The sequence below is a fragment of the Catenuloplanes japonicus genome (assembly GCF_000717135.1).
In the GTDB taxonomy this organism is placed as follows: Bacteria; Actinomycetota; Actinomycetes; order Mycobacteriales; family Micromonosporaceae; genus Catenuloplanes; species Catenuloplanes japonicus.
On sequence record NZ_JNXY01000013.1, the window covers coordinates 57,672 to 144,706 of the forward strand.

Annotated in this window: 69 protein-coding genes and 3 pseudogenes (1 of these 72 only partly in view); 35 read left to right on the top strand and 37 right to left on the bottom strand. The window is 72.2% G+C overall.

Features of this window, described 5'->3' with window-relative positions:
* From OP04_RS55735 to OP04_RS19740, 5 genes are all read left to right on the top strand, one after another.
* Positions 1–870, top strand: partial view of a hypothetical protein gene (locus tag OP04_RS55735; protein ID WP_051798343.1) — the 3' portion only. It extends 75 nt beyond the left edge of the window; 870 of the gene's 945 nt are visible here — the last part of the coding sequence; its start codon lies off the left edge, out of view; the stop codon is at positions 868–870.
* Between the two features lie 155 nt (positions 871–1,025).
* Positions 1,026–1,976, top strand: coding sequence for an ROK family glucokinase (locus OP04_RS19725; protein WP_033341227.1), 951 nt, complete (start codon positions 1,026–1,028; stop codon positions 1,974–1,976).
* Between the two features lie 32 nt (positions 1,977–2,008).
* Complete coding sequence (locus OP04_RS19730) at positions 2,009–2,704, top strand: endonuclease/exonuclease/phosphatase family protein (RefSeq protein WP_033341228.1); 696 nt, start codon at positions 2,009–2,011, stop codon at positions 2,702–2,704.
* A 141-nt stretch (positions 2,705–2,845) separates the two neighbouring features.
* Positions 2,846–4,219 carry a flavin-containing monooxygenase gene (locus OP04_RS19735; RefSeq protein ID WP_033341229.1) on the top strand — a complete coding sequence of 458 codons (1,374 nt, stop codon included), beginning with the start codon at positions 2,846–2,848 and terminating at the stop codon, positions 4,217–4,219.
* A complete protein-coding gene (locus OP04_RS19740) occupies positions 4,216–5,007 on the top strand; it encodes an alpha/beta hydrolase (protein WP_033341230.1) in 792 nt (263 codons plus the stop codon). Before OP04_RS19735 ends, OP04_RS19740 begins: the two co-directional genes overlap by 4 nt.
* Before the next feature lie 3 nt (positions 5,008–5,010).
* Here OP04_RS19740 and OP04_RS19745 read toward each other — a convergent pair whose 3' ends face one another.
* Positions 5,011–6,423: an alpha,alpha-trehalose-phosphate synthase (UDP-forming) gene (locus tag OP04_RS19745; RefSeq protein WP_033341231.1), complete on the bottom strand. Its 1,413-nt coding sequence runs from the start codon at positions 6,421–6,423 to the stop codon at positions 5,011–5,013.
* A 199-nt stretch (positions 6,424–6,622) separates the two neighbouring features.
* Complete coding sequence (locus tag OP04_RS19750) at positions 6,623–7,474, bottom strand: hypothetical protein (RefSeq protein ID WP_033341232.1); 852 nt, start codon at positions 7,472–7,474, stop codon at positions 6,623–6,625.
* 136 nt (positions 7,475–7,610) lie between these two features.
* Between OP04_RS19750 and OP04_RS19755 the strand changes: the two genes are divergently transcribed.
* Both OP04_RS19755 and OP04_RS19760 read left to right on the top strand, forming a co-directional pair.
* Positions 7,611–8,363, top strand: coding sequence for a lysophospholipid acyltransferase family protein (locus OP04_RS19755; RefSeq protein WP_051798346.1), 753 nt, complete (start codon positions 7,611–7,613; stop codon positions 8,361–8,363).
* Between the two features lie 818 nt (positions 8,364–9,181).
* The gene (locus OP04_RS19760; protein ID WP_051798349.1) at positions 9,182–9,601 is read left to right on the top strand and encodes a hypothetical protein; all 420 of its coding nucleotides are present in this window, start codon (positions 9,182–9,184) and stop codon (positions 9,599–9,601) included.
* Between the two features lie 13 nt (positions 9,602–9,614).
* On the opposite strand, the gene OP04_RS19765 is transcribed toward OP04_RS19760, so the two are convergent.
* Positions 9,615–13,166 (bottom strand): ATP-binding protein, encoded by a 3,552-nt coding sequence (locus OP04_RS19765; protein WP_408606767.1) that lies wholly within the window; start codon positions 13,164–13,166, stop codon positions 9,615–9,617.
* A 166-nt stretch (positions 13,167–13,332) separates the two neighbouring features.
* Between OP04_RS19765 and OP04_RS19770 the strand changes: the two genes are divergently transcribed.
* A complete protein-coding gene (locus tag OP04_RS19770; protein ID WP_157240062.1) occupies positions 13,333–13,626 on the top strand; it encodes a hypothetical protein in 294 nt (97 codons plus the stop codon).
* 75 nt (positions 13,627–13,701) lie between these two features.
* On the opposite strand, the pseudogene OP04_RS48540 reads toward OP04_RS19770, so the two are convergent.
* The 4 genes and pseudogenes from OP04_RS48540 to OP04_RS19790 all read right to left on the bottom strand — a co-directional run bounded on the left by OP04_RS48540 (position 13,702) and on the right by OP04_RS19790 (position 21,155).
* Positions 13,702–14,395, bottom strand: a pseudogene (locus OP04_RS48540) (Crp/Fnr family transcriptional regulator).
* Positions 14,396–14,689: 294 nt separating this feature from the next.
* Complete coding sequence (locus OP04_RS19780) at positions 14,690–16,573, bottom strand: S9 family peptidase (RefSeq protein WP_051798351.1); 1,884 nt, start codon at positions 16,571–16,573, stop codon at positions 14,690–14,692.
* The gene (locus OP04_RS19785; protein ID WP_033341234.1) at positions 16,574–18,346 is read right to left on the bottom strand and encodes an N-acetylglutaminylglutamine amidotransferase; all 1,773 of its coding nucleotides are present in this window, start codon (positions 18,344–18,346) and stop codon (positions 16,574–16,576) included. It abuts the gene before it with no gap.
* A gap of 217 nt (positions 18,347–18,563) precedes the next feature.
* A complete protein-coding gene (locus OP04_RS19790) occupies positions 18,564–21,155 on the bottom strand; it encodes a carboxylate--amine ligase/circularly permuted type 2 ATP-grasp protein (RefSeq protein ID WP_085066600.1) in 2,592 nt (863 codons plus the stop codon).
* 174 nt (positions 21,156–21,329) lie between these two features.
* On the opposite strand from OP04_RS19790, the gene OP04_RS19795 reads away from it, so the two are divergent.
* From OP04_RS19795 to OP04_RS19810, 4 genes are all read left to right on the top strand, one after another.
* The gene (locus OP04_RS19795) at positions 21,330–21,833 is read left to right on the top strand and encodes a polyadenylate-specific 3'-exoribonuclease AS (RefSeq protein ID WP_033341235.1); all 504 of its coding nucleotides are present in this window, start codon (positions 21,330–21,332) and stop codon (positions 21,831–21,833) included.
* 282 nt (positions 21,834–22,115) lie between these two features.
* Positions 22,116–23,144 carry a 6-phosphofructokinase gene (locus OP04_RS19800; protein WP_033341236.1) on the top strand — a complete coding sequence of 343 codons (1,029 nt, stop codon included), beginning with the start codon at positions 22,116–22,118 and terminating at the stop codon, positions 23,142–23,144.
* Positions 23,145–23,204: 60 nt separating this feature from the next.
* The gene (gene proC / locus OP04_RS19805; protein ID WP_033341237.1) at positions 23,205–24,023 is read left to right on the top strand and encodes a pyrroline-5-carboxylate reductase; all 819 of its coding nucleotides are present in this window, start codon (positions 23,205–23,207) and stop codon (positions 24,021–24,023) included.
* A gap of 211 nt (positions 24,024–24,234) precedes the next feature.
* Complete coding sequence (locus OP04_RS19810; protein WP_232323652.1) at positions 24,235–24,564, top strand: hypothetical protein; 330 nt, start codon at positions 24,235–24,237, stop codon at positions 24,562–24,564.
* Between the two features lie 21 nt (positions 24,565–24,585).
* Here OP04_RS19810 and OP04_RS19815 read toward each other — a convergent pair whose 3' ends face one another.
* The gene (locus tag OP04_RS19815; RefSeq protein WP_033341238.1) at positions 24,586–25,074 is read right to left on the bottom strand and encodes a hypothetical protein; all 489 of its coding nucleotides are present in this window, start codon (positions 25,072–25,074) and stop codon (positions 24,586–24,588) included.
* A 33-nt stretch (positions 25,075–25,107) separates the two neighbouring features.
* Here OP04_RS19815 and OP04_RS19820 point away from each other — a divergent pair, with 33 nt between their 5' ends.
* Complete coding sequence (locus OP04_RS19820) at positions 25,108–25,464, top strand: DUF2203 domain-containing protein (RefSeq protein ID WP_033341239.1); 357 nt, start codon at positions 25,108–25,110, stop codon at positions 25,462–25,464.
* A 169-nt stretch (positions 25,465–25,633) separates the two neighbouring features.
* Here OP04_RS19820 and OP04_RS19825 read toward each other — a convergent pair whose 3' ends face one another.
* Complete coding sequence (locus OP04_RS19825) at positions 25,634–26,119, bottom strand: glutathione peroxidase (RefSeq protein ID WP_033341240.1); 486 nt, start codon at positions 26,117–26,119, stop codon at positions 25,634–25,636.
* A gap of 140 nt (positions 26,120–26,259) precedes the next feature.
* Between OP04_RS19825 and OP04_RS19830 the strand changes: the two genes are divergently transcribed.
* Positions 26,260–27,888 carry a glycosyl hydrolase family 18 protein gene (locus tag OP04_RS19830; protein ID WP_033341241.1) on the top strand — a complete coding sequence of 543 codons (1,629 nt, stop codon included), beginning with the start codon at positions 26,260–26,262 and terminating at the stop codon, positions 27,886–27,888.
* Between the two features lie 65 nt (positions 27,889–27,953).
* On the opposite strand, the gene OP04_RS19835 is transcribed toward OP04_RS19830, so the two are convergent.
* The 3 genes from OP04_RS19835 to OP04_RS19845 are packed head-to-tail and all read right to left on the bottom strand — an operon-like array spanning position 27,954 to position 29,555.
* Entirely contained in the window at positions 27,954–28,481 is a 528-nt protein-coding gene (locus OP04_RS19835) for a hypothetical protein (RefSeq protein ID WP_033341242.1), read from the bottom strand.
* Positions 28,482–28,520: 39 nt separating this feature from the next.
* The gene (locus OP04_RS19840; RefSeq protein ID WP_157240064.1) at positions 28,521–28,865 is read right to left on the bottom strand and encodes a hypothetical protein; all 345 of its coding nucleotides are present in this window, start codon (positions 28,863–28,865) and stop codon (positions 28,521–28,523) included.
* Between the two features lie 18 nt (positions 28,866–28,883).
* On the bottom strand, positions 28,884–29,555 hold the full coding sequence (locus OP04_RS19845; protein ID WP_033341244.1) for a Crp/Fnr family transcriptional regulator: 672 nt from the start codon (positions 29,553–29,555) through the stop codon (positions 28,884–28,886).
* Positions 29,556–29,947: 392 nt separating this feature from the next.
* Here OP04_RS19845 and tuf point away from each other — a divergent pair, with 392 nt between their 5' ends.
* The 3 genes from tuf (at position 29,948) to OP04_RS19860 (ending at position 33,641) form a co-directional block, all read left to right on the top strand.
* Complete coding sequence (gene tuf / locus OP04_RS19850) at positions 29,948–31,135, top strand: elongation factor Tu (protein WP_033341245.1); 1,188 nt, start codon at positions 29,948–29,950, stop codon at positions 31,133–31,135.
* Positions 31,136–31,219: 84 nt separating this feature from the next.
* A complete protein-coding gene (locus OP04_RS19855) occupies positions 31,220–32,626 on the top strand; it encodes a class II 3-deoxy-7-phosphoheptulonate synthase (protein WP_033341246.1) in 1,407 nt (468 codons plus the stop codon).
* Complete coding sequence (locus tag OP04_RS19860) at positions 32,619–33,641, top strand: threonine aldolase family protein (protein WP_033341247.1); 1,023 nt, start codon at positions 32,619–32,621, stop codon at positions 33,639–33,641. Before OP04_RS19855 ends, OP04_RS19860 begins: the two co-directional genes overlap by 8 nt.
* Before the next feature lie 528 nt (positions 33,642–34,169).
* Here OP04_RS19860 and OP04_RS19865 read toward each other — a convergent pair.
* A complete protein-coding gene (locus OP04_RS19865) occupies positions 34,170–34,757 on the bottom strand; it encodes a hypothetical protein (RefSeq protein ID WP_033341248.1) in 588 nt (195 codons plus the stop codon).
* Positions 34,758–34,892: 135 nt separating this feature from the next.
* Here OP04_RS19865 and OP04_RS19870 point away from each other — a divergent pair, with 135 nt between their 5' ends.
* Positions 34,893–35,702: an FKBP-type peptidyl-prolyl cis-trans isomerase gene (locus tag OP04_RS19870; RefSeq protein ID WP_157240066.1), complete on the top strand. Its 810-nt coding sequence runs from the start codon at positions 34,893–34,895 to the stop codon at positions 35,700–35,702.
* Positions 35,703–35,744: 42 nt separating this feature from the next.
* Here OP04_RS19870 and bfr read toward each other — a convergent pair whose 3' ends face one another.
* From bfr to OP04_RS19895, 5 genes are all read right to left on the bottom strand, one after another.
* On the bottom strand, positions 35,745–36,227 hold the full coding sequence (bfr, locus tag OP04_RS19875) for a bacterioferritin (RefSeq protein ID WP_033341249.1): 483 nt from the start codon (positions 36,225–36,227) through the stop codon (positions 35,745–35,747).
* A gap of 94 nt (positions 36,228–36,321) precedes the next feature.
* Positions 36,322–36,510 carry a (2Fe-2S)-binding protein gene (locus tag OP04_RS19880; protein WP_033341250.1) on the bottom strand — a complete coding sequence of 63 codons (189 nt, stop codon included), beginning with the start codon at positions 36,508–36,510 and terminating at the stop codon, positions 36,322–36,324.
* A 104-nt stretch (positions 36,511–36,614) separates the two neighbouring features.
* Positions 36,615–37,475: a deoxyribonuclease IV gene (locus tag OP04_RS19885; protein WP_408606769.1), complete on the bottom strand. Its 861-nt coding sequence runs from the start codon at positions 37,473–37,475 to the stop codon at positions 36,615–36,617.
* On the bottom strand, positions 37,472–39,607 hold the full coding sequence (locus OP04_RS19890; RefSeq protein ID WP_033341252.1) for a Stk1 family PASTA domain-containing Ser/Thr kinase: 2,136 nt from the start codon (positions 39,605–39,607) through the stop codon (positions 37,472–37,474). Before OP04_RS19890 ends, OP04_RS19885 begins: the two co-directional genes overlap by 4 nt.
* A gap of 112 nt (positions 39,608–39,719) precedes the next feature.
* Entirely contained in the window at positions 39,720–40,568 is an 849-nt protein-coding gene (locus tag OP04_RS19895) for a hypothetical protein (RefSeq protein ID WP_033341253.1), read from the bottom strand.
* Positions 40,569–40,667: 99 nt separating this feature from the next.
* Here OP04_RS19895 and OP04_RS19900 point away from each other — a divergent pair, with 99 nt between their 5' ends.
* Positions 40,668–41,033, top strand: coding sequence for an Rv2175c family DNA-binding protein (locus OP04_RS19900; RefSeq protein WP_033341293.1), 366 nt, complete (start codon positions 40,668–40,670; stop codon positions 41,031–41,033).
* Positions 41,034–41,518: 485 nt separating this feature from the next.
* Here the strand turns inward: OP04_RS19900 and OP04_RS19905 are convergent, their stop codons facing one another.
* Both OP04_RS19905 and OP04_RS19910 read right to left on the bottom strand, forming a co-directional pair.
* The gene (locus OP04_RS19905; protein WP_408606770.1) at positions 41,519–42,502 is read right to left on the bottom strand and encodes a polyprenyl synthetase family protein; all 984 of its coding nucleotides are present in this window, start codon (positions 42,500–42,502) and stop codon (positions 41,519–41,521) included.
* Between the two features lie 187 nt (positions 42,503–42,689).
* A complete protein-coding gene (locus OP04_RS19910; protein WP_051798355.1) occupies positions 42,690–44,057 on the bottom strand; it encodes a helix-turn-helix domain-containing protein in 1,368 nt (455 codons plus the stop codon).
* 179 nt (positions 44,058–44,236) lie between these two features.
* Here OP04_RS19910 and OP04_RS19915 point away from each other — a divergent pair, with 179 nt between their 5' ends.
* The 4 genes from OP04_RS19915 to OP04_RS19930 are packed head-to-tail and all read left to right on the top strand — an operon-like array spanning position 44,237 to position 47,756.
* Complete coding sequence (locus OP04_RS19915; protein ID WP_051798358.1) at positions 44,237–45,211, top strand: DNA adenine methylase; 975 nt, start codon at positions 44,237–44,239, stop codon at positions 45,209–45,211.
* 9 nt (positions 45,212–45,220) lie between these two features.
* Entirely contained in the window at positions 45,221–46,093 is an 873-nt protein-coding gene (gene metF / locus OP04_RS19920; protein WP_033341254.1) for a methylenetetrahydrofolate reductase [NAD(P)H], read from the top strand.
* Positions 46,090–46,761 carry a CDP-alcohol phosphatidyltransferase family protein gene (locus OP04_RS19925; RefSeq protein ID WP_033341255.1) on the top strand — a complete coding sequence of 224 codons (672 nt, stop codon included), beginning with the start codon at positions 46,090–46,092 and terminating at the stop codon, positions 46,759–46,761. The genes metF and OP04_RS19925 overlap by 4 nt, the downstream gene beginning before the upstream one ends.
* Before the next feature lie 8 nt (positions 46,762–46,769).
* Positions 46,770–47,756, top strand: a complete 987-nt coding sequence (locus OP04_RS19930; protein WP_033341256.1) for a glycoside hydrolase family 6 protein — start codon at positions 46,770–46,772, stop codon at positions 47,754–47,756.
* Here the strand turns inward: OP04_RS19930 and glxA are convergent.
* The 11 genes and pseudogenes from glxA to ppgK all read right to left on the bottom strand — a co-directional run bounded on the left by glxA (position 47,753) and on the right by ppgK (position 61,295).
* The gene (gene glxA, locus OP04_RS19935) at positions 47,753–49,651 is read right to left on the bottom strand and encodes a radical copper oxidase GlxA (protein WP_232323653.1); all 1,899 of its coding nucleotides are present in this window, start codon (positions 49,649–49,651) and stop codon (positions 47,753–47,755) included. The two genes, OP04_RS19930 and glxA, sit on opposite strands and share 4 nt — an antisense overlap.
* A gap of 35 nt (positions 49,652–49,686) precedes the next feature.
* The gene (locus tag OP04_RS54710; protein ID WP_232323654.1) at positions 49,687–52,404 is read right to left on the bottom strand and encodes a glycosyltransferase family 2 protein; all 2,718 of its coding nucleotides are present in this window, start codon (positions 52,402–52,404) and stop codon (positions 49,687–49,689) included.
* A 156-nt stretch (positions 52,405–52,560) separates the two neighbouring features.
* Entirely contained in the window at positions 52,561–54,042 is a 1,482-nt protein-coding gene (locus OP04_RS19945) for a phytoene desaturase family protein (protein ID WP_157240068.1), read from the bottom strand.
* 52 nt (positions 54,043–54,094) lie between these two features.
* Positions 54,095–55,219 carry a glycosyltransferase gene (locus OP04_RS19950; RefSeq protein WP_033341259.1) on the bottom strand — a complete coding sequence of 375 codons (1,125 nt, stop codon included), beginning with the start codon at positions 55,217–55,219 and terminating at the stop codon, positions 54,095–54,097.
* Positions 55,220–55,383: 164 nt separating this feature from the next.
* Positions 55,384–56,172, bottom strand: a pseudogene (locus OP04_RS19955) (carotenoid biosynthesis protein); the annotation flags it as partial.
* Complete coding sequence (locus OP04_RS19960; RefSeq protein ID WP_033341260.1) at positions 56,169–56,723, bottom strand: GNAT family N-acetyltransferase; 555 nt, start codon at positions 56,721–56,723, stop codon at positions 56,169–56,171. The gene OP04_RS19960 and the pseudogene OP04_RS19955, both read right to left, overlap by 4 nt.
* 22 nt (positions 56,724–56,745) lie before the next feature.
* On the bottom strand, positions 56,746–57,369 hold the full coding sequence (locus tag OP04_RS19965; protein WP_232323657.1) for a monooxygenase: 624 nt from the start codon (positions 57,367–57,369) through the stop codon (positions 56,746–56,748).
* A 62-nt stretch (positions 57,370–57,431) separates the two neighbouring features.
* Complete coding sequence (locus OP04_RS19970; RefSeq protein WP_051798361.1) at positions 57,432–58,259, bottom strand: FAD:protein FMN transferase; 828 nt, start codon at positions 58,257–58,259, stop codon at positions 57,432–57,434.
* Positions 58,260–58,325: 66 nt separating this feature from the next.
* Positions 58,326–59,435: a S1C family serine protease gene (locus OP04_RS19975; protein WP_051798363.1), complete on the bottom strand. Its 1,110-nt coding sequence runs from the start codon at positions 59,433–59,435 to the stop codon at positions 58,326–58,328.
* Positions 59,436–59,506: 71 nt separating this feature from the next.
* Positions 59,507–60,553 carry a zinc-dependent alcohol dehydrogenase family protein gene (locus tag OP04_RS19980; protein WP_033341261.1) on the bottom strand — a complete coding sequence of 349 codons (1,047 nt, stop codon included), beginning with the start codon at positions 60,551–60,553 and terminating at the stop codon, positions 59,507–59,509.
* Positions 60,554–60,560: 7 nt separating this feature from the next.
* Positions 60,561–61,295, bottom strand: coding sequence for a polyphosphate--glucose phosphotransferase (gene ppgK, locus OP04_RS19985; RefSeq protein ID WP_232323655.1), 735 nt, complete (start codon positions 61,293–61,295; stop codon positions 60,561–60,563).
* A 132-nt stretch (positions 61,296–61,427) separates the two neighbouring features.
* Here ppgK and OP04_RS19990 point away from each other — a divergent pair, with 132 nt between their 5' ends.
* The 7 genes and pseudogenes from OP04_RS19990 to OP04_RS20020 all read left to right on the top strand — a co-directional run bounded on the left by OP04_RS19990 (position 61,428) and on the right by OP04_RS20020 (position 75,878).
* Positions 61,428–61,778: an ArsR/SmtB family transcription factor gene (locus OP04_RS19990; protein WP_033341263.1), complete on the top strand. Its 351-nt coding sequence runs from the start codon at positions 61,428–61,430 to the stop codon at positions 61,776–61,778.
* Positions 61,779–62,115: 337 nt separating this feature from the next.
* A complete protein-coding gene (locus OP04_RS19995; RefSeq protein WP_033341264.1) occupies positions 62,116–62,568 on the top strand; it encodes an SAV_6107 family HEPN domain-containing protein in 453 nt (150 codons plus the stop codon).
* Between the two features lie 84 nt (positions 62,569–62,652).
* A complete protein-coding gene (locus OP04_RS20000; protein WP_232323656.1) occupies positions 62,653–63,402 on the top strand; it encodes a hypothetical protein in 750 nt (249 codons plus the stop codon).
* Positions 63,399–64,656: pseudogene (locus tag OP04_RS56990) on the top strand (DNA polymerase Y family protein); the annotation flags it as partial. The gene OP04_RS20000 and the pseudogene OP04_RS56990, both read left to right, overlap by 4 nt.
* 1,392 nt (positions 64,657–66,048) lie before the next feature.
* Positions 66,049–69,378 (top strand): error-prone DNA polymerase, encoded by a 3,330-nt coding sequence (locus tag OP04_RS20010; RefSeq protein WP_033341266.1) that lies wholly within the window; start codon positions 66,049–66,051, stop codon positions 69,376–69,378.
* Positions 69,379–69,452: 74 nt separating this feature from the next.
* Positions 69,453–72,662, top strand: a complete 3,210-nt coding sequence (locus OP04_RS20015) for a S8 family serine peptidase (protein WP_063746641.1) — start codon at positions 69,453–69,455, stop codon at positions 72,660–72,662.
* Between the two features lie 102 nt (positions 72,663–72,764).
* On the top strand, positions 72,765–75,878 hold the full coding sequence (locus OP04_RS20020; protein WP_157240070.1) for a S8 family serine peptidase: 3,114 nt from the start codon (positions 72,765–72,767) through the stop codon (positions 75,876–75,878).
* Between the two features lie 20 nt (positions 75,879–75,898).
* Here the strand turns inward: OP04_RS20020 and OP04_RS48545 are convergent, their stop codons facing one another.
* Together OP04_RS48545 and OP04_RS20030 are read right to left on the bottom strand one after the other, a co-directional pair.
* Positions 75,899–76,111, bottom strand: a complete 213-nt coding sequence (locus OP04_RS48545; RefSeq protein ID WP_051798367.1) for an NADAR family protein — start codon at positions 76,109–76,111, stop codon at positions 75,899–75,901.
* A 40-nt stretch (positions 76,112–76,151) separates the two neighbouring features.
* On the bottom strand, positions 76,152–76,817 hold the full coding sequence (locus tag OP04_RS20030) for a Pr6Pr family membrane protein (protein ID WP_157240073.1): 666 nt from the start codon (positions 76,815–76,817) through the stop codon (positions 76,152–76,154).
* Positions 76,818–76,897: 80 nt separating this feature from the next.
* On the opposite strand from OP04_RS20030, the gene OP04_RS20035 reads away from it, so the two are divergent.
* Complete coding sequence (locus OP04_RS20035) at positions 76,898–77,533, top strand: hypothetical protein (RefSeq protein WP_033341269.1); 636 nt, start codon at positions 76,898–76,900, stop codon at positions 77,531–77,533.
* 157 nt (positions 77,534–77,690) lie between these two features.
* Here OP04_RS20035 and OP04_RS20040 read toward each other — a convergent pair whose 3' ends face one another.
* Together OP04_RS20040 and OP04_RS20045 are read right to left on the bottom strand one after the other, a co-directional pair.
* A complete protein-coding gene (locus tag OP04_RS20040; RefSeq protein ID WP_051798370.1) occupies positions 77,691–79,418 on the bottom strand; it encodes an FUSC family protein in 1,728 nt (575 codons plus the stop codon).
* A 47-nt stretch (positions 79,419–79,465) separates the two neighbouring features.
* Positions 79,466–79,870: a VOC family protein gene (locus OP04_RS20045; RefSeq protein ID WP_033341270.1), complete on the bottom strand. Its 405-nt coding sequence runs from the start codon at positions 79,868–79,870 to the stop codon at positions 79,466–79,468.
* Positions 79,871–79,934: 64 nt separating this feature from the next.
* Here OP04_RS20045 and OP04_RS20050 point away from each other — a divergent pair, with 64 nt between their 5' ends.
* Both OP04_RS20050 and OP04_RS20055 read left to right on the top strand, forming a co-directional pair.
* Positions 79,935–80,642 carry a methyltransferase domain-containing protein gene (locus OP04_RS20050; RefSeq protein ID WP_051798372.1) on the top strand — a complete coding sequence of 236 codons (708 nt, stop codon included), beginning with the start codon at positions 79,935–79,937 and terminating at the stop codon, positions 80,640–80,642.
* Positions 80,639–81,790 (top strand): alkaline phosphatase family protein, encoded by a 1,152-nt coding sequence (locus OP04_RS20055; protein ID WP_033341271.1) that lies wholly within the window; start codon positions 80,639–80,641, stop codon positions 81,788–81,790. The genes OP04_RS20050 and OP04_RS20055 overlap by 4 nt, the downstream gene beginning before the upstream one ends.
* Positions 81,791–81,928: 138 nt before the next feature.
* On the opposite strand, the gene OP04_RS20060 is transcribed toward OP04_RS20055, so the two are convergent.
* Both OP04_RS20060 and OP04_RS20065 read right to left on the bottom strand, forming a co-directional pair.
* Positions 81,929–83,524 carry an MDR family MFS transporter gene (locus OP04_RS20060; protein WP_033341272.1) on the bottom strand — a complete coding sequence of 532 codons (1,596 nt, stop codon included), beginning with the start codon at positions 83,522–83,524 and terminating at the stop codon, positions 81,929–81,931.
* Positions 83,521–84,177, bottom strand: coding sequence for a TetR/AcrR family transcriptional regulator (locus OP04_RS20065; RefSeq protein ID WP_051798375.1), 657 nt, complete (start codon positions 84,175–84,177; stop codon positions 83,521–83,523). The genes OP04_RS20060 and OP04_RS20065 overlap by 4 nt, the downstream gene beginning before the upstream one ends.
* A gap of 147 nt (positions 84,178–84,324) precedes the next feature.
* Between OP04_RS20065 and OP04_RS20070 the strand changes: the two genes are divergently transcribed.
* On the top strand, positions 84,325–85,578 hold the full coding sequence (locus OP04_RS20070; RefSeq protein WP_033341273.1) for a DNA polymerase IV: 1,254 nt from the start codon (positions 84,325–84,327) through the stop codon (positions 85,576–85,578).
* A 124-nt stretch (positions 85,579–85,702) separates the two neighbouring features.
* Positions 85,703–86,086 (top strand): DUF3040 domain-containing protein, encoded by a 384-nt coding sequence (locus OP04_RS20075; RefSeq protein ID WP_033341274.1) that lies wholly within the window; start codon positions 85,703–85,705, stop codon positions 86,084–86,086.
* The last annotated feature ends 949 nt before the right edge of the window (positions 86,087–87,035 follow it).

The following is an 87,035-nucleotide window of genomic DNA, read 5'->3' on the forward strand; positions in this document are numbered from 1 at the left end:
CTCGCCCGCGCGTCCGAGGGCGCCTCCCAGGCCGCGTGGATGGCGCAGGGCGCGAAGTTCGCGGCCCGCGCCTCCGGCCACCAGACGACCAGCACCGGCCTCGGCATGCTGGGTGACGCGCTGCGCGGCGTCGCCAAGACCGCCTCCGGTTTCAGCGAAGACCTTCACAGATCAGCCGAGGGTACGAGAGCCCGCCCGACATCCCGCTCCGAGACCGACACCGCCGCACGTCCGCGCAGCACCGCGCCCGCCGCGGGCGAGGCTGGACCGGCCGGACCTCCGCGCGGCGCAGCGGCCACCGCGGGCGAGGCTCCGCCGGCCGCGGCTCCACGTGGCGCCACGGACGCCGGGTCCCCGGACCCGGGCGCGCTGATCGACGACGCGCCCGGCCCGGTGAAGAGCGGCTTCGAGGGCGAGCGCCCGCACGTCGTCTTCGCGAACGGCAGCCCCGAGTGCTGCGTGTGCCCGGTCTGCCGCGCGATCACCATGATGCGCAACCCGACGCCGGAGTTCGCCGAGCAGCTCGCCACCAGCGCCGGCGACCTCGCCGCGGGCGTCGCGGGCCTGCTCCGCGCGTTCTCCACGGCCGCGGCCGACACGTCCAACCGGTCCGCGGACGGCTTCACCCAGGCACCGAAGGCCGCCGAGCCCGCAGCGGGGAAGCCGGCCGCGCACACGTCGCACGAGGACTCCGGGACCGGGTGGCCGGACGCCGACCCGTGGTCCGCGGCCACCCGCGCGTCCGCGTCCGCACAGCCCGCCGGCGATTCGTGGGCGGCCGCCACGCGGGCCGGGCACGCCGGTCACCCCGCCGACATCGACGAGCCGGGCACCGGCGATCATGAGCGGGAGTTCCGCGAAGCCGGATGACGCGGTCTCGACCCGACGTAGCACGCGTCGGCGGAAGATGGAGTCAGACAGGGATCAAGCGGGCGCCCTCGCGTGTCCGCCGATCGCCCTTGTCCGGGATGACGTTGGCGCGGCTGGGTAACACACCCGGAGGACGGTAGAGGGGAGCGGCGGCGGTGACGCTGACCATCGGAGTCGACATCGGCGGCACGAAGGTGGCCGGTGGTGTCGTCGACCCCACCGGCGAGGTGCTGGCCAGCACGCGACGCGACACGCCCGCGGATGACGTCGCCAAGACCCGGGACGTGATCATCGACGTGGTGAAGGAGCTGGCCGAGGGTCGCGAGATCACCGCGGCCGGCATCGGCGCGGCCGGTTTCGTGGACGCGGGCCGCTCGACCGTGCTGTTCGCGCCGAACCTGGCCTGGCGCGACGAGCCGCTGCAGAAGTACATCTCGGACGCGACCGGCCTGCCCGTCGTGGTGGAGAACGACGCGAACGTGGCGGCCTGGGCCGAGTTCCGGTTCGGCGCGGCCCGGCACGCGGACGCGTCCATGGTCATGTTCACGGTCGGCACCGGCATCGGCGGCGGCCTGGTCACCGGCGGCCGCCTGGTCCGCGGCACCCACGGCATCGCGGCCGAGCTGGGCCACATGACCGCGGTCCCGGACGGGCACCCCTGCGGCTGCGGCCGGCTCGGCTGCATCGAGCAGTACGCGAGCGGCACCGCGCTGGTCCGGTTCGCCCGCGCCGGCGCGCGGCAGGACCCGCACCGCGCGGCCGCGCTGCTGGAACTGGCCGGCAACAACGCCGACAGGATCACCGGCCCGATGGTGACCGAGGCCGCGCGCGGCGGCGACGCGGTCGCCTGCGAGGCGTTCGGCCAGATCGGATACTGGCTCGGCACCGCCATGACCGACCTGGTGCAGATGCTGGACCCGCAGGTCCTGGTGGTCGGCGGCGGCGTGGTCGACGCCGGTGACCTGCTGCTGGAGCCGGCGCGGAAGGCGTACGCGGAGTCGCTCGGCTCGCGCGGCCGGTTCCCGGTGGCGGAGCTGCGCGCGGCCGAGATGGGCAACACCGCCGGCGTGATCGGCGCCGCCGACCTGGCCCGCCTGGCCGACTGACGAAGACGAACCACAACCAGGAAGGGGTCGGCGTGGCAGAGGGCTTCCTGCGGGTGCTCACCTACAACGTGCACCAGCAACGGGACGACCGGGCGGCGCTGGCCGAGATCGTCCGGGGTGTGGCCGCGGACGTGGTGATCGTGCAGGAGGGGCCGCGCCGGTTCAACTGGCGGCACAGGAGCGCGAACCTGGCCCGGTCCTTCGGCGCGGTCCTGGCCGTGGGCGGGCTGCCGTCGCTGGGCAACCTGATCCTGACCGACATGCGCGTCCACGTGCACCGCACCTGGACCTCGCAGTTCCCGCTGACACCGGGCCGGCACATGCGCGGCGCCGCATTCGCGGAGTGCTCGATCGGCCGCCGCCGGTTCACGATCGCGGGCACGCACCTGTCGCTGGACGCGGCCGAGCGTGCCACCCAGGCGGAGTCGCTGAAGAAGCAGCTGTCCGCGGCGGAGGCGCCGGTCGTGCTGGGCGCGGACGTGAACGAGACGTCCGGCGGCGCGGCCTGGCGCACGATCGGGGACGGCCTGACCGACGCCGCGGTCTGGGCGGACGCCACGGACCGGTGCACGTTCCCGCTGCACGGGGACGGGCCGCAGGGCCGGATCGACGCGCTGTTCGTGGATCCGCGCGTCGAGGTGGTCCGCTACGACGTGGTGGACACGCCGCTGGCCCGTCGCGCCAGCGACCACTTCCCGGTCGTCGCGGATCTCGTCATCCCGGAGTAGTCCGCACCGCCCACCGGCGGCGGCGCGGCACCGGGCGCGAAGCCCCCGGTGCGGGGGAGACCGGAGTCGTACCCTCGGATGGTTTTGGGTTTTTTGCTTCTGGGGTGGACAAGGCGTGGCGGGTACCGAGAGGATTTCGCGGTGCCCAGCTCCACCGATTTCGACAGCGTCAACCGGCCCGTCTATGACAGAGGGGACAACACGGTCTGTGTGATCGGTGCGGGCGTGAGCGGCCTCGCCGCCGTGAAGAACCTGAAGGAGCACGGCTTCGGCGTCGACTGCTACGAGCGGGAGACCACGATCGGCGGTGCGTGGAACTGGCGCAACGACCGCAGCCCGATGTTCGCCAGCACGCATCTGAACACGTCGAGGCCGACCTCGGAGTTCCCGGACTTCCCGATGCCGGACGACTGGCCGGACTACCCGCACCACTCCCACTTCCTGAGCTACCTGGAGCGGTACGCGGACCACTTCGACCTGCGCCCGCACGTCTGGTTCGGCAGCGAGGTCGTGTCCGTCGAGGCCGCGGACGAGGACGGCCGGTGGGACGTCACCACGCAGAGCACCGGCCGGGCCGGCAGCACGCGCACCCACCGCTACCTCGCGGTCGTGGTGGCGAACGGGCACAACTGGGCGCCACGGATGCCGCGCATCGAGGGCATGGACGAGTTCCGCGGCAAGGTCATCCACGCCTCGGCCTACAAGGACCCGGCGGAGCTGCGCGGCCGTAAGGTGCTGGTGGTCGGCGGCGGCAACACCGGCTGTGACATCGCGGTCGAGGCCGGCCAGCAGGCCGTGAAGGCGTGGCACTCCACCCGGCGCGGGTACTGGTACGTGCCGAAGTACCTGCTCGGCCGCCCTTCCGACCAGGTCAACATGCGGGTGGCCGGGCTGCCGCTGCGGCTGCGCCAGTGGCTGCACCGCCGGGTGAGCGCGGTCGCGATCGGCGAGCCGATGAGCTTCGGCCTGCCGAAGCCGGACCACCTGCCGTGGGAGTCGCACCCGGTGGTCAACAGCGCGCTGCTGGACCGGATCGGCCACGGCGACATCACGCCGGTGCCGGACGTGGCCCGGTTCCACCGCACCGAGGTCGAGCTCTCCGACGGCTCCACGATCGAGCCGGACCTGGTCGTGCTCGCCACCGGCTACGAGCCGCGCTTCGAGTTCCTGCACCCCACGCTGACCGGCTCCGGGCCGGACAACCGCCCGCACCTGCTGCTGCACGCGTTCGCCCCGCAGCACCCCACGCTCGCGGTCGCCGGCCTGATCCAGCCGGACGCCGGCCTGGGCCTGATGGTCCACTGGCAGACCGTGATCTTCGCGCGCTGGCTGCGGCTGCGCGCGGCCGACCCGGCCCGCGCGGAGAAGGTCTGGCAGCGCCTGCACGCCGAGTCCGGCAAGCAGCTCAGCCAGGGCAAACTCACGGACGTGCCGCGGCACTGGTTCGAGGTCGGCTACAAGAAGTACCTGAAGGAGCTCCAGCGCCTGCTGGACGAGACGGAGGTGCCGGCGTGAGGATCGACCGCTCGGCGGACTGGGCAAACCCGGTGCCGCCGGTCCGGCGGGAGGTGCTCAGCGCCACGCCCGAGGCCGACGAGGGCCGTCCGCCGCTGCTCTTCGTGCCCGGCTACGGTCACGGCGCCTGGCTCTTCGCGGAGCACTGGCTGGAGCACGCGGCCGGTCGCGGCTTCCCGGCGCACGCGGTGAGCCTGCGCGGGCACGGCCGGTCCGGTACCGCGCCCGGCACCGGGCTGCGCGCCTACGTCCACGACGTGGTCCAGGTCGCGGCCGGGCTGCCGCGCCAGGCCGTGCTGGTCGGGCACGGCGCCGGTGCGCTGGTCGTCTCGCACGCGCTGGCCCGCTACGCCGCGAAGGCCGCGGTGCTGGTCTCACCCGTGCTCGGCGGCTGGGGCACGCTCGGCATGGCGCTGCGCCGCAACCCGGTCGGCACGATCCCGGCGCTGGCCGGTGCGCCGCTGCGGGTCGGCCGTCGCCAGCTGTTCGGCCGCGAGCTGCCGGACGAGCAGGCCAGGGCCTACGCGTCCCGGGTCCGGTTCACCAGCCGCCGCGCGCAGTTCCAGCTGATCACGCACCGCGCGCCGGAGCCGCCGGCCGGTGACCCGCCGGTGCTGGTGGTCGGCAGCCAGCAGGACGGCATCGTCTCCCAGGCCGCGCTGACCCGCGCGGCCCGGCGCTACGGCTCCGCGCCGCTGCTCTTTCCCGGCATGGGCCACGACCTGATGCTCGATACCCGCTGGCGCGAGCCCATCGACGCGATCGTGGACTGGCTGGAGAAGGATTAGGCCCTAGGTGGTCAGGCTCTCGGCCAGCGTGCCGGTGCCCTCCAGCGCGGTCAGGTAGTCACGGGCCCAGTCGCGGATGTCGTGCTCGCGCAGGTGGGCGCGCATCGCGCCCATCCGGTGGGCCTGCTCGCCCTTGGAACAGTCGATGCCGTCGATCAGCGACCGCTTCAGCCCCTCCAGGTCGTGCGGGTTGACCAGGAACGCCTGCTCCAGCTCGTCGGCCGCGCCGGCGAACTCGGAGAGCACCAGCACGCCGGCGGTGTCCACGCGGGCGGCCACGTACTCCTTCGCGACCAGGTTCATCCCGTCGCGCAGCGGCGTCACCACCATCACGTCCGCGGCCTGGTAGAGCGCGGCCAGCTCGGCGCGGTCGAACGGCTGGTTCAGATAGTGGATCGCGGGCTCGCCGACGCGGCCGAACTCGCCGTTGATCCGGCCGACCTCGCGCTCCACCCGGTCCCGCAGAATCTGGTAGTGCTCGACGCGCTCCCGGCTCGGCACCGCCACCTGCACCATCACGGTGTCACGCACCTTGACCAAGCCGTCCTCCAGCAACTCGGAGTACGCCTTCAGCCGGTGCTCGATGCCCTTGGTGTAGTCCAGCCGGTCCACGCTGAGCAGCACGTGTTTCGGATCGCCGAGATCGGTGCGGATCTGCCGGGCCCGGGTCTGCACGTCGGGCCGGCCGGCCAGCGCCTCCATCTCGGCCACGTCGATCGAGACCGGGAACGCGCCGGTCCGGACGAACCGGTCACCCACGGCGATGCGCCGGTCGGTGGCGGGCAGACCCAGCACCTTCACGCACAGCTGCGCGAAGTTGTGCGCGGCCTGCGCCCGCTGGAACCCGACCAGGTCCGCGCCGAGCAGCCCGCGCAGCAGCTCCGCCCGGCGCGGCAGCTGCATGAACAGCTCCGGCGGCGGGAACGGCACGTGCATGAAGAACCCGATCAGCAGGTCCGGCCGCATCTCGCGGAGCATGGCCGGCACCAGCTGCAGGTGGTAGTCCTGCACCCAGACCACGGCGTTCTCGGCCGCGACCTCGGCGGTGGCCTCGGCGAAGCGCTGGTTGACCCGCTGATACGCGTCCCACCAGCTGCGGTGGTACGTCGGCTGCTCCACCGCGTCGTGGTAGAGCGGCCAGAGCGTCGAGTTGGCGAAGCCCTCGTAGAAGTGCGCGAAGTCGTCCTCGCTGAGCGGGACCGCGCGCATGCTGATGCCGCCGATGTCCGGCAGGTCCGGCGCCGGACCGGCCACGCCGTGCCAGCCGACCCAGGTCGCGGTCGTGTGCTCCAGGATCGTGTGCAGCGCGCTGACCAGCCCGCCCGGACTTCGCCGCCACTCGCAGGCCCCGTCGGGAGCGATGTTGTCGTCGACCGGCAGCCGATTGGCCACGACCACGAGCGAGCTTTGACGCATTCCGGGAGCCTCGTTTCGCGTGCGCGTTTCGCGGGGAGGGGGCCTTGCGGATTGTGCGCATGGATCTAGGGGCGTCAGTATTTCTACTGACGCAAGGTTACATGTCTATTACCTGGCGCTCATTCTCATCGATGGATGATTCACCGAATGCGGGGCAAACGCTCCCTGATCGCCCCGTGAGGTGCGTCACTCAAGCGGTTCAGACCACGGCTCCGTCGCCGGGCTCGTCATCGTCGTCGTCGGTGCGCAGCCGCCAGACCAGTGTCACGAAGCCGGCCAGGATCGACGAGAAGCCGATCAGCATCGCGTAGTTCCGGTCGATGGGCAGCACGGTCGGGAAGACGAACAGCACGAAACCGGCGAACAGCCCCAGCACGGCCAGCAGCGCCGGCGTGGAGATCCGTGGCATCGGCGGCGGGGGCGGCGGCACGTACCGCTCGTCGTCCTCGCCCGGCAGATTCGTGCCGAACGTGTCCAGCCCGTCGAGCAGCGACGGTTCCTCCCGCGGCACGGTCACGCCGCTGATCTCGGTCGCGGACGTCAGCCCGCGCCGCTTCGGCGGCTCCTCCGGCGGGGCCATCGGGTCGTGCCCGTTCACCCGGTCGGTCTTGCGCCGGTTGTGCTCCTGCGGCTTGTCGGAGATGTTCTCCGCGTCCGGCCAGGACATCGTCTTCGGATCCACGTCCGTGTCGAAGCCGGCCACGATCCGGGCCCACTCCGCGTCGACGTCCGGTTCCTTCTTCGCCACGGGCTCCTCCGGTGTGATCGACTCCGCACCGGCCTCAACCGCGAGCTTCGCGAGATATTCCCGGGCCAGATCCAGGTGCGCGCGGTCCACGAACAGCCGGTCGGTCGGGCGCGCCGGCAGGTTCGTCGTGCGCGTCACCGGATCGAGATCGGAGGAGGGCTGCAGATAGGCGGCGATGCCACCGGCGGCGAGCACGTCCAGCAGGTGTTCACCGACCCGGGGATCGACGTCGCCCGCGACGGCATACTCCGCCACGTGCAGTCCGTTGTCCCGCCGCCCGCGACGAGCACCACCCGCTGACACTAGACTCACCCCCTGTTCCTTGCGCGTGCACTGAATGGTGACACGACCCGGGCCGGTTCGGGGAGTGCGTTGTGGCGCGCCGCTCGCGCTTCGTAGGCTCGGCATCGACGTGCCGCACCCCCTCGGAAGGACCCCGGTGCTCTACTGGCTGCTCAAATGGGTCTTGCTCGGCCCGCTGCTGCGAGTCGTCTTCCGCCCGCGCGTCGACGGTCTGGACCACGTTCCCGCCTCCGGTCCCGTCATCCTCGCGAGCAACCACCTGTCCTTCTCCGACTCGATCTTCATGCCGCTGGTCATCCGCCGGAAGGTCACGTTCGTCGCCAAGGCCGAATACTTCACCGGCAAGGGCATCAAGGGCTGGTTCATGAAGGGGTTCTTCGCCGGCACCGGCACCATCCCGGTCGACCGCTCCGGCGGCCGCGCCGCGCAGGCCGCGCTCAACACCCAGCTCCGCGTGCTCCGCGGCGGCAACATCGCCGGCATCTACCCCGAGGGCACGCGCTCGCCCGACGGCCGCCTCTACCGCGGCAAGACCGGCGTGGCACGCCTCGCGCTGGAGAGCGGCGCCCCGGTCATCCCGGTCGCCATGATCAATACCGACGAGATCCAGCCCACCGGCAAACTGATGTGGAAGGTCCGCCGCGTCCGCATCCGCTTCGGCGAGCCGCTGGAGTTCTCCCGCTACGAGGGCATGGCCGGCGACCGCTACGTCGAGCGCGCCATCACCGACCAGATCATGTACCGGATCATGGAGCTCAGCGGCCGCGAATACGTCGACGTCTACGCCTCCAAACTCAAGACCACCCCCGCGCCGCAGGCCTCGGTCCCGCCCGCCGCCGCTGTCCCGCCCGCGGCCGTTCCCCCGGCTCCGCCGGAGCCCAATTCCTGAAAAGCAGTTCATTTCCCACTTCGCGGTGGTTGCGGTCCGCATGCTCCCGCGGGCACCGGTCGTCGCTGGCGCTCCTCCCTTCCACTCCCGCGCCACCCCGGCTTCAACCAAAACCCGTCCGCGCCCACCGCTTCGGCAGCCCTTTCCCATGATCGGGCGTCTCTCATGCTGCTCCAGCAGCATGAGAGACGCCCGATCATGGGAGGCGGCTACGCGCGGCACGGGACGCGCCTCGCGCAACGCGCGCACGACGTAAGCCGCGCGCTCTTTCCGGTGCCGCGCGGAACCGGCTCCGACGCCGGGAGGCAAGCGGAGCGCCAGCGGAGTCTTGGCGGACGGCGAGGTTTGCCCGCGGGAGCAACGCTGCCGGACCACGCCGGAAGCGGGAACATGACCTGGATCTTGCTCTTGCTCTTGCTCTTGCTCTTGCGACGGCGACGGCGACGGCGACGGGGGCGGTGTGGGGGAGACGAGCGAGACCGGTGCGGGCAACCCACGACATCCCACGACATCGCCGGCCGGGCGCTGTGGGTCGAGCGCTGTGAAGTCGGGTGCTGCGGGGCCGGGCGCTGTGCGCCCGAAATTTCGTGATAAGGCAGCCAGTGGGGCGGAGTGCGGGTGTGGGAAGGCAGGTCGGCCGCGGCCGGAGTGCTCGAAAAGGTCATTGAGTGACACGTGGGGTAGATCAACTAGCGCTAGTTGATCTACCCCACGTGTCACTCAATGATCCTCTGGCGCGGCGCGGGCCTGAGGTTGACTCTCGATGTGGTCGAGGCTTGAGGATCGGCGCGTCGGCAGGTGGCGAGTGAACGGACGCGATGATGGATCTTGACAATCCGGTGCTCAGGCTGTGTCAGGACGGGATGCGGGCGGAGGCGGAGGGTCGGCCCGGGGAGGCGCGGGCGCTGTTCCTGGAGGCGTGGGAGAGGCGCGGCGACGACTACGAGGGCTGTGTCGCCGCGCACTACATGGCCAGGGTGCAGGAGGATCCGCGCGAGTTCCTCCGGTGGAACCGGGAGGCGCTGCGGCACGCGGACGCGGTGGGGGACGAGCGGGTCGCGGCCTTCTACCCCTCGTTGCACGTGGGTGTGGCGATGGCCTGCGAGCGGCTGGACGACCCGGACGGCGCGCGGGCCGCGTTCGCGCGCGCGGCCGTGCACGTGGGCGCGTTGCCGGCGGGGGAGTACGGCGATCAGCTGCGGACCGCCGTCGCGGACGGGCAGCGCCGGCTGGGCTGAGCGGGCGTATCGATCATGAGGAAGCCTCCGCCAGCGCGAGGAGACCGGGAGCGCTGTTGCGGTCGCCGAAGGCGATCAGGTCGGCGAGGGCCTCCTCGGCCTCGGGGGCGCGGCCGGAGGCGCGCAGCGTGCGGACCAGTGCGGCGCGGGCCAGGGCCTGGTCGCTGACCGCGCCGATGCTGTCGAAGATGTCGAGCGCGGCCCGGTGCCCGTCCGGCGTGCCGTCGACCGCGGCGGCGCAGGTGAGGATGGCCGCGTCGACCCAGGGGGTACGGCGAGGGGAGCGTTCCAGCAGCGTGCGCACCTGGGCGGCGCGTTCGGGGCCGAGCAGCCACGCGGTGTAGGCGGCCGCGACCACCCACTCCGCGAAGCCGAACGTGCGCGAGTCGCCGTAGTCCGCGGCCAGTTCGTCGAGCAGCGCGCCGGCCTCGGCGTCGCGGTGCTGGAGCGCGCGGCAGAGCGCCGCGTGCGCGAGCGTCGAGCGGATGACCTTGTGGAAGCCGCTGCGGCGCGCGGTCTGCACCGCCTCCTCGACCGGGTCCCCGGCGTCGCTCTCGGCTGCGGCATCCCCGGTTGTGGCGCCGGGCTCGGTGCGGAGCACCCGGATCCAGCCGGCCTGCGCGACCATGTGCAGGTCCCATTCGATCGTGGGGGCGCGCATCGAGTCCGCGGCAGCGCGGAGCGCCACGGCCCAGTCGCCGGCGAAGTAGGCGCGTGCGGCCGCGTCCGCGAAGTTCGTCGCGAGCGTGAGACCGCTGGCGGCCTCCAGCGGCGTGAACTCGTCGATCAGCTTCTGCGAGCCGGTGATGTCGCCCTCCTCCTGCATGGCGAACCCCAGGTTGTGGATGGCCCGCCGCACGCTGGTGAGCTGCTGCTCCCGGCAGTGCAGCGTGATCTCCTGGAGCAGCGGCAGGCCTTCCGGCTCGCCCTGCAGGTACTTCGCCACGGCGGAGGTGATCAACGCGTTCGCGCGGACCTCGGCGAGGCCGAGACGGTTCGCGGCCTCGGCGGCGGTCTCCGCGGCGGCGATCGCGGTCGCGGTCTCGTAGTCGATCATGTGGACGCGCGCGTACTCGAGCAGCGCGAGCGCGGCCTCCTCGCTCGGCGGCAGCTTCTCGTAGAGCGCGATCGCCCTGGCCAGGTACGCCAGGCAGTCGGGCCGGTCCGCGCGGGACAGCGCGGCGCTGCCGAGCAGCGTCCACGCGCGCCCGGCGCCGTCCAGCCGGCCCGTGTCCTGCAGCAGGTGGGCCAGGCCGGTGAGCCGCTCCTCGCCGCCGCTCTCCAGGAACGCGTCCGCGTCGCGGAAGAACGCCAGCTCGGACGCGAACAGGTCGATGGACGGGTCGGGCGAGGCCAGCAGCGTGCCGGCGCGGCGGACCAGCTCCTGCGCGGCGTCCAGGGCATGCAGCGAGTACGCCCGGCGCGCGGCCCGGAGCAGTGCCTCTCTGGCCGGTGACGCGTACGGCCCGGGGTCGAGCCCGAGCGTCCGGGCGATCTCGTGCGCGGCCCACCGGTGGTTGGCCAGCACCTCGGCCAGGTCGGTCTGCCGGCCGGCCGAGACGCGCTCCAGCCAGTCCGCCGTGCGCTCGTGCCGGGCGACCCGCTCGGCGCGGGGGAGCCGCTGGTAGCAGACGTCACGGACCAGCACGTGCCGGAACGCGTACTCCAGCTGTCCGGCCATGCTGGAGTTGCCGCGTTCCTCGACCAGGTCGCGTTGTTCCAGGCGCAGCAGCGTGCGCTCGACCTCCTCGACCGGGCGGCCGACCGCGGTGGCGACCGCGCCGGGCCAGAACTGCATGCCGACCACGGCCGCGGCCTGGAGCACGGCCCGGTCCGCGGGGTCGAGCAGGTCCAGCCGGTTCGCGATGACGGCGCGCACGTTGTCCGGCATCGGGGACGCCTCGTGCTCGTCGAGCCGCCAGCCGGGGCCGGTGGGCCGCAGGCTGCCGCGGTCGACGAGCATCCGCACGTACTCGTGGGCGTAGAGCGGGTTGCCGTCGGCCAGCTCGACCAGCGGTGCCAGCAGGTCCGGCGTGAACGCGGCCTTGCCGAACATCAGCGAGTACATGGTGCTGATGTCGCTCTCCCGCATCGGCGGCAGCGAGATCGACGTGGTGCCGGTCATCGCGCTGGTCCACTGCGGGTACCGTTCGCGCAGTTCGGGGCGGGCGGTGCAGACGATCAGCAGCGGGATGCGGCGGGTGGCCGCGGCCAGCGACTCGATGAACCGCAGCATCGTCTCGTCGGCCCAGTGCAGGTCCTCGAAGACGAGCACGGTGGCCTGCCCGGAGCTGAACCGGACGATGAAGCGCCGCCACGCGGCCTCGGCCTCGCCGGGCGTGATCCGGGCGCCGGACAGGCCGACCAGCGGGCCGAGTGCGTCGCCGAGCCGCTGCGCGTCCTCCGCGTTGGTCAGGCCGTGCAGCGCGTCGGTCAGCCGCTGCCGGGTGGTCTCCTCGTCGTCCGTGTCGAGGATGCCGGCCTGGGACTTGACGATGTCGGCGAGCGCGGCGTACGTGACGTTCTCCCCGAACGGACGGCACTGGCCGACGCGCCAGCACACGTTCTCGCCGGTGATCCGCCCGGCGTGCCGGGCCAGCTCGCGCAGCAGCCGGGACTTGCCGATGCCGGCCGTGCCGAAGATGGTGACCAGCTGCGGGACCCGGCTGGTCACGGTCCGCCGCAGCGCGTTGACCAGCAGCGCGAGCTCGTGCTCGCGGTCGACCATCGGGGTCTGCTCGCTCTCCGCGCCGGCCGGGCGGGGCGGGCGCGGGGCCACGGCCAGCCACACGGTGCTGGGCTGCGAGCGGCCCTTGAGCGTGGTGGTGGGCTGGGCGACGTACTCGATCTCGCCCTTGGTGGACAGGTACGTGTCCTCGTCGGTGAGCACGCCGTCCGTGGGCGCGGCGGACTGCAGCCGGGACGCGGTGTTGACCAGGTCACCGGCCACGATCGCCTGCCCGCCGTCGTGCGCCGCGGTCAGGTTGACCAGCGCCTCCCCGGTGGCTATGCCGACCCGGAAGCGCAGCCCGGCCTCGCGCGCGCGGCCCTGCTGCGGCAGCACGCGCTGCAGTTCCAGGCCGGCGCGGACGCTGCGCAACGCGTCCGCCTCGGTGGCGACGGGCGCGCCGAACAGGACCATGACCGCGTCGCCGATGTACTTCTCGACCACGCCGCCGTACTGCCGGACGATGCGCCGCACCGAGCTGAAGTAGTCGCTCTGCATGATGCGGACCTGCTCGGGGTCGATCCGCTCGGTGTACGGCGTGAAGCCCACCACGTCGATGAAGAGCACGCTGATCCGCCGCCGCTCCTCCTGCACGACCGGCACGGCGTCGGTCAGCGGCCGTCCGCAGCCGGTGCAGTACTGCACGCCGGCCTGGTGTGCGCGCCCGCAGTGGACGCAGGAGGTCTGCAGGCTCGCCCCGCAGCCGCCGCAGAAACGATCTTCAGGCGCGGCGGATCGTCCACAGGCGAGGCATACGGGTCCGATGGGATTCTCCCGGCAAACGGCGTGCGGCAATTGACGCAACCCATCGTCACGGACGGTCGTCCGAACGTGCAAGGCCGCGGCGGATGCCGTGGCTCACGTGACCCCCGGTCGGCCGTCAGGCGACGTCGTCACCTGGGGTTTGTCCAGCGTGTCCAGATGGCGACAAGTGTCCTGACAGGACTTGCCTGAGGATTAGAGTCGGCGCCAGTTCATACGGACGCGAGCAGGAGGACCGACGGTGGATGTGAAGCTGGCGGTCGCGTGGGTCGATCGAACGGGGAGACGGCACAGAGCCGGCGATGTCGTCGACGTCGACCCGATCACGCTCGCCGAGCTGGAGGAGCACCACATGGTGGACCCGGAGCAGACGACGGACGGCAAGGGCGTTACCCGCGAGGACGGCTACATCGGTCCGGGCAAGGTGGCCGACGGCTACATCGGTCCGGGCAAGGTGGAGAAGGAAGAGGACGTGGCGGTCGCGGACGGTTACATCGGTCCGGGCAAGGTCGAGACGGCCGACGTCACGGAGTGACTCCAGGCCCACGGCCGCGGAGTGGTGTTTGCACCATGGCCCCCTCATCCAGAGCTGGATGAGGGGGCCATGCCGTTACTTGTCGACCATGCCGGCGCGACGGCGCAGCGCCGCCACGTCGGTCACCACGATTCGGCGCCCCTCGGTGCGCAGCCACCCCCCGGCTGGCGAAGGACCCGATCGCCTGGTTGACGCTCTGCCGCGACCCGCCGGCCATCTCGGCCAGCTGGCTCTGGTTGAGCTCGATCGTGATCATCGGTGCCTGGCTCTCGCCGGCAAGCCGGACCAGCGTCTTCGCCACCCGCCCGGGCAGGTCGAGGAAGACATGATCCGCGTTCTGTTCGGTGAGCCGGCGAATCAACGCCCCCAGCGCCCGCATCACCGCGTCGAGAATTCGTGGATTCGAGTGCACGAGCTCCATGAAGGCGGCCCGGGACAGCGCCAGCGCGGTGCAGTCCTCGATCGCCTCCGCGGAGGCGGAGCGCCCGGAGCCGTCCAGCAGGGACAACTCCCCGAGCACGTCGGGCGGTCGTACCACGGTGAGTACGGCACGCTCGCCGGTCGGCGCGGTCCGGAAGACCGCGACTGCGCCCCGCTTGAGCACTATGAGTGACTCTCCGGGGTCGTTCTCGACGAATAGAATCTGACCCTTGCGGTACGTACGCGGGACCGCCGCGGCGATCACTCGCTGTCGTACCTCCTGCTCCAGGCCGGCGAACATCTCGACGCCCGTAAGCGCATCGCCGGGATCCGGCAGGCGAACCTCCACGGTCCAACCCCTCCCCGGTCGGGACCAGCGTTGCGCCCACCCCGCGCTCGGCTGGACCGACGTGACATCAACTGGTCAACGCTTCCGCTGCCACCCAGATCATGGCCTGTGTGTCGCGCTCTGTATACCCCTGTGCCTGTGTTCGTGACTGTGCTGTCACAGTCGACGCCGGATGGTATACGTACCCTCCGTTGCCGTGTGTAACGGGTCTGTACTTCAGCCAAAACCCGGACGTTCGGACAGCGATGCCGAAACCGGGCATCGCAGTCCTCCTCACTCTCATACTGTCACCAACTAGACAGCGACGCCGGAGAGATGCGTCGCGAGCCACTGCGCCGTGGCGGTGATCGCGGTCTGCCGGGACGTCCTGGCCAGGAAGTCGTGTCCCTCGCCCGGGAGCAGCAGGTACTCGTGCGGCACGTCGCTGCCGCGCAGCGCCTCCAGCACCTGCTCCGACTCGTGGACCGGCACGTTCGTGTCGTTCGCGCCGTGCACCAGCAGCAGCGGCGCGCTCAGCCGGTCCATCCGGTGCAGCGGTGACAGATTGCGCAGCAGCTCACGATCGTGGTCCGGATGTCCGTACTTGCTGACCGCGGCCGCGGCGATCCACGGCTCGGTGCGCGCGTAGAACGTCTCGAAGTTGGACATGCCGCACTCGCTCACGCCGGCCGCGAACAGCTCGGGGAACGTGGTCAGCGACGCCAGCGTCAGGTATCCCCCGTACGAGCGCCCGATGCACCCGATCCGCTCCGGGTCCGCCACACCGGTGCCGACCAGGTAGTTCACGCAGGCGGCCACGTCGGCGATCGCGCCGTACCGCCCGGCCCGGTTGTCCGCGTCCACGAACTGCCGCCCGAAACCGGACGAACCACGCACGTTCGGTGCGAAGACGGCCAGCCCGCGTGCCAGCAGCGCCTGGAACAGCGGGTTGTGGCCGGGCCGCTCCTGCGCCTCCGGCCCGCTGTGCAGGCTGATCACGGTCGGCCATGGGCCATCGTGATCGGAATCGGGCCGGTAGAGCCACCCGGAGAGCGCCAGGCCGTCGCCGGAGCGCAGGTCACAGAGCTGCGGCGCGATCACGACCGGCCAGCTCGGCTCGTCCGGCGCGGCGGTGGCGGGCCCGGTCGGGTCGTCACCGAGCGTGCGGCACTCGCCCAGCGCCGGGTCGATCAGCCAGATCGTGCGCGGCTGGATCGGGCTCTGCGCCACCAGCGCCAGCAGCCCGCCGTCCCCGGCGAACGCGCAGCCCTCGAAGACCTCGCCGGCCGGTGGTGGCAGCGTGCGCTGCTCGCGCGTGTCCAGGTCCAGCAGGGCCAGCTCGCTCACGCCGCCGTACCGGTTCCAGAGCAGCGCGACCGTGCGCCGGTCCTGGGAGATCGTGAAGTCCTCCAGCTCCGCGTCCGGGCGGCGGGCCAGCTCCACCACGTCCGCGCCGGTCACCGCCACCAGCGTCGCCAGATCAGACCCGGCGTCGGTACGGGCGAGCACGGTCTCCCCGCCGTCCGTGAAGAAGCCGCGGTCCGTGTTGCCGTCCGCCAGCGGCAGCGGCTGGCTCTTGCCGGTCGCGGTGTCCAGCACCTCCAGCCACCGGGCCCCGCGCGGGCCCCGGCGCAGCAGCGCCCGGGAGCCGGCCACGTCCAGCAGGCACAGCAGGTCACCCTCGGTGATCTCCTCGGACGTGCCGGCGGCCAGGTCGCGCACGGTCGCGCGGGCTGTGGCGCCGACCTCGGTGAGCGCGAGCCGGGACGTGCCCGGGATCCAGTCGCCGAGCACCACGGTCGTACCGCCGAAGCCCGCGATCTGGTGTTGATCTGTGCCGTCCGGCCGGATCGCCCAGGCCTCGGCGCGCGGCGCGCCACCGGGCGTCACCGTGTAGACGATCCACGCGCCGTCCGGCGACCAGGTCACGCGCGCGACCGGTTCCGCGCCGGTGGGCAGCGCTGCCGGGCGCGCACCGACGGTATGGGCGTCCTGCACCCACGCCCGCGGCGCGCCGCTGAGATCGGAGACGAACACCACCCGGTCGCCGTCTGGCGACAGGCTCGGTGACCAGCTGTCACAGGTCGTCGGGGACCAGCCGGGCGGCATCGGCGCGCGACCGCCGGGCGGCGGGACGGCCAGTGCGGGTGCGGCGAATCCGGGCAGCGTGGTCGCATTGCCCCCGATCTCAGCGGTCATTTACACCCCGATCCGCTGGAGCCACAGCTCCAGCAATCCCAGTTGCCACAGTGCGTTGGAGCCGAGCGTCGTCCGGGCCGCGTTGGGCGCGTCCAGGAGGTCGGTCACGTACTCCTTGCGGAACAGCCCGCGCTGACGGGCCGCCGACGATGACAGGGCGTCCCGCACGTCGTCGAGCAGGGGGCCCGAGAGGTGGCGGATCGCCGGCACCGGGAAGTAACCCTTCGGCCGGTCGATCACCTCGTCCGGGACCACGCCCCGGCTGGCCGCCTTCAGGATGCCCTTGCCTCCGGAAGCCAGCTTGAGCTCCGGTGGCATGGCCGCCGCGAGCTCGACCACCTCGTGATCCAGGAAGGGTACGCGTGCCTCCAGACCCCACGCCATAGTCATGTTGTCCACCCGTTTGACCGGATCGTCGACCAGCATGACCGTGCTGTCCTGCCGCAGCGCCGCATCCAGCGCGGTCTCCGCGCCGGGCGCGCCGAAGTGCGCGGCGACGAACTCGAACGAGGCGTCCCGGTCCAGCGCCCATTCGGGGGACAGCTGGTCGCGCAGCGCGTCGTGCCGGCGGTCGAAGAACACCCGGGCGTAGGCCTCCGCGGCCTGCTCGCGGGGGACGCCCGCGAGCGGCGGGTACCAGTCGTAGCCGGCCAGGATCTCGTCCGCGCCCTGCCCGGACTGGACCACCTTGATGTGCTGCGCGACCTCCTGGCTGAGCAGGAAGAACGCGACGCAGTCGTGGCTGACCATCGGCTCGCTCATCGCACCGATCGCGTCGTGCACCGCGGGCAGGAACCGCTCCGCGCCGATCCGGATCTTGTGGTGCCGGGTGCCGAACCGCGACGCCATCAGGTCGGAGTAGAAGAACTCGTCGCCGCTCTCGCCGCCGGCCGACTCGAAGCCGATGCTGAACGTGGTCAGCCCGGTCTGGCCCTGCTCGGCCAGCAGCGCCACGATCAGGCTGGAGTCGAGCCCGCCGGAGAGCAGCACGCCGACCGGCACGTCCGCGACCATGCGGCGCGCGACCGCGGTGCGCAGCTTCGCCATCAGCTCGCCCTGCCACTCGTCCGGCGTCATGATCGCGCCGCGGGTGTGCGTGGGCTGCCAGTAGACCGTGTCCGTGCACCGGCCGTCCGCGGTGATCGTCCGTACCGTGGCGGGCGGCAGTTTCCGCACACCGCGCAGGATGGTCATCGGAGCCGGGACCACGGAGTGGAACGTCATGTAGTGGTGCAGCGCGACCGGGTCCAGCTCGGTGTCCACGCCACCGGCCGCGAGCAGCGCGGGCAGCGTGGAGGCGAACCGGAGGCCGTGCGCGGTGTCCGCGTAGTACAGCGGCTTGATGCCGAGCCGGTCCCGGCCGAGCACCAGCGTGCCGGACTCCCGCTCCACGATCGCGAACGCGAACATGCCGTAGAAGCGCTCGACGCAGCGCACGCCCCAGCGGTGGTACGCCTTCATGATCACTTCGGTGTCCGACGTCGACCGGAACCGGTATCCGGCCTCGGTCAGCTCCTCGCGCAGCTGCCGGTAGTTGTAGATGCAGCCGTTGAAGACCATGGCCAGCCCGAGCTCGTCGTCGACCATGGGCTGCGCGCCCGCGTCCGAGAGGTCGATGATCGACAGGCGGCGGTGGCCGAGGGCGACGTGCCCCTCGGCCCAGAAGCCCTCACCGTCCGGGCCGCGGGACTCCAGGCACGGCAGCATGCGCCGCACCGCGCCCGGGTCGGGCGCGGTGCCGTCGAACCTGAATTCGCCACCTATTCCGCACATGACAGACCTCCCATACAGGCGATGGGCACCGCCACCATGCGGTCAACCTGTCCAGATTGCGTAGGCCGCATTACCGGAATGTGACGGTGCCGTAAATGGTCGAACACGCAGCGCATTCGCCGTCCGAGGCGCGCCGCAGCGTCGCGGCAGCTCAGAGTCGTGAGCAGTACCCGCGACCGGACTCGGGCAGTCTGTTATGTGAGCCGTTCCTCCCGAATCACGAGCCGAGCAGCCAGGTGTCCTTCGACCCGCCGCCGCGCGACGAGTTGACGATCATGCTGTCCGGCGGCGCCACCCTGGTCAGCGCCGCGGACCCCACCTCCGGCTCGTCGCCGAGGAAGACGAACGCGCGCAGGTCCACGTGGCGGGGCGTGAGCCGTTCGCCGTCGAAGACCGGGTGGGTGGAGAGCGAGACCACCTCCTGCGCGATCCACCGGTGCGGTGCGGCCTCGACCTGGTGGCGCAGCGCGGCCAGCTCGTCCTCGGTCGCGTGCGGGCCGATCACGACGCGGTCGCCGCCGTACCCGTCGACCGGCTTGACCACCAGCTCGCCGAGCCGCCGCAGGATCTCGTCCCGCTGCTCCGGCACGCCGCCCAGGTACGTCCGCACGTCCGCGAGCAGCGGTTTCTCGCTCAGGTAGTACTCGATCATCTGCGGCACGTAGGCGTAGACCGCCTTGTCGTCCCCGACGCCGTTGCCGAGCGCGTTCGCCACCGCGACGCGCCCGGTGTGCACGGCGGAGAGGATCGGCCAGCCCAGCGGCATGCCGTCCGCGCCCGGCGCGTGCAGCAACTCCTCCTCGTCCATCCGCAGGTAGATCACGTCCACCCGCTGCCGCCGGCCCTGCTGGACCAGGAAGACCGTGCCGTCCACGACCTGCAGATCCGTGCTGACCGCGGCCGGCACGCCCATCTCCAGCGCCAGCAGCCGGTGCTCGAACCAGGCCGAGTCGTCGTTGCCCTTGCTCAGCACCACGATCGAGGGATCGTCGCCGGTCGCCGGCGGTGCGGCCGCCAGCAGCGCGCGGCGCAGCATGGCCGGTGTCTCCTCGACCGGCAGCAGCTTCTCCGGCAGCGGCAGCTCCGGCAGCACGGACAGCGTCAGCCGGCGGTTCTGGATCGCGTACCCGATGCCGGACGGCACCCGCAGGTTGTCCTCCAGCACGTGCCAGCCGGTCTGCTTGTCCTTGACCAGGTCCATGCCGGCCACCTGCACCCGCGCGGCCTGCCGGCGCATCAGCGCGCCGGTCGGCTTGAGCCCGGGGGAGGCGTCCACCACCCAGCCCGGGATCACGCCGTCCTTGACCACCCAGCGCTCGTCGTAGACGTCACGCAGGAACGCGTCCAGCGCGCGCGCCCGCTGGGTCAGCCCGGCCCGCAGCACGGCCCACTCGTCCGCCTCGACCAGGCGAGGCACCAGATCAAAAGGGAAGAGCCGGGTGCTGGCCTCGCCTGCCACGCTGAACGTCACGCCGCGGGCCCGCTGCTCCTCGTCGCGCAGATGCTCGCGCCCGCGCAGCTCCACGGCGCTGAACTGCTCAAGAGCATCGACGATCCCACGGTACGACTCCGTCGGCCCGGTGTCCGGGAACATCTCGTCGCCGGTGCTGGCGTACCCGGCCAGCGGCGCACGGGCCGGCCCGGCGGTCTGCCGCGCCGGTTCGCCGCCGCGGGTCTCCGCAAGGATCAGGTCGACCACGTCGGCCAGCCGCCCCCGGCGGGTGAACGCACGCCGCTGCCGGGCCGCCGCGCTGTTGCGTCGCAGCGCGCGTTCCAGCAGCTCGGTGACGTGTTCCCAGTCGCCGGCCTCCTCCAGGAACGGGCGCAGCCCGGTGGTGAGCCGCCGCAGCGCCTCGCCCGCGGGCACCGGCTTCGGGCTGTGCGGCAGGTCGATCAGGTCGCCCTCCAGGCCGGAGCGCGCGGCCCGCCAGAGCGCGGCACGCAGCACCGGCGGACGGGCCGGCGTGTACGGCTCGCCCGCGCGCACCCGCTCCATCTCGCGCCGGACCACGGCACGGAACAGCCCGGCCAGCAGCACCACGGTCTCCACGTCCGAGCTGGCGTCCGTGATGCGCAGCTCGACCGTGGGCACGTGCGCGGACGGCCGGACGTCGAAGTAGATCATCGCGGGGTCGCTGATCGTCTCGGTCTCGATCAGCTCGCGGACCAGCGCGTCGTGGTCCGCGGCGCTGGTCACCAGCCCGGGGTCGCCGGCCGTGGGCCAGCGCTGCCAGACCAGGGAGCGGACGCTCGCGTACCCGCTGTCCTGCCCCATCCAGTAGGGGGAGCTGGCGGACAGCGCCAGCAGCGACGGCAGCACCGGCTGCACGCGCTGGGCCACGGCCACGGCCAGGTCCCGGTCGTCGATGCCGACGTGCACCTGGGCGCCGCAGATAAGCTGCTCGCGGGCCAGCATCTGGTACTCGTCCAGCATGTGCCGGAAGCGCGTGGTGGGCGTGATGTCCAGATCGTCGCCGTTCAGCAGCGGCATGGTGCCGGCCGCCGCGATGCCGAGCCCGGCCGCGTCCGCCACGCCGACGGCGAGCCGCCGGAGCCGGACCATGTCCTCCCGGAGATCGTCGAGCGTGCGGCTGACCGCGGTGTTCGTCTCCACCACGGACCGCTGGAGCTCGGCCGTGAACGAGTCCGAGGGGAGCCGTTCCAGCAGTTCGCCGGCGCGGGGCACCAGTTCCCGGGTGTCCAGGTCGATGACGTGGAACTCCTCCTCCACCCCCAGCGTGAGCGCCTCGGACCCGGGTTTCGGGTCCGGCGGGGCAAGCGTCGTCGCGTCCTTCGGAGTATCGACCATTCTCTTTCCCACCTCATGGCGCCGGCTGTCCGGAGAGCGTTCCCACGGCGCGTGCCAGCTACGTTTCGGGCCGGTTAAGGTGCGCGACCCGCTGGCCTCCTTTACCCGATCTTGGGCCGCTCCACGCACCCCTGACGCAGGGGTCACCATCAGGATGAGTGAGGATGGTGCCTGATGACATACCGCTACTTCTATGACTGTGAATTCATCGAGGATGGTCGAACGATCGACCTGGTCTCGATCGGCGTGGTGGACGAGAACGGGCGCGAGTTCTACGCGATCTCCACGGAATTCGACGGATCACGCGCCACGCCGTGGGTACGCCGCAACGTGCTCGACCGGCTCCCCTCTCCCGGTGACCCCGCCTGGAAATCCCGCGAACGCATCCGCGACGAGCTCTACGAGTTCCTGGTGGAGCCGATCCGCGGGCGTACCGGCGAGCAGTTGGATCTCTGGGCCTGGTTCGCCGCCTACGACCACGTGGTGCTCGCGCAGCTCTGGGGCGCCATGCCGGCGCTGCCCCGCGCCATTCCGCGCTTCACCAAGGATCTGCGCCAGCTCTGGGACGACAGGGGCCGTCCGCCCCTGCCCAGCGCGGAGGCCGACCGGCACGATGCCCTGGTCGACGCGCGCCACAATCTGGCGCGCTGGAATGCGATGTTGGAGCCTGGCACGTGATGCCCGCTCTTGGCATCGCGTCCTGGCGTCCGGGTTTTGCCTGCGGCTGAGTTCAGCACGTGATGCCCGGTTTTGGCATCGCGTCCTGGCGTCCGGGTTTTTGCCGACGGCTGAACTCAAGTTGTAGCGCGTCTGACATCGTGGTGTAGCCGGGGTCTGCGCGAAAGAGCGCGAGTGACGCCGACTACAGTGCGCAATGACGGCCCGCCCCGGATCGGCAACGTTGCCACTGGGGCGCCTGTGCCGAAGAGACTTGCAGGTGTTGTGGAGGGACGAGCCAACATGCGTATCGGTGTGCTCACCGGCGGCGGAGACTGCCCTGGTCTGAACGCGGTCATCCGCGGTGTGGTCCGTAAGGGCATCACGGTCTACGGCCACGAGTTCGTGGGCTTCCGGGACGGCTGGAAGGGCCCGCTCGAGGGCCTGACGAAGCCGCTCGGCATCCAGGAGGTCCGTGGCATCCTGCCGCGCGGCGGCACCATCCTCGGCTCCTCCCGGACCAACCTGTTCAAGATCGAGAACGGTGTCGAGCGGGTCAAGCAGAACCTGGCCGACCTGGGCGTCGACGCGCTGATCGCGATCGGCGGCGAGGACACGCTGGGCGTCGCCACCAAGCTCGCCGACCTGGGCGTGAACGTCGTCGGCGTGCCGAAGACGATCGACAACGACCTGAACGGCACGGACTACACGTTCGGCTTCGACACCGCGGTGAACATCGCGATGGAGGCGATCGACCGGCTGCACACCACCGCCGAGAGCCACCACCGCACGCTGATCGTCGAGGTCATGGGCCGCCACGCCGGCTGGATCGCGCTGCACGCCGGCCTCGCCGGTGGCGCCAACGTCATCCTGCTGCCGGAGCGCAACTTCGACGTCGACCAGGTCGCGACGTACGTCGAGAAGCGCTTCCAGCACGAGTACGCGCCGATCGTGGTCGTCGCCGAGGGTGCGCAGCCGCTCGAGGGCCAGATGGTCACGCAGAACCAGCAGCTGGACAGCTTCGGCCACGTCCGCCTCGGCGGCATCGGCCAGTGGCTCGCCGAGCAGCTGGAGGCGAAGACCGGCAAGGAGGCCCGCACGGTCGTGCTCGGCCACATCCAGCGCGGTGGCACGCCGACCGCGTTCGACCGGGTGCTCTCCACCCGCTTCGGCCTGCAGGCGATCGACGCGGTGCACGAGGGCGACTTCGGCAAGATGGTCGCGCTGCGCGGCACCGACATCGTGCGCATCCCGCTGATCGAGGGCACCGGCGAGCTCAAGACCGTGCCGATCGAGCGTTACACCGAGGCCGAGGTCTTCTTCGGCAGCTGATCATCGGCTTGTGAAGGGCGCGTTCCCGTTCCGGGGGCGCGCCCTTTCCAGATCACAATCATGAGGGGGTACGCCGTGATCGTCGCGATTCTGGGCGCCGGGAAGATGGGCGAGCTGGTGCTGGGCGGCCTGCTGCGCGGCGGCCACCCGGTCACGGACGCGATCGCCACCGCGCGCCGTCCGGAGCGTGCCGAGCAGTTGCGCGCCGCGCACGGCGTCCGCGTGTTCAACAACGCCACCGCGGCCGGTCAGGCCGATGTGCTGGTGATCGGCGTCAAGCCGCAGGACGCGGACGCGCTGCTCCGCGAGATCGCCCCGAACATGCGGCGCGGCGCGCTGGTCGTCTCGCTCTGCGCGGGCCTGCCCACGGAGTTCTTCGCCCGCCGGCTGCCCGAGGGTACGCCGGTGGTGCGCGTCATGACGAACACGCCCGCGCTGGTCGGCGGCGCGATCTCGGCGATCTCCCCGGGTGCGCACGCGACCGAGGCGCACGTGGCGCGAGCGGAGGAGCTGTTCCGCCCGCTCGGTGCCGTGATCCGGGTGCCGGAGAAGCAGCAGGACGCGGTCACCGCGGTCTCCGGCTCCGGGCCCGCGTACATCTATCTGTTCGTCGAGTCGATGATCGAGGCTGGCGTGCTGCTCGGCCTGCCTCGCGCGACCGCGCACGAGCTGGCCGTGCAGACCGCGCTCGGCTCCGCGACCATGCTGCGCGATTCCGGCGAGCACCCGGCCGTGCTGCGCGCCGCGGTCACCTCGCCGGCCGGCACCACCGCGGCCGCGCTGCACCAACTGGAGCGGCATGGAATGCGTGCCGCGGTGCTGGATGCTCTTGAGGCGGCGCGTGATCGCGCGGTCGCCTTGGCGGCGCAAAACACCTGATCAGGGCCTTGTGGAAGCTCCACAAGAGGAAGATGCGCGGCCATCCATCAGGCCGGGTATTCATTCATCCCTGTGGGGCTTCCCGCCTCAGCTCCTCCCCGTTACGGTCAGATGACAGCGAGTAATTGCTGCTGAACTGGGGAGGTGCACCATGCGAGCTACCGGACGATCTCTGGTCATCGGTGGGACGACCCTGACTGTAACGGCCGCGATGCTGTGGGTGTCGACCCCGGCCTCCGCGTTCGCGCACGACAAGGTCGCGAACCCCTACCTCCACGCGCTTCTGGACGTGCTGAGCCTGGCCGTCGTGATCTCGCCGATCGTGTCCGCCTACCTGTGGGGCGCCGAACGACGGGGGCTGCTGCTGGCCCTGGTCGGGCTGATCCAGGTCCCGGTCGCGATCATCGCCTTCGTGCCCGTCGTGCCGCCGGCCGTGCACCTGCTGCTGTTCGGCGTCGCGATGGCACTCACCATCGGTTCCATCGGCTTCGTGCGGCGATCCGCGACTTCCCCCGCGGTCGCGCCGGAGCTGCCCCGTTGATTCGTGGCCGGCTGCCACCGGTCACGAATCGACGACTTCCGGGGTGAGGGCCCCGGAGTGGACCCCGCTGTCGGCTGCGGAGACCTGCCAGTCCCTGGGCATCGGCTGGTTATCCTCTGTGGTCGGCGGCGGCACGTCCGGAACGGAACCGAACGGGTCGGCGGCGGGTGGGCCACTGAGGTCCATGGGGAGCACGTGATCCCCGACCGTGAGGGCAGTGGCCCGCCCGCCGTCCCAGTACGTCCCGACCGGCGGGCATCCCGGCGCCGGCGCGCCCCACGTGCCGTCCGGGCCGCGGAGCGCGGTCCAGCGGCAGTGCTCCTCCCCGACGTACCCCCAGGCCATGAAGATCTCTTCGCCCCGGAAGCTGTAGACGCCGACGGACTCGATCGTGTCGCCGGCCGGGCGACGGTGGAACGTGGCGCGCAGGCCGGGCACGATCACGCCGTCGAGATCCGTGTCGTCCACGACACGATGGGGGGAGAAGCCGGACAGGTCGGGCAGGTACATGCCCTGATCAACGAATGCCGCATACTGAGGGTCGTGTTCACACTTGCCGAGGCCCGACAGATGATCGCCACGCTGCGGCCCCGCATCGACGAAATGATCACGCTTCGCGCCGACCTCGCGGAGCTCAAGGCCGACCTCGCGGACGGGCTGGAGAGCTCGTTCGGCGGCGTCGCGGAGATCAAGGCGCTGGACGCGCGGATCTACGCCACGGTCGAGCTCCTGGAGCAGAACGGCATCCAGATCAAGGGCCTGGCGCCGGTCCTGCTGGACTTCCCGGGTGAGCAGGACGGCCGCCCGGTGCTGTGGTGCTGGCTGGAGGGCGACAGCAGCATCGACTGGTTCCACCGCCTGGAGTGCGGTTTCGCCGGCAGAAGGCCCACTGCCGGCTGACTCATGAGTTTTTGTCCGTAGTTCTTCCTGACCTGCCCCGGTCTCGGCCACGTCGTGAGGCGCAGGCGACCAGAGCACGGTGGCGTGAGGCCGAACCTGGTCCTGGTTCGGCCTCACCCCACCGTGGCCGGGAGTGGCGCCGAGCCCGGAGGAGCGGAGCGACGACCAGCTAGCTCAACGCTTTTTCGATGGCGTCGCGGACCGCGGGCTCGTCCGGCTTGACCGGCGTGCGGAAGCGGGCCGCGACCGTGCCGTCCCGGTTGATCAGGAACTTCTCGAAGTTCCAGCGGACGTCGCCGGCCTCGCCGTCCGCGTCCGTGGTGCCGACCAACTCGTCGAAGAGCGGGTGGCGGTCCGGGCCGTTCACGTCGATCTTCTCGGTCAGCGGGAACGTGACGCCGTAGGTGGTGGCGCAGAATTCGGCGATCTCCGCCGCGGTGCCCGGCTCCTGGCCGCCGAACTGGTTGCAGGGCGCGCCCAGGACCACGAGGCCCCGGTCCGCGAACTCCTCCGCCAGGTTCTCCAGCGCGGTGTACTGCGGCGTGGAACCGCACTTGGAGGCCACGTTCACGATGAGCAGGGCGTTGCCCCGGTACTGGTCGAGGTCAGCGGGCCCGCCGGTCAGCGAGTTGATCTTCACGTCGAACACGGTCATGGAAGTGGACATTACGCCCGGCAGGTGGCCGGAACGTCCGTTGCCCTAAGAAATTGATAAATCCATGTATGGGCATCTTGACGAACCGGTGACGTGGCCCTTCACTCTTAGGAAAGTTTCCTAATCGATGTGGAGACGCCATGAGAAGATCCGTCCGCCGCGGGCTGCTGGCGGGTGCGGTCGTAGCGGCCCTGGCCGCCACCGCAGTCCCGGTCGCCAACGCGATGGCCGCGGGCAGCATCGCCGCCACCTTCACCGCCAGCTCCGACTGGGGGACCGGCCACGAGGTCGCCGTCAAGGTGACCAACGGCTCCGACGCCGCCGTCGCGACCTGGAGCATCACCTTCACGTTGCCGTCGAGCGCCTCGATCAGCAGTTCCTGGGACGCCGACGTCACGAAGAGCGGCAACACCTACACCGCGGTCAAGAAGAGCTGGCAGGGCAGCCTCGCCCCCGGCGCGTCCGTGACCTGGGGATACATCGCCACGGGCGCCTACGCGGCGCCGAGCAGCTGCACGATCAACGGCGTGACCTGTGCCGGTGGCACCACGCCGCCGACCACCGCGCCGCCCACCACGACGCCCCCGACCACGACGCCGCCCACCACGCCTCCGCCCACGACCACGCCGCCCACCACGCCGCCGCCGAACACCGGTGGCAAGAAGGTCGTCGGCTACTTCGCGGAGTGGGGCGTCTACGACCGGAACTACCACGTCAAGAACATCGACACGAGTGGTTCCGCGGCCAAGCTGACCCACATCCTGTACGCGTTCGGCAACACCACCGGCGGCCGTTGCTCCGTCGGCGAGACGTTCCCGGCGTACGAGAAGTCCTACACCGCGGACCAGAGCGTCAGCGGCGTGGCGGACACCTGGGACCAGCCGCTGCGCGGCAGCTTCAACCAGCTGCGCCAGCTCAAGGCGAAGTACCCGCACCTGAAGATCATCTACTCGTTCGGTGGATGGACCTGGTCCGGCGGCTTCACCCAGGCCGCGCAGAACCCCACGGCCTTCGCCGAGTCCTGCTACAACGTGGTCGAGGACCCGCGCTGGGCGGACGTCTTCGACGGCATCGACATCGACTGGGAGTACCCGAACGCCTGCGGCCTCAGCTGTGACGCCAGCGGGCCCAACGCGTACAAGAACGTGATCTCGGCGCTGCGCACCAAGTTCGGCGCGAACGCGCTGATCACCTCCGCGATCACGGCGGACGGCAGCAACGGCGGCAAGATCGACGTCACCGACTACGCCGGCGCGATCAACAACCTCAACTGGCTCATGCCGATGACGTACGACTACTTCGGCGCGTTCGCGGCGCAGGGCCCGACGGCCCCGCACTCGCCGCTGACGTCCTACAACGGCATCCCGACCGCGGGCTTCAACTCCGACGCGGCCATCCAGAAGCTCAAGTCGAAGGGCATCCCCGCCGACAAGCTGCTGCTCGGCGTCGGGTTCTACGGCCGCGGCTGGACCGGCGTCACCCAGTCCGCCCCCGGCGGCGCGGCCACCGGCCCGGCGGCCGGCAAGTACGAGCCCGGCATCAACGACTACAAGGTGCTGAAGGACTCCTGCCCGGCGACGGGCACGGTCGGCGGCACGGCCTACGCCTACTGCGGCAACAACTGGTGGAGCTACGACACCCCCGCCACCATGACCAGCAAGATGTCCTACGCGAAGACGCAGGGCCTCGGCGGCGCGTTCTTCTGGGAACTCTCCGGCGACACCACCAACGGCGAGCTCATCACCGCCGTGAAGAACGGTCTCAACTAGTAATTCCCTTCAGTAAGACGCCTGCCCTCACCGTCGTCCACCCGGCGGTGAGGGCAGGTCCTTGTTCACCCCGGATTACCGATGGGCTGCCGGGCTGCCAGCGACTCCATGAACTTCAGTCGGTCGTAGGCCGGCATGCACTCCAGGCGGAACCTGGCGGACGGCGGTAGGTTGCCGTTCCTGCCCAGCGTGGGTGGAGTGGGGTTCTCTCCGCCGTGGGCGACGGCACGGCGGTGATCGTCCTCCATCTTGCGCAGGATTCCCGCCCGCGTCTCCTCGTCCAGCCGGACCTGTGCGTCCTTGAAGGAAAGGGAGCCGTCGCCGACCTCGCGTACCACGATCGAGAATGCTTCCTCCACGATCATGGTGACCACGTCGGACGTGTGATCCAGGAGCAGCATCCAGCCCACATGCCGCTTCAGGTCGCCCTCGAGCTCCACGCGTCGGAGCTGAAGGCGTGCAGCGATGCGGGCCCCGGTCCGCCGTCGTTGCCGCGAGTCCCGCCCGATGACCCACCAGCCGCCGAGTGCCCCGAGCGCGGCGATCGCGGTGATGGAGATCGAGATCGTGAACTGGGTGTTGGTCATGGTCATCGCCTATCCACCTGCCGTCCGCGAGCGCCGCGTCACGGGTCAGATCCCGTATTCCTTCTCGTATTTGTCGAGGATCGACCGAGCTCGACCGTGCATTCTGCTCGCGGCGCGATCCCTGGCGATCTTCTCGATGTCGTCAGGCGTGCAATTCAGCTGGCGCAGGAGGTTCAGCGCGATGCTGATGACGTCCATCGCCTCCCGGCGGGCGCGTGTCCGGTCGTCGTTGCGGAGGTGCTCTTCCAACTCGTCGAATTGGATGTCGATGGCGCGCCGAAAGTGTTCGATCGGCTTGTTCTTGATTTCCTGATCCACGTCGTTCCAGGCGTTCCAGATTTCCTGGAACGGGCCCAATTCGTTCTCTGCTGGTCGTGGGGAAGAGTGCATGTTCGGCCTCGTGCCTCTCTAGCTGGTACGAATCGCCTCACGGAGCGCGTGGGCATCGTGGATGGCGATGCGTCGCCGTCCAGTGGAGATCATTCCTGTCTCTCTCAGCCTGCGAAGCTCGATAGCCACGGCGTCGCGTGAGGCGCCGATCCGGCCCGCGATGTCGTTCTGGGAGAGCGTCGTCGAGATGACGATGTCGTCACCCTGCTCTTCTCCGACCTCCTCGGCCAGTTCGATCAGCCATCGAGCGAGCCGGCTCCGGACGCTGGACCGTGCGAGAAGCATCTGCCTGTCGGACTGGCGCCGGCGACGTACCGCGGCCCGGTACATCAGTGGCCAGAGTCCGTTTTCGTCGACGAAGCGAAGAAGATCTTCCGCCTTGATGTCGAGCCCGCCGACCTCGGTGATCGTGGTGACGGTCGCGGACCGGGGCTCGCTCATCAGGACACCCTCGTCGCCCATGATCTCCGTGGAACCGCGGATCGCCAGGATCGTTTCGGAACCGTCCGGAGCCGCACTCGTGACCTTGACGTTTCCCCGCTGGATGATGAGGGCCGAGTGGGCCGGCTGTCCCTCCCAGAAGAGGGTGTGCTCGGCGGGGAACTCCACCGGCGTACCCAGCGCCTCCAGCTCCCGGCGCTGGTCGGCGGTGATGAGGTCGACGATGCGGATGGATGCGACTTCTTCCATGAAGGTAAGTGTAAAAATCTACAGTTGGATGTGTCAACGTCTACGGCGGGCGTGTTGGGCTTCGGAGCGATAAATCAGTGGTCGTCGTGGCGACGTGCCGTTAGCATCGTTGGCATGTTCGGCATGAGTGGGCTTGAGGTGCGCACCGGCGGTGGCCGGGGTGGCGCGCTCGTCGCCATGCCTCGACGACTGGATAGCTGACCCTTCTCCCGCTCCAGCAGGACCGGAGGAGGAGGGTGCTCTCGTCGTACCCCTGTGGATCTTGATTGTGATCTGGGGGTTCTTCGCGCGGTCTTGGCGCGAGTCATCACCATTCTCAATGGTGCGGAGTGGCGTCCGCTCGCGTTTTGCTGCCTGCCTTTCGAAGCATTACGAGTAATCGGGAAATCGTCATGGCAAAGAGCCAGTTCGTGCGGACGAAACCGCACCTCAACATCGGCACCATGGGGCACGTGGACCACGGGAAGACCACGCTGACGGCCGCTATCACGAAGGTGCTGGCCGAGCGCTACCCGCAGGTCAACAGCTTCGTGGCGTTCGACGGGATCGACCGGGCGCCGGAGGAGGTGCAGCGGGGGATCACGATCAACATCGCGCACGTGGAGTACGAGACGGCCGCGCGCCACTACGCGCACGTGGACATGCCGGGCCACGCCGACTACGTGAAGAACATGATCACGGGGGCGGCGCAGGTCGACGGCGCGATCCTGGTCGTGTCCGCGCTCGACGGGTCGATGCCGCAGACGCGGGAACACGTGCTGCTGGCCCGGCGCGTCGGCGTGCCGCACCTGGTGGTGGCCATGAACAAGGCGGACGCGGTCGCGGACACCGAACTGCTCGACCTGGTGGAGCTGGAGGTGCGGGAGCTGCTGACCGAGTACGGCTTCCCCGGCGACGAGGTGCCGGTGGTGCGCGTGTCCGCGCTGCGGGCGCTGGAGGGCGACCCACGCTGGACGCAGTCCGTCGCGGACCTGCTCGACGCGGTCGACACGTACGTGCCGGAGCCCCCGCGGTCGCTGGAGGACCCGTTCCTGATGCCGATCGAGAACGTGCTCACCATCTCCGGCCGCGGCACCGTGGTCACCGGCGCGGTCGAGCGCGGCACGCTGCGGCTCGGCGAGCAGGTCGAGGTGGTCGGGCTCGGGCCGTCGATCGCCACGGTCGTGACCGGCATGGAGACGTTCGGCAAGAGCCTGCTCGCGGCCGAGGCCGGGGACAACGCGGCCGTGCTGCTGCGCGGCATCAAGCGGGACCAGGTCTCGCGCGGTCAGGTGGTGGCGGTGCCCGGCTCCGTGCGGGCGCACCGGCGCTTCCGGGCCGAGCTGTACGCGCTGACCGCGGCCGAGGGTGGCCGGCACACGCCGTTCCTGGCGAACTACCGGCCGCAGTTCTACTTCCGGACCGCGGACGTGGCCGGCGCGATGGACCTCGGCGAGGTGCAGATGGTCATGCCGGGGGACACGGTGTCGCTGTCGGTGTCGCTGGACCGGGCGGTGGCGATGGACACCGGGCTGGGCTTCGCGGTGCGCGAGGGCAACCGGACCGTGGCCGCGGGGACCGTGACTGAGCTGCTGGATTAGCGCTCACCGGGGCGTGCTTCCTGTGTCGTGGGAAGCACGCCCTCTGTTTCCCCCGGTTTTCGGGCTGCCCGTAATCTTGTCGTCATGCGCCAGGAGTGGCATCAACTGAGTCATCCCGCCGTCGGTTCGGTCGCCCTGCAGACCAGCCGCCCCACCACCGACCCGGAGGAGACGGAGGCGCTGGGCCTCGATCGCTGGCGCACGCTGCCACGCGTGCAGATGCCGCCGTGGCCGGACATGGACGAGGTCGCCTCCGTCTGCAAGGTGCTCGACACCGTGCCGCCGATCGTCGCGCCGTACGAGGTGGACGACCTGCGGGCCCGGCTCGCGCTGGTCGCCGAGGGCAAGGCGTTCCTGCTCCAGGGCGGTGACTGCGCGGAGACGTTCACCGACAACACCGAGGCGCACCTGCTGGCCAACGCGCGGACGCTGCTGCAGATGGCGGTCGTGCTCACCTACGGCGCGTCGCTGCCGGTGATCAAGGTGGCGCGGGTCGCGGGGCAGTACACGAAGCCGCGCTCCGCCGCGCTCGACTCGCTGGGTCTCCCGGCCTACCGCGGCGACATGATCAACTCGCTGGAGCCGACGCCGGAGGCGCGCGTCGCCGACCCGCAGCGCATGATCCGGGCGTACGCGAACTCGGCCGCGGCCATGAACATGCTGCGGGCCTACCTGAGCGGCGGGCTCGCGGACCTGCACGCGGTGCACGACTGGAACAAGGACTTCGTCAAGTCGTCCGCGGCCGGCGAGCGCTACGAGGCGATCGCGCGCGAGATCGACCGGGCCATGTCGTTCATCCGCGCCTGCGGCCTGCGCGACGACGAGGCGCTGCGCACGGTCAACCTGGCCTGCTCGCACGAGGCGCTGGCGCTGGAGTACGACCGCGCGCTCACCCGCGTCTCGGACGGCAAGGCGTACTGCCTCTCCGGCCACTTCCTCTGGGTCGGCGAGCGCACCCGCCAGCTCGACCACGCGCACATCGACTTCATCTCCCGCATCGCGAACCCGGTCGGCGTCAAGCTCGGCCCCGGCACCTCGCCGGAGACCGCGATCGAGCTGTGCGAGCGGCTCAACCCGGACAACGTCCCCGGCAAGCTCACGCTGATCAGCCGGATGGGCAACCACAAGGTCCGCGACGCGCTCCCGGCCATCGTGGACAAGGTCACCGCATCCGGCGCGAGCGTGGTCTGGCAGTGCGACCCGATGCACGGCAACACGATCGAGTCGTCCAACGGGTACAAGACCCGCCAGTTCGACCGGATCGTCGACGAGGTGCTCGGCTACTTCGAGGTGCACCGCCAGCTCGGCACGCACCCCGGCGGCATCCACGTGGAGCTGACCGGCGAGGACGTCACCGAGTGCCTCGGCGGCGCGCAGGGCATCGCGGACCTCGACCTCCCCAGCCGGTACGAGACCGCCTGCGACCCGCGGCTCAACACGCAGCAGTCGCTGGAGCTCGCGTTCCTGGTCGCGGAGATGCTGCGTGGTTGATCTTCGCTCGGACACGTTCACCACCCCCACGCCCGAGATGCGGGCCGCGATGGCCGCGGCCGAGGTGGGTGACGACGTCTACGGCGAGGACCCGACCGTCAACACGCTGCAGGACGAGGTCGCCGCGCTGCTCGGCCACGAGGCCGGTCTGTTCACACCGACCGGCTCGATGGCCAACCAGATCGGCCTGCAACTGGCCGTCCCGCCCGGCGAGGAACTGCTCGCGGACGCGGCCGCACACGTGCTGATCTACGAGATGGGCGCGGCCGCGGCCTACGGCGGGATCTCGTCCCGCACCTGGCCCGCGGCCGGCGGCGCGCTCGACCCGGCCCTGGTCGAAAGCATGATCAGGGTCCCGGGCGGCTACGACACGAACGCGACCCGAGCCATCGCGGTCGAACAGACCCACAACCGCAGCGGGGGTACGGTCATCCCGCTCGACACGCTCCGCAGCCTGCGCGCGCTCTGCGACCGGTACGACCTGGTCCTGCACTGCGACGGCGCCCGGCTGTGGAACGCGCACGTCGCCACCGGCGTGCCGCTCGACGTCTACGGCCGGCTCTTCGACTCCGTCTCGGTCTGCCTCTCCAAAGGGCTGGGCGCTCCTGTCGGTTCCGTCCTCGTCTCGTCCCGTGCTGCTGTCGCCCGCGCCCGGGTCATCCGGAAGCGCCTCGGCGGCGGGATGCGGCAGGTCGGGATCATTGCGGCGGGCGGCCTTCATGCGGTTCGTCATCACATTCCCCGGCTGGCGGAGGACCACGTGAATGCCGCTCGCCTGGCGAGGGCGCTGGCCTCGACCGGGGTGGTCGACGCGGACGCGGTCCGTACCAACATCGTCCTCCTGGACCTTTCCAAGTCCTCCCTCGACGCCGCTGCGCTGGCCGATGCCGCCCGCGCGCGGGGCGTTCTCATCTCCGACATGGGTCCGCGCAAGGCCCGCCTCGTCACCCACATGAACGTCACCCGTCCCGACATCGACCACGCCGCCGCGGTTCTGGCCGACCTCCTGACCTAGCCCGCCGGGCCGGCCGGTTCACCCCGGGCGGGAGCCTTGCCTGCGGTGGGAGCCTTGCCTGCGGTGGGAGTCTCGCCTTCGGCGTCTCGTCCTTGGCGTCTCGTCTTTGGCGTCTTGCCTGCGGCGGAAGCTACGGCTGCGGCGGAGGGCCGGACCCCGGGGCGGGAGCCCTCCTGTGGCGGACAGAGTTTCCTTTCGTGTCCTCACGTCAGAGCCTCTTGCCGCAACGCGCCGTTGCGGCAAGAGGCTCTGACGTGAGGAGCGCAGCGCCACTGGACCGCCGCAGCAGGGGACGCGGCGCCCCGCCTGGCCGGATCATCGTCGTGCTGACGGACGCGGCCGTGCCGACCGCGAGCTATGTGGGCGTATCCCGTGCCGTCGCGAGCTAGCCGACCCAAAACCCAAATTTCTGGATAAAGGCACCGCCTGCTCGATCGCCGCAGGTCGCCGGATAGCAAAGGATCATTGAGCCTCAGCCCTCGCCTGATGCCGAAGGCCGGCCAGAGAGCCGGCCGCGGGATGGGGAGGTCAGGGGGCGGCGGCTGCGTGCAGTGGGCCGGGGGCGTGGCGGCCGTCGAGGCGGGTCGGGTCGAGGCTCCAGGCGGTGGCGACGCGCAGGACGTCGCGTTCGGAGATCAGGACGGTGGTGTCGTCGTCGAGTTCCGCGGGCAGGCCGGCGTCGCGTTCGGCCTGGTCGGGGTCGCCGTGCCAGGCTGTGACGTCGCCGGACTCGCCGATGTAGCCGAACGCGCGGATCAGCGTGCCCTTGACCGCGCGGCGCCAGGAGTGGAGTTCGCCGACGCGGTGGGTGGCGAACGACTGGACCTCGGTGCCGAGTGACTCCGAGAGGTCGGCGATGTTCAGTTCGGCGCGGGCGGCGGGGGTGAGCAGCCAGCGGCCGGTGACCAGCGTCCAGGAGGCGGCGTCCGCGCCCGGGATCGGCGGCGTGAGGACCAGGCGGTCGTCGGTGAGGTAGGCGAGGTCGATGCCGTCGCGCCAGGGGACGGTGCCGAGGTCACGAAGTTCCATCGCATTGATGATCTCGCCGGGATCGGTGTCGCGAACGGCCAGCCAGGCCTGTTTCGCGCCGAAACCGACCATGGTCTGGTCGCTCATGGATCCCACGGTACCGATCGGCGTGCTCCCGGGTGGGTTGCGTCCAGCTTCAGGCATTACGGTGTACCGAGAAATTCAAGGTATTCGCCGTGCGGGCCTGAGCCGGGCCCTTGTCCATCGGGAGTCGACAGACCTATGAGCGATCCGGTCGGAACCGAGAAGTCCGAGGCGGCGACCGAGGAGAAGACGTCGTCCAAGGTGACGGACGTCGATACCGAGGTGGTCCCCGACGACGCGGTGGACGAGGACAAGACCGAGGCCGAAACCGAGGACAAGGCCGAGGAAAAAGCCGAGGAAGCCAAGCCGCTGACCAAGGCCGAGAAGCGTGAGCTGCTGCGCATAGAGACACAGCGTGCGCGGGCGCGTAAGGCCGGTCTGCAGGCGTTCGGACTGGCCACGGCCGGTCTCGCGGTGGTCGCGGTGATCATCGGGGTGCTCTACTTCGCGGACAGCCGCTCGGCCGACCCGGTGGCGGAGTCGCCCGCCACGCCGACCGCGCCCGCGGAGGAGCCGTCGCTGCCGCCCGCGGTGCCGTTCCCGCCGGTCCCGGAGGGTGCGGATCCGGCGCTGAAGACCGCGCCGACGGTCGAGAAGGGCGAGGGCAAGCTGGAGGCCGGCAAGCCCAAGATCACATACCTGATCAAGGGTACGGGCCCGGCCACCAAGACCGGCGACCTGATCACGGCGAACTATGTGGGCGTGCTCTACGGCACCGGCGAGGAGTTCGACTCGTCGTGGAGCCGGCAGGAGGCGATCACGTTCACGATCGGCATGGGCCAGCTGATCGACGGCTGGGAGAAGGGCCTGATGGACGTGCCGGTGGGCAGCCGGATCATCCTGGACCTCCCGCCGGACCTGGCCTACGGCGATCAGGACGACGGCAGCGGCCGCCCGACCGGCGACCTGCGCTTCGTGGTGGACGTGCTCGGCGCACAGGGACAGTGAGGCAAAGGGCGGGGGCCGGAAAGCCCCCGCCCTCGGCAAGGGTCAGGCCGGTGACGGGTGCTCGCTGACGTTCTGCAGGTAGAGCGCCTCGCCGAACTTCTCGATCAGGTGCAGCTGCGTTTCGAGGTAGTCGATGTGGTGCTCCTCGTCCGCGAGGATCTCCTCGAAGATCTTGGCGGACGTGATGTCGCCGACCGAGCGCATGTATGCCGCGCCCTCGCGCAGCCGGTCGACGGCCTCGCGCTCGATCTTCATGTCGCAGTCGAACTGCTCCTTGATCGTCTCGCCGATCCGGAGCGCGAAGAGCTTCTGGTAGTTCGGCAGGCCCTCGAGGAAGAGGATGCGGTCGGTCAGGACCTCGGCGTGCCGCATCTCGTCGATCGACTCGGCCTTGGTGTGCTTGGCCAGGACCGTGTAGCCCCAGTTCTCCTGCATCTTGCCGTGCAGGAAGTACTGGTTGATGGCGGTCAGCTCGGCCGTGAGCTGCTCGTTCAGGAATTCGATGACGCGCGCGTCGCCTTGCATGGATCTCTACCCCCCACGATCGTTTGCGTGGTGGGGAGCGTAGCAATATGCCCGAATTGGGGATTTTGTTAGGATAGATTAAGGTAGGGAAGGCTTACGCAGCCTGACCGAGCGTCTCCGTCTCGGCCTCCTCGTCGATCAGATCGCCGATCCGGCGCACACACAGGCCGCAGCTGGTGCCGGCGCCGCACGCCTGGGCCACGGACCTCTTGGTCCGCGCCCCGTCCTGGATCAGGGACCGAATCTCGCACTCGCGAACCCGCTTACAAATGCACGCGAACATGCGCCCTCCGGTCCGGTTAGCCTTGCCTTGGTAAGGGTGCCCTAAACACCCAGGTCAAGCAAGACTGATCACTCGAACGCCGGAGTGGCGAAGATCAAAGAAGCTCAGCGGAGGCGCTTGAGCACCGCGACGTCCGAGGCGTGCCCGGTCGTACCCTCGGACGGCGTCTCCACCACCACCGGCACGCCCGCGGTCGCCGGATGCCGCAGCAGCTCCGCGAACGGCTCCTCGCCGATCGTGCCCTTGCCGATCGACTCGTGCCGGTCGCGCGTGGAGCCGCACGGGTCCTTCGAGTCGTTCGCGTGCACCAGCCGCAGCCGGTCCGCGCCCACGGTGGCGACCAGCGTGTCCAGCGTCGCGGTCATGCCGCCGGGCACGGCCAGGTCGTGCCCGGCCGCCCACGCGTGACAGGTGTCGAAGCAGACGCCCAGCCACGGGTGCCGGTCGACGGCCTCCAGGTAGGGTCCGAGATCCTCCACCCGGGCCGCGAGCGAGCGCCCGCCACCCGCGCTCGGCTCGACCAGCAGGCGTGGCCCGCCGTCCTCGGCCGCCGCGTCCAGCAGCGGCAGCAGCGCCTCGCGGACCTGCTTGAGCGCGGTGTCCGCGTACTCCGCGTCGACCGCGCTGCCCGCGTGGAACACCACGCCGGCCGCGCCGATCGCCCGGCCGCGCAGCATGGCGTGCTCCAGCGTCGCGGCCGACTTCTCCACGGTCGCGGCCGTGGGCGAGCCCAGGTTGACCAGCAGCGCCGCGTGGATGAAGACCGGCACGCCACGCTCGTCGCACCCGGCCTTGAACAGCTCGTCCTGGGCCGGGTTGCCGGCCGGCAGCGCCCAGCCCCGGGAGTTGGACACGTAGACCTGGACCGCCTCGGCCCCGATCGTGTCCAGGTAGGGCAGCGCGGCCTTGGCCAGGCCGCCGGACGTGGGGGAGTGCGCGCCGATGCGGCGCGCACCGTCCGTCAGAAGCATGTGAGCACGACCTCGGTGTTGGGATCGACCGGCGAGTTCTCACCCGGGTTCTGGAAGCGGACGGTCGCGTTCGGGTTGACGTCGGTGCGGACCCGCAGGCCGAGCGCCTCCAGCTGTGCCTTCGCGGCCGGGCAGGGCTGGTCGACCACGCGGGGCAGCGTGATCTGCGGCGGGCCGTTGCTGACGGTGAGCCGGATGTCCGCGCCCTCCTCCACGCCGGTGCCGTCCGCCGGGGTCTGCGAGATGATCACGTCGCGGGCCCGGTTCGGGTCGTCCTTGCGCTCCTCCAGCACGTTCAGCCCGAGCGCGGCCAGCTCGGCGCGTGCCTGGTCGATCGTCTTGCCGATGACGCTGGGGACCGTGATCGGCGCCCGGCCCTTGCTGACCGTGACCGTGACCTTGTCGCCCGGCTTGACCTCCGCGTTCACCGCAGGGTCGACCGCGAGCACGAAGCCCTCCGGGATCGAGTTGTCGTGCTTGTCCGGCCCGCGCTCGACCACCAGCCGGCGGTTCTCCAGCTCGACCTTGGCCACGTCGAAGTCCTTGCCGACCACGTCCGGCACGACGAACCGCTCCGGGCCCAGCGACAGGATCAGCGTGATCGTGGAGCCCTTGGCCAGCCGGCTCCCGCTCGGCGGGTCCTGGGCGAGCACGGAGTCCTTCGGGACGGTCTCGTCGTACCGCCCCTCGCCGATCTTGACCTGGAAGCCGCCGCGGGTGGCGGCACTCTGCGCATCCGCCTGGGTGAGCGCGGTCAGCGTGGGCGCGGACGTGTAGCGGCCGAACGCCGCGTACCAACCGCCGACCAGCACCACCAGCAGCACCACGACGCCGGCCGCGATCAGCGCGGTCCGCGTCCGCGGGTTCTCCATCGGGCCGGGGCGGCGGGGTGTGCCGTACGCGTTGCCGCCGGACGTGTAGGTGCCGGCGCCGCTGACCGGCGGGCCGGCCTGATATCCGGCGCCGCTGACCGGCCCGGCCTGGTAACCGGCACCGCTCACGGGCGGGCCGGCCTGGTAGCCGGCGCCGCTGACCGGCCCGGCCTGGTAGCCGGCGCCGCTGACCGGCGCCTGGTAGGTGCTGCCCGGGTACGTCTGCGGCCGCGCCGGCGGCTGACCGGGCAGGCGGGACCAGGACGGACGGTCGTCCACCGGCGGCTGCTGGACCTGCGACACCATCTGCGTCGGCTCGGTGACCGGGCGCATCATCGAGGTCGCGGCGTCACCGCGGCGCGGTGCGGCCGGCGGCGTGCTGCCGAGTTCCTCGCGCACCGCCTGCACGGCCGTGAGCAGCTGCCCGGCGTCGGTCGGCCGGGCCGCGGGGTCGCGCCGGGTGGCGGACCGGACCAGCGCGTCGATGGACGCGGGCAGGCCCGGGACCAGCGAGGACGGTGCCGGGACGTCGTTGTCGACGTGCGCCCAGGCGATCTCGATGGGCTGATCGCCGTCGTACGGCACCCGGCCGGTGAGCATCTCGAACAGCACGATGCCGGACGCGTACACGTCCGTGCGGGTGTCCGCCTTGCCCTCGGAGACCAGCTCGGGCGCGACGTAGGCCACGGTGGCCATCAGCTGGCCACCGCCGGACTCGTCCTCCGCGCTCGCCTCGACGGCACGGGCCAGGCCGAAGTCGGCGACCTTGACCACGGAGTCCATCAGACCGCCGCTCGGCGGCTCCGCGACCAGCACGTTCTCCGGCTTGACGTCGCGGTGGACCAGGCCGGCGCGGTGCGCAGCCGCGACCGCGGCCAGCATCTGGTCGAGGATGGTGAGCGCCTCGCCCGGCTCCAGGCGGCGGCGCTGGGCGAGTATGTCGCGCAGCGTGCGTCCGCGGACGAACTCCATCACCAGGTAGGGCAGGCCGCGGTAGACGCCCTGGTCGTACACGGCGACCACGTTGGGGTGGGTCAGCCGCGCTATCGTCTTCGCCTCGTCGGTGAACCGCTCCAGGAAGCGTGGATCCCGGCTCTGTGAGGGATGGATGATCTTTAGGGCCACCGTGCGCTCAAGGCGTTCATCGGTAGCGGTGTAGACGGTCGCCATGCCACCACGGGCGACTCGACCGCGAATGCGGTAGCGCCCGTCGACAAGCGAGCCAAGAAGTTCGTCGGCGACCTGAGTATCCATCGGCCTGAAGTCTAGGTGTCGTTGTATAACCGGCAGACCAGGATGCCATAGCAAATGGGTCACGGGCACCCTCCGTACGGAGAGTGCCCGCGCCGCTATCCGCTGTGGCGCCTTAATAACCGGTGTTCCTCGCGGCATTCGCCCGAGTTGTCCCTGCGGTGCCGTCCTTCGGCGTGTTCGGTCCACCCGCGGTGCCGTCCGCGCTCCCCGGCCCGGTGCCGTCCACGCCCGGTGCCGGCGTCATCGACTCGGTGATCCCCGGGTGCGCCGGCGGAAAATCCGGTTCGTCCGGCCACTCCGCCCAGTGCGGCCGGCCGTGGTGGCCGGGCCCGTCCGGAATCTGGTCCGGCGACTGCGACCCGGGCCACTCCGGCGGCGACGTCGGCGTGGGCACCGGGAACGACGCCCCCGGCGACCCGGACGGGCTGCTGGTCAGTGACGGGCTGCCGGCCGCGACCGGCGTCGGCGTCGGCGCGGCCTCGACCACGCGCGCCGCCCGGGGCGGGACCGTGGCCACGCCCCGCGCGGTCGGCGCCGCGCCGGTGGCGGTCTCGTCGGCCGGCAGCGGCACCGTCGCCGAGGTGGTCCACGGCTCCAGGCCGTCCGGCGTGACCGGGGCCTGGGCGAGCAGGCTCGGCGCGGGCGACGGCTCCGGGGACGGGACGCCCGGGATCTCCGGCGCGCTCCGGGGCGCGCCCGCATCCGCCTTCAGCACGGAGTCGAGGCTGTTCGCCACCGTGACGTAGGTGCCGGCGGCACCGACCAGCGCCAGCACGCCGAACGCGCCCGCGGCCAGCAGCCGGCGCGGCGGGCGGACCGCGCCGGAGAGATCCTCGGTCGGCGGTTCGTACCAGTCGTAACCCGGGTACCGGGGCGTCTCCGTGCCGCGGCGGTCCAGGTCGTACTGCAGCGACCGCCAGGCGCCCGCCGCCTCGTCGCGGACGATCCGCAAGATGCTCACGTGTTGTGCTTTCCTTCCGCCGGCGCCGGGCGGCCCGTGCGGTCGATCCGGTGGGGGATCCGCTGGTCCGCCGCGAACGCGGCATGCGAGGGTTGTGCGGTGACCGAATCCGCTTCCCATGACGAGAAGACCGCCGGCCCCACCGAGTGGCTGAATCTGCCGGACGTCGCCGAGCGCCTGGACCTGGGCATCAGCAAGGTGCACCAGTTGATCCGCGATCGTGCGCTGCTGGCGGTTCGTCGTGACGGCATCATGCGGGTGCCCGCCGAGCTCGTGGCGAACAGCACCGTGCTCAAGCACCTCCCCGGCGTCCTCATGCTGCTTCACGACGCTGGGTACAACGACGAAGAGGCTTTGCGGTGGCTCTATACCGAAGATGACACTTTGCCCGGTTCGCCCGCTGCTGCCCTGGCCGGAGACCGCGCCCGCGAGGTGAAGCGCCGCGCCCAGGCCGTCGGCTTCTGACACCCCAGGGAAGATCCAGATCAAGATCTGGATCTTCCCGCTTCCGGCGTGGTCGCGGTCCGCATGCTCCCGCGGGCACCGGTCGTCGCTGGCGCTCCTCCCTGCCGGTCCCGCCGTGGTCCGGAAACCCCGGGGGGCGGAATTCGTCCGGCACGCGCCACTCCGCCCGGGGCGCTAAATTACGAAATTTCGGGCACGGAGTGCCCGTCGATCGAGGCGGGACCTCGAAGCCGGAAGCCCGGTAGCGCGCAGCGGCGCCGGGGCGACTCCGGTCGCAACGGAATCGGCCGAAACGGCCACGCGCGGGCTTTCCACCGCGACGAGGCCGGCGGGCAGGCGCTTCATGCCGATTGCCGGTCGCTCTGCGTGCCGAAGTATCGGGGACGAGGCGGGCGGCCCGCTGCCGGCGGCCTGTTACCGGGCGGCCTGTTACCGGGCGGCCCGCTACCGGGCGGCCCGTTACCGGTGGCCCGCTACCGGACGCGCTAGATGGATCGGCGGGTGGCGGCGGCGGCCAGCGCGGTGAGCGTGTCGTGGGCCTCCGGGTCCAGGGGGACGGCGGAGAGCGCGTCCAGCGCGGTGCGGGTCAGCGTGGCGATCCGTTCCTCGGTGCGGGCCAGCGCGCCGGTCTCCGTGATGATCGTGCGCAGCCGGTCCACGCCGGCCGCGTCCAGCGCCGGGTCGCCGAGCGCGCCCAGCAGCGCCTCCCGGTCCGCGGCGCCGGCATCGCGCAGCGCGGCCGCGATCAGGAACGTCCGCTTGCCCTCGCGCAGGTCGTCGCCGGCCGGCTTGCCGGTCTGCGCCGGGTCGCCGAACACGCCCAGCACGTCGTCACGCAGCTGGAACGCCTCGCCGAGCGGCAGGCCGTAGGCCGAGTACGCGGACAGCACGCCCGCGGGCGCCCCGGCCAGCGCGGCACCGAGCAGCAGCGGGCGCTCGACCGTGTACTTCGCGGACTTGTATATGGCGATCTTCGCCGCCCGTTCCACGGACGTGTCGCCGTCGTTCTGCGCGAGCACGTCGAGGTACTGCCCGGCCATCACCTCGGTGCGCATCTCGTCGAACGCGCGGCGCGCCCGGGTCAGCACCTCCGGGTCCAGGCCGGCGCCGTGCAGCATCTCGTCGGACCAGGCCAGGCACAGGTCGCCGAGCAGGATCGCGGCGGAGGCGCCGAAGTCGTCCGGGTCGCCGTTCCACCCGGCGGTGCGGTGCCGGGCCGCGAACCGCCGGTGCACGGAGGGCTCGCCGCGCCGGGTGTCGGACCGGTCGATCAGGTCGTCGTGGATCAGCGCGCTGGCCTGCACCAGCTCCAGCGCGGCCAGGCCGGTGACCACCGCGTCCGAGTCGGTGCCGCCGGCACCGCGGTAGCCCCAGTAGCCGAACGCCGGGCGCAGCCGCTTGCCGCCGCGCAGCACGAACGCCTCCAGTGCCTCCGTCACGTCGAGGAGCGCGTCGTCGATGTCGAGCATGCGGGCGCGCTGGTGCGCGAGGAACGCGGCGAGGGCCTTGTCGACGCGGGCACGGAGCCCCCCGCGGTCGACCGGGTGGAGGGTGCTGCTGCTGGTCACCACCAGAGGCTAGCCGCACGTCCGGCGGGTGGCCCGGCCCGGCCGGGGGCCGTGGCGCCGAGCCGCCCACCGTGATCGGACGGCCGCGTTACGCGACCGCGAGGCCGGACCGGACATCCGCGAGGTAGCTCTGATCGGCCTCGAACTCCTCGCGGTGCTGCCGGGCCGCCGGGTGTGCCGCGTGCACGGCCAGCCGGGACTGCAGCCGCCGCACCTGCGTGGCCGCGCGCACCGAACCGGCCCGGATCGCGTCGTGCAGCGCGACCGAGCCGGCCGCGCAGGCCCGCTCCACGTCGCCGCCGTCCGCATAGGCCCTGGCCAGCCAGGTGCCGTGCAGCGCGGCGGTGCGCGGCCCGGGGGCGGCGAGGACGGCGTGGCGCAGCGGCTCCGCGGCCCGCATCGGGCGGCCCAGCGCGGCCAGGCAGCGGCCGGTCATGCCGTCCAGCTCGTCGCCGGTCAGCCAGTAGAGCCAGGCCGGGTCGCGGACCGGGTCGGAGGCCTCGGCCGCGCGCCGGGCCGCGTCCAGCGCGGACTGGGCGGCCCGCTCGCTGCCGGCGACCGCACAGGCCAGCGCGGTGCGGTGCAGCAGCAGCGCCCGGCCGGTCGCGGTGCTCGCCCGGGTCGCGCCGGCCCGTGCGGTGTGCGCCAGCAGCAGGCCGGTGGCGGGATCGCCGGCCTCGGTGATCAGGTGGCTCGCGGAGGACAGCGCGTAACCCGCGAGCGCGCGGGCCCCGGCCGCGTGGGCGGCCTGCACCGCGACCCGGTGCGCGGCCACGGCGGTCCGCCACCGGCCGGCGTCGGCCGCGACCCAGCCGATCAGCTGCGCGCGCTCGGCGATCGCGGTCAGCACGGCCGGTGCCGCGGCGGCCGGCGCCGCGGCCCGGCCCGGGGCGGCGGGCGGCGGGCCCAGCCGGTGGACCAGCGTGGCGGCCAGGTCGGCGCCGCCCACGAGGTCGTCGAGCCGGCGCAGGCCGGGCAGCGGCGCGGGCACCGGGCCGGCGCGCCCGACCGGTGGCGCCGTGGCCGGGGAGAGCGTCGCGGCCAGCCGGGCCAGCCGCCGGGACAGCGCGGGCGCGGCGCGCGCGTCGGCGTCGCCGGACGGGTCGGCCAGCCAGGCGTGCGCGGCGCGACGGAGCGCGGCCGTCTCCGCGGCGGCGCCCGGGACCGCGGGCCGGGCGGCGTCGGCGGGAAGCGCGCGGCGGACCACGGCGGCGGCCCGGGTCAGCGCGGACGGGTCGGTGCCGAGCACGGTGGCCAGCCAGCCGAGCCAGAACCCGCCGGGGACGCGCTCCTGGCGCTCCCAGCGGCTGATCTCGTGCCGGGTGACCGTGGGGGCGCCGGACGCGTCGCAGAGCAGGTCGGCGAGGCGCTGCTGGCTCCAGCCGTGGCCGCGGCGCATCGCGGCCAGCAGCGGGCCCAGCGGGCGTGCGCCGGGTGGGGGATCGAACGTGGACATGTGCACTCCCTTGCCGCGCGAGAACCGATGGAGCGGGACCCCCACCGCGCCGGGCGGCCCGTCGCGGTGGGCCGGGGACCGGTGCGGGGACGCACGTGGTGGCGGGGTGCGTCCGGGGTTGTTTCTACGCCGGGGGTACGACGGTTCTGCGGGGTGGCGGTGTGGGGCACACTGCGTAGATGATCCCGTTACCGGTTGCACCCCGGCTGGCCGCTCTGCGTGGTGTTCCGCACGCGATTCCGTACCAGGGGAGCAAGCGGGTCCTGGCGCACGCGATCGTGCCGCTGCTGCCGGACCGGACCGCGGACCTGATCGAGCCGTTCGCCGGGTCCGCCGCGGTGTCGATCGCGGCCAGCCACCTCGGCATCCCCCGCCGGGTCCGGCTGCGGGACGTGAACGCGCCGCTGATCGGCCTCTGGCGGCGGATCCTGGACGAGCCGGACGCGCTCGCGGACGACTACGCCACGCTGTGGGAGGCGCAGCGGCCGGATCCGGACCGGTTCTACCGCCGGGTCCGCGACGAGTTCAACGCCGGCCACGACCCGCACCTGCTGCTCTACCTGCTGGCCCGGTGCGTGAAGGCGTCCGTGCGCTACAACCGGCTGGGCGAGTTCAACCAGGCGGCGGACCGGCGGCGGCTCGGCGCGCGGCCGAGCGCGATGCGGGACCGGATCCGCGGCGCCTCCCGCGTGCTGACCGGCGCGGACGTCGCGGCCGGGGACTACCGGGCCGCGCTCACCGGCGCCGCACCCGCGGACGTGGTCTACCTCGACCCGCCCTACCAGGGCGTCTCCGCCAGCCGGGACCAGCGGTACATGCGCGGGCTGGACCGGGAGGAGTTCTACGCAGCGCTGCGCGAGGCGGTCGGCGCGGGCGTGTCGTTCCTGCTCTCCTACGACGGGAGCACCGGCCCGAAGCGCTACGGCCCGGCCGTACCCCCGGAGCTTGATCTTCTTGCTCTGGCCGTGCCCGCCGGACCGTCCGCGCAGGCCACGCTGAACGGCCGCCGGCTGCCCACGGTGGAGTCGCTCTACCTGTCGCCCGCGCTGCGCGACCGGCTCGGCGGCGAGGCCCGGGTGCTGGACCGGCTGTCGGGTGGCCGACCGCTGCCGCACCGCCACGTGAGCGCGGGGAGCGGCCGGAGCAACGGCTAAAGTACAGGCGTGGGAGACATCGGCAAGCTGGTGCAGGGGCCCGAGCCCACGTTCTCCTTCGAGTTCTTCCCGCCGAAGACGCCGGAGGGCGAGCGGACGCTGTGGCGCACCATCCGTGAGCTGGAGTCGCTGCGGCCGTCGTTCGTCTCGATCACCTACGGCGCCGGCGGCACCACCCGGGACACCACGGTCGACGTCACCGAGCGCGTCGCGACCGAGACCACGCTGCTGCCGATGGCGCACCTCACGGCCGTCAACCACTCGGTCGCGGAGCTGCGCCACGTCATCGGGCGGCTGGCCGCGGCCGGGGTGCGCGACATCCTCGCGGTCCGCGGCGACCCGCCCGGCGATCCGATGGGCGAGTGGGTGCGGCACCCGGAGGGTGTGCTCTACGCGGAGGACCTGGTCCGGCTGATCAAGGAGTCCGGTGACTTCTCGGTCGGCGTGGCCGCGTTCCCCTACAAGCACCCGCGCTCGCCGGACGTCGAGTCGGACACGCGGCACCTGATCAGCAAGTGCCGGGCCGGCGCCGACTTCGCGATCACCCAGATGTTCTTCGACGCGGACGACTACCTGCGGCTGCGCGACCGGGTCGCCGCGGCCGGCTGCGACACCCCGATCGTGCCCGGCGTCATGCCCGTGGTGCGGTACGCGACGATCGCCCGTGCCACGCAGCTGTCCGGCGCGCCGTTCCCGCCCGCGCTGGCCGCCCGCTTCGACCCGATCGCGGACGACGAGGACGCGGTCGCGAAGCTCGGCGTCGAACAGTGCACGGAGCTGTGCGAACGGCTGCTGGCCGAGGGCGTGCCCGGCATCCACTTCATCACGCTGAACCGGTCGACCGCGACGCGTGAGGTCTGGCAGCGCCTGAGCGCGACATGACCTGGGACGAGTACGCGACGGCCTGGTCCGCGCTGCACGGCGGCTTCGACCCGCGGCGCTCCTCGCTGTTCGTCCGCGGCTGGCTGCGCCTGGCGTTCCTGCTCGGCCGCCCGCTCGGCCGGCTCGGCGTGCCACCCACCGCGGTCACCGTCACCGGGCTGCTGATCTGCGGCTGCGTGCCGCTGGTGGTGCTCGCGGACCGCACCGTGGGCCCGCTCGCCGCGGCCGTGCTGGTGCTGGTGGCCGGCGTCGCGGACAGCGTGGACGGCGCGGTCGCGGTCACGTCCGGCCGGGCCACCCGCCTCGGCCACCTCTACGACTCGGTCGCGGACCGGCTCGGCGAGGCGTGCTGGCTGGCCGCGTTCTGGGCGGCCGGTGCGTTCGGCTGGCTGGTCGTGGTCGCGGGCGGGCTGTCCTGGCTGCACGAGTACGTCCGGGCCCGCGCCACCGTCGCCGGCATGCACGAGATCGGCGTGGTCACCGTCGGCGAGCGGCCCAGCCGGGTGTCGATCGCGCTGGTCGGGCTGCTGCTCACCGGCGCGGGCGCGCTGCTCGCCCCGGAGCTGGCGGCCGGGACCGCCACGCTCGTCACGGTCGTCTGGGTGCTCTTCGCCGGGTACGGCCTGTGCCAGCTGCTCGCGGCCGTGCGCCGGGCGCTCGTCCGGTGAGGGCGTGGATGCGCCGCGCCGGAGCAGGCCTGCTGGCGGCCGGCCTGCTCGCGCTGGCGGGGTGCACCTCGTCGTCCCCGCCGCCCCCGGAGGAACCGCCGGCCCCGGTGAACCCGCTGGCCGGCGTGAGCTTCTTCGCCTCCGTGCCCAACGTCGCCACCCGGCAGGCCGACGACTACGCGGCCGAGGGCCGGGACGAGGACGCGGCCGCGATCCGGCACATCGGCGAGCAGCCCACCACGGTCTGGTTCACCGGCGTGGACCCGGACGCGGCCACCCGGGCCCGCACGCTGGTCGCGGACGCGGCGAAGGCCGGCCGCATGCCGGTGATCACGGTCTACAACATCCCGGGCCGGGACTGCGGCTCCTACTCGGCCGGCGGCGCCGGCGACGCGGACGAGTACCGCGCCTGGACCGACTCGCTCGCGGCCGCGCTGGCCGGCGCGCCGGTGCTGATCGTGCTGGAGCCGGACGCGGTCGCGCAGGCGGTCGACGGCTGCGCCGGGCCCCCGGCCGAGCGGTACGCGCTGCTCGCCCACGCGGTCGCCGCGTTCGCCGCGAACGCACAGGCCCGCATCTACCTGGACGCCGGCAACTCCAGCTGGATCACGGACCTGGAGCGGCTCGCGGACGGACTGCGCGCGTCCGGGATCGCGCAGGCGGACGGGTTCGCGCTGAACGTCTCCAACTTCGAGACCACGGCCGCGTCCGCCGCGTACGGCACCCGGCTGTCCGGCGTGCTCGGCGGCGCCCACTTCGTGGTGGACACCAGCCGCAACGGCAACGGCCCGAACCCGGTGTCCGGCGTGGCCCGCTGGTGCAATCCGCCCGGCCGCGCGATCGGCGCGGACCCGACCACGGACACCGGCGTGCCGCTGCTGGACGCGCTGCTCTGGGTGAAGCGGCCGGGCGAGTCCGACGGCGAGTGCGACCGCGGCGACCCGGCCGCGGGTGCCTGGTACGAGGAGTACGCGCTGGCGTTGGCGGGCCGCTAGCGCACCTCGACCCAGCGGCCGGTCGACGGCACGCCGTCCGCGGTGGTCACGAACAGCAGGTACCAGCCGGACGGCACCAGGCCCGCCGCCTCCGGCACGGCCAGCGACACCGCGCCGGACTCCGGCGTGAGCGGCAGCGCGATCGACCGCTGGTCGACGTCGGTCACGTGGGTCACCGCGCTCGGCCGGACCAGCCGCGCGGACACGATCTCGCCCGGCCGCGGCGTCAGGAACCGGGCGGACTTCCCGCGCACGATCGTCTCCGGGCCGCCGGTGATCTCCGGGCGCGCGCCCTTGAACAGGTAGGGCGGGCTGTAGATCTCGATGCGCTGCTCGAACGTGCCGGCCGACCGGCCGTCCTCGCCGTACAGCGGGTCGCTGCCCAGCGTGATCACCCGTCCGTCCGGCAGCAGCAGCGCCTCGGAGTGGTAGTTGCGGCCCACGGACGGCGCGGCCGCCTCGCGGAACTCCTCGGCGCCCGGGTCGTAGATCTGCGCGCCGAGCACGTCGCTGCGGGTCTCGCCCCGGTAGGGGCCGCCGCGGTAGCCGGACGCGCCGCCGGACGTGAAGACGGTGTCGTCCGGCAGGACCACGGTGCTCAGGTAGCGGACCGGCTGCGGCAGGTCCGGGCCCGGACGGTAGACCGGGTGGGTGGCGGAGAGGTCGACGATGTCGGTGCGGCGGGTGGACGTGGGCAGGTCGCCGACGCCACCACCGCCGAGGATCATGACCTTCTGGTCCTGGGCGGGCGGGAGCAGCACGCTGGCGCTGGTCTCGGTCTGGTCCGCGTCGCGCAGGCCCGGCACCGGCGTGAACGTGTTGTCGTCGAGGTCCCAGAGCCCCGGCGTGCGCCCCTCGGTGTCCGACCCGTACCCGGAGGTGGATCCGGAGTAGAACAGCCTTTCGTCCGACATCCCGAACAGCGCGGGATATGTCGGGAAATATCGGGACAAGTTGGGGGCGTCGACCCAGCGGCGCTCGGCGGCGCGGTACACCTCGTTCTGGCCGTGCAGGATCCGGCCGAACTCGTCCAGACCGGACACGGCCAGCACGTCGCCGGACGGCAGCGCGGCCAGCGTCGGGTACCACCGCGCCCGCGTCAGGTCGCCGACCCGCACGTACGTCTCGGACACCGGGTCGAACTCGTAGGACGTGCGATCGCCGCCGTACTCCTGCTTCTCCAGCGTGATCTTCTCGGCCACGCCGTACAGGTCGGTGCCGGTCACGCCGTCGATCGTGTAGTTCGCCGGCCGGTCCACCACCGGGCCCGCGCCCTCCTCGACCGCGTCGACCCAGCCCTCGGCCTGGCCCGCGTGCCGGACCTTCTGCCCGTCGTGCGTCATCGTCGTCGCCGGCGGCACGGTCACGTCCGCGCGCAGCGCGTAGCTCTGCCCGGAAATACCCCGAAAAATCGTGCCTTTACGGAACGTGTGCGGGCTGTCGTGCACGGCCTCGTTCTTGATCGTCATGACGCCGGCCGCGTGCGTCACGTCCAGCACCTCATACGACTTCGTCCCGCCCGCCACCAGCAGATTCCCGCTCGCGAGGAACGTGTGCCCGGCGCAGAACACGTCCGTCGGCGTCTTCACGTCCGTGAACTCACCGGTGCGGGGATCCCACAGGATCGTCCGGAACGTCCCCGCCTCGAACCGCTCCCGATCGTTGCCCGACCCCGCGATGATCAGCACCTTCCCGGTGTGCAGCAGCGCCGCGTGGATCGCGTTCACCCGGAAGTCCCGCGGCACCGGCAGCGACTCCCAGTGCCCGTAGCGCCGCTTGTACTCGATCTTGCCGACCTCGTACTGCCGCAGCCGCTCCGCGCCGAACGCCACGATCGGCTGGTTCACCATCAGCAGCCCGGCCAGCACCAGCACCGCCAGCAGCCCGCGCCGCACCCGGCTCCCCCGCGACAACACCCTCCGCCGCCCGCTCACGCGTCCACCCCGTCCCGCCGCGCGCGCATCCCCACGCGCCTCGAAGCCCCAAGATCAAGATCATCATTCGGTACGGCCGCCCCGCCGACGCCCCGCTCCGAGCCCGTCCCGGGCCCCCGTCCCGCCCGGTCCGTCCCCGGCCCGAGCGCCAGGCGCGGCCCGCGGCCCGGCCGGTTGCCCGGCTCGCGCCTCCCGACCGGCAGCCCGCCCGCGGTCGTCAGCTGCTCCCCGCCCGCCACGGCCACCGCACCGACCGGCTGCACGTCCGGCGGCCGGTAGCCCGCGGTCGGCATCTCCCTGCCACCCACCAGGGGCATCTCGCTGCTCGGGAATGTGTCCGCGGGTGTGATGCCGCTCGGGTGCGCGGCCGCGGGTGTCGTGCCGATCGCCGGGGCGTCTGCGGGTGTGGTGCCGCCCAGCCGCGTGTCCGCGGGTGTCGTGCCGCTCGGGTGTGTGTCCGCGGGTGTCGTGCGGCCCGGCTGTGTGTCCGCGGGTGTCGTGCCGACCGCCGGGACGTCTGCGGGCCGGTAGCCCGCGGTGGGCAGTTCGGCTGCGAGGCGCTGGCCGGGGGTGAGGCGGTCGGCGGCGCGGCGGCCCGCGTCGGAGCGTGTCGTGAACCGGCGGCCCGCCGCGGGCCGGTGGCCGGCCACGGGAGCGCCCGGGTGCCGTCGGTCCAGCATCGTGGGGCCGGCGGTCAGGGCCCGGGTCGTCAGCGCGCCGGCCTGCCACTCCAGCGACACGACGGTGCCGGGCCGGGTCAACGAGCCGGCCCCCGGCGGCATGATCGCGCCGGTCAGCGGCTGGGCAGCAGGGCCACCACGGTGTGGCAGCGCCGCGCCGTGGCCGGGTGCGCCGGCCTCGACGACCGGGCGGTTCTCGCCCGTGAGAACGAGGTGGTGCGGACCCGAGTCGTACCCCCGCTGCTTGGGAATGAAGATCGGGACCGGCGGCCGCGTGGCGGGGGTGACCGGCGCGGAAGCGGCGCGCGACCGGAGGCGGCGACTGCGGCGGCGGTGGGACTGGGCGAGCCAGATCGCGGGCGGGGCCAGGCAGATGGCCAGGTTGAGGCCGGTCCAGAGCCAGACAGCGCCGTGGACGTGGCCGGAGAACGCGGCCCAGACCAGCAGGATCGCGTAGAACGCGGCCCAGCGCAGGTAGCCGGCGAACGTGCGCAGGCCGTCGCGGCTGGCGGACGCGCCCTTCGGCGTCACCACGAAACCGCCGCCGCGGCGCAGCAGCGCGCCGAGGAACGACGAGACGTAGACCGGCGTGCAGAGCGTCGAGATGATCATGCCGGAGAGGCCGGACGAGCCCGCGTCCTCGTGCGGGCTGACGTTGTGCCGGCGGTTCCACAGGTAGAGGCCGACCTGGAAGACCGCGGCGTCCGCGTAGAGCATCAGCCACACCTGCTGCGGGACCGCGATGCCCTGCGCGCCGAGCACCAGGTGGCCGACCGCGTTCACGGCGCCGAGCAGCCAGGCGATCGCGGTGAGCGGGTAGTACGACATCAGCAGGCCGTAGTGGATCAGCCGGCGCGGGCCCAGCCGCAGCGCGGTCGACGGGAAGTGGCGGACCAGCACGTCGTCCGTGCCGCGCGACCAGCGGTGCTGCTGCGTGAGGTAGTCGGTCCAGGACGACGGGCCCTCGCCCACGGCCAGCACGTCCGGCGTGTAGACGGACTTCCAGCGGCGCTGAGTGGCCGGGTTCCGGGTGCCGTGCAGGCGCAGGCTGGTCGCCATGTCCTCGGTGATCGAGTCCTGGAGGCCGCCGACCGAGTCCAGCGCCGCGATCCGGACCGCGTTGTTCGTGCCGACCAGCATCGGCGCGCCGTGGCGGTTCCCGGCGCGTTGCAGCAGCGAGTGGAACAGGTACTGCTGCGACTCCGCCCACTTGGTGATCACGTTGTCGTAGTTGCCGTAGATCTGCGGGCCGACCACGAACGCCACGTCCGGGTCGCGGAACCAGCCGAGCAGGCGCTCGCAGTAGTTCGGCAGCGGCGCGTGGTCCGGGTCGACGGAGACGAACACGTCGTAGTCCGCGCCGTGCGCGTCCACCCAGGCGTTGTAGTTGCCGTGCTTGGTCCGCGCCTTGAACCGGCCGGCCGCCGCGTTCCAGCGATCCTCGCCCTTCCGGGTGAAGTGGTGCACGCCCAGGTGCGCGCAGATCGCCTTGACCAGGTCGTCGTCGCCCTCGTCGAGCAGCCAGACGTCCAGCGTGCCGCGGTGCCGGACCTGGCGCATGGCCGCGAGCGTGCGCTCGACCATGGCGACCGGCTCGCGGCCGGGCACGATCGTGGTGAGGAACGCGACGCGCAGCCCGGCGTCCGGCTCGACCGGGATCGGGTCCCGGGCCGCCAGCGTGGCGAGGCAGAGCGTGACCACGTTGAGCAGGCGGAACAGCTCGATCAGGACGGTCGCGCCGATCATGACGGTGCCGAAGCCGCCGGTGATCTCGATCGACGCGATCAGCCAGGCCAGGAAGCTCGCCTCGAACACGAACGCGAAGACGGCCAGCAGCGCGGTGGCGAGCGGCCGCCGCTCCGGCAGTTGCCGATATTTCACCTTATAACCGTTTTTAGGCGGGGATTCCGGTGCGCCAGCGAGCGTGCTGAACGCGGCGTACTCGTAGCCCGGCCGGTCCCGGCGGGGGTCGTCCGGCGTGAGGTTCAGCCGGGACAGATCCTTGGTCGCATCCAGCGGGAGTTCGTCACTCACGGTAACTGAACCTCCTGTGGCACCTGACCTGCAGCTTTGTGCTCCTGAAGGTGCCACGTCGGGTCCGGCTTAGGAAATGGCCCGGTGCATTTCTTCACATATAACGGATGTATCCGGCCTGTGGGTCCTACGGTGAGTCACCGAACGGAGGATGTCTCAGCCCCGGATGATCTGGTCCGCGGCGATCTGCGCGGACAGCGCCACCATCGGCAGCCCGCCACCCGGATGCGCGGAGCCGCCGACCAGGTGCAGGCCGTGCACGGGCCCGCGGTTCGCCGGCCGCAGCAGCGTGTGGTTCGCGGTGCCGTAGATCGCGCCGCCCGGCGCCTGCGTCGAGACCTGCAGATCCGCGGGCGTGCGGACCTCGCGGAACACCAGCCGGTCCCGCACGTCCGCGCCGCGCGCGGCCAGCAGGTCCAGGATCCGGTCCGCGTACGCGTCCGCCAGCCCCGGCCTCCGCCAGTCCACCGCGCCCATCGCGGTGCCGTGCCGCGGCGCGTTGACCAGCACGAACCACGCCTCGTGCCCGTCCGGCCGGGCCGCCGGATCGTCCGCCACGGTCACGAACACGGCCGGGTCCGCCGCGGGCCGGGCCGGGACGCCGCGCCCGGGATCGCCGAAGATCGCGTCGAACTCCGCGTCGTAGTCGCGCGGGAAGAACACCGAGTGGTGCGCCGGCCCGGAGTTGCCGCGCACGCCCAGCAGCAGCACGAACCCGGCCAGGCTGCGGTCGGTCAGCGCGGCCAGCCGGCGCGGCGACGGCAGCAGGTCGCGGTAGAGCGTGAGCGCGTCCACGTTCGCCACCACGGTCCGCACCGGCACCCGGTGTGACGCGCCGCGCGTGCCGCGTACCCGGATCGCCTGCACCTGGCCACCGACCGCCTCGATCCGGGTCACGGTCGCGCCGGTCTCCACCACCACGCCGAGGTCCAGGCAGTGCGAGAGCAGCGCGTCCGCCAGCCGTCCGAGGCCGCCGCGCAGGTACCAGCCGCCGAAGGCCAGCTCCGCGTACGGGACCGCGGCCAGCGCGGCCGGCGCACGCCTCGGGTCCGCGCCCGCGTAGGTGGCGTACCGGTCGAGCAGCATGCGCAGGTTCTCGTGGCGCAGATGCGCGTGCCCGAGACCGCGCAGCGTGCGGCCGGGCGCGATCGCGGCCAGGTCACGGACGTGCCAGGCGAGCCCGGCCAGGTCGGCCGGGCCGTCGAGCGGGCGGCGCAGGACGTCGCGCCAGGACGCGTTCCACACCCGCTCGGCGCGGATCCAGAGCCGCCGCCAGTCCTCCGCCGCCTCCGGCCCGAAGGCGGCGTCGATCCGGTCCCGGAACTCGTGCGGGTCACGGCAGGAGTCCAGCGTCGACCCGTCCGGGAACCGGTGCCGCACGATCGGGTCCAGCGGCACCAGCTCGACGTGGTCGGTCAGCTTCGCGCCGGTCTCGGCGAACAGGTCCTCGAAGACCTGCGGCAGCGTGAACAGGCTCGGCCCGGTGTCGAACGTGAAGCCGTCCCGGCTGTAGCGGGCCAGCTTGCCGCCGACCGTGTCGGCGCGCTCGTAGACGGTGACCGAGTGCCCGGCCGCCGCCAGCCGTGCCGCCGCTGCCAGACCGCCGACGCCGGCTCCGATTACCGCTACCGCTGTCACCTGCCCTTTATAGGGCATGGTGACGGTCCGTGTCCCCGTGGGGCCGCTGGTGTCAGACCGTGCGACCGCGCCAGGTGAGGCGGCCCCGGCGGTGCAGCACGTGCGAGCGCAGCGTGAGCCAGGTGAGCAGCACGATCGAGACCGGGTGGGCGAGCGCGTCCGGCCAGGCCCGGCCGCCGGTGGCCGCGGCGGTGCGGACCCGGCCGATCACGCCGAGCAGCCACGCGGACAGCGCCAGCGCGGCCGCGGCGGGGCGGCCGGTCAGCGCGGCCGCGAGCGCGGTCAGCGGCGGCAACGTGTAGACCGCCAGCAGCACGGACAGCACCAGCGCGGCACCGGCCGGCGGGCCGAGCGACGCCCAGAGCGACTTCGCGTAGCCGTCGGCGAGGTCGCGCCAGCCGTCGTACATCCGGCATCGGGCCAGCCCGGAGCCGTCGGCCAGCGCGATCCGGCCGCCGGCGCGCTTCACGGCACGGGCCAGGCCGATGTCCTCCAGGATCTCCGCGCGCACCGTCTCGTGGCCGCCGGCGCGGCGGTAGGCGGCCGCGTCCACGACCAGCAGCTGACCACCGGCGGCGGCGAGCGAGGGACGGCGCGAGCGCTCCATCGCGCGCAACGGCAGGAAGGTGAGCCAGGTCCACTGCAGCAGCGGCTGTACGAGACGCTCGCCGGCGCTGCCGGCCACGATCCGGGGATAGGGGCTGAGCAGGTCCGCCCGGACGCGCCGGAGCAGCGCGACCGCGCCGGTGACCGCGTGCGGGTGTTCCAGCACGACGTCGGCGTCGATGAAGACGAGCACGGGGGTGTCGGTGGCGGCGGCGAGGCGGTGGCAGGCGTGCGGCTTGCCGAGCCATCCGGGCGGCGGGGGAGCGCCGTCGAGCAGGCGGACGCGGGGGTCGTGCGCGGCGATCGTGCGTACCACCTCGGCGGTGTTGTCGGTGGAACCGTCGTCCAGGATCACGATCTCCGCGATGTCCCGCTGGGCGAGCAGGCTGCGGAGGCAGGGGGCGACGCGACCGGCCTCGTTCCGGAGCGGCAGCAGGACCGCTACCTTTTCTACCGATTTTTCGGTTTTTATCGGTCTATAGAGGAGGCTGGCGTTGATCAAAGTGTGCAGCGTCAGCGCGCCGGCGGCGATGGCCTGGGTGGCGGCGAGGGCGAGGAGCGGGTCGATCATGCTCAGCGCGCGGCGGTGCCGGACGGGTGCGCGTCCCCGGCGGGAGCGTCCGGGGCCTCCGCGTCGGCGCCGTCTCCGTCGGATCCGACGGAGACGTTCGTGCCGGACCGGTCCGGGCGCGTCGCGGGAACGCCGTCCGGGCGCTTCGCGGGGAGCCCGCTGGAGCGCTTCGCGGGGAGCCCGCTGGAGCGCTTCGCGGGGAGCCCGCTGGAGCGCTTCGCGCGGAACAGCGTGGCCGCCAGCGGGATCGCCAGCACGGCCATGCCGATCGCACCCCACGCCGCCGACGCGGGCAGCCCGAGGAAGACCGCGTGCGCCATGATCGACGACCCGTACGTCCAGAGATAGAGCCCGTACATCGGCGCATCCACCACACCATCGACCGATTTATCCGTAGAAACAGATAAAAATCCGGCCATCACGATCGCGACCAGCAGCCAGCCCAGGTAGTTCGTCACCGGGATGCCGGGCACCCCGGGCAGCGCCGGCTCCGGCGAGTCCCAGGCCCAGTGCCCGGCCGCGACCATCTGCGGATCGAGGAACAGGTCCCAGGCGGCCAGCCCCGCGCCGGCCAGCAGCACCCGCGGCACGGGCGACGAGACCACCCGCCCCGCCGAGAGCCACGCCGGCCACGCCATCCAGGCCCAGGCCAGCGGGATGATCACCGGCACGCCCAGCAGCTTCGGGCCGAGCTGGCCGGAGTAGTCGTACCCGCCGAACGGGAACCCGGTGTGCACGCCGGTCGCCTCGACCAGCAGCCCGCCGCCCGCGGCCACCACCACCAGCGCGCCCGCGGTCCGTACGCCCCGGGTCACGGCCGCGTGCCCCACGGAGATCGCGAAGCCGAGCACCACGGTCGCAACGGTCAGCCCGGTACGGACGTCGCCGCGCGTCAGCGGGTAGCAGATCTGCGCCAGGACCAGGACGCCCAGCGGTATCCAGCGCACCGTCACAGCGGGTGGTCGGCGGGGAGCGGCAGCTCCCGGCCCAGCACCGCGAACGCGCGCTCGTCACCCGGGAAGTGGAAGTCGCGCAGCACGTCGACGTACCCGAACCGCCGGTAGAGCCGCCACGCGCGCGACTCCGTCTCCGGTGCCTCCGGTGTGGACAGCAGCGTGGCGCCGCCCTCGGCCATGGTCAGCAGTGCGCGCAGCTGGCGGGCGCCGATGCCGTGACCCTGCGCGGGCGGGCTGACGTGCAGCTCCACCACCTCGAAGCAGTCGTTCAGCCAGGTCTTGCGGTCCTGCTCGCCGAGCGCACCGCGCACCTGGTCGTGCCACCACTGGCCGGTCGCGGACGTGTAGCCGTAGCCGAACCCGGCCACGTGCCCGTCCTTGGTCAGCGTGGCGACCGCGCGGAAGCCGGGCCGCCGCGCGTGCGTCGCCACGTAACCGCGCCGGGCCGCGAGCAGCTCCGCCCGGTAGTTCATCGCCTCGCCGTACACGGTGATCACGTCGTCGATCCGGCGGAGCAGGTCGTCCGGCGTCCACGGCACGAGCCTCATCGTCCCCCGCATCCCTTCGCCATCAGTCGAGCACCGCTCGCTCGCCCGCCACGTCCAGCACCGCGAAGCGTGCGAAGAGCTCCTCCGCATACCACCGGGCTGTGGGCGTGCGCGCGATCGCCGCGCGGTGCTCCGGGTGACGGTACGCGAATTCCATGAGATCTGCCGTGCTCCGCCACACGCTGATGGTGCCCTGCCACCCGATCGGTGCCTCGCCGACGCCGAATCTGCTGAGCACGCCCTCCGCCTCGTGCAACGCGGCCGCGACCGGCGGGATCGCGCGCCAGAACGTGAGCGTGCGGGCCGGGGCGAGCCGGGCCCGGGTCAACGCCAGCACCTGCCCGTCCGTTTTAGGACCATTTTCCGGCACAAAGGGGGTACGACCGGACCACGTGCCCCGGCTGTGCAGCGGACGCAGATCCAGCCGCGCCGAGGCGGTGCTCAGCCGCGCCCACGCCCGCCCGACCGTCGAGCCCGCGAACCCGGCCGCGTCCGCCGCGCTGTCCCACACCGTGAGCGCGGCCCAGCGGGTGAGGTCCGCGTCGCCGGGCCCGAACGTGGCGCCGGTCCCGGTGCCGAGCAGCTTCGCGAAGCGCACGCCGGGCAGCGCCCGCACCCGGCGACGGTCCAGCGCCATCCGGAGCATCGCGCCGCCGAGCGCGCGCCGGGGCACCCGCCACACGTGCAGCGTGGTCAGCGCCGCCACGATCAGGCGGTCTGCGAGTAGAGGTTCGGGTCGCTGGTGGAGAGCACCAGACGGTCCCAGCCGCTGGTGGTGCGCACGGTGCCGTTCGCGTCCACGACCAGCGCCTCGTACTCGTCCAGGCTCATCAGCCAGGAGAGACCGTCCGCGCCCCGGGCCGCGGCCGCGATCGCGAACACGTCCGCCCACAGCATCGACGGGCCGGCGACGGTCACGGACCGCAGCTCGGTGGTGTCCTTCCCGGTGTACGGATTGATGATCGGCCCGCCCCGGTGCGCGGCGCCGGCGGTGGCGACCGCGCCGCTGGCGATCGCGCAGACCCGCAGCATCCGGTTCGGCTCCGCGGGGTCCTCGATGCCGACGCGCCAGACCGGGTGGCCGGGCACGGTGGTCAGCACCACGTCACCGCCCGCGTTCAGGCACAGGTCGTGGCCGTCCAGATCGGTCAGCCGCTCCGCGATGCGCTGCACCGCCCAGCCCTTGACCAGGCCGGACGGGTCGTACCGATAACCGCCCTTGGCCTCGGGGTCGGGCAGCCAGGGGTTGAAGAAGCCGTCGGTGCGCGTGTGCGCCTCCTCGCAGAGGCCGTGCACGGTGCGGATCGCGGGATGGCAGCCGGTGAAGTCGATCTCGCCGCGGTTGAGCCGGGCGATCTGACTGTCAGCGTGCGCCGGGTTGAACATCGCGTCCACGGCCCGGAGCTCCACGAAGACGCCGGCGACGTGCTGGGCGACCTCGTCGGAGTCCACTCCCGGGCCGCGCAGGTGGACGCTCACGGGCATGCCCATGACCTCTTCCACCCAGGCGCGCCGCGGAGGGGTGCTGGTGCTCATCCCGCACACGATATGCGTCGCGGGCGGGGACACAACAGGGGGAAGGCCCCCTAACGGAACCGGGGATCAGACGGCGGAGCCGGTGATCTGCTGGACCACGGTCTTCGCGGTGTTGATCGGGATCGCGAATCCCACACCGATGTTCCCGGTGGAGTCACCCGTGGTGGCGATCGCCACGTTGATGCCGATCACCCGGCCGGCCGTGTCGACGAGCGCGCCGCCGGAGTTGCCGGAGTTGATCGCCGCGTCCGTCTGGATCAGGTCGGTGAGCGTGTTGCCCTGCTGCCGCTGCGCGACGCCGCCGAACGGGCTCTGCGGCTGCTGCTCGCCGGTGTCCTCCGTGGTCTCCCGGTGCAGCGCGGAGACGATGCCGGACGTGACCGTGCCCTCCAGCCCGAGCGGGCTGCCGAACGCGAGCACGGTCTGACCGGCCGTGAGCGAGTCGCTGTCGCCGAGCGTGGCCGCGGTCAGGCCGGAGACGCCCTGCATCTGGATCACCGCGAGGTCGTGGGCCGCGTCCGTGCCGACCAGCGTCGCGGGCACGGTGCGGCCGTCCGCCAGGTCCACGGTGATCGTGCCGCCGTCCGCGACCACGTGGTTGTTCGTCAGCACCAGGCCGTCCGCGCTGAGGATCACGCCGGAGCCGAGCGCGGCGCTCTGCCCGCTCTGGATGTTGATCGTCACCACGCTGGGCGCGACGGCCTCGACCACGCCGCTCAGCGTGGTGATCGTGCCGGCCGCGATGGCGGTGGACGCGGTGGACCCGGACGCGGTGGTGGTGGTCGTGCCGGGTCCGCCGAGCGCGTTACCGATCACGCCGCCGGTGGTGCCGGCCGCGATGGCCAGCGCGAACGCGGCCGCGGCCAGCGCGGTGCGGCGCCGGCGGCGCGGACGTCCGTTGCCACCGACCGGGCCACCGCTCATCGGCGGGTAGAGCGGCGGGGCCGGCGGCGCGGGCGGGGCCGGGGGAGCGGCGGGCAGTCCGAGCGGCGACAGCGAGGCGGGCGGCGCGGCCGGAGCGCCGTAGGCCGGAGCAGGGTAGGCGTAGGACGGCGCGGCGTAGGTGTGCGCGACCGGGTGGGCGGCGACCGGGTGCGCCGGGTAGTGGGCGACGGGGCCCTCGGCGTACCGCTGCGTGGTGTTGATCTGCTCTTGGCTGTGCATCGCGTCGGTCATGAGAACGACGATGCGCCCCGAGGATCTGCTCCGCCTTGGTCCCAGCTGTGAATGATCTGAGGACAGTTGATCTAGATTCGGGGATCGACCAGCCGGACGCCGGGCACCGTGGGACGATCCATCGTGGTGAGCGCGTCCGCCGCCTCCGCCAGCCCCATCGTGTCCGCCACCAGCAGATCCGGCCGCAACGTGCCGGACGTCACCAGCTCCAGCAGCGCCGGATACGCGTGCGCGGCCATCCCGTGACTGCCCCGCAGCTCCAGTTCCAGAGCAATGACCCGATCCATGGGTACGGCCGGCGCGCCGGACACCGCGGGCAACAGCCCCACCTGCACGTGCCGGCCCCGGCGGCGCAGGCTGCGCACCGAGCTCGCACAGGTCGCGGCGCTGCCGACCGCGTCGATCGACAGGTGCGCGCCGCCACCGGTCAGGTCCCGGATCGCGGCCGCCACCGCGTCCTCGCCGGCCATCGCCTCCAGCACCACGTCCGCACCGTGCCGCCGGGCCAGCTCACGCGCACCGGCCGAGGGGTCCACGGCCACCACGCGGGCACCCGCGGCGCGCGCGATCATCACGGCGGACAGTCCCACGCCGCCGCAGCCGTGCACCGCCACCCACTCGCCGGCCGCGACCCGGCCCTGCGCGACCACGGCCCGGAACGCGGTGGCGAACCGGCAACCCAGCGACGCGGCCGCGGCCGTGCCGATCGCGTCCGGCAGCCGGATCAGGTTGACCTCGGCGTTCTCGATCGCGACCAGCTCGGCGAACGAGCCCCAGTGCGTGAAGCCGGGCTGCGTCTGACGCTCGCAGACCTGCTGATCACCGGCGAGACAGGAGTCGCACCGGCCGCACGCGCAGACGAACGGCACGGTCACCCGGTCGCCCGCGGCCCACCCGGTCACGCCGGCGCCGACCGTCTCGATCACGCCGGCGAACTCGTGGCCGGGCACGTGTGGCGGCCGGATGTCCGGATCATGCCCGCGCCAGCCGTGCCAGTCGCTGCGGCACAGACCGGTCGCCTCGACCCGGATCACCGCGCCGCCGGCCGGGGCCGCGGGGTCCGGGACCTCGCGCACCGCCGGCTGCGCGCCGAACTCCTCGAAGACGACGGCCCGCACGGTGAGGTCAGACCGCCTCGGCGGCCAGCGCGGCCGCGCCGATGATGCCCGCGTTGTTGAGCAGCTGGGCCGGGACCACCGGGGTACGCAGCTTGACCAGCGGCAGGAACTTCTCCGACTTCTTGCTGACGCCGCCGCCGATGATGATCAGGCCGGGCTGCAGCAGCATGTCGATGTGCCGCAGGTAGCGCTCGACCCGTGCGGCCCAGTCCGGCCAGGACAGGTCCTCGGTCTCGCGGGCGCGGTCGGCCGCGCGCGTCTCCGCGTCCACGCCGTCCAGCTCCAGGTGGCCGAGCTCGGTGTTCGGCACCAGCGTGCCGTCGACGAAGAGCGCGGTGCCGATGCCGGTGCCGAACGTCAGCATCAGTACGGTGCCGGTCACGCCACGGCCGGCGCCGAAGCGCATCTCGGCCACGCCGGCCGCGTCCGCGTCGTTGAGCACGGTGACCGGGCGGCCGATCGCCTCGGTGAAGAGGCCGGCCGCGTCCGCGTCGAGCCAGGACTTGTCGACGTTCGCCGCGGTCTTGGTGACGCCGCGCACCACCACGCCGGGGAAGGTCACGCCGACCCGGTCCGGCGCGCCGAACTTCGCGGCCACCTCGCCGACGGCCTCGGCCACCCGCGCGACGTCGGCGGGCTGCGGCGTCTCCACCCGGAAACGGTCCGCCAGCAGCGTGCCGGCCTCGATGTCGACCGGCGCGCCCTTGATGCCGGAGCCGCCGATGTCGATACCCAAGATCACGATGACTTGTCTCCCACGATGCGATCAGGTGGTTCCTGGGAGCACAGCCTAGTAACCCCTGGCTACGACCGGCGCGGGCGCGGCCGAGTTTCAGCATGTACTTATATAAGAACGTCTTGCTAGCTTCAGTGCGTGCACGCGTTCGACATTCTCGGCGACCCGGTCCGCCGCCGGATTCTGGAACTGCTGGCCGACGGCGAGCGGGCCGCCGGCGAGATCGGCGCGGTCGTGCAGGCCGAGTTCGGCATCAGCCAGCCGGCGGTCTCCCAGCATCTGAAGGTGCTGCGCGAGCACGGCTTCGCCCGCGTGCGCGCGGAGGGCACCCGGCGGCTCTACGCGGTGGAGCCCGCGCCGCTGCGCGAGGTGGACGCGTGGCTGGAGCACTTCCGCGCGTTCTGGACCCAGCGGCTGGACGCGCTCGGCACGGAACTGGCCCGCGGCCGCCGCGCCCGGCGCTCCTCCGAAGATCAGACTTCCTCCTGATCAAGGGCTGGATCGCACCGTTGCGTTTTTGTCGTACCCGGGGTGTACTGTCTCAAGGAGTTAGAACACCCGTTCTAACTTGATCGGGTGAGGCGATTCGCGGCGCCGACCCCGATCGCGGTCCCGCGGAGACCGTGGCGGTTCCCGGGTTTCGCGAGCCGGGTTCCGCAACACAGGCAGGGCCGTCGTCCGCCACCCTCGACCCCCGGGTGGCGGACGACGGACCAGCCGACGCGGGTGCCGGCCGGATGTGATGTGGGGAAGCAGCGCGTCCGGCCGGCGCACCGGCCGGACGAATGCAGAAGGTCGCGTCACTACACGCGGAGAGGTCAGACTCATGGCGAGCAACGCAGACCACGTGCCCACCGTCCCGGCGCACATGCTGCCGCACCGCACCCCGGCCCAGCTGCTGGCGATCGCCCGGCGCGGCCTGGAGGAGGCGGCCCGGACCCGTCCCGACGGCCTGCGTTACGCGGCCGCCCACCTCGCCGCACTGCGCGCCGCCGCGGCCGTGCTCGCGGCCCGCGCCCGTCCCGCACCCGCCCGCCGCAACCGGGTGACCAGCGTGTGGGAGCTGCTGGTGCTGGTCGCGCCGGAGCTCGGCGAGTGGGCCACCTACTTCGCGCTCGGCGCCGCCAAGCGCTCCGCGGCCGAGGCCGGCATCCCCCGCGTGGTCACCGCCCGCGAGGCCGACGACCTGCTGCGCGCGGCCGAGCAGTTCGTGGCCGTGATCGAGGCCTCGCTCGGCGTCGCCCACCAGCCCTCCCTCGACGGCCTGGCCGCAGCCTGACCGCACGCCGGTGCGCACGTGTGACATCGCGGGCCGGATGGCGGAAGCGGCCTGGGAACGACAGATCGAACAGCTGAGGGTGACATGGCGGGCCGGATGGTGCTCGGGTCTGCCCTGGCACAGCTGGTGCGGCCGGCCAGCGAGATGGACGAGTCCGGTGCGCACCGCCTGTTGCCGGTGCTGCCCGAATTAGGTGGATTATTGCCGAGTCGTGGGCTGCGGCGGGGCAGCACCGTCGCGGTGGACACGGCCCGGCCCGCGCGCGGCGGCACCTCGCTGATGCTCGCGCTGCTCTCCGAGGCGTCCCGGGCCGGATCCTGGTGCGCGGTGGTCGGCGTTCCCGCGCTGGGCGTGCTCGCGGCCGCCGAGGCCGGCATCGTGCTGGACCGGCTGGCGCTCGTGCCGTACCCCGGTCCCGAGTGGCCGACCGTGGTCGCCGCGCTGATCGACGGCGTCGACGTGGTGGTCGCGGCCGCGCCGGACGGCGTCTCCACCGTGATCACCGATCGGCTCGCGGCCCGTGCCCGGCAGCGTGGCAGCGTGCTCGTCACCTACGGCGCCTGGACCGGCGCGGACGTCACACTCCAGATCACCGACGGCGCCTGGGACGGTCTCGGCCAGGGCCGCGGCCGCCTCACCCGCCGCCGCCTCACCATCTCCGCCACCGGCCGTGGCGCGGCCGCCCGCCCCCGCGAGATCCGGGTCTGGCTGCCCTCCGCGTCCGCCCGCTTCACCGCGGTCGTCGCCGGCACCCCCGGCGCCACCACCGTCACATCCGCCGACCCGCCCGCCACGTCCGCGGGCCGTCCGCCACTCGCGCTGGTCGGGCCGTGAGCGGCGGGGACGCGCTGCGGACGCTGTTGCTCTGGTGCCCGGACTGGCCGGTGGCCGCGGCGGAGATCGCCGAGGGGGTGCCCGCGACCGGACCGGTGGCGGTGCTGAGATCCAACCGGGTGATCGCGTGCAGCGAGGCCGCGCGCGCCGAGGGCGTACGCCGTGGCCTGCGCAAACGCGAAGCGGAGAGCCGGTGCGCGGGCCTGACCGTGATCGAGTGGGACGAGGGGCGGGACGCGCGCGCGTTCGAGCCGGTCGTCGCGGCCGTCGAGGAGCGGGCGGCCGGCGTCGAGGTGCTGCGCCCCGGTGCCTGCGCGCTCGCGGCCCGCGGCCCGGCCCGCTACTTCGGCGGCGAGGAACGGGCCGCGGAGATCATCGTCGAGCACATCGCCACGTCCTACGGCGTGGAGGCGCAGGCCGGCATCGCGGACGGCACGTTCGCGGCCGGGCTCGCGGCCCGACGCGGCGTCATCGTCCCGCCCGGCGGCACCCCGGCGTTCCTGGCCGGCCTCGGCGTGGAGACGCTGGACCGCCCGCAGCTCGCGGACATGCTGCGCCGCCTCGGCATCCGCACGCTCGGCGCGTTCGCCGCGCTGCCCGCCACGGACGTGCTCGCCCGGTTCGGCTTCGACGCGTCGCTGGCACACCGGCTCGCGGCCGGCCGCGACCACCGCCCGCTCGCGGTCCGGCAGCCGCCGCCGGACCTGGAGGTCACCGACAGTTATGAGGAGCCGCTGGGGCGGGTGGACGTGGCCGCGTTCGCCGCCCGTACCCTCGCGGAGAACCTGCACGACCGCCTCGCCGCGCACGGCCTGGCCTGCACGCGTCTCGGCATCACCGCGGTCACCGAGCGTGGCGAGGAACTGCGCCGTGTCTGGCGCCACGACGGCCTGCTCACCGCACCCGCGATCGCGGAACGGGTCCGCTGGCAGCTCGACGGCTGGCTCACCGGCACCAGCCGCCGCCCCGCGACCGGCCTGGCTCCCGCGCCGCCGCGCCCGACCTCCGGCATCATCCGCCTCACGCTCACGCCCGAGGGCGTGCTCGCCCACGCCGGCCAGCAGCCCGGCCTCTGGGGCGAGACCGGCGAGGAACGCCGCCGCGCCCACCGCGCGCTGAGCCGTGTCCAGGGACTGCTCGGCCCGGACTCCGTCGTCACTCCGGTCCTGGCCGGCGGCCGTTCCCCCGCTGACGCGGTCACGCTGATCCCCTGGGGCGACGAGCGCACCCCCGCTCGTCCCGGCCCGCTCACGCCCGACCCGGCGCCGCCCGCCGCCCGCCGCCGCGCGCGCAAACCCCCGCCCCAGCCCGTCCCGCCGGAACTCCTCACACCCCAAACCCCCGATCCGGGGGTACGCCGTGAAAGCCGCCCCCAGGCGACAGCCGTCGCGCCGCCACTCGTGACGGAGGGGCCGCCCGCGGCCGACTCGCTTGTGACGGAATCGCCGCCCGCGATGAAAAGGCTGCCCGCGGCGGAAGGGGCACCGGCGGTGGAGGGACCGGCTGTGCCGGGAGGCTTGGCCGACGTGCTGCCGCTGCGTCCTAAGACCCTCGCCGCGGTCGCTTCTCCGTCCCCGCTGCCGGAACGCGGTGACGCGGAGGAGCGGGCGATGGTGAGCGTCGCCCCCGCGCTCCCGGTCGAGGCGGCCGGCCCCGCGCGGTTCCCCGAGGTGAGCGGCCCTGCGCGGCTCGCCGCAGAGGCGGCTGGCCCCATGCGGACGAGGACGGCACCGCGGAGGTCACGTCCGAGCTGGCCCGGCAGTCTGCTGGCCCCGGCCCCCGCGCTGGTCCCCGCGAAGCCCGGCCGTGCTCTGGTCCACGACGCGTCCGGCCAGGAGGTCCGGGTCAGCGGCCGCCTTGAGCTCAGCGGTGATCCCGCCCTGCTGACGGCCGAGGGCGGAACCGCGATGGAGATCATCGCCTGGGCCGGCCCCTGGCCGGTCGACGAACGCTGGTGGGCGCCCGCCGAGGCCCATCGCCGTGTCCGCTTCCAGGTGACGCTGGCCGGCGGTACCGCGCTCCTGCTCTCCCTGGCCGGTGGCCGCTGGTTCGTGGAGGCGCTCTATGACTGACCTTCCGCCCGGCTGCCCGGTGTGTGCTTTTCGCGTTTTTCAGCTCAAAGCCCTTTCCCGCAACGCACCGTTGCGGCAAGCCCCGCCGATCCGTCGCCTTCCCACGCGACGGATCGCGGAGAAAGCACGCGAATCACCCGCGATGAGCGCCTCCGATCACCTCCGTCGGCCCGGCATTCACTCCATGTCGAGTACTCATCCCCCAGACGCTGGGATAAGCCGAAATTTCGGGCACGGAGTGCCCGATCAGCCTTGCAGCCCGGTGGGGCCGGCAAGCCTTTTGTGCAGTGGTGGATGGCGTGTGCGGGGTGTTCGCGATGTCGTCGCGCCGCGGGTGGTGGGTGGGGTGCGGGAATCGCGGCTTTTGCCCGTGTGACGCGAACCGGCTCCGATCGGCGATCGGAAGCGGAGCGCCGGCGGAGTCTTCCGAACGCCGGAGGTTTGCCCGCGGGAGCATGCGGGCCGGACCACGCCGGAAGCGGGAAGAAATGGGGTTTGGGGTTTAGGGCGGGAGCGGTGCGGCGTCGGCGGGAGCGGGCGGCGTGAAGGCCGGGAGCAGGGGTGGAGGGGCGGGGTGGGGTTCAGTAATCCGGATGTGCCGTGGTCGGAGCTGGAGCGGAAGTTGTCCGGCGGGTACGTGGTGGATCCGCTGGCGGTGGATGCGGACGGCGGGGACTCGCCGGCGTGGACGCGGAAGCGGCGCGGGTACGAGGCGCCGGAGGGCATCGAGCGAGGGGAGGGGGAGGTCGGGTATGCGGAGCTGCACTGTCACACCAACTTCAGCTTCCTGGACGGGGCGAGTCACCCGGAGGAGCTGGTGGAGGAGGCGGTACGGCTGGGGCTGACCGGGCTGGCCGTGACCGATCATGACGGTTTCTACGGCGTGGTGCGGTTCGCGGAGGCGGCGAAGGAGCTGCGGCTGCCGACGATCTTCGGGGCGGAGCTGTCGCTGGATCTGCCGGGGCCGCAGAACGGGGAGGCGGATCCGGCCGGTGAGCATCTGCTGGTGCTGGCGCACGGGCCGGAGGGGTACGCCCGGCTGGCCGCCTCGATCAGCCGGGCGCATCTGCGGGGTGGCGAGAAGGGGCGGCCGGACTACGGTTCGCTGGAGGCGGTCGCGGCGGAGCTGGCCGGGAACGTGCTGGTGCTGACCGGGTGCCGGAAGGGCACGGTGCCGTCCGCGCTGCTGTACGACGGGGAGGACGCGGCCGCCCGGGAGCTGGACCGGCTGGTGAGCAACTTCGGCGCGGAGAACGTGGCGGTGGAGCTGATCGACCACGGGGACCCGTTCGACGGCGTGCGCAACGACGCGCTGGCCGCGCTCGCGGCGAGGAACGGCCTGCCGACCGTGGCGACGAACAACGTGCACTACGCGACGCCGGGACGACGGCGGCTGGCGACCGCGCTGGCGGCGGTGCGGGCGCGGCGCAGCCTGGACGAGATGGACGGGTGGCTGCCGCCGGCCGGGACCGCGCACCTGCGCAGCGGCGCGGAGATGGCGGCACGGTTCCGGCACCATCCGGACGCGGTGCGGCGGACCGTGGAGTTCGCGGCGGACCTCGCGTTCGACCTGAATCTGGTGGCGCCGGAGCTGCCGGACTTCCCGGTGCCGGACGGGCACTCGGAGATGAGCTGGCTGCGCGAGCTGACCTGGCGTGGCGCGCTGGCCCGCTACGGCCCGCCGGAGGCCGCGCCGGACGCCTACGTGCAGCTGCACCGCGAGCTGGACATGATCGAAAAGCTCGATTTCCCGGGATATTTCCTGATCGTCCAGGACATCGTGGACTTCTGCCGGCGGAGCGACATCTACTGCCAGGGGCGAGGGTCGGCGGCGAACTCGGCGGTCTGCTACGCACTGTGGGTCACCAATGTGGACGCGGTGCGGTGGCGGCTGCTGTTCGAACGGTTTCTCGCGCCGGAGCGGGACGGGCCGCCGGACATCGACGTCGACATCGAATCGGACCGGCGCGAGGAGGTCATCCAATACGTCTATCGGCGGTACGGACGGGAGTACGCGGCCCAGGTGGCGAACGTGATCTCGTACCGGCCCAGGTCCGCGGTCCGGGACATCGCGAAGGCGTTCGGGTTCCCGCCCGGTCAGCAGGACGCGTGGAGCCGGCAGATCGACCGCTGGGGCTCGGTCGCGGCCGTCGACGTGGAGGAGATCCCGGAGCACGTGGTCGAGTACGCGAACGCGCTGCAGACCTTCCCCCGGCACCTCGGCATCCACTCCGGCGGCATGGTCATCTGCGACCGCCCGGTGATCGAGGTCTGCCCGGTGGAGTGGGGGCGGATGGCGGGCCGGAGCGTGCTGCAGTGGGACAAGGACGACTGCGCGAGCGTGGGCCTGGTCAAGTTCGACCTGCTCGGGCTCGGCATGCTGTCGGCGCTGCATTACGCGTACGACATGATCGATCTTGATCTTGATCTGAGCGCCATGGCGCTGGACGATCCCGAGGTCTACGACATGCTCTGCCGCGCGGACTCGGTCGGCGTCTTCCAGGTGGAGAGCCGCGCGCAGATGGCCACGCTGCCCCGGCTGAAGCCGCGCGAGTTCTACGACCTGGTGATCGAGGTGGCGCTGATCCGGCCCGGTCCGATCCAGGGCGGTTCCGTGCACCCCTACATCCGGCGCAAGAACGGGAAGGAGGCGGTGGTCTACCCGCACCCGCTGATGCGCAACGCGCTGGAGAAGACGCTGGGCGTGCCGCTCTTCCAGGAGCAGCTGATGCAGCTGGCGATCGACGTGGCCGGGTTCGACGCGGCCGGCGCGGACCAGCTGCGGCGCGCGATGGGGTCGAAACGGTCGGCGGAGCGGATGGGACGGCTCAAGCAGCGGCTGTACGCGGGGATGGCCGCGCGGGGGATCGGCGGCGAGCTGGCGGACGACCTGTACGTGAAGCTGTCCGCGTTCGCCAGCTTCGGGTTCCCGGAGAGCCACGCGATGAGCTTCGCCTACCTGGTGTACGCGAGCGCGTGGCTGAAGCGGTACCACCCGGCCGCGTTCTGCGCCGCGCTGCTGAACGCGCAGCCGATGGGCTTCTACTCGCCACAGTCGCTGGTGGACGACGCGCGGCGGCACGGTGTGGAGGTGCGCCGCCCGGACATCAACCTGAGCGGGGCCGGGGCGACGCTGGAGTCCACGCCGCGCACGGTGTGGGGCGGGGGCGGGCCGGGATCGCCGCCGCACACGTGGGGGCTGGGCGGACCGGTGGTGCGGATGGGATTGTCGAGCGTGCGCTCGCTGGGCGACGGGGTGGCCGAGAGCATCGCCACCGAGCGCCAACAAAACGGGATATTTCGAGATATGTCGGATCTGGCGCACCGGGTCGGGCTCACCGCGGGGCAGCTGGAGGCGCTGGCCACGGCGGACGCGTTCGCCGGGTTCGGGATGGACCGCCGCGCCGCGCTGTGGGCCGCCGGCGCGGTCGCGCAGGACCGCCCGGACCGGCTCCCGATGGGCGCGCCCGAGGCCCCGCCGCTGCCCGGCATGGAGGCGGTCGACCGGCTCTACGCGGACGTGTGGGCCACCGGCCTCTCCCCGGAGGCGCACCCGGTGCAGTTCATCCGGGAGCGGCTGACCGCGGCCGGCGCGGTGCCGATCGCCCGCCTCAAGCAGGTGGAGGCCGGCCGGCGCGTGCTGACGGGCGGCATCGTCACGCACCGGCAGCGCCCCGCGACCGCTGGTGGTGTCACCTTCATCAATCTGGAGGACGAGACCGGCATGCTCAACGTCACCTGCTCACCGGGCCTGTGGGCGCGCTACCGGCGGGCGGCCCGGACCAGCTCCGCGCTGCTCGTGCGCGGAATCCTGGAGAAGTCCGAGGGCGTCATCAACCTGGTCGCGGACCGTCTGGAAGCGGTGGAAGCGCCGGTTTCACCCCCATCGCGGGATTTTCGGTAATCGATGCCTGCAACGTAACCGTTGTCACGATCGTCTATGGGAGTGTGAGGGCAACCTACCCAGGGGGAGACCGCATGCGACGCTTGATCGCCGCGCTGTCCGCAACCGCAGCCTTTGTCGCCGTGCTACCCGGCACCGCGTCAGCTGCTCCGGCCCAACCTAGGCACAGTGGAAAGACCGTCACGCTCATCACCGGTGACCGCATCACCATTCACCAGCAGGACCGGCTGGAGCTGACCCGCGGCCCCGGCCGTGAGCACATCCGGTTCTCGACCCAGCGGCACGACGGGCACGTGTCCGTCATCCCGTCCGATGCTGCGCCGCTGCTGCGCTCCGGCCGGGTCGATCCGCGCCTGTTCGACGTGACCGCGCTGATCGGGTTCGGCTACGACGACAGTCGCGCGGACCTGCCGCTGATCGTCTCCGGTGGCAACCTGCGCGCCACGCGAGTGCTGCCCGGCGGGATGTCCGCGGTGCGCGCGGACCGCACCGGCGCGGCGTGGACGTCGCTGACCGGCAACGGCAACGCGCGCCAGGCCGCCTCGAAGATCTGGCTGGACGGCATCATGCAGCCGTCGCTGGACGTCAGCGTGCCGCAGATCGGCGCGCCGGCCGCGTGGGAGGCCGGCCTCGACGGCACCGGCGCCACGGTCGCGGTGCTGGACACCGGCGTCGACGAGACCCACCCGGACCTGTCCGGCCAGGTCACCGCCGCGCAGAACTTCACCGAGGGCGAGGAGGACGCGCAGGACCGGGTCGGCCACGGCACGCACGTGGCGTCCACGATCGCCGGCACCGGCGCGGCCTCGAACGGCCGCTACAAGGGCGTCGCCCCGGGCGCGAAGCTGCTGGACGGCAAGGTCTGCGTGTCGGGCGGCTGCGCCGAGTCGTGGATCCTGGCCGGCATGCAGTGGGCGGCCGAGCAGGGCGCCGACGTGGTCAACATGAGCCTCGGCGGGCCGGACACGCCCGCGGTCGACCCGCTGGAGGAGGCCGTGCAGACGCTCACCGAGCAGTACGGCACGCTCTTCGTCATCGCGGCCGGCAACTCCGGCGGGGACCGCACGGTCGGCAGCCCGGCCAGCGCGGACTCCGCGCTCGCGGTCGGCGCGGTCGACAAGCAGGACAACCTGGCCGTGTTCTCCAGCCGCGGGCCGCGGACCGGCGACTCCGCGATCAAGCCGGAGATCACCGCGCCGGGCGTCGACATCGTGGCCGCGAAGAGCGCGGACGGCTTCATCGACTTCCCCGCGCCGGTGGAGGGCTACACCACGCTCTCCGGCACGTCCATGGCCACGCCGCACGTGGCGGGCTCGGCCGCGATCCTGGCGCAGCAGCACCCGGACTGGACCGCCGACCTGCTCAAGTCCACGCTGATCGGCGCCGCGAAGCCGAACCCGGCGATCGCGGTCACCGCCCAGGGCGCCGGCCGGGTCGACGTGGCCCGCGCGATCACGCAGACCGTGACCGCGTCGCCGGCGACGCTCAGCTTCGGCCTGCAGCGGTGGCCGCACGCGGACGACCAGCCGCAGACCCAGACGCTCGCCTACCGGAACGCCGGCCCGGCCGACGTCACGCTGAGTCTCGCGGTCACGTCGCTGTCCGCGCCGGTCCCGGCCGGGCTGGTCACGCTGTCGGCGACCACGGTGACCGTGCCGGCCGGCGGCACCGCCTCGGTGACGGTCACGATCGACACCTCCCAGGAGATGGCGGACGCGTTCCACGGCGGCGAGATCACCGCGACCGCGGGCGACACGGTCGTGCAGACACCGTTCGGTGTGGACCGTGAGGTGGAGAGCTACGACCTCAAGCTGGACGTGGTGGACCGGACCGGCGCGCCGGCCGAGGGCTACCTCACGTTCGTCGACCTCGACCGGCGGACCTGGCTCGACGTGTTCCTGCCGGCCACCGAGGTGCGGCTGCCGAAGGGCAACTACGCGCTGGCCGCGACCGTCTTCGGGCCGGGCACGGAGGAGCAGCCCGGCGACCTGACGCTGGCCGCGCAGGGCGGATACACGGTGGACGGTGCGAAGACGCTCGTCATCGACGGCCGCAAGGCGAAGCCGGTCTCGGTCACGGTGCCGCACGCGGAGGCGTCGCCGTCGCTGGCCGAGCTGACCGTGAGCGGCCCGTTCTTCGCCATCGGCGTGCTGGGGGACTCGTTCGGGAACCTGTACTCGCTGAACACCGGGCCGGACACCGCGGTGGAGGGGTTCAACTCGTATCTGAACGCCACGCTGGTGAAGAAGGACGCGGACGGGACGTTCGAGAACAGCCCGTACAGCTACTCCGTGTTCTTCCTGAACGAGGGCACGCTGCCGACCGGCTTCAGTCGCACGGCACGGCAGCGCGACCTGGGTACGGTCACGGCCGCGCACTTCAGGCAGGGGACCACGGCGGACTCCGGGGCCAAGGGCGCGTACCCGTGGCACCCGCTGATCCCGGGCGGGTTCTTCAGCCTGACCGCTTACACCTCGCTGCCGTTCACCCGCACCGAGTACTACAACGCGGACCACGGCGTGCAGTGGGTGCCGGTCTTCGGCGAGACCGCGGACGGCGGCAACGAGAGCCTCTCCAGCCAGTACGGGTCGAAGACCGCGTACCGGACCGGCCGTACCGTCAAGGAGCAGTGGAACAAGCCGGTGTTCGGCCCGTCGTTCCCGGACCCGGGCTTCACGTTCTCCGGCCGCGCCGGGGACGTCGTGGTGCTGGGCGCGCCGCTGTTCGGTGACGGCGCGGGTCACGAGGGCTACTCGTCCGGGCTGACGTCCGCGGCGACCCGCCTCTACCGCAACGGCCAGCTGGTCGGCGAGACCGCGGACGTCTACGGCCAGTTCGACGTGCCGGCGGAGCACGCTTCCTACCGTGCGGAGCAGACCGCCACGCGCGGCGCGCCGCACCGGCTCTCCACGTCGGTGAGCGCGGTCTGGACGTTCACCTCCGCGCACACCGCGGACGAGACCGTGCTCGCGCCGTTCCCGCTCTCCGCGGTGGTGTTCACGCCGAGGACGAACGACACCGGCGTGGCCCCGAAGGGACGGTCGTTCTCGGTGCCGGTCCGCGTCGACGTGCAGGAGGGGTCGGCGGCGGCGCGCAACCGGTCGCTGACCGTGGAGGCCTCGTTCGACGACGGGAAGACCTGGCAGCGGGTCTCGGTCCGGGACGGCGAGGCGGAGCTGCGGCACCCGAACCGGGCCGGGTTCGTCTCGCTGCGGGCGACCGCCGTGGATCGGTCGGGCAACACAGTCACCCAGACCGTGATCCGGGCCTACGAGATCGGCTGACATCCGTACCCATGAAAAGTATTTGATCTGGATTTGTCACCCGAAGGCTGTCAAAGCGGTCTATAGGGTGTGAATCTACGAACTGGGACAGCGATGCTGTCCGTGACCACCGCGGTCGTCGCCATGCTTCCCGGCATGGCGGCGGCCGCGCCCGTCTCTCCGGCCGACCACAGAGTCCACAATGGCCGGACCGTCACGCTGATCACCGGCGACCGGATAACCGTGCACCGGGACAACGTGCTGGAGGTCCGGCGCGGTGCCGGGCGCGAGCACATCCGGTTCGCGACCGAGCGCCAGGACGGTCACGTCTCCGTCATCCCGTCCGACGCCGCGCCGCTGCTGCAGTCCGGCCGCGTCGATCCGCGCCTGTTCGACCTGACCACGCTGATCGAGTTCGGCTACGACGACAGCCGCGACGACCTGCCGCTGATCGTCTCCGGCGGCAATCTCCGCGCCACCCGCGCGCTGCCCGGCGGCCTGTCCGCCGTCCGCGCGGACCGCACCGGCACCACCTGGACCACGCTGACCGGCGCCGCGAACCGGCGCACCGCCGCCACGAAGATCTGGCTGGACGGTCTCCTGCAGCCCACGCTCGAGACCAGCGTGCCGCAGATCGGCGCGCCCGCGGCCTGGCAGGCCGGATTCAACGGCGCCGGCGCCACCGTGGCCGTGCTGGACACCGGCGTCGACGCCGCCCACCCGGACCTGGCCGGCCGCGTCGCCGCCGCGCAGAACTTCACCGAGGGCGAGGAGGACGACCGCGACCAGGTCGGCCACGGCACCCACGTCGCCTCCACCATCGCCGGGAAGCAGGGTGTGGCGCCGGGCGCGACGCTGCTCGCCGGCAAGGTCTGCGTCGTCTACGGCTGCGCCGAGTCCTGGATGCTGGCCGGTATGCAGTGGGCGGCCGAGCAGGGCGCGGACGTGGTCAACATGAGCATCGGCGGCCCCGACTCACCCGGGCTGGACCCGATGGAGGAGGCGGTCCAGTCGCTCACCGAGCAGTACGGCACGCTCTTCGTCATCGCGGCCGGCAACTCCGGCCAGCGCGGCGACCGCACGGTGGAGAGTCCGGGCAGCGCGGACGCGGCACTGACCGTCGGCGCCGTCGACAAGCAGGACAACCTGGCCGTGTTCTCCAGCCGCGGGCCGCGGATCGGCGACTCCGCGCTCAAGCCGGAGATCACCGCACCGGGCGTGGACATCTCCGCGGCCGAGGCCGGCACCACCGGGCACGTGACCATGTCCGGCACCTCGATGGCCACGCCGCACGTGGCCGGCGCGGCCGCGATCCTGGCGCAGCAGCACCCGGACTGGACCGCTGAGCTGCTCAAATCCACGCTGGTCGGGTCCGCTTCGCCTGGTTCGGAGATCCCCGTCACCGCGCAGGGCGCCGGCCGGGTGGACGTGGCGCGCGCGATCACCCAGACCGTGTCCGCATCGCCGGCCACGATCAGCTTCGGCCTGCAACTCTGGCCGCACGAGGACGACCCGGTGCTCACGCAGACCGTCACCTACCGCAACTCCGGCACGGCCGACGTCACGCTCGCGCTGAGCGCGCAGATCGTCTCGCTGTCCGCGCAGACCGTGACCGTGCCGGCCGGTGGCACCGCCGCCGTCACCGTCACGATGGACACCACCCGGCCGATGGCGGACGGCTTCCACACCGGCGTCGTCACCGCCACCGCCGGTGACCTCGTGGTCCGCACGCCGTTCGGCGTCGAGCGCGAGGTGGAGAGCTACGACGTCCCGCTCTCCGTGCTCGACCGCGCCGGGCAGGCCGCGGCGAACGGCAACGTCACGTTCGTGGACCTCGCACGCCGTACCGGCCGCCGTGTCTTCCTGCCCGCCACCGGGGTACGGCTGCCCAAGGGCGACTACGCGGTCACCGCGGTGATCAACGGCGAGGAGGACAGCACGTTCGCCGCGCACGCCCGGTTCGTCAACGACGGCGCCGGACGGCTCGACATCGACGCCCGGAACGGCCGCGACCTCGCGGTCACCGTGCCGAACCCGGAGGCCGAGGCCACGCTGGCCGAGGTCGGCGCGGAATGGCCGATCGGGTACGGCTCGTCCGTCGGCACCGAGGGCTTCGCGGGACTCTACAGCCTGAACCTCGCGCCGGACGTCAGCACCGACGGCTTCCAGGCGGTCGTGCACGCGAACTTCGCGAAACGGCACCCGGACGGCACGTTCACGGACAGCCCGTTCGCCTACGAGCTGCAGTACCTCACGCCCGGCACCATGATCACCGGCTACCGGCACACGGTGGCCGCGGGCGAGCTGGCCACGGTCACCGCCACGCACGGACGCCAGGGCACCGGCGCGAACGTCGGCGTCAAGGGCGCGGCACCCCGGCACCCCGCGGTCTCCGGCAGCTGGACGGCCAGCCAGGAGTACCGCACGCTGCCGTTCACCCGCACCGAGTACTACAACGCGGACCAGGGCGTGAAGTGGGGCTCTTACTTCCAGGAGGGGATCGTCGAGGACGGGTTCGCCATCCCGTACTACCTGCAGTACGGGCCGCCGGTCGCGTACCCGGTCGGCCGCACCACCGCCACCACGTTCAACAAGGCCGTGTTCGGGCCGTCGTTCCCGGACATGGGCTACCCCGAGGCCGGCCGCCAGGGCGACTCGATGTTCATCGCGCCGCCGCTCTACGGCGACGGCGAGGGCCGCGAGGGCTACTCCGCCGGCCGGACCGCGTCCGCGACCAGGCTCTACCGCAACGGTGAGCTGGTCGGCGAGATCCCGGACACCGGCGGCGAGTTCACCGTGCCGCCGGAGTCCGCCACGTACCGCGTGGAGATCACCAGCACGCTCGGCGAACCGAACCGGCTCACCACCTCACTGGCCGCGACCTGGACGTTCACGTCCGCGCACACGGACCCGGCCACGTTCGCCGCGCTGCCGATGTCCGCCGTGGTCTTCACACCACCCACGGACGACGCCAGCATCGCACCGAAGGGACGCGCTTTCTCCGTACCGCTGCGCGTCGACAAGCAGGAGAACTCCGCGGCGGCGGACAACCGCACGCTGACCGTCGAGGCCTCGTTCGACGACGGCAAGACCTGGACCCCCGCACCGGTACGCCACGGGGCTGCCCAGCTGCGGCATCCTTCCACGGCGGGCTTCGTCTCGCTGCGGGCTACGGCTGTGGACAAAGCGGGTAATACGGTCACGCAGACGCTGATCCGGGCGTACGAGATCGCTTAGGAACCGCGGTGGCGGGAGTTCTACGCTCCCGCCACCGCCCTCCGGACGTCCATCGCCTTGCGCCACATCATGTAGTGCTCGGCCGTCTCGTACCGCACGTCGTCCACGGTGAACGGCGACGGCGCCCACTGGCTCAGGCACTCGGCCCCGTCCCGGCGCGGCTGATGCCCCCAGAAGAAGACGTACCGCACCCGCTCCCCGGCCGCCGTACGCTTCACCAGCTCATCGATCATGCGATCGATTATCCGCGCGCCGTCGACCGGATTTCCGGGGTCAGCGTTTCGGCTTGCGGTGCACGAGCCGGTCCAGGCCGACAATGATCACGGCGAGCACGGCGAACTCGATCGCCAGAATGCCGAACTGTTGTGCCACCCATCCGTACCCGTTCTCCGTCGGGTCCAGAAAGAAGTACGGATACGGCACCGGATAGTCCGGATAGACGAACGCCCGGAATTCCGCGAAAGCGCCGTAACCCAGCGGGTACAGCAGCCAGAACGGCACGTTCGTCCACGGCACGACGCGGTGCGGGCGCACGGTCAGCCAGTCCACCAGCGCCAGGACCGGCACCACATAATGCAGGCAGAAGACGCACCATTCGTGGATCAGATCGCCGTCGCCGAAGAGCGGGGGCAGCGGATTCGCGCCGTTGTTGAGCAGGAAATGCGCTACCAGGCCGGTGATCGCGAGCCAGAACACGACGGCGCCGCGCAGCCTCGGCGACGGCGACATGACCTTCTTCGTGCCGATCATCCGCCAGATCGCCCACCCGAAGTAGGCCACCGCGATCAGATTGCTCTGCACCGTGTAATAGGTCAGTGAATTGTCCCTGAACGACAGGCCGAACGCCGCCGCCACGACGATCACCACACGCAGCCACAACTCGGGCCGCAACCAGATGGCCATTCCCGCCGCCCCTCCCCGGATCACGGTGCCCCGCACCCTAGATCACCTCGCGGGCGGCGGGCCACGGCGAGCGGTAACGATCACATAATGTCGGTCCCCGCTGTTACCGTCCGGCCATGAGCACGGGAGACGCGCACGGAGCTGCGCTGGTGGAGCGGGTCATCGAGTCGGTGCGGCCGGACCCGGGGCGGTCGATGCTGAGCTACCGCACGGTGCCGTGGGTCGAGGGCGGCACCCCCGCGCCGCGCCCGTCGGACGGCCTGACGTTCCCGTCCGGGCGCTCGCTCTCCCCGAGCCTGCGCGCCTGGCTGGCGTTCGACGGCAGCCTGTTCGACCGGCACGACTGGTTCCACGACGACGGCACGCTCGCCCCGCGCCCGCTGTCCGAGCTGGTCTCCGACGAGCTCGGCGAGCAGCCCTGGGGCGAGCTGTTCGCCCCGGTCGACGCCCGCTTCCCCGAGTGCTTCCTGCTCCCCGGCGGCTCCGACTCCCGCCGCGTCCTGGTCGTCTCCGAGCCCGACGCCGCCGGCGAATACCCCGTCCTCGCCATCGACGTCGACGACCTCCCCTGCGCCGCACTCATGTACCCCGGCTTCGACCTCTACCTCGCCGAAACCGCCGCGCTCATCCCACCCGCGCCCGGCGACGGCTACTCCGCCTGGCTCGCCGACCCCACCTACGGCCCCCGCATGCGCCACCACGCCAAGCACCTCTTCGCCGGCGCCACCGCCATCGAATACCCCTTCGACTAAACCCCCGAAAGCGCACAATTCAAAGCTGACCGGAAAGAAGCCCCCACCGCCGACCGAAGCCGAAGCGTTCTCACGCCCGCGAGGCGTCACCCGAAGGGGGCGTCAGTAAATACCGAAATGTCGGGCGCCGGGCGCGCGCTTCGATGTGAGGGGTGGGTCAGAGGCGGGCTGCGGCGGCGGTGAGGGCGTGGCGGGCGGATTGTTCGGTGCGGAGGACCATTTCGGCGTCGATGGGGGTGCGGCCGGGCTCGCCGGAGACGACGTCGTGGGCCTCGCGGACCGCGGACAGGAGCGTGGCGACACGGCGGGCGGCGGGGAACGGGTCGGCGGCGGGGTCGGCCAGCCGGTCGCGCAGGTCGAGGACCGCGGCGCGGCAGGCGGCGGTGACGAAGGCCAGGCGGCGGACGGCGGCGCGGTTGCGGACGAGCACGGCGCAGAGCAGGCCGATCAGGCAACCGAGCAGGGTCTGCAGCAGGCGGTCGCGGAGCAGGCCGGTCGCGGGCGCGGGACGGGCCAGCTCGCCGACCAGGATCGCGAGCGGCGTGACGGCCAGCATCGCGAGTCCGTAATTGCGCACCACCAGCAGTTCGGCCACGACCTGGAGCAGCACGATCGCGGCGACGAGCGCCCACTGGCCGGGGAGCAGCAGGATCGCGGCGGCGGCCAGGACGACGCCGAGCAGCGTGCCGACCGCACGTTGCACGGAGCGGTGAACGGCGCCGAGCAGGTTCGGCGTCTGGAGCACCGCGACCGCAGACACGGCGGCCCAGTAACCGTGCCCGAGCCCACCGGACGGACCGCCGGACAACCAGCCGGCGACCGCGCCCGCGATCAGCGCGCCCAGCGCCACGCGCGCCGCGACCGGGATCGCCGGGCCGCCCAGCCAGATCCCACGACCGCCGGCCGGATCCGGGCGGAGGAAGCGCGGGCGCTGGGCCAGTTCCGCGGCGAGGTGCCGGCCGGCGATCTCGGCGATCTCGGCGCGGCTGCGGCGTACCCGCGGAATCGGCCCTTGTCTTCCGGCCTGCGCGGCCAGCGCGCGTAGCTCGGCCCAGTCCACCGCGGGCTCGTCCGACGGCACGCCGGACCCGCCCGGTGCCCAGGCGGGCGCGCGGCGCGCGGCCTCGCCCTGCACGTGTACGGCGGCGAACGCGCTCTCCGCATGCGCGCACAACGCCTCCAGGTCCGCGATCAGCGCGCCACGCGGCCCGGACGGCGGACGGTCCGGCAGCGTGCGCCAGGCCCGTTCGACCGCGACGGCCGCCCGGTGCCGGAGCGTCAGGCCGGACGTGCCGGGTGCGACGTCCTCCAGGGCTGCGACCGCCCGCAGCGCGCGGGCCACGGCCAGGCGGCGCGGCGTGTCCCGGTCGACGGCCGCACCGGCCATCGCCACCAGCCACGCCCAGGCCGCGGCCGCGGCGGTCAGCGCCGCATTCCGGCCCACGGTGCCACCGTCGACCGGCAACATGCCGCCGTCGGCCGGGAGTGCACTGCTCACGGCCGCCGCGAACGCGAACATCAGCCCGGCCGGCGGCCCGACCCGGAACGCGGTGCAGAGCCACGTCGCGATGCCCCCGGCCAGCGCGACCACCACGATCGGCGCGACGCCCCCGAGCAACGCGGCCACGGTTCCGGCCGTGACGGCCGCGACCAGCCCGGCCGCCACCAGCGCGAGTTGCAGGGCACGTGGCCGGTAGAGCTCGTCCCGCGCGTAGAGCGCCGTGAACGACCCGCACGCGGCCGCCGCCGCCCAGACCGGCTTCCCGGCCGCGACCAGCACCGCCACCGGCACCGCGACCGCCAGCCCGGCCCGGAACGCGAACGCCCACGCGGCGTCGGCAGGCCGGAACCGGATCGCGTCCCGCAGCACCCCGCCGGCCGTCACGGCAGCTCCGGGCAGTTCGTCAACGGCATCGGGCCAGCGTAGTCAGGCTACGGGCCGAGCTCTTCGAAGAGGGTCAGCTGGAGGCCGGCCGGGGCGGTGAGGCGGGAGTTGAGCGAGTTCCAGGGCGTGACGGTGGGCGGGGCGATGACCTCGGCGCCCGCGTCGGACAGCGACGCGGTGGCGGCGGTCGCGTCGGTGACCTCGAAGGCGACGCGCAGGTGGCCGGCCACTCGGTGGCCCACCTCGACGTCGTCGATGTAGGCGGCGTGCCCGGGGTCGGCGATCTCCAGCGTGGCGCGGCCGGCGTCGAGGATGGTGACGTGGCCGTCGGGGGAGGAGAAGGCGGCCTGCTCGGGGAGGCCGAGCACGTCGCGGTAGAAACGGAGCGCCTCCTGGTAGTCCTCCGCGGTGACGACGAGGCGCAGCTGGCGTACGGGCCGTTGGTCGGTCATCCGATCACCCTATTCGTACCTTAGGCTCGTCCAGGTGGAGCGCACACCGACCCTGGGACCGCCGATGACCCCTCGCACCGCCGCCGTCTGGGAGGCGCTGCGCCGTGAGCTGCGGCGGGCCGGCGACCGCGAGCTGACCGTGCTCGACGTGGGCGGCGGGACCGGCGGGTTCGCCGTGCCGCTGGCCGAGCTGGGGCACCGGGTCACGGTGGTGGACGCGAGCCCGGACGCGCTGGCCACGCTGGTCCGCCGGGCCACGGACGCCGGCGTGGCGGACCGGGTCCGTGCGGTGCAGGGTGACGGCGACGCGCTGGCCACGCTGATCGATGACGAGGCCGCCGACCTGGTGCTCTGCCACGCGGTGCTGGAGGTCGTGGACCGTCCGGCCGACGTGGTGGCCGCGGTCGCGGCGGCGCTGCGGCCGGGCGGGGCGGTGAGCCTGCTGGTGGCGGGCCGGGCCGCGGCCGTGCTGGGCCGCGCGATCAACGGCAATCTGGCCGCGGCCGCGCGTCTGCTCGCCGATCAGGACGGGTGCGCGGGGCCGCGGGACACGTCGCGCCGCCGCTACGACACCGCGAGCGCGACCGCGTTGCTGGAGGCCGCGGGCCTGACCGTGGAGCAGATCCACGGCGTGCGGGTCTTCGCCGACCTGCTGCCGGCCGCGGTCGCGGAGGCCGATCCGCAGGCGCTGCTGGAGCTGGAACTGGCCGCTGCCGCGCATCCGCCGTACCGGGACCTGGCCGCCCAGCTGCACCTGTTCGCGCGCAAATGAGCGTGGTGCGCCCGGCTTACGGCCGGGCCAGCCTCGCCGACGTGCTGCCGTCCGCGCTCGCGGTCCTGGGCGTCGCCGGCTCCCCGGACCCGCTCGCTCTCACAAAAGCATTGCCGGGGGTACGCCGTATCGCCGTCCTCCTGGTCGACGGCTTCGGGACCTACCAGCTCCCGGCCGCGTCCGCGATCGGCGGCACCATCGCCGACCTGAGCGCCGGTCGCCTCGGTTCTCACACGCAGCTGACCTCGGGTTTCCCGTCGACGACGCCGGTCAGCCTGGTCACGCTCGGCACCGGCGCGCCGCCCGGCGAGCACGGCGTGCTGGGCATCGCGCTGCACGTACCCGGGACGGATCGTGTTTTTGATCTTCTGCACTGGGGCGACGATCCGGATCCGGCCGCCTGGCAGCCGGTGCCCACCCAGCTGGAACGCGCGGCCACGGCCGGGGTGCGGGTGACGCTGGTGACCCGGCCGGAGTTCGACGGCAGCGGCCTGACCACGGCCGCGAACCGGGGTGGTGCGTTCCGCGGCGCCTCGGACGTGGACGAACTCGTCACCGAGATCCTCGGCGCGCTGTCCGGGGACGAGACGCCGGTGCTGGTCTCCGCCTACTACCGGGAGATGGACAAGGCCGGTCACCTGTACGGCCTCAGGTCGCCGGAGTGGGCCGAGACGGCCGCGGACGTGGACGCGCTGATCACCCGCCTGGCCGACGGACTGCCCGACGACGCCGCGCTGCTGGTCACGGCGGACCACGGCCAGATCGACGTGCCCTGGGACCGGCGGTACGACCTGGACACCGACCCGCGCCTGTCCGCCGGCGTGCGTCTCGTGGCCGGCGAGCCGCGCGTGCGCTACCTGCACGTGGAGCCCGGCGCGGAGGACGACGTGATCGCGGCCTGGCGTGCGGTGCTCGGCGCGGACGCGGAGGTGGTCTCGCGGGCCGAGGCGGTCGCGGGCGGCTGGTTCGGCCCGGTCGCGGAGGGGAACCTGGCGAGGATCGGCGACGTGGTCGTCACCATGCGGGACGTGGCCGTGACGATGGCTTCCGAGCACGACCCGCCGGTCGTGTCGACGCTGATCGCCTTCCACGGCGCGAACACGGCCGCCGAGATGTCGATCCCGCTGTTCGTCGTGCGTAAGCCTTAGCGGGTTTGCCGGACCACGGCGGATCAGGAGCCCGCGGGAGCAACGCTGCTGGACCACGCTGGAAGCGGGAAAATCTGCTTTGTCGTCATGCGGGTCGGGGCCGGGCGAATCGCCCGGCCCCGGCTTCTGTCAGAAACGTCAGTGCATGATCGGCGGCGTCTTGGCCTCCTCGGCCAGCCGCTCCAGACCGCTGGTGGTCTTGAGCGGGACCTCCTTGATGAACACCACCGCGAGCAGCGTCAGCACCGCGAACGGGACCGCGACCAGGAACAGGTCGCCGATCGCGTCGCCGTAGGCGTTCTGGATGATGCCGACCAGTTCGGGCGGCAGCGTGGAGATGTCCGGCACCGTGCCCTCGGCGGCGCCTCCGGTCGCGCCGGCCGCGGCCGGGCCGAGCGAGTCCTCGATGTTCGAGGTGACGCGGCTGGCCAGGATCGCGCCGAGCACGCTTACGCCGACCGAGCCGCCGAGGCTGCGGAAGAACGAGATGACCGAGGTCGCGGCGCCGAGCTCGTGGGCGGGCACGTCGTTCTGCGCGGCGAGCACCAGGTTCTGCATGAGCAGGCCGACGCCGACGCCGAGCACGGCCATCTGCGCGCCGAGCACCCACAGGCTGGTGTCCGCGCCGATCGTGCTGAGCAGGCCGAGCCCGGCGATCATGATGACGCCGCCGGCGACCAGGAACGCCTTCCACCGGCCGGTCTTCGTGATCATCGCGCCCGCGACCGTGGACGAGACCATCAGACCGAAGATCATCGGCAGGCTGAGCAGGCCGGCCTCGGTCGGCGACTTGCCGAGTGAGAGCTGGAAGTACTGCGACAGGAAGACCGTGCTGCCGAACATCGCGACGCCGACCAGCAGGCTGGCGACCACGCTGAGGCTGACCGTGCGCGACCGGAAGATCTCCAGCGGGATGATCGGCTCCTCGACGCGGGACTCGACCACCAGCGCGAGCGCGATCAGCACCAGGCCGCCGGCGACCAGGCCCGCGGTCCACGCGGACAGCCACGCGAAGTTGTTGCCGGCCAGCGTGACCCAGATGAGCAGCGTGGACACGCCCGCCATGATCAGGAACGCGCCGAGGTAGTCGACCTTCACCTTGCGGCCGACCGTGGGCAGCGACAGCGTCTTCTGCAGCAGGGCGATCGCCAGCAGCGCGAACGGCACGCCGAAGAAGAACGTCCAGCGCCAGCCCAGCCAGTCCGTGTCGACCAGCAGGCCGCCGATCAGCGGGCCGGCGACGGTGCCGGTGGCGAAGACCGCGCCGAAGATGCCGGAGTACCGGCCCAGCTCACGCGGCGGGATGATCGCGGCCATCACGACCTGGACCAGCGCGGTGAGGCCGCCGGCGCCGATGCCCTGCACGACGCGGCTGGCGATCAGCACCTCGGGGTTCGGCGCGAAGCCGGCGATCAGCGAGCCCACCACGAACAGGCTCAGCGAGAGCTGGATCAGCAGCTTCTGGTTGTAGAGGTCGGCGAGCTTGCCCCAGAGCGGGACGGTCGCGGTCATCGCGAGCAGCTCGGCCGTGACCACCCAGGTGTAGGTCGACTGGCTTCCGTTGAGGTCCGCGATCACCCGGGGCAGCGCGTTGGCCACCACCGTGGAGGCGAGGATCGAGACGAAGATGCCCATCATCAGGCCGGTGAGAGCCTCGTTGATCTGGCGTTTCGTCATGCGTGGGGCAGCCGCGCCGCCGGTCTTGGCTACCGGCTCGGGTGGGGCGGTGGTCATGAATTCTCCAACTTCGGCAATGAATGGCAGACCGCGGCGTCGAGGTCCGCGATGGTGAGGGGTGGTTCGGTGATCGGCGTGTGACCGGCCGCGCGCAGCCCGTCCAGCGTGATCCGCAGCTGGCGCCGCCAGAGACCGGGCCGGGCGTCCTCGGTGAGCTCGACGATCTTGCCGATCGACATCATGGTCAGCGCGATGTCCGCCTCGCCGACGTCCGGCCGCAGCTCACCGGCCCGGTGCGCGCGGTCGAGCAGCAGGTTGACCACCTCGCTCATCCGGGACCGGCACTCGTCCAGCAGCGACGTGGAGGCCAGCACCCGGAACACGCCGTCCATCAGCGCGCGGTCCGCGATCTGCCGGGCCAGCGCGGTCTCCAGGAACGTCTCCAGCCCGGCCCACGGCGCGCTCTCCTGGGCCGCCTGCAGCGCCTCGTCCATCCAGGCGTCTATGTCCCGCTTGATCACGGCGCCGAGCAGGTGGTCCTTGGTGGCGAAGTGCCGGTAGAGCGTGCCCATCCCGACGCCGGCCGCACGGGCGATCTTCCGCACGTCGACGTTCGCGCCGCGCTCGGCGAACGCCGTGGTGGCCGCCTGCAGGATCTGCTCGCGGTTGCGGACGGCGTCGCGGCGGAGCGGCTTTGCGGGAGCGGTCACCCCGCCACGGTAGCGATTTAACGGAGCACATGCTCCGTATTTTTCAGTGAACCGGAGCACATGCTCCGTTAAAAAACTTGGGAGCAGCGATTCATTCCGGTTAGGGGTGGGCGGTCGGGGCGGCAGCGGGGGGCTAGCGTGTCGCCCATGGGGCGAAGTCAGGCGGTCGGTCGCGGCGGCGACCCGCGTTTCGGGGCGGACGCGGACGACACCGGCTGCCCGATGCTGCACGTGGACATGGACGCGTTCTACCCGTCCGTCGAGATCCGCCGCCGGCCCGCGCTGCGCGGCCAGCCCGTGATCGTCGGCGGGCTCGGCAACCGCGGCGTGGTCAGCTCCGCCAGTTACGAGGCCCGCGCGTTCGGCGTGCGCAGCGCCATGCCGATGACCCGGGCCCGCGCGCTCTGCCCGCACGCGGTCTACCTGTCACCCGACTTCGAGGCCTACACGGCGGCGTCGCGCGCGGTCATGCAGATCCTGCGCGACACCACCCCGCTGGTCGAGCCGCTCTCGCTCGACGAGGCGTTCCTCGACGTCAGCGGCGCCCGGCGGCTGCTCGGCCGCCCGGCCGAGATCGCCGCGCAGATCCGCGCCCGGGTCGCCGGCGAGCTCGGCCTGACCTGCACGGTCGGCGTCGCCCCGACGAAGTTCCTGGCCAAGCTCGGCTCCACCCGCGGCAAGCCGGACGGCCTGATGGTCATCCCGGCCGCCCAGGTGCTCGACTTCCTGCACCCGCTGCCGGTCGCGGCGCTCTGGGGCGTGGGGGAGCGGTCCGCCGAGTCGCTGCAGCGCATCGGCCTGCGCACGGTCGGCGACCTGGCCCAGGCGCCTATCTCGCTGCTGCGCACCGCCGTGGGCGAGGCCGCGGCCGCACACCTGCACGAGCTGTCCTGGGGGCGCGACCCGCGCGGCGTCCAGCCCGAGCACGTGGACAAGTCGATCGGCGCGGAAGTGACCTTCGACACCGATCTCGGCGACCCGGGGGAGATCCGCAAGACGATCCTGGCGCTCTCCGGCAAGGTCGCGGCCCGGCTGCGCGCGGCCGGGCACGCGGGCCGGACCATCTCCATCAAGATCCGCCGGGCCGACTTCCAGACGCTCAACCGGTCCCGCACGCTGGGCTCGCCGACCGACGTCGCCCGGGAGATCTTCGATACCGCCTGGGCGCTTTACGCAGCTATGCCGCATACCGGCCCGCTCCGCCTGGTCGGCGTGCGGGTCGAGGGCCTGGTCGACGGCGCGACCGCGGCCCGGCAGCCGGAGCTGGGCGCGCCCCAGCACGGCTGGCGCGAGGCGGAGACCGTCATCGATGCGGTGGCGGCCCGGTTCGGCGGCGCGGTGATCCGCCCGGCGAGCCTTCTCGGCGGTGGCGACCAGGCTCGCACCGAAAATCCAACCTGACCGTGGGTCGTCCCGCTTTCCGCATCGCAAGAGCCCTCGTAGACTGGCGGGTAAGCAGCCCTGCCGGGCTGCCACGGTCTGTCGGCCCACCCCGGGCCGGCACAGCTGACCGGGGAGGAGTGCCGTGCCGCTCTCGGAGCACGAGCAGCGGCTGTTCGATCAGATCGAGCGGTCGCTTGCCGAGGACCCGAAATTCGCCTCGGCTGTGCGCGCCAGCGATCCGCGCTTTCACGCGCGGCGTCGTCTGATCATCGCAGCCGTCGCGATCATCGCCGGGCTCGCTTTGCTTGTCTATGGTGCGGTGAGCAAGACTCCGCTGCTCGGCGTGGCCGGCTTCGTGGTCATGCTCGGCGCCGCGGCGTTCGCGATGACGTCTTACCGCAAGTCCCAATCGCCGGATCTGCACGTGGTTGGCGGCACCGCCAGCCGGCGCACCCGGCAACGACGCCTGTCGTTCATCGACCGGCTCGAGGAGCGCTGGCGTCAGCGCCCCGAGGGTCATCGCTGAATTGGTTCCGCGCTGAGCGGTGCGAATCGCGCAGGCGGGCGGACGACGCGTGGCTGGGCCGGTGCGAACCGGCCCAGACGCCTGTTGGTCCGGATTGCGACCGTCCGGGGGCCGGGCGGTCCTTTTGTGTGCCTTGATCCTGGCGGGTGGAGGGTTTGGCGCTGGGGCGATTTGGCATCAGGGGTCCGGATTGGGTGTCGACGGGCCGTTGCCGGCAACGTCGTCGGCCTGGGTTCTCGGGCGCGTTGGTGCGTCGTGGGGTGAGTGGCTTTTAGGTTTGGCTGTCGGGCGCTGACGCGCCCGATATTTCGTGTTATTGGTTGCGTTGGGTGGGCTGGTCGCGTTTCTGCCTCCGGCGGGCCTCCGGCGGGAGCGTTCCGGCTCCGAAGTCCGGTCGGCGTCGAGGACCGGACTGGCTGCGATCAAGCGGGCACGCTGTGCCCGAAATTTCGTGAAATAGCTGCCTGGAGACCCAACATATTCTCGCCTCGGCGCCGGAAGCTGACCGGGAAATAGGCCCCGCTGCGAACCAGGGCCGAAGGATTTTTGCGCCCGCGAGGCGTCACCCGACGGTGCCAGATGGACTCAGTAGACCGCAGCCCAGCCCCGCACCTCAGCCCCGTGCTGCAGCTCCGGGCTCCGGCCCCGCGGCCCGGCCCCGCGGCCCGGCCCCGCGGCCCGGCCCCGCGGCCCGGCCCCGCGGCCCGGCCCCGCGGCCCGGCCCTGGAGCCCGGTTCCGCAGCCCGGTTCCGCAGTCAGGCCCCGCAGTAAGGCCCTGGAGCCTGGTCCGGCGGGGCCGGCTCCGCAGCCCGGTGCTGCAGGCCCGAAATTTCGGGAAATAGTGCGTTGGGGGGTGCCTTGGTGGAGGAGTTGGCGGGTGATGGGGGCGTGCCGGCTGTGAGGCGTGCGGTGGGGACGTCGGGTGGGGGTGGGGCGGGTGGGGGGGGGG

What these genes read in the sequence shown, in the direction of transcription:
- OP04_RS19745 (WP_033341231.1), bottom strand. Translation starts at nt 6,423, where the DNA reads ATGCGTCAAAGCTCGCTCGTGGTCGTGGCCAATCGGCTGCCGGTCGAC.
- OP04_RS19760 (WP_051798349.1), top strand. Translation starts at nt 9,182, where the DNA reads ATGATGGATCTTGACAATCCGGTGCTCAGGCTGTGTCAGGACGGGATG.
- OP04_RS19780 (WP_051798351.1), bottom strand. Translation starts at nt 16,573, where the DNA reads ATGACCGCTGAGATCGGGGGCAATGCGACCACGCTGCCCGGATTCGCC.
- OP04_RS19785 (WP_033341234.1), bottom strand. Translation starts at nt 18,346, where the DNA reads ATGTGCGGAATAGGTGGCGAATTCAGGTTCGACGGCACCGCGCCCGAC.
- OP04_RS19790 (WP_085066600.1), bottom strand. Translation starts at nt 21,155, where the DNA reads ATGGTCGATACTCCGAAGGACGCGACGACGCTTGCCCCGCCGGACCCG.
- OP04_RS19795 (WP_033341235.1), top strand. Translation starts at nt 21,330, where the DNA reads ATGACATACCGCTACTTCTATGACTGTGAATTCATCGAGGATGGTCGA.
- OP04_RS19800 (WP_033341236.1), top strand. Translation starts at nt 22,116, where the DNA reads ATGCGTATCGGTGTGCTCACCGGCGGCGGAGACTGCCCTGGTCTGAAC.
- proC (WP_033341237.1), top strand. Translation starts at nt 23,205, where the DNA reads ATGAGGGGGTACGCCGTGATCGTCGCGATTCTGGGCGCCGGGAAGATG.
- OP04_RS19810 (WP_232323652.1), top strand. Translation starts at nt 24,235, where the DNA reads ATGCTGTGGGTGTCGACCCCGGCCTCCGCGTTCGCGCACGACAAGGTC.
- OP04_RS19815 (WP_033341238.1), bottom strand. Translation starts at nt 25,074, where the DNA reads ATGTACCTGCCCGACCTGTCCGGCTTCTCCCCCCATCGTGTCGTGGAC.
- OP04_RS19825 (WP_033341240.1), bottom strand. Translation starts at nt 26,119, where the DNA reads ATGACCGTGTTCGACGTGAAGATCAACTCGCTGACCGGCGGGCCCGCT.
- OP04_RS19830 (WP_033341241.1), top strand. Translation starts at nt 26,260, where the DNA reads ATGAGAAGATCCGTCCGCCGCGGGCTGCTGGCGGGTGCGGTCGTAGCG.
- OP04_RS19835 (WP_033341242.1), bottom strand. Translation starts at nt 28,481, where the DNA reads ATGACCATGACCAACACCCAGTTCACGATCTCGATCTCCATCACCGCG.
- OP04_RS19840 (WP_157240064.1), bottom strand. Translation starts at nt 28,865, where the DNA reads ATGCACTCTTCCCCACGACCAGCAGAGAACGAATTGGGCCCGTTCCAG.
- OP04_RS19845 (WP_033341244.1), bottom strand. Translation starts at nt 29,555, where the DNA reads ATGGAAGAAGTCGCATCCATCCGCATCGTCGACCTCATCACCGCCGAC.
- tuf (WP_033341245.1), top strand. Translation starts at nt 29,948, where the DNA reads ATGGCAAAGAGCCAGTTCGTGCGGACGAAACCGCACCTCAACATCGGC.
- OP04_RS19855 (WP_033341246.1), top strand. Translation starts at nt 31,220, where the DNA reads ATGCGCCAGGAGTGGCATCAACTGAGTCATCCCGCCGTCGGTTCGGTC.
- OP04_RS19865 (WP_033341248.1), bottom strand. Translation starts at nt 34,757, where the DNA reads ATGAGCGACCAGACCATGGTCGGTTTCGGCGCGAAACAGGCCTGGCTG.
- OP04_RS19870 (WP_157240066.1), top strand. Translation starts at nt 34,893, where the DNA reads ATGAGCGATCCGGTCGGAACCGAGAAGTCCGAGGCGGCGACCGAGGAG.
- bfr (WP_033341249.1), bottom strand. Translation starts at nt 36,227, where the DNA reads ATGCAAGGCGACGCGCGCGTCATCGAATTCCTGAACGAGCAGCTCACG.
- OP04_RS19880 (WP_033341250.1), bottom strand. Translation starts at nt 36,510, where the DNA reads ATGTTCGCGTGCATTTGTAAGCGGGTTCGCGAGTGCGAGATTCGGTCC.
- OP04_RS19890 (WP_033341252.1), bottom strand. Translation starts at nt 39,607, where the DNA reads ATGGATACTCAGGTCGCCGACGAACTTCTTGGCTCGCTTGTCGACGGG.
- OP04_RS19905 (WP_408606770.1), bottom strand. Translation starts at nt 42,502, where the DNA reads ATGCTCGACATCGACGACGCGCTCCTCGACGTGACGGAGGCACTGGAG.
- OP04_RS19910 (WP_051798355.1), bottom strand. Translation starts at nt 44,057, where the DNA reads ATGTCCACGTTCGATCCCCCACCCGGCGCACGCCCGCTGGGCCCGCTG.
- OP04_RS19915 (WP_051798358.1), top strand. Translation starts at nt 44,237, where the DNA reads ATGATCCCGTTACCGGTTGCACCCCGGCTGGCCGCTCTGCGTGGTGTT.
- OP04_RS19925 (WP_033341255.1), top strand. Translation starts at nt 46,090, where the DNA reads ATGACCTGGGACGAGTACGCGACGGCCTGGTCCGCGCTGCACGGCGGC.
- OP04_RS19930 (WP_033341256.1), top strand. Translation starts at nt 46,770, where the DNA reads ATGCGCCGCGCCGGAGCAGGCCTGCTGGCGGCCGGCCTGCTCGCGCTG.
- OP04_RS19950 (WP_033341259.1), bottom strand. Translation starts at nt 55,219, where the DNA reads ATGATCGACCCGCTCCTCGCCCTCGCCGCCACCCAGGCCATCGCCGCC.
- OP04_RS19960 (WP_033341260.1), bottom strand. Translation starts at nt 56,723, where the DNA reads ATGAGGCTCGTGCCGTGGACGCCGGACGACCTGCTCCGCCGGATCGAC.
- OP04_RS19965 (WP_232323657.1), bottom strand. Translation starts at nt 57,369, where the DNA reads ATGCTCCGGATGGCGCTGGACCGTCGCCGGGTGCGGGCGCTGCCCGGC.
- OP04_RS19970 (WP_051798361.1), bottom strand. Translation starts at nt 58,259, where the DNA reads ATGAGCACCAGCACCCCTCCGCGGCGCGCCTGGGTGGAAGAGGTCATG.
- OP04_RS19975 (WP_051798363.1), bottom strand. Translation starts at nt 59,435, where the DNA reads ATGACCGACGCGATGCACAGCCAAGAGCAGATCAACACCACGCAGCGG.
- OP04_RS19995 (WP_033341264.1), top strand. Translation starts at nt 62,116, where the DNA reads ATGGCGAGCAACGCAGACCACGTGCCCACCGTCCCGGCGCACATGCTG.
- OP04_RS20000 (WP_232323656.1), top strand. Translation starts at nt 62,653, where the DNA reads ATGGCGGGCCGGATGGTGCTCGGGTCTGCCCTGGCACAGCTGGTGCGG.
- OP04_RS20015 (WP_063746641.1), top strand. Translation starts at nt 69,453, where the DNA reads ATGCGACGCTTGATCGCCGCGCTGTCCGCAACCGCAGCCTTTGTCGCC.
- OP04_RS48545 (WP_051798367.1), bottom strand. Translation starts at nt 76,111, where the DNA reads ATGATCGATGAGCTGGTGAAGCGTACGGCGGCCGGGGAGCGGGTGCGG.
- OP04_RS20035 (WP_033341269.1), top strand. Translation starts at nt 76,898, where the DNA reads ATGAGCACGGGAGACGCGCACGGAGCTGCGCTGGTGGAGCGGGTCATC.
- OP04_RS20045 (WP_033341270.1), bottom strand. Translation starts at nt 79,870, where the DNA reads ATGACCGACCAACGGCCCGTACGCCAGCTGCGCCTCGTCGTCACCGCG.
- OP04_RS20050 (WP_051798372.1), top strand. Translation starts at nt 79,935, where the DNA reads ATGACCCCTCGCACCGCCGCCGTCTGGGAGGCGCTGCGCCGTGAGCTG.
- OP04_RS20055 (WP_033341271.1), top strand. Translation starts at nt 80,639, where the DNA reads ATGAGCGTGGTGCGCCCGGCTTACGGCCGGGCCAGCCTCGCCGACGTG.
- OP04_RS20060 (WP_033341272.1), bottom strand. Translation starts at nt 83,524, where the DNA reads ATGACCACCGCCCCACCCGAGCCGGTAGCCAAGACCGGCGGCGCGGCT.
- OP04_RS20070 (WP_033341273.1), top strand. Translation starts at nt 84,325, where the DNA reads ATGGGGCGAAGTCAGGCGGTCGGTCGCGGCGGCGACCCGCGTTTCGGG.